At 37.2% G+C, this 115,343-nt stretch carries 111 protein-coding genes and 1 pseudogene (2 of these 112 cut by a window edge); 32 read left to right on the top strand and 80 right to left on the bottom strand.

All coding sequences use genetic code 11. From position 1 onward, the window contains the following. The 25 genes and pseudogenes from AN957_RS04720 to AN957_RS04605 form a co-directional block, all read right to left on the bottom strand. Positions 1-158 carry the 5' portion of a beta-1,6-N-acetylglucosaminyltransferase gene (locus tag AN957_RS04720; RefSeq protein ID WP_056682589.1) on the bottom strand. The gene continues 769 nt to the left of window position 1, outside the view, so only the first 158 of its 927 coding nucleotides appear in the window; it begins with the start codon at positions 156-158; its stop codon lies off the left edge, out of view. After that, positions 155-1,240 carry an acyltransferase family protein gene (locus AN957_RS04715; protein WP_056682586.1) on the bottom strand — a complete coding sequence of 362 codons (1,086 nt, stop codon included), beginning with the start codon at positions 1,238-1,240 and terminating at the stop codon, positions 155-157. The genes AN957_RS04720 and AN957_RS04715 overlap by 4 nt, the downstream gene beginning before the upstream one ends. Then, positions 1,225-2,913: a M28 family peptidase gene (locus tag AN957_RS04710; protein ID WP_056682583.1), complete on the bottom strand. Its 1,689-nt coding sequence runs from the start codon at positions 2,911-2,913 to the stop codon at positions 1,225-1,227. Before AN957_RS04710 ends, AN957_RS04715 begins: the two co-directional genes overlap by 16 nt. 33 nt (positions 2,914-2,946) lie before the next feature. Next, complete coding sequence (locus AN957_RS04705) at positions 2,947-3,660, bottom strand: WbqC family protein (protein ID WP_053479056.1); 714 nt, start codon at positions 3,658-3,660, stop codon at positions 2,947-2,949. 13 nt (positions 3,661-3,673) lie between these two features. Further along, positions 3,674-4,708, bottom strand: a complete 1,035-nt coding sequence (rfbB, locus tag AN957_RS04700) for a dTDP-glucose 4,6-dehydratase (protein WP_053479057.1) — start codon at positions 4,706-4,708, stop codon at positions 3,674-3,676. Between the two features lie 84 nt (positions 4,709-4,792). Then, positions 4,793-5,296: a GNAT family N-acetyltransferase gene (locus AN957_RS04695; protein WP_053479058.1), complete on the bottom strand. Its 504-nt coding sequence runs from the start codon at positions 5,294-5,296 to the stop codon at positions 4,793-4,795. Positions 5,297-5,327: 31 nt separating this feature from the next. Beyond that, positions 5,328-6,239: a glucose-1-phosphate thymidylyltransferase RfbA gene (gene rfbA, locus AN957_RS04690; RefSeq protein ID WP_053479059.1), complete on the bottom strand. Its 912-nt coding sequence runs from the start codon at positions 6,237-6,239 to the stop codon at positions 5,328-5,330. 43 nt (positions 6,240-6,282) lie between these two features. Then, positions 6,283-7,773 (bottom strand): lipopolysaccharide biosynthesis protein, encoded by a 1,491-nt coding sequence (locus tag AN957_RS04685; protein WP_056682580.1) that lies wholly within the window; start codon positions 7,771-7,773, stop codon positions 6,283-6,285. Between the two features lie 20 nt (positions 7,774-7,793). Continuing rightward, positions 7,794-8,765: a glycosyltransferase gene (locus AN957_RS04680; protein ID WP_056682577.1), complete on the bottom strand. Its 972-nt coding sequence runs from the start codon at positions 8,763-8,765 to the stop codon at positions 7,794-7,796. 2 nt (positions 8,766-8,767) lie between these two features. After that, entirely contained in the window at positions 8,768-9,973 is a 1,206-nt protein-coding gene (locus AN957_RS04675) for a glycosyltransferase family 4 protein (RefSeq protein WP_053479062.1), read from the bottom strand. A gap of 25 nt (positions 9,974-9,998) precedes the next feature. Beyond that, complete coding sequence (locus tag AN957_RS04670) at positions 9,999-11,360, bottom strand: O-antigen ligase family protein (RefSeq protein WP_056682573.1); 1,362 nt, start codon at positions 11,358-11,360, stop codon at positions 9,999-10,001. Beyond that, complete coding sequence (locus AN957_RS04665; protein ID WP_053479064.1) at positions 11,333-12,556, bottom strand: glycosyltransferase; 1,224 nt, start codon at positions 12,554-12,556, stop codon at positions 11,333-11,335. The genes AN957_RS04670 and AN957_RS04665 overlap by 28 nt, the downstream gene beginning before the upstream one ends. 2 nt (positions 12,557-12,558) lie before the next feature. Beyond that, positions 12,559-13,380, bottom strand: coding sequence for a glycosyltransferase family 2 protein (locus tag AN957_RS04660; protein ID WP_056682572.1), 822 nt, complete (start codon positions 13,378-13,380; stop codon positions 12,559-12,561). Between the two features lie 6 nt (positions 13,381-13,386). After that, positions 13,387-14,148 carry a tyrosine-protein phosphatase gene (locus AN957_RS04655; protein WP_053479066.1) on the bottom strand — a complete coding sequence of 254 codons (762 nt, stop codon included), beginning with the start codon at positions 14,146-14,148 and terminating at the stop codon, positions 13,387-13,389. Positions 14,149-14,198: 50 nt separating this feature from the next. Next, entirely contained in the window at positions 14,199-14,888 is a 690-nt protein-coding gene (locus AN957_RS04650; protein WP_245637761.1) for a CpsD/CapB family tyrosine-protein kinase, read from the bottom strand. Further along, positions 14,878-15,624: a YveK family protein gene (locus tag AN957_RS04645; RefSeq protein ID WP_075209083.1), complete on the bottom strand. Its 747-nt coding sequence runs from the start codon at positions 15,622-15,624 to the stop codon at positions 14,878-14,880. Before AN957_RS04645 ends, AN957_RS04650 begins: the two co-directional genes overlap by 11 nt. Positions 15,625-15,658: 34 nt before the next feature. Beyond that, positions 15,659-16,825: an aminotransferase class I/II-fold pyridoxal phosphate-dependent enzyme gene (locus tag AN957_RS04640; protein WP_053479068.1), complete on the bottom strand. Its 1,167-nt coding sequence runs from the start codon at positions 16,823-16,825 to the stop codon at positions 15,659-15,661. Between the two features lie 164 nt (positions 16,826-16,989). After that, positions 16,990-18,816 (bottom strand): polysaccharide biosynthesis protein, encoded by a 1,827-nt coding sequence (locus AN957_RS04635; protein WP_053479069.1) that lies wholly within the window; start codon positions 18,814-18,816, stop codon positions 16,990-16,992. 354 nt (positions 18,817-19,170) lie between these two features. Next, positions 19,171-20,163, bottom strand: coding sequence for a metallophosphoesterase (locus AN957_RS04630; RefSeq protein ID WP_053479070.1), 993 nt, complete (start codon positions 20,161-20,163; stop codon positions 19,171-19,173). Between the two features lie 184 nt (positions 20,164-20,347). Continuing rightward, complete coding sequence (locus AN957_RS04625; protein ID WP_056682570.1) at positions 20,348-20,689, bottom strand: helix-turn-helix domain-containing protein; 342 nt, start codon at positions 20,687-20,689, stop codon at positions 20,348-20,350. A gap of 182 nt (positions 20,690-20,871) precedes the next feature. After that, complete coding sequence (locus tag AN957_RS04620) at positions 20,872-21,468, bottom strand: sugar transferase (RefSeq protein WP_053479072.1); 597 nt, start codon at positions 21,466-21,468, stop codon at positions 20,872-20,874. A gap of 41 nt (positions 21,469-21,509) precedes the next feature. After that, the gene (galE, locus tag AN957_RS04615) at positions 21,510-22,544 is read right to left on the bottom strand and encodes a UDP-glucose 4-epimerase GalE (RefSeq protein WP_053479073.1); all 1,035 of its coding nucleotides are present in this window, start codon (positions 22,542-22,544) and stop codon (positions 21,510-21,512) included. Between the two features lie 135 nt (positions 22,545-22,679). Further along, positions 22,680-22,772: pseudogene (locus AN957_RS26625) on the bottom strand (polysaccharide biosynthesis protein); the annotation flags it as partial. A gap of 791 nt (positions 22,773-23,563) precedes the next feature. Beyond that, the gene (locus AN957_RS04610) at positions 23,564-24,475 is read right to left on the bottom strand and encodes a pseudouridine-5'-phosphate glycosidase (protein ID WP_082446485.1); all 912 of its coding nucleotides are present in this window, start codon (positions 24,473-24,475) and stop codon (positions 23,564-23,566) included. A gap of 17 nt (positions 24,476-24,492) precedes the next feature. Then, positions 24,493-25,587 carry a carbohydrate kinase gene (locus AN957_RS04605; RefSeq protein WP_053479074.1) on the bottom strand — a complete coding sequence of 365 codons (1,095 nt, stop codon included), beginning with the start codon at positions 25,585-25,587 and terminating at the stop codon, positions 24,493-24,495. Positions 25,588-25,758: 171 nt separating this feature from the next. Between AN957_RS04605 and AN957_RS04600 the strand changes: the two genes are divergently transcribed. Then, entirely contained in the window at positions 25,759-26,175 is a 417-nt protein-coding gene (locus AN957_RS04600; RefSeq protein ID WP_053479075.1) for a MarR family winged helix-turn-helix transcriptional regulator, read from the top strand. Between the two features lie 157 nt (positions 26,176-26,332). Beyond that, the gene (locus tag AN957_RS04595; protein WP_056682567.1) at positions 26,333-27,535 is read left to right on the top strand and encodes an MFS transporter; all 1,203 of its coding nucleotides are present in this window, start codon (positions 26,333-26,335) and stop codon (positions 27,533-27,535) included. Positions 27,536-27,664: 129 nt separating this feature from the next. Here AN957_RS04595 and motB read toward each other — a convergent pair whose 3' ends face one another. The 3 genes from motB to AN957_RS27530 all read right to left on the bottom strand — a co-directional run bounded on the left by motB (position 27,665) and on the right by AN957_RS27530 (position 29,698). After that, positions 27,665-28,453 (bottom strand): flagellar motor protein MotB, encoded by a 789-nt coding sequence (gene motB / locus AN957_RS04590; protein WP_056682566.1) that lies wholly within the window; start codon positions 28,451-28,453, stop codon positions 27,665-27,667. Continuing rightward, complete coding sequence (motA, locus tag AN957_RS04585; RefSeq protein ID WP_053479078.1) at positions 28,446-29,240, bottom strand: flagellar motor stator protein MotA; 795 nt, start codon at positions 29,238-29,240, stop codon at positions 28,446-28,448. The genes motB and motA overlap by 8 nt, the downstream gene beginning before the upstream one ends. A 221-nt stretch (positions 29,241-29,461) precedes the next feature. After that, positions 29,462-29,698, bottom strand: a complete 237-nt coding sequence (locus tag AN957_RS27530; protein ID WP_142108131.1) for a hypothetical protein — start codon at positions 29,696-29,698, stop codon at positions 29,462-29,464. 195 nt (positions 29,699-29,893) lie between these two features. On the opposite strand from AN957_RS27530, the gene AN957_RS27525 reads away from it, so the two are divergent. Next, on the top strand, positions 29,894-30,070 hold the full coding sequence (locus AN957_RS27525) for a hypothetical protein (RefSeq protein ID WP_156341118.1): 177 nt from the start codon (positions 29,894-29,896) through the stop codon (positions 30,068-30,070). Between the two features lie 49 nt (positions 30,071-30,119). On the opposite strand, the gene hutH is transcribed toward AN957_RS27525, so the two are convergent. Then, positions 30,120-31,613 (bottom strand): histidine ammonia-lyase, encoded by a 1,494-nt coding sequence (hutH, locus tag AN957_RS04580; RefSeq protein ID WP_056682563.1) that lies wholly within the window; start codon positions 31,611-31,613, stop codon positions 30,120-30,122. 265 nt (positions 31,614-31,878) lie between these two features. Then, positions 31,879-34,068, bottom strand: coding sequence for a DNA topoisomerase III (locus AN957_RS04575; protein WP_056682560.1), 2,190 nt, complete (start codon positions 34,066-34,068; stop codon positions 31,879-31,881). 226 nt (positions 34,069-34,294) lie between these two features. Here AN957_RS04575 and AN957_RS04570 point away from each other — a divergent pair, with 226 nt between their 5' ends. The 3 genes from AN957_RS04570 to AN957_RS04560 all read left to right on the top strand — a co-directional run bounded on the left by AN957_RS04570 (position 34,295) and on the right by AN957_RS04560 (position 38,421). Next, complete coding sequence (locus AN957_RS04570; protein WP_056682557.1) at positions 34,295-35,611, top strand: short-chain fatty acid transporter; 1,317 nt, start codon at positions 34,295-34,297, stop codon at positions 35,609-35,611. A gap of 117 nt (positions 35,612-35,728) precedes the next feature. Beyond that, positions 35,729-37,009, top strand: a complete 1,281-nt coding sequence (locus tag AN957_RS04565) for an MDR family MFS transporter (RefSeq protein ID WP_053479082.1) — start codon at positions 35,729-35,731, stop codon at positions 37,007-37,009. Positions 37,010-37,188: 179 nt separating this feature from the next. Next, on the top strand, positions 37,189-38,421 hold the full coding sequence (locus tag AN957_RS04560; RefSeq protein ID WP_056682554.1) for an aminopeptidase: 1,233 nt from the start codon (positions 37,189-37,191) through the stop codon (positions 38,419-38,421). A gap of 42 nt (positions 38,422-38,463) precedes the next feature. On the opposite strand, the gene AN957_RS04555 is transcribed toward AN957_RS04560, so the two are convergent. The 3 genes from AN957_RS04555 to AN957_RS04545 form a co-directional block, all read right to left on the bottom strand. After that, entirely contained in the window at positions 38,464-39,618 is a 1,155-nt protein-coding gene (locus AN957_RS04555) for a hypothetical protein (protein WP_056682551.1), read from the bottom strand. A 133-nt stretch (positions 39,619-39,751) separates the two neighbouring features. After that, a complete protein-coding gene (gene panF / locus AN957_RS04550; protein WP_056682548.1) occupies positions 39,752-41,200 on the bottom strand; it encodes a sodium/pantothenate symporter in 1,449 nt (482 codons plus the stop codon). After that, a complete protein-coding gene (locus AN957_RS04545; protein WP_053479086.1) occupies positions 41,197-41,493 on the bottom strand; it encodes a YhdT family protein in 297 nt (98 codons plus the stop codon). The genes panF and AN957_RS04545 overlap by 4 nt, the downstream gene beginning before the upstream one ends. 276 nt (positions 41,494-41,769) lie before the next feature. On the opposite strand from AN957_RS04545, the gene mscL reads away from it, so the two are divergent. Both mscL and AN957_RS04535 read left to right on the top strand, forming a co-directional pair. After that, entirely contained in the window at positions 41,770-42,147 is a 378-nt protein-coding gene (mscL, locus tag AN957_RS04540) for a large conductance mechanosensitive channel protein MscL (protein ID WP_056682547.1), read from the top strand. Positions 42,148-42,219: 72 nt separating this feature from the next. Further along, complete coding sequence (locus tag AN957_RS04535; protein WP_053479088.1) at positions 42,220-42,858, top strand: Bax inhibitor-1/YccA family protein; 639 nt, start codon at positions 42,220-42,222, stop codon at positions 42,856-42,858. Between the two features lie 181 nt (positions 42,859-43,039). Here AN957_RS04535 and AN957_RS04530 read toward each other — a convergent pair whose 3' ends face one another. From AN957_RS04530 to AN957_RS04510, 5 genes are all read right to left on the bottom strand, one after another. After that, positions 43,040-43,339 (bottom strand): hypothetical protein, encoded by a 300-nt coding sequence (locus tag AN957_RS04530; RefSeq protein WP_053479089.1) that lies wholly within the window; start codon positions 43,337-43,339, stop codon positions 43,040-43,042. Between the two features lie 106 nt (positions 43,340-43,445). Further along, on the bottom strand, positions 43,446-44,789 hold the full coding sequence (locus tag AN957_RS04525) for a TldD/PmbA family protein (protein ID WP_053479090.1): 1,344 nt from the start codon (positions 44,787-44,789) through the stop codon (positions 43,446-43,448). Position 44,790: 1 nt separating this feature from the next. After that, on the bottom strand, positions 44,791-46,182 hold the full coding sequence (locus tag AN957_RS04520; protein WP_053479091.1) for a TldD/PmbA family protein: 1,392 nt from the start codon (positions 46,180-46,182) through the stop codon (positions 44,791-44,793). A gap of 102 nt (positions 46,183-46,284) precedes the next feature. Then, complete coding sequence (gene cls / locus AN957_RS04515) at positions 46,285-47,796, bottom strand: cardiolipin synthase (RefSeq protein WP_053479092.1); 1,512 nt, start codon at positions 47,794-47,796, stop codon at positions 46,285-46,287. A gap of 157 nt (positions 47,797-47,953) precedes the next feature. Beyond that, on the bottom strand, positions 47,954-49,387 hold the full coding sequence (locus AN957_RS04510; protein ID WP_245637760.1) for an erythromycin esterase family protein: 1,434 nt from the start codon (positions 49,385-49,387) through the stop codon (positions 47,954-47,956). A gap of 127 nt (positions 49,388-49,514) precedes the next feature. Here AN957_RS04510 and AN957_RS04505 point away from each other — a divergent pair, with 127 nt between their 5' ends. Further along, positions 49,515-50,012: a GNAT family N-acetyltransferase gene (locus tag AN957_RS04505; RefSeq protein ID WP_056682545.1), complete on the top strand. Its 498-nt coding sequence runs from the start codon at positions 49,515-49,517 to the stop codon at positions 50,010-50,012. Positions 50,013-50,161: 149 nt separating this feature from the next. On the opposite strand, the gene AN957_RS04500 is transcribed toward AN957_RS04505, so the two are convergent. After that, on the bottom strand, positions 50,162-50,488 hold the full coding sequence (locus AN957_RS04500) for an SCP2 sterol-binding domain-containing protein (protein WP_056682542.1): 327 nt from the start codon (positions 50,486-50,488) through the stop codon (positions 50,162-50,164). 229 nt (positions 50,489-50,717) lie between these two features. Between AN957_RS04500 and AN957_RS04495 the strand changes: the two genes are divergently transcribed. Continuing rightward, entirely contained in the window at positions 50,718-51,230 is a 513-nt protein-coding gene (locus tag AN957_RS04495; protein ID WP_053479095.1) for an acyl-CoA thioesterase, read from the top strand. 36 nt (positions 51,231-51,266) lie between these two features. Here the strand turns inward: AN957_RS04495 and AN957_RS04490 are convergent, their stop codons facing one another. The 11 genes from AN957_RS04490 to AN957_RS04445 all read right to left on the bottom strand — a co-directional run bounded on the left by AN957_RS04490 (position 51,267) and on the right by AN957_RS04445 (position 62,066). Next, a complete protein-coding gene (locus tag AN957_RS04490) occupies positions 51,267-51,809 on the bottom strand; it encodes an RNA polymerase sigma factor (RefSeq protein ID WP_053479096.1) in 543 nt (180 codons plus the stop codon). A gap of 96 nt (positions 51,810-51,905) precedes the next feature. Then, a complete protein-coding gene (locus tag AN957_RS04485) occupies positions 51,906-53,231 on the bottom strand; it encodes a polysaccharide biosynthesis protein (RefSeq protein WP_056682539.1) in 1,326 nt (441 codons plus the stop codon). Between the two features lie 164 nt (positions 53,232-53,395). Then, complete coding sequence (locus AN957_RS04480) at positions 53,396-54,670, bottom strand: L-cysteine desulfidase family protein (protein ID WP_053479098.1); 1,275 nt, start codon at positions 54,668-54,670, stop codon at positions 53,396-53,398. Between the two features lie 81 nt (positions 54,671-54,751). Then, positions 54,752-56,635 carry a ribosomal protection-like ABC-F family protein gene (gene abc-f / locus AN957_RS04475; protein ID WP_056682537.1) on the bottom strand — a complete coding sequence of 628 codons (1,884 nt, stop codon included), beginning with the start codon at positions 56,633-56,635 and terminating at the stop codon, positions 54,752-54,754. A 190-nt stretch (positions 56,636-56,825) separates the two neighbouring features. Beyond that, positions 56,826-56,957, bottom strand: a complete 132-nt coding sequence (locus AN957_RS28755) for an RAxF-45 family protein (RefSeq protein ID WP_256376283.1) — start codon at positions 56,955-56,957, stop codon at positions 56,826-56,828. Positions 56,958-57,249: 292 nt separating this feature from the next. Then, entirely contained in the window at positions 57,250-58,200 is a 951-nt protein-coding gene (locus tag AN957_RS04470; RefSeq protein ID WP_053479313.1) for a cation diffusion facilitator family transporter, read from the bottom strand. Between the two features lie 148 nt (positions 58,201-58,348). Then, the gene (locus AN957_RS04465) at positions 58,349-58,981 is read right to left on the bottom strand and encodes a response regulator transcription factor (protein ID WP_053479100.1); all 633 of its coding nucleotides are present in this window, start codon (positions 58,979-58,981) and stop codon (positions 58,349-58,351) included. Between the two features lie 44 nt (positions 58,982-59,025). Next, positions 59,026-60,048: a sensor histidine kinase gene (locus AN957_RS04460; RefSeq protein WP_053479101.1), complete on the bottom strand. Its 1,023-nt coding sequence runs from the start codon at positions 60,046-60,048 to the stop codon at positions 59,026-59,028. After that, positions 60,045-60,779 carry a cell wall-active antibiotics response protein LiaF gene (liaF, locus tag AN957_RS04455; protein WP_053479102.1) on the bottom strand — a complete coding sequence of 245 codons (735 nt, stop codon included), beginning with the start codon at positions 60,777-60,779 and terminating at the stop codon, positions 60,045-60,047. Before liaF ends, AN957_RS04460 begins: the two co-directional genes overlap by 4 nt. 266 nt (positions 60,780-61,045) lie before the next feature. Beyond that, the gene (locus AN957_RS04450; RefSeq protein ID WP_056682533.1) at positions 61,046-61,693 is read right to left on the bottom strand and encodes a PspA/IM30 family protein; all 648 of its coding nucleotides are present in this window, start codon (positions 61,691-61,693) and stop codon (positions 61,046-61,048) included. A gap of 28 nt (positions 61,694-61,721) precedes the next feature. Further along, complete coding sequence (locus AN957_RS04445; protein WP_053479104.1) at positions 61,722-62,066, bottom strand: lmo0954 family membrane protein; 345 nt, start codon at positions 62,064-62,066, stop codon at positions 61,722-61,724. Between the two features lie 199 nt (positions 62,067-62,265). Here AN957_RS04445 and AN957_RS04440 point away from each other — a divergent pair, with 199 nt between their 5' ends. Both AN957_RS04440 and AN957_RS04435 read left to right on the top strand, forming a co-directional pair. Next, the gene (locus AN957_RS04440) at positions 62,266-63,243 is read left to right on the top strand and encodes a VanW family protein (RefSeq protein ID WP_056682530.1); all 978 of its coding nucleotides are present in this window, start codon (positions 62,266-62,268) and stop codon (positions 63,241-63,243) included. 31 nt (positions 63,244-63,274) lie between these two features. Further along, on the top strand, positions 63,275-64,801 hold the full coding sequence (locus AN957_RS04435) for an FAD-dependent oxidoreductase (protein WP_053479106.1): 1,527 nt from the start codon (positions 63,275-63,277) through the stop codon (positions 64,799-64,801). Positions 64,802-65,045: 244 nt separating this feature from the next. Here AN957_RS04435 and AN957_RS28750 read toward each other — a convergent pair whose 3' ends face one another. Next, positions 65,046-65,180: a hypothetical protein gene (locus tag AN957_RS28750; RefSeq protein ID WP_256376284.1), complete on the bottom strand. Its 135-nt coding sequence runs from the start codon at positions 65,178-65,180 to the stop codon at positions 65,046-65,048. Positions 65,181-65,254: 74 nt separating this feature from the next. After that, positions 65,255-66,394, bottom strand: coding sequence for a DEAD/DEAH box helicase (locus tag AN957_RS04430; RefSeq protein WP_056682527.1), 1,140 nt, complete (start codon positions 66,392-66,394; stop codon positions 65,255-65,257). Positions 66,395-66,578: 184 nt separating this feature from the next. On the opposite strand from AN957_RS04430, the gene AN957_RS04425 reads away from it, so the two are divergent. Further along, positions 66,579-67,001: a hypothetical protein gene (locus AN957_RS04425; protein WP_056682523.1), complete on the top strand. Its 423-nt coding sequence runs from the start codon at positions 66,579-66,581 to the stop codon at positions 66,999-67,001. Between the two features lie 40 nt (positions 67,002-67,041). Here the strand turns inward: AN957_RS04425 and AN957_RS04420 are convergent, their stop codons facing one another. Continuing rightward, a complete protein-coding gene (locus AN957_RS04420; protein ID WP_056682520.1) occupies positions 67,042-68,493 on the bottom strand; it encodes an alanine/glycine:cation symporter family protein in 1,452 nt (483 codons plus the stop codon). A gap of 295 nt (positions 68,494-68,788) precedes the next feature. Between AN957_RS04420 and AN957_RS04415 the strand changes: the two genes are divergently transcribed. Then, positions 68,789-69,997 (top strand): MFS transporter, encoded by a 1,209-nt coding sequence (locus tag AN957_RS04415; protein WP_053479110.1) that lies wholly within the window; start codon positions 68,789-68,791, stop codon positions 69,995-69,997. A gap of 44 nt (positions 69,998-70,041) precedes the next feature. Here AN957_RS04415 and AN957_RS27320 read toward each other — a convergent pair whose 3' ends face one another. Continuing rightward, positions 70,042-70,671 carry a hypothetical protein gene (locus tag AN957_RS27320; RefSeq protein ID WP_053479111.1) on the bottom strand — a complete coding sequence of 210 codons (630 nt, stop codon included), beginning with the start codon at positions 70,669-70,671 and terminating at the stop codon, positions 70,042-70,044. Then, positions 70,652-71,197 carry a sigma-70 family RNA polymerase sigma factor gene (locus tag AN957_RS04405; RefSeq protein ID WP_053479112.1) on the bottom strand — a complete coding sequence of 182 codons (546 nt, stop codon included), beginning with the start codon at positions 71,195-71,197 and terminating at the stop codon, positions 70,652-70,654. Before AN957_RS04405 ends, AN957_RS27320 begins: the two co-directional genes overlap by 20 nt. 132 nt (positions 71,198-71,329) lie before the next feature. Between AN957_RS04405 and AN957_RS04400 the strand changes: the two genes are divergently transcribed. Next, a complete protein-coding gene (locus tag AN957_RS04400) occupies positions 71,330-71,914 on the top strand; it encodes a hypothetical protein (protein WP_056682519.1) in 585 nt (194 codons plus the stop codon). 43 nt (positions 71,915-71,957) lie between these two features. Here the strand turns inward: AN957_RS04400 and AN957_RS04395 are convergent, their stop codons facing one another. Beyond that, complete coding sequence (locus AN957_RS04395) at positions 71,958-72,869, bottom strand: aminoglycoside phosphotransferase family protein (protein WP_053479114.1); 912 nt, start codon at positions 72,867-72,869, stop codon at positions 71,958-71,960. A 114-nt stretch (positions 72,870-72,983) separates the two neighbouring features. Here AN957_RS04395 and AN957_RS04390 point away from each other — a divergent pair, with 114 nt between their 5' ends. Beyond that, positions 72,984-73,526, top strand: a complete 543-nt coding sequence (locus AN957_RS04390) for a GNAT family N-acetyltransferase (protein WP_053479115.1) — start codon at positions 72,984-72,986, stop codon at positions 73,524-73,526. Between the two features lie 631 nt (positions 73,527-74,157). On the opposite strand, the gene AN957_RS04385 is transcribed toward AN957_RS04390, so the two are convergent. After that, complete coding sequence (locus AN957_RS04385) at positions 74,158-74,925, bottom strand: hypothetical protein (RefSeq protein WP_053479116.1); 768 nt, start codon at positions 74,923-74,925, stop codon at positions 74,158-74,160. 141 nt (positions 74,926-75,066) lie between these two features. On the opposite strand from AN957_RS04385, the gene AN957_RS04380 reads away from it, so the two are divergent. Further along, positions 75,067-76,110 carry a lactonase family protein gene (locus tag AN957_RS04380; RefSeq protein ID WP_053479117.1) on the top strand — a complete coding sequence of 348 codons (1,044 nt, stop codon included), beginning with the start codon at positions 75,067-75,069 and terminating at the stop codon, positions 76,108-76,110. Between the two features lie 224 nt (positions 76,111-76,334). On the opposite strand, the gene map is transcribed toward AN957_RS04380, so the two are convergent. Then, positions 76,335-77,075, bottom strand: a complete 741-nt coding sequence (map, locus tag AN957_RS04375; protein ID WP_056682518.1) for a type I methionyl aminopeptidase — start codon at positions 77,073-77,075, stop codon at positions 76,335-76,337. A gap of 68 nt (positions 77,076-77,143) precedes the next feature. Next, positions 77,144-78,148 carry a zinc-binding dehydrogenase gene (locus AN957_RS04370; protein ID WP_053479119.1) on the bottom strand — a complete coding sequence of 335 codons (1,005 nt, stop codon included), beginning with the start codon at positions 78,146-78,148 and terminating at the stop codon, positions 77,144-77,146. Positions 78,149-78,338: 190 nt separating this feature from the next. On the opposite strand from AN957_RS04370, the gene AN957_RS04365 reads away from it, so the two are divergent. Both AN957_RS04365 and AN957_RS04360 read left to right on the top strand, forming a co-directional pair. Further along, on the top strand, positions 78,339-79,511 hold the full coding sequence (locus AN957_RS04365) for an amino acid deaminase/aldolase (RefSeq protein ID WP_053479120.1): 1,173 nt from the start codon (positions 78,339-78,341) through the stop codon (positions 79,509-79,511). Beyond that, the gene (locus AN957_RS04360) at positions 79,511-80,845 is read left to right on the top strand and encodes a D-arabinono-1,4-lactone oxidase (RefSeq protein WP_142108997.1); all 1,335 of its coding nucleotides are present in this window, start codon (positions 79,511-79,513) and stop codon (positions 80,843-80,845) included. Before AN957_RS04365 ends, AN957_RS04360 begins: the two co-directional genes overlap by 1 nt. 65 nt (positions 80,846-80,910) lie before the next feature. On the opposite strand, the gene AN957_RS04355 is transcribed toward AN957_RS04360, so the two are convergent. Continuing rightward, positions 80,911-81,111, bottom strand: a complete 201-nt coding sequence (locus tag AN957_RS04355) for a cold-shock protein (protein ID WP_053479122.1) — start codon at positions 81,109-81,111, stop codon at positions 80,911-80,913. Between the two features lie 348 nt (positions 81,112-81,459). On the opposite strand from AN957_RS04355, the gene yunB reads away from it, so the two are divergent. Continuing rightward, positions 81,460-82,224 carry a sporulation protein YunB gene (gene yunB, locus AN957_RS04350; RefSeq protein ID WP_053479123.1) on the top strand — a complete coding sequence of 255 codons (765 nt, stop codon included), beginning with the start codon at positions 81,460-81,462 and terminating at the stop codon, positions 82,222-82,224. A gap of 41 nt (positions 82,225-82,265) precedes the next feature. On the opposite strand, the gene AN957_RS04345 is transcribed toward yunB, so the two are convergent. Then, the gene (locus tag AN957_RS04345) at positions 82,266-84,107 is read right to left on the bottom strand and encodes a M6 family metalloprotease domain-containing protein (RefSeq protein WP_056682513.1); all 1,842 of its coding nucleotides are present in this window, start codon (positions 84,105-84,107) and stop codon (positions 82,266-82,268) included. A 286-nt stretch (positions 84,108-84,393) separates the two neighbouring features. Between AN957_RS04345 and AN957_RS04340 the strand changes: the two genes are divergently transcribed. After that, entirely contained in the window at positions 84,394-85,125 is a 732-nt protein-coding gene (locus AN957_RS04340; protein WP_053479125.1) for a DUF3784 domain-containing protein, read from the top strand. A 101-nt stretch (positions 85,126-85,226) separates the two neighbouring features. Continuing rightward, positions 85,227-85,688 (top strand): SRPBCC family protein, encoded by a 462-nt coding sequence (locus tag AN957_RS04335; protein ID WP_053479126.1) that lies wholly within the window; start codon positions 85,227-85,229, stop codon positions 85,686-85,688. Positions 85,689-85,746: 58 nt separating this feature from the next. Here the strand turns inward: AN957_RS04335 and AN957_RS04330 are convergent, their stop codons facing one another. Then, the gene (locus AN957_RS04330; RefSeq protein WP_053479127.1) at positions 85,747-86,283 is read right to left on the bottom strand and encodes a ribonuclease H-like YkuK family protein; all 537 of its coding nucleotides are present in this window, start codon (positions 86,281-86,283) and stop codon (positions 85,747-85,749) included. A 226-nt stretch (positions 86,284-86,509) separates the two neighbouring features. Between AN957_RS04330 and AN957_RS04325 the strand changes: the two genes are divergently transcribed. The 5 genes from AN957_RS04325 to AN957_RS04305 all read left to right on the top strand — a co-directional run bounded on the left by AN957_RS04325 (position 86,510) and on the right by AN957_RS04305 (position 90,743). Beyond that, a complete protein-coding gene (locus AN957_RS04325) occupies positions 86,510-87,244 on the top strand; it encodes a DsbA family oxidoreductase (RefSeq protein WP_053479128.1) in 735 nt (244 codons plus the stop codon). Between the two features lie 298 nt (positions 87,245-87,542). Beyond that, positions 87,543-88,067: a cupredoxin domain-containing protein gene (locus tag AN957_RS04320; protein WP_053479129.1), complete on the top strand. Its 525-nt coding sequence runs from the start codon at positions 87,543-87,545 to the stop codon at positions 88,065-88,067. 20 nt (positions 88,068-88,087) lie between these two features. Beyond that, the gene (locus AN957_RS04315; RefSeq protein ID WP_056682510.1) at positions 88,088-89,569 is read left to right on the top strand and encodes a cbb3-type cytochrome c oxidase subunit I; all 1,482 of its coding nucleotides are present in this window, start codon (positions 88,088-88,090) and stop codon (positions 89,567-89,569) included. Then, positions 89,550-90,182 carry an SCO family protein gene (locus tag AN957_RS04310; protein ID WP_053479131.1) on the top strand — a complete coding sequence of 211 codons (633 nt, stop codon included), beginning with the start codon at positions 89,550-89,552 and terminating at the stop codon, positions 90,180-90,182. Before AN957_RS04315 ends, AN957_RS04310 begins: the two co-directional genes overlap by 20 nt. Before the next feature lie 3 nt (positions 90,183-90,185). Beyond that, complete coding sequence (locus AN957_RS04305; RefSeq protein WP_053479132.1) at positions 90,186-90,743, top strand: hypothetical protein; 558 nt, start codon at positions 90,186-90,188, stop codon at positions 90,741-90,743. Between the two features lie 33 nt (positions 90,744-90,776). On the opposite strand, the gene AN957_RS04300 is transcribed toward AN957_RS04305, so the two are convergent. From AN957_RS04300 to AN957_RS04265, 8 genes are all read right to left on the bottom strand, one after another. Then, positions 90,777-92,051: an MFS transporter gene (locus AN957_RS04300; RefSeq protein ID WP_053479133.1), complete on the bottom strand. Its 1,275-nt coding sequence runs from the start codon at positions 92,049-92,051 to the stop codon at positions 90,777-90,779. Beyond that, positions 92,052-92,525, bottom strand: coding sequence for an ArsR/SmtB family transcription factor (locus AN957_RS04295; RefSeq protein WP_231690194.1), 474 nt, complete (start codon positions 92,523-92,525; stop codon positions 92,052-92,054). Positions 92,526-92,811: 286 nt separating this feature from the next. Next, on the bottom strand, positions 92,812-93,150 hold the full coding sequence (locus tag AN957_RS04290; protein WP_056682509.1) for a hypothetical protein: 339 nt from the start codon (positions 93,148-93,150) through the stop codon (positions 92,812-92,814). Positions 93,151-93,257: 107 nt separating this feature from the next. After that, positions 93,258-94,163, bottom strand: coding sequence for a hypothetical protein (locus AN957_RS04285; protein ID WP_053479135.1), 906 nt, complete (start codon positions 94,161-94,163; stop codon positions 93,258-93,260). After that, positions 94,147-94,674 (bottom strand): RNA polymerase sigma factor, encoded by a 528-nt coding sequence (locus AN957_RS04280; RefSeq protein ID WP_053479136.1) that lies wholly within the window; start codon positions 94,672-94,674, stop codon positions 94,147-94,149. Before AN957_RS04280 ends, AN957_RS04285 begins: the two co-directional genes overlap by 17 nt. A 122-nt stretch (positions 94,675-94,796) precedes the next feature. Then, a complete protein-coding gene (locus AN957_RS04275) occupies positions 94,797-95,312 on the bottom strand; it encodes a DinB family protein (protein ID WP_053479137.1) in 516 nt (171 codons plus the stop codon). A gap of 145 nt (positions 95,313-95,457) precedes the next feature. Beyond that, positions 95,458-96,996, bottom strand: a complete 1,539-nt coding sequence (locus AN957_RS04270; RefSeq protein ID WP_053479138.1) for a solute symporter family protein — start codon at positions 96,994-96,996, stop codon at positions 95,458-95,460. Next, positions 96,993-97,346: a DUF485 domain-containing protein gene (locus tag AN957_RS04265; RefSeq protein WP_075209080.1), complete on the bottom strand. Its 354-nt coding sequence runs from the start codon at positions 97,344-97,346 to the stop codon at positions 96,993-96,995. The genes AN957_RS04270 and AN957_RS04265 overlap by 4 nt, the downstream gene beginning before the upstream one ends. A 194-nt stretch (positions 97,347-97,540) precedes the next feature. On the opposite strand from AN957_RS04265, the gene AN957_RS04260 reads away from it, so the two are divergent. Further along, positions 97,541-99,214, top strand: a complete 1,674-nt coding sequence (locus AN957_RS04260) for an MFS transporter (protein WP_053479140.1) — start codon at positions 97,541-97,543, stop codon at positions 99,212-99,214. A gap of 101 nt (positions 99,215-99,315) precedes the next feature. Here the strand turns inward: AN957_RS04260 and gltC are convergent, their stop codons facing one another. Further along, complete coding sequence (gltC, locus tag AN957_RS04255) at positions 99,316-100,221, bottom strand: glutamate biosynthesis transcriptional regulator GltC (protein ID WP_053479141.1); 906 nt, start codon at positions 100,219-100,221, stop codon at positions 99,316-99,318. Positions 100,222-100,380: 159 nt separating this feature from the next. Here gltC and gdhA point away from each other — a divergent pair, with 159 nt between their 5' ends. Continuing rightward, complete coding sequence (gene gdhA / locus AN957_RS04250; protein ID WP_053479142.1) at positions 100,381-101,763, top strand: NADP-specific glutamate dehydrogenase; 1,383 nt, start codon at positions 100,381-100,383, stop codon at positions 101,761-101,763. Between the two features lie 254 nt (positions 101,764-102,017). Here the strand turns inward: gdhA and AN957_RS04245 are convergent, their stop codons facing one another. Beyond that, positions 102,018-103,214, bottom strand: coding sequence for a class I SAM-dependent rRNA methyltransferase (locus AN957_RS04245; protein WP_053479315.1), 1,197 nt, complete (start codon positions 103,212-103,214; stop codon positions 102,018-102,020). A 411-nt stretch (positions 103,215-103,625) separates the two neighbouring features. Here AN957_RS04245 and putP point away from each other — a divergent pair, with 411 nt between their 5' ends. Beyond that, the gene (putP, locus tag AN957_RS04240; protein WP_056682506.1) at positions 103,626-105,107 is read left to right on the top strand and encodes a sodium/proline symporter PutP; all 1,482 of its coding nucleotides are present in this window, start codon (positions 103,626-103,628) and stop codon (positions 105,105-105,107) included. A 66-nt stretch (positions 105,108-105,173) separates the two neighbouring features. Here putP and AN957_RS04235 read toward each other — a convergent pair whose 3' ends face one another. The 7 genes from AN957_RS04235 to AN957_RS04205 form a co-directional block, all read right to left on the bottom strand. Beyond that, complete coding sequence (locus AN957_RS04235) at positions 105,174-106,040, bottom strand: foldase protein PrsA (protein ID WP_056682503.1); 867 nt, start codon at positions 106,038-106,040, stop codon at positions 105,174-105,176. Positions 106,041-106,060: 20 nt separating this feature from the next. Beyond that, positions 106,061-107,275 (bottom strand): S1C family serine protease, encoded by a 1,215-nt coding sequence (locus AN957_RS04230; protein WP_056682500.1) that lies wholly within the window; start codon positions 107,273-107,275, stop codon positions 106,061-106,063. Between the two features lie 170 nt (positions 107,276-107,445). Beyond that, positions 107,446-108,210 (bottom strand): MerR family transcriptional regulator, encoded by a 765-nt coding sequence (locus tag AN957_RS04225; protein WP_056682497.1) that lies wholly within the window; start codon positions 108,208-108,210, stop codon positions 107,446-107,448. A 306-nt stretch (positions 108,211-108,516) separates the two neighbouring features. Continuing rightward, positions 108,517-109,938, bottom strand: a complete 1,422-nt coding sequence (locus AN957_RS04220) for a HAMP domain-containing sensor histidine kinase (RefSeq protein ID WP_245637759.1) — start codon at positions 109,936-109,938, stop codon at positions 108,517-108,519. Then, on the bottom strand, positions 109,919-110,602 hold the full coding sequence (locus AN957_RS04215) for a response regulator transcription factor (RefSeq protein ID WP_053479148.1): 684 nt from the start codon (positions 110,600-110,602) through the stop codon (positions 109,919-109,921). The genes AN957_RS04220 and AN957_RS04215 overlap by 20 nt, the downstream gene beginning before the upstream one ends. 189 nt (positions 110,603-110,791) lie before the next feature. Then, entirely contained in the window at positions 110,792-111,730 is a 939-nt protein-coding gene (locus AN957_RS04210) for a copper amine oxidase N-terminal domain-containing protein (protein ID WP_053479149.1), read from the bottom strand. 71 nt (positions 111,731-111,801) lie between these two features. Further along, complete coding sequence (locus AN957_RS04205) at positions 111,802-112,425, bottom strand: transglutaminase domain-containing protein (protein WP_053479150.1); 624 nt, start codon at positions 112,423-112,425, stop codon at positions 111,802-111,804. A 141-nt stretch (positions 112,426-112,566) separates the two neighbouring features. On the opposite strand from AN957_RS04205, the gene AN957_RS04200 reads away from it, so the two are divergent. After that, on the top strand, positions 112,567-112,986 hold the full coding sequence (locus AN957_RS04200; protein ID WP_342668508.1) for a MerR family transcriptional regulator: 420 nt from the start codon (positions 112,567-112,569) through the stop codon (positions 112,984-112,986). Between the two features lie 49 nt (positions 112,987-113,035). Then, on the top strand, positions 113,036-114,328 hold the full coding sequence (locus tag AN957_RS04195) for a hemolysin family protein (protein ID WP_053479152.1): 1,293 nt from the start codon (positions 113,036-113,038) through the stop codon (positions 114,326-114,328). 58 nt (positions 114,329-114,386) lie between these two features. Here the strand turns inward: AN957_RS04195 and AN957_RS28745 are convergent, their stop codons facing one another. After that, positions 114,387-115,343, bottom strand: the 3' portion of a protein-coding gene (locus AN957_RS28745; protein ID WP_056682490.1) for an ABC transporter ATP-binding protein. The gene runs 780 nt beyond the window's last position; the window shows 957 of its 1,737 coding nt (coding positions 781-1,737); its start codon lies off the right edge, out of view; its stop codon occupies positions 114,387-114,389.

Raw genomic sequence — 115,343 nt, 5'->3', positions numbered from 1 at the left:
TTAACTAATTGATTTTTCATTCCCTCATAACTTTTTTTATCAATATGAATATAGACATCTGCTTGTTCTTTAGCGGTTAACTGCTGGATAAATTTATTCACCTGCTGAGGGTTTTTATGAACTTGCAGTATAAATGCTGTACGGGGAGTCGTGTTCATTGCGCGTTCTCCTTTAATTCTTTCACTATGGACTTAGAATCATAACGTTGATTCCTCTTAAGCAACGGCTTTAGTCTTTTGTTTAATGGCTTTTCTATAAATGAGTAAACAAAACAACCGCAGATGACGGATATGACTATAAACAAGATAGCTATGACGATATTCGAAAGAAAGTTAAACATAGGCTGAAGAAAAATGATTGTAAGTGCTGATATGCAATAGTAGTGTGTTAAATAGATTGAAAAAGATGCATCACCTAAATACTGTGCGATTTTTGGAATCTTTACGTCCTTTTGCAGGTCAATGGAGGAAAATCCTATGATAATAAAAACAGAAGCAATCGTTGTTGCAATCTCGATATTTAATGCAGCATAACCATATTGGGCATTTATCCAAGAGAGCGGAAAAGCAGCAACCCCAATAATCACAAGAATCCATGACACATACAGATTTATCCTTACCTTCAACACGATATACGCACAAGCAATTCCAGATAAAAATATTAGATTGTAGCTGTTAAATAAATAGTTGAGGAGGATATTGGAGCTATTAAACAACTGGATGCTAAAAGCAAAGGAAATCATGGCCCAAAGGATGGCTGCCGTAATAGAAAATTTACTCTTTTTGAAAAAAGCAATCGTAAAAATCAAATAGAAAAATACTGTATGAACTAATGACCATGCAACACCTAGAACCAAATTGGATCCATTGGGAATAAGAAGTAAAGAGAAAATAATATCTTCCATCCCTTGTTGATGCTCAGGAGCAAGACTAGGAAATACAATCATAACAACTAAAACAGATATGGTCACAATCCAATAAACTGGATAGATTCTAATAAACCGACTGTACAGAAAATATTTGATCATTTCCCGATTACCAAACTTATTATGGTACAGATAATAAGCCATAAAACCTGACAAAGCAAAAAAATAATAGACACCGCCAGATTTCAGAATATCAGGGAGCATTAGAAAGTTATAATGAAAATAGACAAGCATAAATGCTTTTACATGAAATAGAATGACAAAAATCGGCACAAAAGCCCGAGAAAATTGAATCAAGTTTAAGTGCTTTCGCATAGAGACTCTTCTCCCCGATTAAAATTTATTAGTGGAATAAAAAATGCCCATAATAATGCAATAAATACTAGAAGTACTCCCACATTATCAAGGGTTAGCAGCATATATGTTATATACACAATAGGAGTAATAAACATGATTACAAGCCAAGCAATCACCAACATAACCCCTTTACCAAACCATTTCCACTTACCATTCACATAAAAATGTACATTTAAACCAATTAGCCCAAGCAACGTTGGCCAAAGAAAAATATAGCTAGCCCCCTTTATCAATAGACTCGTATAGATCGCGATGAAAACCAAAACGAAAAATGCCCCCACCGCTAAGTTATTTACAATGAATTTCTTTTGAGCTAATTTATACACTAGAAGAAATATGCCCACCATTACTAGAATCATGATAATGAATAATGGATGGCTCATTCTTAAATCTACCCCCATCGCCCAACTGTTTTCAGCAAGAATAGATAGTACCGCGCCTTTCGTTATAATGCCTAGAAAATAAGCCATCCCTATAATGAGCAGAAACAGTAACATTCCGCCTATCAAACCCAAAATGGTCAACTTCCTTCGTATAAAGCCAAGGATTGCGGTGATCAAGAATGCAACGATCACAATACACATAAATGGGATCACAAGATACTCTGGATAGGAAATAACTTTCTTTCCAAAACTATTAAAATAAACGCTATTCCCTCCCTGATCTTTGTCTACTAAATTCATGCCTCCGTAATATCGAACAAGATCAAGCATATTTTCCCCATGATGTTGTAAACTACTTAAGCTCAAATTTTCTACCGTATCATCAGCAGAATGATAGGTATGTATCGTTTCAAAAAAAGCAAAATTTAAACCAGACATCCCTGCTTTTTTATAAATAGATAAATCTGTATCATTTGGCATATTTTTGTAAATTTCACTAATAAAAGAATGTGCTATTGGATTAGTAGCTCCCTTAATGAATTCTGTTATTAATCTTTCATTTTTATTACTAGTTTCAAACATCACAGAAGGGCCACTGCTCCCCCTTGCCTCAAAGTTAAGAACAATTCCAACCTCATGTGCCCAAGGATGGAACTCTGCAAATGCTTGTGCACCTAATAAACCTATTTCTTCCCCATCCGAAAGGAGAATAATAATATCATTCTTAAGTTTTTTTGATTCAGACAATACTCTTATCGTTTCAAGAATAGCAGCAATACCCGATCCAGCATCAGCTGCTCCTGGGCTATGATCTACAGAATCATAATGGGAGGTGAGCAAAATGGCTCTCGTTGATTCCCTACCAGGAATTCGCGCTACTATATTTTCAATCTTACCGTCAAAGGGTGCTCCCCATACTGTTAAATCTTCCTTTACAACCTGTATTTCTGATGAAACTCCTAATTTCGTTAATTCAGATACCAAATAATCTCTTACATTGTCATGATTTGGTGAACCTATTGGACGTGGCTTCTCCGCAATTATCTCTAAATACTTCATCGCCCGCTCGCTAGAGAACTTTTCTTCACTATCATCATGTGCAATTACTTCTGGTGTGCGAAGTTGTAATAGCCCCATCGATATGGAAAATGAACAAACCAATAAAGTGAAAAAAACAAGTATGATGTTTTTGAGAAATAGACTGCGTTTTTTATGAGTAGATATCGGTACCTCCACTACCTCTTTCATGACTAACTCCTCCATAAATAACCATATAACCTATTATTTCACCAACACATATTCATCAAGCATCTCATTAATTTCTTTTGGCCCATTAAACATCATCACATCAATTATTGATAGTCCAGGCTCAAATATATCTCTTTTTTGAGAATATCTATTCAGATTCATTTTTAAAAAGTGAATACCAATACCAGCTCTTTCGTACTTATTCTTATCGAAGAATTCCAAACCACCCTCTGGATTCCAATACTCATCAATATTCCCAATAGAATTACATATATTTAATGCCCATTCATCTGGTGCATTTGCCTCCTCAATGTATAACCCCATTTCGGATAAAACACTAATATTTGCGTTAATCCCAATGTAATGACAGATAGCCCGCAATAAATATTCATCTAGTTTTACAATATCATCTGTCTCCAAACTTAACCCCTGCTCTAATATATCGATCGTCTGGCTATAAAAAGGGGCTCTTTTCTTATAATGCTCTAATTGCCTGAAAATCCTCGTTCTCCAATCCTGTTCCATTTGAATCTTAATATCTTTAATTTTCGTTTCTCTACTATGTTTTTTTAAAGGAACGCCTATATACTGCCAGCCTGAATTTGGTTTTAATATCCTGTTTCTCTCAATCCAGCCATGTCTAATAAACTGAACCGTATCAAATAGGATAAAGCGGTCCGTTTGTTTGATAAGACTAAAGTATCCTAGATATGGAATGAAATATGGCTGCATGATCCCTATTCTCATTTGTTCATCTCCATCAGCTTTTTTTAGCCACTTGTTCATTGAGGTAAAAATCAATTGTTATTTCTAACCCTGTTTCAAAATCAAATTGATTTTGAAAGTTTAGCTCATGTCGTAATTTTGAATCATCAATTGCATATCGAAAATCATGACCTGGTCGATCAGATACAAATTGAATCAGCTGATGATAATTGGTAATGCCTAAATGATTTTCTTTAACTGGGCATATTTTATCTAACGTATTACAGATTAGATTAGCTACGCCAATATTCGTCATTTCATTATGTCCACCAATTACATATGTTTCGCCAGATTTCCCCTCAAAAAATACTTTCTCAATGGCTCTGCAATGATCAACTACATATAACCAATCTCTAACATTATCACCTCTTCCATAAATAGGAATTAACTCTAAGGATAGCCCTCTTCTAATAATAGTTGGAATCAGCTTCTCTTCGTGCTGCCCTGGTCCATAATTATTTGAGCAATTTGTAGTCACAGCATTCATGCCATATGTGTGAAAATAGCTGCGAACAAGCATATCAGAAGACGCCTTACTCGCCGAATACGGACTATTCGGGGCATAAGCTGTTTTCTCTGTAAAAAAGCCATCCTTACCCAATGTTCCATACACCTCATCAGTAGAAATGTGATGAAATCTTGAATTCTTATATAATTCCTTATAGGAATTCACTCCATTCATCCAGTGTCTCCGAGCCACCTCAAGCAATGTAAAGGTGCCTAACACATTCGTTTCTATAAAGGCATTTGGGTTTTTTATAGAATTATCCACATGTGACTCCGCAGCAAAATGGACAACACCCTCAATTTCATATTCCTTAAAAATATTTTCTACTAGCATAAGATTACAAATATCTCCCTTTATAAAAACATGTCGTGGATCATTAATTGCTCCTTTAAGATTTTTGAGATCGCCTGCATAAGTTAATTTATCAATATTTATTATCTGAATTTCCTTATACTTCTCCAACATATATAAAATAAAATTAGAGCCTATAAACCCGGCTCCACCTGTAACAAGTAAATTCATTACACTCTCTCCATATTATTAATTTAATCCTTTTCCTTTGGACACCAACTTGAAACAGATAGAAATTCCCTAGAATTAACGGTCTTATAAATCCCTCACAATCATATAGGTATCATTTTCTGTTTCGCTTTCAATTTCGAATTTAAATCTCAATAAGAAATTCAACCATTTTTCATTTGATTTATGAACCTCTGCCCTATACTTCTCCATCCCCTTTTCTTTAGCAAATTCAAATGAAAATTTAACTAGATTCCCGATTAGGCTTCCTCCGCGGTGTGAAGGTATTAACCCGATCGTGGTAGTATAAGCAGTTTTCGTGACAAAATCATTTGCATAAAGCGACATCATGCCGATATCCTGAGCCCCATCTGTCAAAATAAAATTATACCCATTATCAATAATTTTTTTTATATATTGGAAAAGAAGCTCTTTGTTTTCTGTAGGAAATAAATATTTAGAATCTACTCCAATTAGCGCATTTTTCATTCTCTCTATATCATCTAAATCCTTACTAAGCATTATAATTTTAATGTTATTCCGTAGAAAAATATCCTGATATCTTTCCAAACAGCTTGTTTTTGTCTCCAAATACTACCTCTCCCTTTTTTACAAATAAAACTTAACGACCCGATACAGAAAAAGATGTTAAGCTAGAACTATTACTGAATTTCCCATACACTAAATCTGTTAGATAAGCACCATACTCATTCTTATACTTTGTTGCTCTCTTCATTACATCTTCTGCTGATATCCAATTATTTCGATAGCTTATTTCCTCTAAACAAGCAATCTTATAACCTTGACGTTTTTCAATTGTTTCCACAAACTGACTAGCCTCTAGAAAGCTTTCAACTGTCCCCGTATCTAACCAGGCAAATCCACGTCCAAGATTACCAACCTTTAGTTGGTTCCTTCTTAAATATTCCTGATTAATATCTGTAATTTCGAGTTCTCCTCTAGAAGAAGGTTTAATACCTTTCGCAATATCAACAACATTATTATCATAAAAATACAAGCCAGTAACTGCATAAGGTGATTTTGGATTTGTCGGCTTTTCCTCAATAGATAGCGCATTATGATCCTTATCAAACTCTACAACGCCGAATCTCTCTGGATCTTTTACTTGATAGCCAAATATAATCGCACCTTCCATTAAACTAGCAGCAATTTTCAATAATGGAGTAAAACCTGTTCCATAGAAAATATTGTCCCCTAATATAAGAGACACGTGATCAGTACCAATAAAGTCTTCTCCAATAATAAAAGCATCCGCCAATCCCCGCGGATGCTCCTGCACTTTGTATTCAAGGCTAATTCCAAAATCTGCCCCGTCTCCAAGCAAGTTTTTAAATAGTGGTGCATCTTGTGGAGTTGTTATAATTAAAATCTCCCGAATTTCTGCCAGCATAAGCACTGATAAAGGATAGTAAATCATTGGTTTGTCATAGATAGGCAGTAACTGCTTGGAAATAGCTTGTGTAATCGGATAAAGCCTTGTTCCACTGCCGCCAGCAAGAATAATCCCCTTCATTCCCTCACCTTTTCCTTTGTATCAACCTCAATTATTTATATACTTATGCACCATGTGCTTTTATGATATTCTTTTTTGTTTTCTTGAAAAGCTGAACCAAGATTTCCAAAACCAACTTAAATTCTTGATTTTTCAGCCCCCAGCTAAGAGCTATATAAATCAACATACCAAATAGTATCTGAATAACCAATTTAAAAAACAAGTTGAGTGCCAATATCGTTCCCAAAAAATATACTGATATCCCCATCACACTAGCTAACAAGAAAAAAAGTGCCATATCCTTAAGCTGCTGACGACTAGAATAATCGATTTCTTTTGCTGAATAAAACGCATTTATTAACAGGGAAACATAAGAACTAATTATTGCAGCACCTATTAATCCGAGAATTCCTAAAGAAAAAAGGAGCGAAATGACAATTAAAACTGTAATAAGGATTTTCTTAATAATTTCTAGCTTCAGGAATAAGTCTGATCTTCCTTTTACTTGAAGAATATTTAAATTAATAGCATGGATTGGATAAATCATTCCTATTAAGCATAAGAGTTGAAAAAATACGATTGATTCCGTCCAAGCAGGCCCAAGTAATATTGGAATTAATGTATCAGCAATCGCAATTAGTCCCATCATCATTGGAAACATGATAAATGCTGTTGTTCGAATAATTTTTCGAAAGGCGCTTTGCAAATGATTTTCGTCATCTTGTATTGAGCTCAATACCGGATATGTCACCCTTTGAATGGCACTTGTTGCCGAGTTTGTGATCACATCTTTCAATTTGTTCGCATTTGTATAGAAACCCAATTGGCCAGCCGAATAAAGTTTTCCAATAAGCAAGGAAAACACATTATTATATGCCGTATCTAACAAACTAGAAATCACTAATTTGTATGCAAATGAAAATAGTCTCTTGAATGACGCCATACTAAATACCAAACTAGGAACCCATTTGTTGCTAATCCAAAGCAGGAGCGTTTGCATTGTTTGCAATGTTAATGTTTGTGCAACAAGGCTCCACACTCCAAATCCTAAAAACGCAAAAATGGAAGCAACAATTCCAGCACAGATAGTAGAAGCCAAATTTATTTTTGTTTGCGTCTTAAAATTAATTTTTTTCGTTAGCATTACTCGTTGAATAATGCCTAAAGAATTTATAATAAGGGTGAAAGACAAGACTCTCAATATCATGGATAGCTGCTCATTTCCAAAGAAATGACTTATCATCGGTGCAATACTGTAAAGAATAATTGTCAAAAAAACCGAAATGAATAGATTAAAAAAGAATACAGTCGAATAGTCAACCGGACTTGTATCTTTTTCACGAATAAGTGCCTGTGTTAATCCACTATCAATGAGGGAATTGGATATGGCAATAAAGACAACCACCATCCCGATTAATCCGAAAAATTCTGGTGCCAATAATCTTGCAAGAATCATCAGAACAATAAACTGAATCCCTTGGCTTGCAAATAAATCGATAAAACTCCATACTAACCCTGTAATTGTTTTTCCTCTAATAGGGCTGATTTCTGACATATTTAATCCTACTTTTCATATTATTTTCTTCCGGTATTCAGCGAATGTTTCATTTGTACTACTTTTTGATAAATACCCGGGAAGTACATCCTTGAATACAATTTTGTTTTATCAATCTTGCTTAATTCCTTAATTACCTTTTTATACTTGTTTGTCCTCATCACTTTAAAGTTTTTTTGCAATAACAAGATTTCAAACTCTTTTTTCAAAACCTCTCGTTCAATTTCATCCGAATATCGAAAGTTTGTTTCTTGATTAAAATGATTTAACAATTGGATGTCTGACTTTTTTACTTCAATATTTTTCTCAATCATATTTGAGCCTGAATTTAGCTTAGTAGACCATGAATCAGTAATCCCTACTCGGTAAGCTGACATCATTTCGTCTATATAGTGGATGCTCCCTTGGCTTGCTGCCCACATTTGCAGCGCATAGTCACCTACATGTGCTTCTTTCAAAAGTGCTGGGAGGGGGTCTATTATTTCCCTTTTGATAACTAAAGAAGCGGTAGGACAAAATCCCCCACCGCCTGCAATCATATCTCTTATTGGACTATTTCTTGTCTTTTTGTAAGGTCTTATATATTGATTCAGTGAATCCCCTATTCCATTTACAATTTCCGCACTATGGAAACAAAGGGCACAATCTGGGTTGTTTTCCAAATAGTCAATCTGTTTTTGTAATTTATGTGGATTTATCCATAAATCATCCCCTTCACATAAGGCAATATATTTCCCCTTCGAAGCTTCCACCAGGCGTTCGCTATTCTTTTTTGCACCAACATTTGAAGAAGATGTAATTAATCTTATTTTCCCAGGAAACTTATTCATATATGATTCAACAATTTCTCGCGTTCCATCCTTGCTGCAATCTTCACCAATTAAAATTTCAAATGCAAAATTCGTTTTTTGGCTCAAAAAGCCTTCAATAGCTGCACCGATGTATCGCTCATGATTATAGGTAATGCAATTCACACTAACAAGAATGTCCATCTTCACTCTCCTAATATAGTAGCAACTAAAGTGGGATAGGTTTTTCCCCTGTCAAATTTTTCTTCTGCTAACACACGATTATTCCTCCCCATTTCCCTTCGATTATTTTCGTTCTGGAAGAGAAACAAGATTTTTTCTGCAATATCTTCTGGATTTCCATTTTCGCAATTTATCCCTGCTGAATAATTGGTTATCAAATCTCGGTATTCATGACATTCTTGCGTATTAATGACTGGCAAACCTGCAGCAGCATAATCACCTACCTTATTAATTATGCTACCTGCAGCTCCTTTTGCTATCGGATTAACAGCAATATCACACTGGATTAATTTGCTCACCATCTCGGAATAATCAAGCATTCCTGTGAACTCACAGCGAATCTTCTTTTCCCTTGCATATTGAATAAATCGCTGTTTTAAGGGGCCATCACCCATAATAATAAATTTAAAATTTGAATATCCCTTTTCTTTTAACAAATGCAGGGCATCCATAATGGATGTTAAATCATAGCTATGTCCTAAAGTTCCAATATAAGCTAGCCAAACTTCATTCATTGGTTTCATAATATTTCTACACTTATTTGCTAAGTGATCAAAATATGTTAGTTCTGTTCCAAGAAATACACTTATGCCCTTTTGGCATTTACTGTTTACATCCATTGCTCGCTTCACATATGTTTCTGAAACGGCAATAACTTTGTTAGCTACACGATATACATAATTCGCCTTTTTCATCATTGGAAAGAAAAGCAGATCACTAATGAACGGAAGCTTAAAAACCATCTTAAATGCCTCTGGCCAAATATCCTGTACATCGATAATAAAGTTAATTCCATTCCTATTTGCATATTCAGCCGCTATATAAGCTGCATCTATTGAAGGAACTGCACAATAAATCACATCGGGTTTAACTCTTTTGTCTAGATATTTTTTTAGATTTTTTCCAAAAGTGTAATGACTATAAATCCTTTTCAGCGAGACATTCTTTTTATAGCCTGGCTCTTCTAACATTGCAATTTTATAATCTACTTGCTCAAATAAACCTTGCTGAAACTCCCTATGCATCTTGCAATCGTGAGAAAAATTTGTCGTCACTATTTCAATTTTATGTCCCTCAAGTGCTAGCAGATTTGCAATATAATGGAATCTCCCATTTCCTTTCTCCCCAGGTGTTTGTGTAAAATGAGCAACAATTAGAATATCCTTCATTTAACTCATCCTTACAATTGAAAATTTAAAAACGAAGTGGCTGCACGGCCCCTTCGTTTTCCTTTACAACTTGTGAACTTGATAAATAATTTTTCGATATGAAAACAAGTATTGTTATATAAAAGAATTCATCAAAATAAAGCATTTCTAGTGAAAGCCATGGCAAAAAGTATGCCACTCCAATCATGAGTAAATACATACTATTTACAAATGATAATTTTATTTTATTAGATAAACCCTTATAAACCATTCTCCACCAGCCAATCATTAAAATGCTTCCCAATATACCAAGCTGATAAATCATTTGTATAATGGTGTTATGCGAACTATAACCATTTACATAAACGGGAGATAAACCCATACCGAAAAACAATGTATTTAAATTTCCCATAAAGTATTCAATGTACATATTTACTAATTCACTTCTTCCAGTAGTCAAGGATTGTGCATCTGAAACCATACTGAATCGAATCAAATATTGATTTAATTGTTCAGTAAATAAACTGCTAGAGAAAAATGCAATTAGGATGACAACAGAAAATAATAAGAATTTCAGTTTATACATTACACTCTGTCTAACAATCAGAAAGCAGAATAACCAAATTCCTCCCATTAAAACTAAGCACAAAATGAACATTTTTGACACTGAAAGCATACCAAAGTAAATGAGTGCAATAATGGACAGTAATTGAACCATAATAGATATGGTTTTTTTTGTGTTTTTTAATGTTAATAGCAGGCAGGCAATTGCTACTAGTATGTGTACTGAATAAAAGTTCGCATCTCCATAAAAACCACTTAACCTAGTTAACCCCATTCTCTTCCATGTATAAACATTAATATAGCCAACCATATGCGGAAGAGTCATCAGAATTTTTGAAGCAAAACAAGCAGATAGTACCCCAGTAGTGATAAATAGGACACATGTTTCAAAATTGATTTCATCTTTATATTTATGCATATACATAGGAATGAATATAATTAACAAGATAAAAAAGAAATGGGAATTACCTGGTATTATTCCATTAACTAACTTGATTGTTAATGTATAAGCACTTAAAAATAGCGGTATAAAAATAAATTTTAATTTATACTTTTTATTTTTTATAAAATATTCTAAGATTACTAGCATAAATAAACATGGGACGATCATGGAATAAAAAGAATGTGTACCTGGTGAAAATTTCAAAACAGGTGACCATGGAAGAAAAAAGAGCATAATAGGTAAAAAATACCTTTTATCCATAAAGAAAGTCATTCCCATAAATAGTGCTATTGCCATTAAGATGAGCATTTTTGAATTTACAGCATGGCCTAATGAGAGAATGAACACACATGCTACTGACAGGAATAAGAGTCTTATTTCACCCTGTTTAATTCTATACATGTCTCTGTACTCCCATTTGTCATCAATTGATTGAATTGCTTAATCGCAAGCTCATTTGTAAAGGAAATGCTTCTTAAATTTTGCTTATATTTTTCAATAAAAAAAGGCTCCTTTAGGATCCCTTTTATTGCTTGATATATGGCAGTTTCGTTATTTTCACATACAATCCCTTCGAATCCATCCCTTACCATTTCAGTAGCGGAAATGGTTTTTGTCGTTATAATTGGGACATGTAATGATTTAGCTTCCATAAAAACCATTGGAGCAGCTTCGTGTAGGGAAATTAATAGAAATAAATCAGCATTTAAAAGATATTTATAAGGGTTTCTTTGATTCCCATATAGGCTAATATAATTTTGCAATCCATAATTGGTAATCTCCTTGTTTAATTCATTCCTTTGCGCCCCATCACCAATGATGTGCCAGCAAATACTGTATCCATCTTTTATAAGTTGAGATACAATCCTTATTCCCTTAAGTAAGTCTTTTTCAGGGCTCAATCTCGCTATTGTGACAATATTTATACTTTCTTTGCTATAATTCTTTGGATCCTTCCTTGCATACTTTCTATATTCCGAAAAGTTGTGGCAATTATAAACGCAATGTACTTTCCCCGATACATCTGGGATTGCTTGAATAAAGCTCCGTTTGCACCCTTCAGACACAGCAGCAATCTTATCAAACTGCCTATAAATTTCTCTGTTTTTTATAGTGTTTCCTCCATAATTTAAAAAGTCACAATGAACAAACGTTATCTTTTGTTTTGCATCAACCCTTTTTAGAACAAATTCGTTACAGCCACCATAAAGTGCTTTTTCTTCAGCACTATGACAAAAGGAAATTGCTGCATCAAATCCAGATAGTCGTTTTTCAGTTGTTAGCAAAAATGCAATAGGAAGATGATTGCTAAAAATTTTTGTATATAACCCACATAAAAACCGGATGATATAACGCTTTAATCCCAGTTTCATTGTATGTCTTTGTGATAATCCAAGTACCCTTAGGTATGAGGATGCTTCAAGCACTTTAACACTTGGTGGAATTTTATTAATATAATCACCTGTTTTACTAAAAACAAACACTGTTATATCATATTCTTTTTCAATTTGCTTTAGAAGATTTATAAAAGCACGCTGAATTCCGCCAGTTGCAAGATTATTATTAACAATGAGGATTTTCTTTTTTGCCTTGCTCATTTCTATACTCCTTCTATTAAACAATGCTTTCTGCCAGCCAGCATATATTTAATCGCTTGTAAAAATCCCATTTCATTTTTAAATATTTTGTATTTTCTTATTGCAAATTGTAAAATTAGAATGCTTGAAAACTTTTTTGACATTGTAGCGTAAAAGAAACCTTTATCAAAAAAATATTTCTGATTAAACCCTTTAAACCATGTAGATTGATTATGATGTACAATTCCTATTTCTGCGGTATTTGTCCAGATTTTAAGTCCCTTATTTAAACAATCAAAAAGAAATAAAGTATCCTCACCTGCACTATATTTGGCTCCTCCCCCAAATAATAGTGAGAAATAGATATTTGCTTTCAATATCTTTTCTCTTCTAAAAGCAATACTATAAGTACCATATCTCATAAAGTTCAGATAATGAACTGGTGAATTTTTCAGTATTTGTGCTGGCCCAGATCTTTTTTCATTTGAACTTGGTACATTAAAAATAATCACATCGGCTTGCGGGTTTTTCAGAAAGGCTTCAATAATCAAACGTTCATACTGATCATGATAAACAACATCATCATCAGCAAATAAACAAATATCACTAGAGGCCCTCATTAAAGCGTTATTCCTGCTTAACCCGACACCTCTTTCATTAAACGAATAGAATTTTACCGTACGTTTTTCGTCCGCAATCTCATAATACTGATTCACTTGGCATTGATTAATAATAAGCGCATTTCCCTTTATATTCATTTTATCGATTAAAGAAAAGTCCACTTGATTCATTGTTGATACTAATACTTCTATACCCTTTTGTTTAATATAAATCCCTCCTATCACCCCTTGTTAGAACAGACCTAAAATTTTCTTCCTCATTGGGATAGGCTGTTCAACATGAACTTGATTTCCGTTATGAAGTAATTCTGCATTTTCTCTGAAAAAGTACATTTGCTGTATTCCATAAAGCTTCGTAATCGTTTCATAAGCCTCATTAAGCGTGAATGTTCGTGATCTTGTATTATGTGCATCTGTCGCAATAAAATGAGCTAAACGGTGATCAATTATTTTCTCAGAGAAGGATTTTATCTTTCTTCCAAATAATCCAATTATACTTCCAGATGTTATTTGAACGAGTGCACCTTCTAGAACAATATCAAATAGCAGTTGGCAATTTTCAATAAAACCTTGATTTCTTTCTGGATGTACAATGATTGGCGTAATCTCTTTAATCAATAACTCGTAAATAACTTCATGCGTATAACTTGGTACATAGGATGAGGGTAGTTCTAACAATAAGTACTTTCCATTATTAAGCGTCAATATTTCCCCTTTATCTAATGCAGTAAATAAGTCCCTATGAATTTGAACCTCTTGACCTGGATAAAGTTGAACATGGATATTTGCCTTTTTTAATTGTTCATTACATTGCTCAACATGCTTCAATATGTCATTTTTCGTGTTTATATAGTATCCATTCATGTGGTGTGGTGTGGTGTAAATAACCTTGATTCCTTGCTTTCCTGCATGCCTAGCCATTTCTAAAAAATCAGACCATGTTTTGGGTCCATCATCAATATATGGGAGAATATGACAATGCAAATCAATCAATTTACTTTATCCTCCTCTTTTTAAAACAAGATTAATATAGTTGCTGTTCATCACTTATATTCTCGGTAATATTCCTTTTTGGAAAGTTCAATCCCATTAACAACAGCACCTAGTATATGTGCTCTTGCTTGTTTTAATACATCTAAAGATTTTAGTGCTAATTCCCTATTCGTTTTCCCGCTTGCCACTACTAAAATCACACCATCACACTTATTAGCTAGAACTTGAGAGTCTGTAACTGCTAATGCTGGTGGTGTATCATAGATAACAAAATCAAACATTTCCTTTAGCTTGCCCATTAATGTTTCCATAGAATTAGAGCTTAATATTTCTGATGGATTGGGTGGCTTTGCACCACTTGTTAACAGAGATAAATTATGAATGTCCGTTTGTTTTATTGCACTATCCAACTCTACTTCCTTTGTTAAAACATTTGTTAATCCATCTATATTACTTACCCTGAACGCATAATGAATAGAGGGTTTCCTTAAATCTGCATCAACTAGTAATACTTGATTTCCTTGTTGAGCTAATACGATTGCCAAATTAGAAGCTGTAGTAGATTTCCCTTCACCAGATTGTGCTGAAGCAAGCACAATAGATTTTATCGTCTTATCGACTGAGGAAAATTGAATACTCGTTCTTATTTGCCGGTATTGTTCAGTAATTGGGAGCATTGGGTTCATATGCGCAATCAGATGTATCAGTTTTTTCCTCTTTTTTCCCTTGCTAAATTTCAACTGAATCCTCCTTTGCTTTTTGGAGCACATTATTTTTTTTTGATACCATCCCTTTTCCCGTTCCGCGTGGCATTTTTGGAATTAAACCAAGCACAGGTATTCCAAGATGTTCATCAATATCATCACTGGTTTTTATCGTTTTATCCAAAAATTCAAATAAACACGATAACCCTATACCTACCATTATTCCTATTACTATCCCAATAGCGATATTTACTATTGGTTTTGGTTTAATAGGTAAAGGTTCTTCCTTCGATTTAGCCTTGGTTAAAATACTGACATTATCTACACTCATGATGTTTTTTATTTCCTGTTGAAAATTGCTGGCAATTGAATTTGCAATATCCACTGCCCTATCAGGATTACTATTCTCTACTTCAATTAGGATTATTTGCGATCCCTCAAAACTTTTAACATTGATACTTTCATATAGCTCTCCTTCACTCTGCTCAAGCTTTAATTCTTTAATGACTTTATCAAGAATGATTGGGCTTTTAATGATTAAACGATACGTATTAATTAACTCTACATTGCTTTGCAAGCGTGTGAAATCAAGTTGGTTATCGGAATTCCTTTGGTTAACAAGTAGTTGTGTAGATGCATAGTAAACAGGTGTGATGAAATAGAATGAAATAACACCCACTATAGAAGTAAAAAGAAACGTAATAAATATAATTAACTTCCACCGCTTCAACATAATTTTCATAATGTCTTTTATACTAACGGTATCTTCCATAAATACCTCCATTTAATTGCACGAAAAAATTAATTCATCGCAACAAAATTTTACTATTATTCCATATACTTACAATGACTCTCATCTGCTCCTCTACTGTTAAACTAGAGCTTGAAGGCAAACAGAGTCCTGACCGAAAGAGCTGTTCAGAAATGTTGTCATTCTCGTTATGCTTGTAATATTTGCAACCATCGAAAAGCGGCTGCATATGCATCGGTTTCCATACATGACGTGCTTCGATATTTTCTTCTTCTAAAGCAGTAATCAACTCCCGTACTGTCACTCCCCTAACCCTTTCATCAATCATCAAGGCTGTTAGCCACCTATTTGAGAATGTATTCTCCAATTCGGGCATAAAGGTAATACCCGGCACGTTCCCAAGTTCCTGTTCGTATAGTTGATAAACATTTCTTCTTGCTGCTATTCGGCTATTCAATACCTCTAGCTGTGCACGGCCAATCCCTGCTGATATATTACTTAATCGGTAATTATACCCTTTCTCACTATGCTGATAATATGGCGCTTTGTCTTTAGCTTGTGTTATTAGAAAGCGTGCCTTCTCTAATGCCTCTACATTATCAGAGACAAGCATTCCTCCCCCGGATGTCGTAATAATTTTATTTCCGTTGAAGGAGAAGATACCAAATTCCCCAAAGGTGCCGCTTGCTTTTCCTTTATAGGCAGACCCTAATGACTCCGCTGAATCTTCAATGATTGGGACACCGTACCTCTTACAAATCAAAGCCAGTTCATCCATTTTTGCCGATTGCCCAAAAAGGTTCACAATAATGACTGCTTTTGGAAGCTGGTTGTTTTCGCACGCTTCCTGAAATGCTCTTTCCAACGCATTTGGTGACATATTCCATGTTTCTGGCTCTGAATCAATAAATACCGGTTCAGCTCCCTCATATAAAATGGGATTTGCTGATGCAACAAATGTTAAACTTGAGCAGAAAACAGTGTCTCCCTTTTTTACATTCAATAAAATAAGAGCTAAATGGATCGCCGCAGTTCCCGAGTTCACTGCGACAGCTCCATTCGCTCCTACAAAGCCTGCCATCTCTTTTTCAAAAGCATCTACATTGGACCCAAGAGGGGCTATCCAATTGGAATTGAAAGCTTCCTGAATATATTTCATTTCATTCCCGCTCATATGCGGAACGGAAAGTGCAATCCTGTTTTTTTGTATTGTTTTTATCAATCTAATCAACTCCTAGGCTCATTTAATGCAATTCCTTGTATCCTTATCTAGGCTGAATTTTCTTAAGGGAATCCCAAATGGTGTTAAGTGTTTTCATCGGGCAGCAAATTGATATTCCAATGAAAGACCCTTTCTGCGCGGAACACTTATTCACTCCTCATCTGTTAATGAGTCACTGATAAAACCTTTTCTTCCATAACTTCTTTATTCGCTAAACGCAGTAGAGTCTCTCTTAGCTGATCCCTATGAATAGTCGAGAAAGTTAAAAGCAATTCTTCAATTTCATGAAAGAATACATTGGCTGACATTTTCCCAGTATAAATTTTCGGATACACTTGCTGTTCGTGGATTTCATCCTTATAAAATAATTCTTCATATAGCTTTTCTCCTCGTCTCATACCCGAAAAAACAATCCCAATATCTCCAACAGAATTTCCCGATTGGATAATAAGGCTCTTTGCTAAATCGACAATTTTAATCGGAGAACCCATATCTAAGACAAAGGTCTCTCCTCCCTTAGCAAGGCTCCCTGCTTGAATAACAAGTCTCGATGCTTCAGGGATAGTCATAAAATAACGAACCATATCTGGGTGAGTCACTGTTACAGGTCCGCCTTCTTTTATTTGCTTTTTAAATAATGGAATGACACTGCCTCTGCTTCCTAACACATTTCCAAAGCGGACAGTAAGAAATTTCGTCTGGCTTTTTTGGTTCATATCCTGAATAATCATTTCGGCTAATCTCTTTGTTGCTCCCATCACGCTTGTTGGATTAACTGCCTTATCTGATGAAACCATTACAAATGTGGAAACATGATGAATACTCGCTGCCATGGCAACGTACAGTGTTCCAATCATATTATTTTTAACCGCCTCTTCTGGATTTCGTTCCATAAGAGGTACATGCTTGTGGGCAGCTGCATGGTAGACAACATCTGGTGAATGCTGGCCCATCACTATATTCATTTTCCGTTCGTCTTGAATGTCGGCTATTTCGGTCGTAATTTGAATACCACTTTTTTCACAAAGCTTTCTAAGTTCATTTTCAATTGAATATATGCTATTTTCACCATGACCTAATAAAATAATTTTTCCTGGTTTGAATTGGACAATCTGACGGCAAATCTCGGATCCAATTGACCCCCCTGCTCCAGTCACAAGAACAACTTTATTCGTTATGTAGCCAGAGATACTCTCTATATCTATCTCAACCTGTTCTCTTCCTAACAAATCTTCCACTTGTACATCACGAAATTGATTAACTGATAATTTCCCTGTCACTAAATCCTCTAGCAAAGGCAAAATTTGCGTCTTCACATTTGTTTTCATACATTCTTGAAAAATCGTGTTTAAATCTTTTTTATCAAGGGAAGGGATGGCAATGATTATATGCTCAATCCCTAAACCCTTTACGGTTTGTTCGATCAATTCTATACCTCCAACAACAGGCACACCCAGTATTTGACGATAATGCTTCTTTCTGTCGTCATCAATGAATGCTACAGGAAAAAGGCTGGCGGCTTTATTGTTTTTCAGCTGTCTGACAACCATGTTACCAGCCGACCCCGCACCAATTATTAACACTTTTCTTTTACTTTCTTGGCCTTTAATCAATTTATGCCTTGAAATTCGCCAATAAAATCTTGATCCGCCTACAAAACTTAATAGAAGAAGCCAACTTACAAAAAATGAGCGAAACAATAATTCTCGGAAGATTATCAATTCGATTACTAAAACGAGACCAAATGAAAAAGTAACCACCTTCAATATGGCTACTAATTCCTCAATACTTGCATATTCCCAAACTTTTTTATAAAGTTTGTATTTAATAGAGAACAATTTATAGAACATTATTTGTAGAATAATTGCGATTGCCATGACGTTTGTTTCCAACGTATACGGATTAAGTAAAAACTGACTACCCATTATTGCTGCTGCTATTAAAAATGAATCAAGTGATAATAATAACAGCAGCCTTTGATGGTATGGCATCCTAGCTCCTCCTTTATTTGTGATAACGTATAAATCAATAAAGCTTTTAACGAAATGGCTTTATTAAAACCATCTCGTTAAAAGCTTTATTTTAAAAGTGGGCATCTAACCCTCCCTCACATCACCCTTTCGACAACAAAGCATCTAAGGTTCATAAAACCCACAGGATGACCGAGTTCCTCCTTTATAATGGTAAGAATACATTACTAATATTTCCTTATAAAGAATCAATCATTCTTTATAAAGAATGATTCCTATTACAAGAGAAAAAGGACCAACCCCATTTATGCATTTAGCAAATATTAGACTTAGCCCTTATGTTTTTCTGAATAATATTCTTTAAATCATTTTCATTTATCTATCGTTTTTCCCCTGTAATCTAAGCACATTAATTTCAGGTGTATTTAAAAATCGGAATTTCATAAAGAGGATTGCATCACTACTACCAAGTCCAGCACTAACATATTGCTTTATTCCTAGATAGTCCCATAATCCCTTGACACGATCACGTGGTGGAAATATTCCACCCCATAAATAATACTGTTCAGGAACGAAGAGTGCCCCAATTAGCGGCACTCGAAATTGCCCCCCATGATAATGACCAGCAATAATTAAATCATAATTTCTAAAATTATATTCTCTCTTGCTCCTTAGATAATCAATCCTTTCATCAGGAATCGGGTAATGATTTAATGCAATTAAAATATCAGATTCATTTAATGTATCTAGGGTTGATAACTCTTTTTGCAGTTTATTTATCGATCCCTTCCTACTTTTCATTTGTCCTTTTAAGATGGAGTTTTCAAAGTATGTAAAATACAACATTGAATTCCCTTTTTCAACTTTTTGAACAGAGTTTAAAAGATTAACTCCTCTTTCTTCCATTCCTTTGATAAATTCACCTTTTTCTAATGTGGCTCCTTCATCCAGGATAAAACTCTGCGGATCTCTATTTCCAGGTACAAAAAGGGCAATTTCCTTATTTGATATTCCTTCTATTAATGTATAAAAAGGTTCATAATTTGTACTTGAAGGTTTATCAAGAATGTCACCTGTAAAAACAATAGCATCATAGTCATGTGAATTGATTACTTTTAATAACTTCTCTTGTTTATCCCCAAATACCCTTTCATGCAAGTCCGAGATTTGAAGAATGGTGAAACCTTCAAAATCCTTTGGTAGATTTTCTATTTGTATTGTTTGTTCTATGGTGATGACGCGGTTGTTGTCGTATATATTGTAAAAAGCCAAAACTAGAATAAATAGAAATAGAGTGATACCACCTCGTATTTTAATACCTGGAGAATTTAAATTCGCCTTTATAGATTTTGGTAATTTAGAATGCATTCTTTTCTACTTCCTTATACTTATCTGTTGTTACATAGCTTTGCTTACTTTTTCTCTAATTTTTAACTTTAAATGTATTGGTTCTTCAATTAATACATTTACAAATAGAAACAAGTATCCTTGAAAACTGTATCAGATTCAAGTGTCTCTTTATCTGGGACAAGCCTGCTCTCCCAGCCTTAAGCTATTCGGATCTTTCGTTTTGCCATTTAATAAATTCAATTAACAGTTTATATTGCTGTATCTCTTCTTTTTCAATCCCTAATTCTTTTAGTTCATTTAAAAAATTCACCCATTCTTTTTCGATAAAAAGATGTTTGTCAAGGTCGTTGCATGGTTTCAATAGTGTAATTAGATCTACATTTAATACCTTTGCCATTTTTTGCATAACCTCAAGTGATGGGTTTTTATTAATATCCCTTTCTATATTACTTAAGTAAGACTTAGATATATTCGCTAGCTCTGCAAACTCTGAGAGTGTGTATCCTCTTTTTTTTCTTATCCTCGCTATATTTTTTCCGATCATCTATTTACCTCTGCTCTTTTTTAGAGTCTACTATTCAATCACTTCAATACTTCTTCATAACAGTTGTTGTTCTAATGATAGAATCAACATATTTTTCAAACATTTAATAAAGAAAGAGCCAAATCGCTACAGTACGTAAACTAAATGCAACAGCTTCCTTTGCTCCAATCACATTACATACATTATCCATGACTCTCTTTTCTTATTGTTCCTTCAAAATCATGCTCATCTATATGGACGTCATCTGATCGAAGTACCCTTATTATTGTTAACAATAATATTTTTATATCTAGGAAGAGCGAATGGTGTTTCACATACCAAACATCTAGTTCAAACTTTTCTTCCCACGTTATCGAATTTCTGCCATTCACTTGTGCCCATCCAGTTATGCCTGGTCTAACTAAATGCCTACTTGCTTGTTCTTCTGAATACAATGGAAGATACTCCATTAATAATGGACGTGGTCCAACTAAGCTTAAGTCACCCTTTATTACATTAATTAATTGAGGCAGTTCATCAAGGCTGTATTGTCTAAGAAAGGAGCCAAAGGGAGTCAAACGTATATGATCTGGCAATAAACTTCCTGTACTATCCTTTTCATTACTCATGCTCCGGAATTTATACAGAAAAAAAGGGGTACCATTCAAGCCAGGCCGCTGTTGTTTAAAAAGGATTGGAGAGCCGAGTTTCCATTTGACCAAAATAGTTATCAATAACATGAAGGGAAACAAAATAATTAATCCTATTAACGCAATCATAAAATCCATTAATCTCTTCATCTCTTCACTTCCAACTCATCTGTATAAAGGGAATTCCTATTTTACAAAATTAATTCTGCTTCTTTACTAAGATATCCATTAGGATTATTAAATTGCCATTGCCATGCATCCTCACACATTTCTTTAATTCCCATTTCTGCCTGCCACCCTAATTCCTGCTTCGCTTTAGCTGGATCTGCATAACTGATTGCTACATCACCAGGTCTTGGATTTGTTATCTTGTAAGGTATTCTAACTCCAGTAGCAGATTCAAAAGCAGTAATTAACTCAAGTACACTATTTCCTTCACCTGTGCCGATGTTATAAGTTTCTACACTAGAAGAACTAAATGCTTTCTCTAACGCTTTTAAATGGCCTTTGGCAAGATCGACAACATGGATATAGTCCCTAACGCCAGTGCCATCTATAGTCGGATAACAATTTCCATAAACTTGAAGAGTTTGTAACTTCCTTGCTGCTACCTTAGTAATAAATGGCATGAGATTATTGGGAATGCCATTTGGATCTTCACCAATGAGCCCGCTTTTATGGGCACCAATTGGATTAAAGTAACGTAAAATAGTTATACTCCATTCGTCATTTGATAAATATAAATCTCTTAATATTTCTTCTATCATTAATTTAGTACGGCCATATGGATTGGTCGGTTTTGTTATACAGTTTTCTCGAATTGGCAAAAATTCTGGAATACCATATACAGTAGCAGATGAACTAAAAACCATTTTATTTACATTAAATTTTTTCATTACTTCGCATAGAATAATTGTTCCTGTTACATTGTTTTGATAGTAATGAAGTGGTGCTATTACAGAGTTTTCTACTGCTTTTACCCCAGCAAAATGAATAACTGCTTCAATTCTATTTTCTAAAAATACTGTTTCAATATCTGTTTGGTGGAGTAAATTTATCTGGTAAAATAGTATTTTCTTTCCAACAATTAATTCTATTCGTTTAATAGATTCTCTATTACTATTTGAAAGATTATCGACTATTACTATGTCATAACCCGCCTGAATTAGTTCGACACATGTGTGACTTCCTATGTAGCCAGCACCTCCAGTTATGAGGATTGCCACTACTATCACCTCCAAAAAAATATAGGATTATTAATCACTTACATAATGCTTTTCTAACCTGCATTTTTACCATCAAGAATTTATAGAAAAATATTTTTTGCAAGGATTTTCAGCATTCTAGCAACTAGGTGAATTTCCTGGTAGCCGGAATAAGTTTTTCGCGAGATCAATAATCTTTACTGGTTCCCCCATATCTAAAACAAAAATTTCGCCGCCATTAGCCAATGCTCGCATACTACCAAGATTTTTTATAAAGCTTGTAAAGATAGCCAAAAAATAGCTATAAGTACAACTAATGAATCAGAAAAAAATAAAAAGGAAAATCTATTTCTATAATCCATTCATATCCCCCTTTCAAATTTTTAAAGTCCTTATCTATAAGGTCTTCAGTAAAAACCTCATAATTAAAAACTTTAAAAAAGTGGGCATCTAACCCGTCCTCACACCATACTATTGACGACTCGCGTCTAAGGTTATTTCAACCCACAATATAGCCGAGTGCCTCCATTGATAACGGTAAGGAGACATCACCACAAAAGTATATTTAAAAGAACGATTTGTTCCTAATAAAGAACGAATTGAGTAAAAAATATATTCAATTACTTAAAAAATTGAACAAAATGTTTTTTTTCTTAATAAGGAACGAATCATCCAAAATAGCCACTAATCTGTACGTCTTATTTTAGTTCATTATAAAGAACATTTCAATGAAAAAATGTTCTTTGTTTAATAATTTTCAATTAATTCCTCCCTAATTTATTAGCCTTATTTATGGAATTATATTTTATAATGTAATCCATATATTACAAATAAAAATTTTTTTCGTTAAAAATGACTAGAAATCATTAAACCTCTCTAAATTCTCAAGATTAATTTACTTTTTTTCTACAATATAAAATTCGTTATAATGAATACCCATAATTTTAAAATTATTAAATACAAATATCGAACGCAAAAAAAGCTAGTCTAACCTTCGCTGTGAAGATTAGACTAGCCTTTATTTTAATATTATCAATTCTTTATTTCTGTAAACTTACAGCGATTCTTGAACCCACTTCTGCATTATGCTTCACTAAGGCAATATTGGCAATCAAGCTCTTTCCTTCTGTTAATTCCTTTACTTTGCTTAAAAGGAAAGGAGTCACTTTTTTACCGGCAATATTGTTTTCCTTTGCTTCTTTTAATGCAGATTCAATGACATTTGTAATAAATGCTTCGTCCAGTGCATCTGCTTCTGGAATTGGATTGGCAATAACAAGACCGCCGTTTAAACCTAGCTCCCATTTAGTACGAATTGTCGCAGCTGCTTCTTCTGCTGTATTCACACGACAATTCACATCGAACGGACTCGTACGAGTAAAGAAAGCTGGAAATGCATCTGTTTTAAATCCAACAACAGGCACCCCATATGTTTCTAAATATTCTAGTGTTAGGCCAAGATCAAGAATGGACTTGGCACCTGCACATACAACTGCCACATTTGTTTGAGCAAGCTCCTGCAGGTCAGCAGAAATATCCATTGTCGTTTCTGCTTCACGGTGAACACCACCGATTCCTCCTGTAACGAAAACTTCAATTCCTGCAAGCTGTGCACAAATCATCGTGGAGGCAACCGTTGTTGCCCCATTTTTCTTATTAGCAATTAAGTAAGGCAGATCTCTTCGGCTTGCTTTTTCGATATTCTTGCTTGTTCCTAAAAACTCAAGATCCTCGTCTGAAAGTCCAATTTTAATTTTCCCATTAATAATCGCAATTGTTGCTGGTACCGCACCATTTTTACGGATAATTTCTTCTACTTCCTTTGCCATTTCAACATTTTGCGGGTAAGGCATTCCGTGTGAAATGATTGTAGATTCTAATGCAACAATTGGTTTATTCGCTTTCTTCGCTTCTTGTACCTCAGCAGAATACTCTAAATAATTTTCCATCATGGTGTCAAAACTCCTTATTAAAAGTATTTTTTAAATGTTTCTTGCAATCGAATATGACTTAATGTGGGATTTACTGTTTCATGTGACTGAAGCGTCAGGATGGAACAAGCAACCCCAATCTTACACGCATCTTCTGTATTTAACCCTTTTAAATGAGCAAACATAATTCCAGCAACAAGGGAGTCTCCAGCACCAGTCACATCTTCTACACTGACCTTTGGCGGAAGCACAACACCTGCTTCGCCCTTTTTTGTATAATAGATTAATCCCTTATCACCACGAGTGATAACGACTTTCTCTACTCCTTTATCCATGATTTTTTCAGCCGCCTTGAAAAAATCTCCCTCATCCTTTATCTTTATCTCTGATAATGTTTCTGCCTCATCTTTATTGGCAATGAGCCAAGTGACCCCTTGAAGATCGGGTGGAAGCTTTTTAACCTTTGGAGAAGATACAGGTGTAATACAAAGCGGAATATTTTCCTCATCACAGCGGCTAATCACTTGCTTTAGCACCTTACCAGGAAAATTCGTATCCATGACAACCATTGCTGATGATGCGATATATCCCCATCTTTTTTCAATAAAATCAGTATCAATGGAATCATAAATCGCCATATCCGCTAGTGCAACAGCCATTTCTCCTTCATCATCCAATATAGCCGTATATGTACCGGTTGCCGCATTCGGTGATACTTGAGACGGGCTGATATCAACAAATGACTTCGTATATTCAAGCAGCCATTCACCCTCATGATCCTCTCCAACAATTGTCATAAGTGCGACATCACAGCCAAGTCTTCCTAGGTTCTCTGCAATATTTCTTGCCACTCCCCCACAAGATTGAGAGCTTTCAGCAGGATTGGATGTTCCTAGCTGAAGATTACTTAGCGTTTGAATTTTTCTATCAATATTTGATCCCCCGATAGAGACAATATCCTTTCTCTTTGGAAGGACATAGGCTCTGCCAAGCAGTTTCCCTTCTTTTGTTAAAGAGGAAATATAGCCAGCAACAGCTGATCTTGAAAGCTGTGTTTTCTCAGCTATTTCAATTTGTGAAATAAATGGGTTCGCTTTAATAAGCTGCAATATAAGTGATTCTTTTTCATTCATCGTTAGCTCAGCCCTATCATTCATAAACTTATGTCTATATTATAAACATATGTTTTAAGAAAATGCAATTTTTTTCTGCTTTAAACCAAAACTATTCTCCTAAAAAAACTAGACAATTTTAGAATAGAGGAATATACTTAGCTAGGTAACTAATTTAAACTAGGTGATTTTATGAACGAAAATCAAAGTAAATTCTTTCATTCTATAAACCAATTCACTCGTCATTTTTCAAAATCATTAAATGAGGTTCTCGTCCCTCTCGGCTTATATTCCGCTCAATGGACCATTATCTATCTTCTTAAAACAAAGGGACCTGCAACTCAAAAGGATTTATCCCTTTATTTAGGAGTTGAAGCTCCTACAATGACTCGTACTTTAGCAAGATTAGAGTTGGCAGGCTGGATTTCAAAAGTGCCAGGCACGGATAAACGGGAGAAAAAGATCATCCTGACAGATGCCGCCATCCAAAAATACGATGAATGGCTTGAAGCGGTCCGGTCATGCGAGAAAAATTTATTAAAAAACGTTGGTAATGAAGAAATCAGCTCAATGATGGAGATTATTGAAAAAATGAATAGGAACCTTTGAAATATAAACTGTTTGGAATTTGCTTGGCTCTGGTAAGATCTATGCAATCGGTGTCCTGCCGATTGCTTCTTTGTCCTCGTCTAACCCCTGACTTCAAGCTATCATTCACTCTAAAAAAACATCTAGTTAACAAACTAACTTTTTCACGGAGGTCATCATGAAGAAACAACCATTATGGACAAAGAACTTTCTAGGAATTTCCTTTATTAGTTTATTTTTATTTCTCGTATTTTATATTTTGCTTACGACCTTGCCGATTTATGTATTAGATGAATTACATGGAAATGAAACGCAAGTAGGATTAATTGTTGCCGTATTTTTAATTGCAGCCGTACTATGCCGTCCATTTACTGGAAAATGGATTGATGCCATCGGACGGAAAAAAATCCTGCTTTCTTCCGTTATCATATTTACCATCGCCAGTCTTTTATATGTATGGACAGATTCTATTCCTCTCCTGCTTGGACTCAGGTTCTTACATGGGATCGGATTTGGGATGGCAACAACTGCAACTGGAGCAATAATAGCTGACATTGTTCCAAATGAAAGAAAAGGGGAAGGACTCGGCTATTATGCATTATTTATGAATTTAGCGATGGTTATTGGTCCATTTGCCGGCCTAACGATTATCCAAATATCAAGCTTTAATCGCCTCTTTATTTTGTGCACTGTCTTAGCTTTCTTTGCACTCGTATTATCATTTATTGTTCGTATTCCAGAGGCTTCAATCCCTGAAGAAAAGGTACATTCTACATTTTCGATTGGCAGTTTTTTTGAAAAGAATGCCATTTCAGTATCCATTGTAGGAGGAATATTAGCTCTTGCTTACTCAGGAATCCTTTCATTTATTTCTATTTATGCAAAGGAATTAGGACTATTTAAAGCGGCAAGCTTCTTCTTTGTTGTTTATGCTATTGCCATTGTGATATCAAGACCATTTACAGGCAGATGGTTTGACCTCTATGGGGAAAATAAAATCGTTTACCCATCCATTATTTTGTTTGCGATTGGAATGGTCCTGCTAAGTCAGGCAAATAGCACCTTCCTATTTCTGTTTTCAGCAGCTATTATCGGATTAGGCTACGGAAGTCTTTCTCCAAGTTTGCAAACTGTTGCCATCAAAAATTCATCCCCTTCAAAAAGGGGATTAGCGACATCCACCTTCTTTACATTTTTTGATTCAGGAATCGGAATTGGTTCCTATGCTCTAGGTGTTATCGCTGTATATATGGATCTATCTACTCTATATTTAATTCTTGCTGTTGTTGTCCTCCTTGCTTTACTTGCTTATTATTTTCTTCACGGCAAAAAGTCAAACAACCAGAATATGCTGCATACGGAAGCTGATATTTCACTCTAAGGAAAGAGCCCATTTAAGGGTTCTTTTTTTGTCAAAAGGTTAATAAAAAATCCATTCATCTTTAGAGGCTGCAAGATATCAGCTGTTTTTTCAGGAAAATATTTATTCATTTACAAAAAAAGGCTAAACCTATTCAGGTTTAGCCTCTGTTCTTGGTAATATTAAAATTTCGACTCTTCTATTTTTTGCTTTTCCTTCAGCTGTATCATTTGAAGCCACAGGCTGGAATTCACCAAATCCTTTAGCACTGAACATTCTTGGATCGAGCGCATTATTCTTTAAAATAATTTTCATAAAGTTAATCGCCCGCATAACACTTAGTTCCCAGTTTGAATCAAAAGGAGCGTTTCCGATTGGAACATTATCCGTATGCCCGCTAATAATAATATTTCTTGGCGGATCCATAACAAGGAGTTCAGCAATCTCATTCGCAATCTTTAAATCCTCTGGTCTAACATCCGCACTTCCAGGTGCGAATAACACATTATCTCTAATGGACACCATTAGTCCCTCACCGGTTAATAACGTCTGCAGTTTCCCTGTTAGCTGGTTCTCTTCTATATACTTATTAACCTTTACTTGAATGGCTTCCAATTCTTTCTGATCTACCTTTTGCAGTAATTTCTTATCAATCTTTAACCCATTTGGATCTTCAGCCTCTGTATTCTCAGTCTCTTCATCGGCCTGTAATTGTCCCTCAGGCAATGGACTTGGGAACTCCATCATCCCTGTCCCTCCAGTAAGTGCACTGCTGAATGCTTTTGAAATTGCCTGAAACTTAACTGCATCAATAGAACTAGATGCAAAGAGAACAATAAATAAGGCTAGCAATAAAGTTAACAGATCAGAATAAGGAAGAAGCCAAGATTCATCCACATGTCCTTCATCATGATTCTTCTTCTTTTTTCGTTTACTCATCCTTCTTCACGCTGCTTTCTTCAAGAAATTTCTTTCTATCCCCAACAGGTAAATAAGAAGCTAATTTTTGCTCAATCACTCTTGGTGCTTCCCCTTCTAAAACAGATAATACACCTTCAATCATCATTGATTTAAGCTTCACTTCTTGCTTTGATTTACGTTTTAGCTTATTAGCGAATGGGTGCCATAGAACATATCCAGTAAAAATCCCTAGTAAGGTTGCAACGAACGCTGCACTAATCGCATGCCCTAAAGCATCTGTATCACTCATATCCTTTAATGCTGCAATCAACCCTACTACGGCACCCAAAACGCCTAAGGTTGGAGCATAGGTTCCAGCTTGTGTGAAAATCAGCGCTCCTGCTGAATGTCTATCTTCCATTGCTTCAATTTCCTCACTTAATACATCACGTATGTAATCTGCACTCTGTCCATCAACCGCAAGTGATAGACCATTTTTTAGAAAGGGATCATCTATTTCACTTGTTTTTGCTTCAAGAGCAAGTAACCCTTCTTTTCTAGCTAATTGTGCCCATTCAGAAATCATTTTGATTAGATCAATCGGATCCATTTGCTTTTTTTCCTTAAAAATGACTCCAAATAACTTTGGAATCCGTTTGATTTCATTAGTCGGGAACGCAATAATTACAGTTGCTGCTGTACCTGCGAGGATGATCAAGATTGCTGCCGGGTTTGCTAATGCAACCAAATCTACCCCTTTTAAAACCATCCCAACCCCAACTGCAACGAATCCTAATATTAACCCTATTAACGAAGTTTTATCCATATGCCCTCACCTATTTCTATTAATCTATGAATTATTTTTCTTAACAAGAATATTTGCTTATTCCAAGATATATTAAATGATTTCTTATTTCTTATTTCGACAAAATTCTTATAAGTTTTAGGTGAAATTATATATTTATTTCTTTTACCTGGTTTATGGCAATTTGATAAATAAAAAACAATGAAAAAGCAGGGGTTTCTCCCTGCTTTCTCATTCTTCTATTAAAACCAGCAACAGCATCTTCTGCAATGTCTTCTATTATTATCTCCAATACCTGCCACATCGTTATCTCTTCTGCAATGTCTTCTATTATTATCTCTAATACCTGCTACATCGTTATCTCTTCTGCAATGTCTTCTGTCCTCTTCCCCCAGCACAAATACTCGATTAGCACGAATAAATACATTGTCAACATTACGATCTGGTCTTCTATCATCATTATTACAATTTCTACACATAAATTTCCCCTCCTTCCCTATCAATTACTATAGAATATGTAACCAATTAATAATCGAATGGACAAACATGCCGGGAAGAGACAAATTTCTTAAAATAACGTTTTTGCCTATTCTTCCCTTTAAAAAAGTGACCCCAAATTTAATCTACATAGGTTTTTCGAATAAGGGGAAGCTACTTGAAGATATAGGAAAGGGGTGTTTATTATCGCTCGCGGTGAACATTTTAATCACAAAAGGAAAAATCATCCAGGTAATTTCCCAGACATTGGCGAAACTGAAAAACGTGCGGCAACAGAAGCACAGGAGGATGAAGAATTTCTTGTGGTTCAAGAAGCTTTCAAAAATCGTGTGGAAGAAGAGGAAGATAGGTAAAGGCTGCAAGAAGAAAGAGGGTCTATTCTATTTAGACCCTCGCCTATTTTTATAAGGTATCGATTTTTATATCCTTAAGCCATGCAGAGCAGGCCGCAATATCCTTTGAAAAGATACGATCTTTTGTGATGGAAGGTACGATCTTACGTGCCTCTTCATAAAAGCGCTTTGTTTTAGCTGCCATCTTCTCAATTCCTCGGTATTCTACAGCCTGAAGTGCACAAATTAGCTCGATTGCAAGGACATTATTAACATTTTGAACAATTTGATACGCATGTCTCGAACCAATTGTTCCCATGCTGACATGATCTTCTTGATTAGCAGAAGAAGGAATGGAATCCACACTTGCTGGATGTGCCAATGTTTTATTTTCGGATACAAGCGATGCTGCTGCATACTGAAGGATCATTCCCCCTGATTGAAGACCAGGCTCTGGGCTTAAGAATGGCGGCAGATCACTAAGCTGCGGATTAACAAGACGTTCAATTCGTCTTTCAGAAATGTTAGCGAGCTCCGCAACCGCTATTTTCATGAAATCCATCGCGAAGGCAATCGGCTGCCCATGGAAGTTCCCTCCTGAAATCACGTGATCCCCATCATCAAAAATAAGCGGATTATCGGTTGCTGCATTCATTTCAATCTCAAGCTTCTCTTTTACATAATCAAGTGCTTGCCAAGATGCCCCATGCACTTGCGGAATGCAGCGGATGGAGTATGCATCCTGAACACGGATATCACCTTGCTTCGTAATAAGAGCACTTCCTGATAAGTATTCTCTCATTCTTCTAGCAGTATCCACCTGTTGTTTATAGCCTCTAGCCAAATGAATTTTTTCATCGAAAGCATCGATAATGCCATTCAAGCCTTCCATTGTAACCGCGGCAATTAATTCACTTTGATAGGCAAGCTTCTCTGCCTCCAGATATCCAACAACCCCCATTGCGGTCATTGCCTGTGTCCCATTAATTAAAGCAAGCCCTTCTTTCGCTTCTAATGTAAGTGGTTCAAGTCCTTCTTCTGAAAGAACCTCATGAGAAGACCTTCTTTCTCCCTTGTAAAAAACCTCTCCCTCTCCTACTAACACGAGTGCAAGATGGGAAAGTGGTGCCAGATCTCCACTCGCACCAAGTGAACCTTGCTGCGGAATCACTGGATGAATCTCTTTATTCACTAGATCAAGCAGACGCTCAATAATAATTGGGCGTGCACCTGAAAATCCTTTAAGTAAGGCATTTGCTCGTAAAAGCACCATGGCGCGAGAAACAAGTTCTGGGAATGGCTCTCCTACTCCACATGCATGAGAGCGAATAAGATTAAGCTGAAGATCGTTCACATCATTTGGATGAATGAGAACATCACTAAATTTTCCAAATCCAGTATTAATTCCATATACAACTCTTTCTTCATTTACGATTCTTTTTACAGCATCATGACTCTTTCTAACAGCATCCATGCTTTCCTCAGATGCTGAAATCTTTTCATTATTGAATAAAACCTTTTGAACTTCCTCTAAAGTTAACGTGTTGCCAGATAAAATAACCATTTCCTTCCTCCTCAATACATTAGTGAGATAAAGAAAAGGCTGTACTTCAAACAAGCGTTTGAAATACAGCCTTTTTGTATGAACGAGCTATTAATTGACAAGACATAGCAATCATTCCAATCGAAAATTTTCCGAATATAATTAATTTTACGTTTAGAATTTATGAATTGTCAATGAATAATTGTAAAATTTTAACAAGTTAGATTATTAGATTGGTAGTAGAGTAAAGTGCTGAAATAAAAAAAGAGAGGTCCTCCCCTCTTTTTTAATCAAATTTTAATCCCTTTAACGCCTCTGCTAATGCATTATTAATCGGTTCCTCTTGTTTATTTTGTTCCTTTAAATACTTTTGTACAGTACGTTTATCTACTTTCCCCTTAGATTCTTTTTTACGGCGTGTCTCAAAAGCCGATAGTTTTTCACGATAGCCACACTTACATGCGAAAATTTGCCCTTCTCCTTCTCCTCGGAGCTCTAGCTTCTTCTTACATTGTGGGCAGCGTGCGTTTGTGACACGTGCAACATTTTTTCGATGTCCGCATTCTCGATCCTGGCACACAAGCATCTTGCCTTTTTTACCATTTACTTCAAGCATTGGTTTTCCGCAGTCCGGACAACTCTTTGTGGAAATGTTATCATGCTTGTATTTTTTATTGCTTGCTTTGATTTCAGATACAATTTCTTTCGTATATCTTTTCATCTCGCCAATAAACACTTCTTTTTTCAGCTTGCCCGCGGCAATCGCTTCCAGCTTTTGCTCCCACTCTGCTGTTAAGCTAGGCGATTTTAGCTCTTCAGGCACTAAATCCAATAATTGGCGGCCTTTAGAAGTGATGTGTATATCTTTGCCGCGCTTTTCAATTAGGAATGAATTGAATAGCTTATCAATAATGTCAGCACGGGTAGCAACTGTACCTAATCCTCCAGTAGATTTCAGCATTTCTGCTAATTTTTTATCTCCTGTTTCCATATACTTTGTTGGATTTTCCATTGCCGAAAGTAATGTTGCCTCATTAAAACGTGCAGGTGGCTTTGTTTGACCAGAAGTTTGTGCGATTAACTTTACATTTAATGTATCGCCTTTTTCAATGCGGGGCAAAATCTGTTCTTTTAAATCATCTGCTGCCTCATCATCTTCAAAGCGATTTTCATAGACTTCCTTCCAGCCAAGCGATAAAATTGTTTTTCCTCTAGCCGCGAAGTACTCCTCACCGATTTTCGCACGGAGGGTTAATTGCTCATACTCATAGGCTGGGAATAATACAGCTAAAAATCGTTTAACAACTAATTCATAAATTTTGCGTTCTTTATCTGTAAAGGCAGAGAAGTTGACATAGCTTTCTGTTGGAATGATGGCATGGTGATCAGATACTTTGCTATCATCAACAAATGATTTTGAAACTTTTATCGGTTTATTTAAAATTTTATTCACCAATGAACGATATTCTCCGATTCCACATGCTTTCAGGCGTTCAGAAAGCGTTCCGACGATGTCTGAAGAAATATATCGTGAATCCGTACGAGGATAAGTTAAAACTTTATGCTGCTCATAAAGCTTTTGCATAATATTTAACGTTTCCTTTGCCGAGTAGCCAAAGATTTTATTTGCATCACGCTGTAGTTCCGTTAGGTCGTAAAGAGCTGGAGCATAAGATTTCTTCGGCTTTTTCTCCATTTCTGTCACAATGGCATTTTGCTTGCCTAGTTTCTTTACAATTCCATCGATTTTCTCTTTATCAAAGCTGCGGCTGTTCCCTTTTGCATCCTGCCAAGTCAGCTTTAAATGATTTGTTGTTTGCGCTTCAATGCCAAAATAGGTTTTTGCCTTAAAGTTTCTTATTTCATCCTCACGTGCAGCAATGATCGCAACAGTCGGTGTTTGTACACGGCCGCAATTTAGCTGGGCATTGAACCTAGTTGTGAGTGCACGTGTTGCATTCAAACCGATATACCAGTCAGCCTCTGAACGTGCAACAGCCGAAGCATATAAATTGTCATACGCTTTACCTGGTTTTAGGTTAGCAAAGCCTGCCTTAATCGCTTTATCCGTTACAGAGGAGATCCATAGACGCTTCATCGGTTTATTTACTTTTACTTTATCAATAATCCAACGAGCGACTAATTCCCCCTCTCTCCCTGCATCTGTAGCCACGATGATTTCATTGACATCCTTTCTAATCAACTGACTTTTAACCGCTTGAAACTGTTTTCCAGTCTGTTTTATAACCGTCAATTTCAAACGCTCAGGCAGCATAGGCAGATCTTCTAAATTCCATGTTTTATATTTCACATCGTAGCTCTCTGGGTCCGCTAATGTGACTAGATGACCAAGTGCCCACGTAACGATATATTTATCACCTTCAAGATACCCATTTCCTTTTTTATTACAATTCAGCACACGTGCAATGTCACGTGCAACTGAAGGCTTTTCAGCAATTACAACACTTTTTGCCATATTTAAAACATCCTTTCAAATTTTCCGTAAGTTAAATATAGCATACGTCTTTGATGGATTCAGTAATTCTGAATTTATACGTTTCTTTGAAGGAGGTAGTGAGGAATTTCTATCATATTGAAGTTAAGCTACTAAATGATCTGTATTCGCTCTTTTTCTTTTTTTGTCATAAACAGCCCGTCTCCTTTCATAGCATGTACTAATTCTAATGAAGGAGAGTGAAAAAATGTTAAACAGAATTGCAGACCGCTTTTCAAAGGTCGCTGAAAGATATCTTCCTGATGCGTTTGTCATTGCTGTTTTAATGACCCTTCTTGTTTTTGTCCTTGGTTTCTTTATGAAGCCATCTGAACCTGTCGAGCTTTTCAAATCATTTGGTGATGGGTTCTGGGTTTACCTATCTTTTACCATGCAAATGGTTCTATTATTAATGACTGGAATGGCTCTCGCTTCTGTGCCTATCGTTGAAAAAATGCTATCGTTTCTAGCATCTAAGGCAAAAACGGCCAATCAAGCATATGTCATGACTTTTCTCGTATCTGCTGGTGCTTATTATATTAACTGGGGACTTGCTGTTGTTGTTGGCGCCATAATTGCCCGCGAATTAGGCAAGAGAAATAATAAAGCACACTTCCCCCTTTTAGTTGCAGCTGCCTACACACCAACTGCCCTTTATACTGCAGGCTTATCTAGTTCCATTGGGTTGACTGTGGCAACAAAAGGGCACTTCCTAGAAAATGATGTTATGGGAGTCATTCCAACTTCCGAAACCATCTTTCATCCCGGCACAATTATTATTTTCCTCGCACTATTAATTACACTTCCTATTTTCATTGTTCTTATGGCTCCTAAAAAAGGCATCATTTCCTATTCTTCTCAGTCAAAAAAAGCAGAAACTGAGAATCTCAATGAAGGAGAATACACTCCTGCAGAACGATTAGAAAATACTTCATTTTTAGGCATTATAACCGGATTAATTGGAATGGTTTATGTTGTTTATGAATTTATTAATGGCAGAGACCTCGATTTAAATATCATCAATATTCTCTTTTTATCACTTGGACTTATCCTTCATAAATCACTCGGACAATATGCAAAAGCGTTTAAAGAGGCAGGCACAGCGATATCCCCTATTATCCTTCAATTTCCTTTTTATGCAGGGATTATCGCTGTACTTGGCAGTTCAGGACTGGCAGAGTCCATTATTAATGGAATGGCTTCTGTTGCGAGTAAAGATACATTTGATATCTTTACTTATTGGACAGCAGGTCTGGTTAACATTCTAGCTCCTTCTGGCGGGGGTCAATGGGCGCTTCAAGGACCGCTTCAGGTTCCAGCAGGCATCCAGCTTGGTGTCGATCCCGCGATTACTGCCATGGCTGTTGGGTGGGGGGATGCTTGGACAAATTTAATTCAACCTTTCTGGGCTTTGCCAATTTTGGCAGTAGTTGGCCTTCATATTCGTCATATTATGGGTTACTGTATTTTATTAAGTATTTGGGTTGGGATCTTAACTACTGTACTTATGTTCTTTGTGTACTAATTAACTTTCACCCAAATTGAATGTTTTGATTCCTCGCTTTTTTCAAATATTTCTTGTTTTTTCCTCAAAATTGGTAGTATGATAGCGTTATTCTAAAATGGAAATTGAGGAAACAGCATGAGAATTAGAGATTGGGATTCAAATTTAAAGGTTCGATTATTTGGGGAAGCCGCTTTAAATATTGCCTTTTGGATGTTCTTTCCGTTTTTAACCATTTATTTTGCAGGTGAATTTGGAAAAGACAAAGCTGGCTTGATGCTTATTTTTTCACAAGTATTTTCAGTACTAGCTAACTTAATGGGCGGTTATTTCGCTGATCGCTTTGGGCGTAAAACGATGATGGTTCTATCATCTTTCGGGCAGGGGATATGCTATCTTGTTTTTGCCCTAGCTAGTTCTCCATGGCTAAACTCCCCATGGATTGGGTTTATCTGCTTTGCACTTGTCGGTGTCTTCAGCTCATTCTATTGGCCAGCGAGCCAAGCAATGGTAGCTGATGTTGTTGAGGAAAAGGAACGCAGCCATGTATTCGCAATATTCTATACATCTATTAATATAGCAGTTGTCGTTGGTCCGATTTTGGGAGCAATTTTTTATACAGATTATCGCTATCAGCTGCTCCTTGCCGCAGGGATTATCTGTATGGTGCTTTCAGGCCTCCTTGCCAAAATGACAAGGGAAACAGTACCGGAACACACTGGAATCTCCCAAGAAAATAAGAAATGGTACACTGTTTTAATCGATCAAATGAAGGATTACGGCATTATCTTTCGGGATAAAACGTTTCTGCTTTTCATCATAGCTGGTGTTTTAGCAGCCCAGACATTTATGCAGCTTGATCTGCTGCTCCCAGTCTATATGAAGGAATACGTTCAAAATCAGACATTGATCCAATTTGGCGATTGGTCATTTAAGGTTCATGGGGAACAGGCCTTTGGCATCCTGCTTTCTGAAAATGGCTTTTTAGTTGCGTTGTTTACAGTAGTCGTTACAAAAATGATGATGAAATATAGAGAGAGAAATGTATTTATTTTATCTTCTTTAGCCTACGCAGTAGCCATCTTCATGATGGGCCAAACCAATTGGATTTGGGGATTAATTTTTGCAATGGTACTCTTTACTCTTGGTGAATTAATGGCAGCAGGCATTCAGCAAAGCTTTGTTTCAAAGATTGCCCCAGATCATATGAGGGGACAATATTTTGCAGCCGCAAGCCTTCGTTTTACGATTGGCAAAACCATTGCACCCATTTCTATCCCATTAACCGTGTGGATTGGCTATGACTGGACATTCATCATCTTAGCTGCACTTGCTGTTTTAAGTGCTTTCTTATATTGGGTCATGTTTGCGATTGCTGAAAAGCCTAAAAATTTAAAGGTGAAAAAGGAATCTGTGTAAGGATTCCTTTTTTTAACCGAGCATGATATATAGTGACCATAAAATTTAATAATTGACCGTAATAATTCATAAACATACCTAAATAGTATAAAACAGGAACATTTAAATCATTCGAAGTTTCTTTTTTACAATAAAAACGCTACAATGTTAATGAAGATTCTGAAAAAGGAGATTACATAATGAATGACTTTCAAAAAAACTTAGAAAAATATGCTGAGCTTGCAGTAAAAGTTGGTGTAAATGTTCAAAAAGGGCAAACACTTGTCGTTAACACGACACTTGATGCAGCTGAGTTCGTCCGTCTTATCGTTAAAAAAGCGTATGAAGCTGGTGCGCATAATGTAGTTGTTAACTGGAGCGATGATGCTGTTTCCCGCACGAAATACGAGCTTGCACCTGATGAGGCTTTCACTGAATATCCAGAATGGCGTGCGAAAGAAGTTGAAGAACTTGCTGAAAATGGAGCAGCATTCATGTCAGTCGTTTCTGCAAGCCCAGACTTGTTTAAAGGAATTAATCCCGAACGCATTGCGAACTTCCAAAAAGCAGCAGGGAAAGCATTATCAAAATACAGAAAAATGATGATGGCTGACAAAGTCAGCTGGACAGTTATCGCTGCTCCATCTCCTGCATGGGCTGACAAAGTCTTCCCTGATGCACCTTCAGAGGAAAGAGTTCAATTGCTGTGGGATGCAATCTTTAAAGCAACTCATACAAATGTTGAAAATCCAGTTCAAGCATGGAAAAATCATGATGAAACCCTTCATGAAAAAGTAAATTATTTAAACAATAAACGCTATAAGAAACTTCACTATACAGCACCAGGAACAGACTTAACAATTGAGCTCCCTGAAAAGCACCTATGGTGTGGTGCCGGAAGCATCAACGAAAAGGGCCATGAATTTATGGCAAACATGCCGACAGAGGAAGTATTTACCGTTCCTTTAAGAACAGGTGTAAACGGAACAGTATCAAGCACGAAGCCTCTAAGCTACGGAGGCAATATTATTGATCATTTTACCCTTACTTTTGAAAATGGCCGCATTGTTGATGTGAAAGCAGAAGAAGGCGAAGAAATCCTTAAACAGCTTGTCGAAACAGACGAAGGCTCACATTATCTTGGAGAAGTGGCGCTTGTCCCTTTCAACTCGCCAATCTCTCAATCCAACCTTTTATTCTATAACACATTATTTGACGAAAATGCTTCCAACCACCTTGCTATCGGCAGTGCGTATGCATTTTGTTTAGAAGGCGGCAAGCAAATGTCCAGTGATGAACTAAAAGAACATGGGTTAAACGAGAGCTTAACACATGTCGACTTCATGATTGGCTCTGCAGAAATGGATATCGATGGCATTACAGCTGATAGCACTTCTGAACCTGTTTTCCGTAATGGGGATTGGGCATTTTAATAGGCACACATAAGGTCATGCGGAATATCTCCGCATGATCTTCTATTTTTTTCGCAAATACATCCGTTCAACTTTCCCATCTTTATCTGTCAAAATTTCAATACTGTAATTTTCTGCTAGATAAACAGCCAGTTCTCCTTCATTCTTCTTCATCTCTTGATCTGGGGTTCCAAACATTTTTTTTACATTCGTCAAAGTTGTTTTCAGACGTTCCCCTGGAATGGATACAGCGTTAACGATGCCTGTAGCCTCTTCAAAATAATAGGTGATTTCAGGATATAATACGTATGGAATCCCATCCACATCTATTCCCTCATCAAAATAATGTGGATCTGATTTTTTTATATTTGAAATGCTCGTTCCAATTGGATATGGACTCCCTAAAGGAATTCCTTGCTTTGCTTTTTCAAGTACTTCACTAGTAAGTTCTATATTTAAGAATGGAAAAAAGTATTCACTTTTTTCACTCCATAGCTTGTACCACTTCTCTCCTTCTTGACCTTCCACAAGTGTTTCATCATGCTTAAATAAAATCATTGATTCTTTATCAAATCCCCACGTCGTGTATATCCAATCTTCCCCATCAACTAAATGGGCGGTTTGAATGAACTTCTGATTGATTGCTTTCACTTTGGTACCAACAATTGGCAGTATGCTCTCATTTTGTTGAACTTCTTTTATTTCTCCATCATTTATAAAATAGAATTTGGGGTGCGATTCAGAGTCAATGACTGCAATAATCGTATTTTCCCCTAAAATTAATGGATAAGCCTGGACAGCAGATGAGCTAAAGGTTAATTCTCCTTTTTGCTCCAACACTCCCTGTTTATACGCGACCGTTGAATCCTTTTCTGCCAAATACATGGAATAATGACCTGTATATAATTGTTCCCCTTTATTGGCACTATCCGAAGGAGCCTCATTCAATCGGCTTTTCTCATCATCGGCAAAGATAAAGACAGTGTATTCAAATTCGTCTGCAACTGCTTCAAATTGATAGAGTGCTTTTTCCTTTAGCCATATTGTTTCCTTCTTTTCTTTTCCTTCTGTCAACACTGCTAGTTTTTTATCACTTGATTGTTGATTATCTTTTTTTATATCAATATTTTCTATTTTAATAGTTGTATCTAGTTTCTGTGAACAAGCTGCCATGCCGGCCAGCATTAATAAAGATAGTATATATATATAATTTTTCATTTAATTCTCCCTAGTATGTCAATCACTATGTTAAGAGTGTAACAAAAGAAAAAGGATTCTACAAATCTCCCAATTTTCAAAAATGAACTAAAAAAGAGCGCAAAATCACAATAGATTTCACACTCTTTCTTTCTCAGGATAAAAGGCTTACTTGATTTGTATCCTTTTTCCCAGTTATTAAACTAACCGCAATAAATGCAATGAATGATAAAACAATCGGAAGGGTAACCGTATGCATACCGAAGGGATTTGGACAATAAAGGTGAATAATAATATAGGAACCCGTACCAATCAGCATTGATGTAATTGCCCCAAATTTATTTCCCTTTTGCCAATATAGCCCAAGAACAACGGGCCAAATAAAGGCTGCCTCCAAACCGCCAAACGAAAATAAATTTAACCATATAAGTAAATCTGGCGGACTAATTGCCATCAAGAAAACAAGGATTCCTAACACAGTGGTTACACTAAAGCTCATTTTTTTGATGGTTCCTTCACTTGCATTTGGTCTTATGTAGTTAATATATACATCTTTTACAACTGCAGAGCTTACAAGAAGCAGAAGAGAATCTACCGTTGACATGATCGCTGCCATCGGAGCTGCCAAGACAACTCCAGCAAGCCATGGAGGCAATACTTTTAGGGCAATTAACGGCATAACTGTATCTCCAACCTCTATACCTGGCAGAATGGGACGGGCAAAAACGCCAATTAAGTGCATACCTAGCATGATAAATCCTACAACAATGGTTCCAATTATAATCGCCCGATGCATCGCTTTTGAGTTTTTATAAGACATGGCACGAACTGTTACTTGCGGAAGACCGACAACACCAACACCAACTAGAATCCAAAACGAGGAAACATAGAGCGGCGTTAGCCCCCCATCAAATCCATAAGGAGTAATTAAATTCGGATTTTCAGCTGCCAAATCGCTTATGATCTTTGGAATTCCACCACCTGCAATAATAACAGCGATTAGGAGAATAAGAGTACCAATAAACATGATTGCACCTTGAACAGCATCGGTTAAGGCAACTGCTCGAAATCCGCCAATGACAACATAAACCATAACTGAAATGGCAAATATAAATAAAGCCGAAATATAACTTAAACCAGTTAATGACTCGATTAGTCTTGCTCCACCGACCCATTGGGCTGCCATGGCTGAAAATAAAAAGATAATTATACTAAAAGCGGACAGCCATACGACCCACTTGCTTTTATAACGTTCCTTTAAAAAGTCAATTAAGGTAACTGCCTGATATCTTCTTGCCATGATTGCAAATTTTTTCCCAAGGACCATGAGGACAAAATATCCCGTTACAACTTGTGACATGGCCAGCAATACCCAGCCAAGCCCTTGTGTATAAGCCACACCAGGACCGCCAATAAAACTGCTTGCACTCCCATATGTCGCCATCATTGTCATAGCTAAAATAAATCCGCCAAGCTCCCTTCCCCCAAGAAAGTATTCCTGAAGAAAGGAATTGGAGGAATTCATTTGTTTGCTTGCCCAAAAGCCTATAATAAAAATAAGGACTAAGAAAATAATTAATGGGGTAACCACTTGCCAATTCATTTTGGTTCGGCCTCCCCTTCTGCTTCATCATCGAAAGAAACTTCTTTAAAAAATAGCTTAACAGCTAAAACAACAAGCACTGACATAACTATGAATCCTGCTACACAGCTGTAAAAAAACCAAGCAGGCAACCCAAAAATAAAATGGTAGCTTTCCACACTCCCAGATCCAAGAGGTCCATACGCAAAGCCGAACCACCAAGCAAAATTAAAAAGTACAAGTCCAATCCCGATCCAAGCTTCCTTAACAGCAATTTTAAATCGAGGATCTTTCCGCTGTTTGTTAATATCCATTTCATCCTCCTAAAGTTTTCTTTTTTTAGTATTGTAAAGAAACCTCTAAATATTTCATAGTCAAAAAATATAAAAGAAATAAATATCTGAATATTCATATTAATGATTACATCATACCAAACATTCACCACAAATTCTTTCATTCTAAGTCATTTTTCACACAATATCGTCTTGCAGGAATTTCCAAATTTTAAAATTAAGTCCTTTTCAACTGGCTTCCTTCACCCACACGTAGTATAATTACGATAATTTTTTAAGGAAAGGTGCTATTAATCCATGTGGAATGAGTTTAAAAAGTTTGCATTGAGAGGAAATGTTCTGGATCTTGCCATAGGTGTCATCATCGGAGCAGCCTTTGGTAAAATAGTTTCCTCGCTCGTCGATGATATTATTATGCCGCTAGTAGGAGTGCTTATTGGTGGCGGGATTGACTTCTCCTCGCTTGCTATTCCCGTAGGAAAAGCGGAAGTAAAATACGGAGCATTTATTCAGACAATTGTTGACTTCCTTATTATTGCTTTCTCTATATTTATCTTTGTAAGAATCATTAATAGACGATTTAAGAAGAAAGAAGAAGAAGTACAACCTTCACCGAAAGTGGACAAGAAAGAGGAGCTTTTAACGGAAATAAGAGATTTATTAAAAGAAAAATAACTTTTTTGAAACCATCTTTAAGAATAACCGTATATAAACTATAGTTAAATTAATATGAGGAGAAATGAAAATATGTATGCACAACAAACAACTAATCCATATTTGCCTTCTGTTTTGAGAACATTTGCGATCTCATTGGCAATCGCATTCGCAGGAACAATGGCAGGTGTTCTTGTTCCACCCGCAATGTTTTTGCCGCTCATGATTCTTGAAATTGGCATGCTTGTATTCGCGTTTATTATCCGTCGTAAAAAAGCAATGTCTTATTCATTCCTTTTTGCGTTCACATTTATTTCAGGTATCACCACGTATCCAATTGTTTCACATTACTTAGCTACAATTGGCCCAAATCCGGTTTTACTTGCGCTTGCAACCACAACAACGGTATTTACCGGGCTTGCGATATACGCTTCAACTACTAAGCGTGATTTATCCTTCTTAGGCGGAATGTTAATGGCCGCGCTATTAGCACTGATTGCCATTTCAATCTTTAGCCTATTTTGGCCTTTAAGCTCTACAGGAATGCTTGCTTTCTCTTTCATTGGCGTACTCGTATTTAGCGGATATGTATTGTATGATTTTAACCGTATGAAGCATTATGGGGTATCAGCTGAAGAAGTTCCTTTAATGGCTCTTAATCTATATCTAGACTTTATTAACTTGTTCATTAATATTTTACGTATTTTCGGTATTCTTGGAAGCAGAGACTAAGCAGGAGGGTGACTCCTGCTTTTTTTATTGGTGTTATTTCCTAAGTCTGATTTCTTTATTCTTTTTAACGTTCCAGATATAATATAAAAACTTCATATAAAAAAGGTAGAATACTCGTTGAACTTTCTTCAAGAAACGCATGTGCAAATGAACCAAATAAAATAAATAACGGGTAAAAAAGTTAATCATACTTTTCTACCCGTTTTTTCATTTCCTGATACTTATTCATAAATTCGGACGGTTCTGCTTTAACACGATAGGAAAATAACCCCTGGTTTGTATGAAGGTAAAAAAATCCATATCCAGAACTAGAAGCCTTAAAGGAAATATCCCATATTTCTTCAAGAGAAAATTCATTTATATGGGAAGTAATTTTATCCTCTGCTAGTATCAATTTTTCTTCTCTTTCCATAAAATGCTGTTTATTCCAATCGATCGAACGTGACACAACCATATAGGGAAGGGCAGCGATAATTTTCACAATGAACCCCAAAATTTCTTTTCTGAATCTATTGAAACACAAATCATTCCTGTGAACAAACAAAAGAGGGCACACCACTTTATAGTGATATGCCCTATCAACCAACCTATTCCACGGTTACAGCCAATTCCTTAATCAGCAAGGATGGGGAACCGACATTGGACATCGAGAACTCTAAATCGGAACCGATCGCTTCAATATTTTTTAATAATTCAAAGAAGTTTCCAGCAATCGTCATTTGCTTCACTGTGTTTTGAACTTTCCCATCCTTTACAAAAAAGCCGTTAGCTGCTAGTGAAAAGTCACCTGACACTGTGTCTGCACCAGAGTGCAAGCCTGCTAAATCTGTAATGAGTATCCCTTCATCAACCGAAGCTGTGAGCTCCTCAAGGCTCTTTTTTGACGGCACCACATATAAATTCGATGGAGACACAGTTAAGCTGCCTTTATAAGAACCTTTATACGCATTTCCTGTTGACTCTATTCCAGCAATGCCTGCTGTTTTCCGATTATGAAGCAGTGTAACAAGCTTGCCATCCTTTACAATTGCTTTTTTCATTGTTGCGAAACCTTCACTGTCAAAGCTTCTGCTTAATAGACCGTCTTCTAAAAATGGATCATCAACCATTTGAAGTGCTGAAGCAGCAATCGTTTCTCCTTCCTTCCCCTTTAACAACGATCTTCCCTTCTGTGCGTTCTCAGCTGAAAAAATCTCTGAAAAAGTTTGGAAAAGGTCCCCCGCTGCATCGTTGCGCAATAATACAGGATAGTATTTACTCTCTGCCGTTTTTGCATTCAGCTTTGAGAGAGCTTCCTCCACTGCATACTTAGCAATCTCTTTTGGAACAAAGGAAGAGAAATCCTTGGTTGCCTTCACGTAAGCACCTGTTTTCGTCTCATCCCCCTGCTTAACTACAACAGAAATAAACATCCCAATATAATTCTGCTTCTCATCAAGAGAAAGACCTTTATTATTACTAATGTATCTTTCTGATTCAGCACTTTCTAGAATAAAGTAATTAGTGCCTGTAACTCTTTTATCATAAGCATATATATGCTTTTCTATTTCTTTTAGGAGCTCAATTTTTTTCGGAACGGTCACTTTTGCAAGTTCAGTAGAGTAGAAGCTGCCTGCTTGATATTCCTCACTGCCTCCGAAAATCTCCTCTTGAATTTCTTCCTCAATCAATTGCGCATTTTCCTTCGCATTTTCAACGAGATATAAGACGGAATCCTCATCTAATTTCTCTGTAAAAGCATAGCCCATTTTCCCATTGAAAAGCCCACGGAATGAACCCCCAGCAATTTCAGAAGTTTCGTAGGAGTCAATTTCACCCTTAAACAATCCACATTTAAACTTTTCCTCGCGTTCAAAATAAAGCTCCATATCCGTAAAGCCCTGCTTCTCGCCCATACCAAAAAGCTTCTGCTGAAATTCTTGGATATTCACTCTACTCCCCCTCCTTACTTCCGCCCACGGTCATTTCACTGACTCGAATCATCGGCTGACCTACATTTACAGGAATGCTTCCACTTAACGAGCCGCACATACCCGCACCATGTCCTAAATTATTTCCAACCATATCAACGAGTTGTAATGTTTCGGCGCCATTCCCAACAAGAGTTGCTCCTTTAAGCGGCTTTCCGATCTTCCCATCCTTTACAAGATAAGCTTCCATTACAGCAAAGTTATAATCCCCTGTTGCCGGATTGACGGAACCGCCACCCATATATTTTGTATAGATGCCATGCTCGGTATTGGAGATAATTTCTTCAGGTGTCGACTTTCCTTCCGCAATGTACGTGTTCGTCATTCTCGAAGTAGGTGCAAATCGGTAGGACTGTCGTCTTCCTGACCCTGTCGACTCCATTCCCATTCTGCGGCTATTAAATTTATCGATTAAATACCCCTTCAAGATTCCATTTTCAATTAATACATTTTTGCGGGCCTTTTCTCCTTCATCATCGATAGTGATTGATCCCCACTCATTTGCAATTGTGCCATCATCAATATATGTAACAACGTCCGAGGCCACTTTTTCACCAATTCGATTCGCAAAAACAGAATTGTTCTTAGCAACAGATGTTGCTTCAAGTCCGTGACCGCATGCCTCATGAAAAATAACTCCACCGAACTCATTATCGATAATAACTGGGAATTTCCCGCTCGGACAAGGATCAGCACCAAGCATCGTTACAGCAATCCTTGAGGCTTCATTTGCATAATGCTCCAGGTTTAAGTTCTCAAAAAACTCAAATCCCTTATGAGCACCCGGACCATAAAAGCCAGGCTGCATTTGTTTGCCATCAGAAGCAATTGATTGAATCGCCAGCCTGCTTCTTACCCTTTTATCTTCAATAAATTTACCTTCACTATTCGCAATTAGAACATTTTGCTCTTCGTCTAAGTAACGTACAAGCACTTGCTGAATGCTAGAATGATAGTTTTTGGCAATCTCGTATGCCTTCTTCATTACATTCACTTTTCGAGTTTTCTCTGTTTCTCTAGGGTTTATCGCAATCGGATGGGCACAAGTAATTATTTCTTTTTTTAATGGCTCAGGATGAATGATAGTCTCACCAGAGATCGCATGGGCTGCATTTCTTGCTGCCTTTAGTAAGCCCTCCTTTGAACCATCCGTTGTGTAGGTGTACACGCTTTGAAGACCCTTAAATACACGAATGCCAATCCCGAAATCTCTGCCTGATAAGCTATTTTCAATCTTTCCCCCTTGCAGAGTCAGATTATTCGTATAACGGTCCTCAAGAAAGACTTCGGAAAAGTCTCCCCCCGTTGCTAATGCCGCAGTAAGAACGTCCTCAATTACCGATTTCGCTAGCATAAGGTCCCTCCTTATAATTAGTTGTTTTTTTCTAACTATTCAAATTATACAGGTTAATTCCTTTTTTTACTAATAAAAACAGCTCCATATTATTGGAGCTGCTCACAGTACACCCGAAAATAGGCGGGCAAAGGATTCTTTAGATCTTTCAGCAAATCCTCTCTTATAATATTGAACAGGACTAATTTTCTCACTATCTTCCATATCTTGTTCGTAATGAGCAACAAGCTCACGAATGGAGCTTGTGCCATATAAGAAGACGTTCACTTCGAAATTCAAATGAAAACTGCGCATGTCCATATTTGCTGTTCCAAGTGAGGCTAAATTCCCATCAACAATGATAATTTTTTGATGGAGAAATCCCTTTTTATAGGAATAGATTTCTGCACCTGTTCTCAGCAATTCTGGAAAATAAGATCGACTCGCATATTGAGTCAAAAATCCGTCATTAACATCAGGCACCATAATTCTTACTTCTACTCCTTTTGCAGCTGCTATTCTTAAAGCCGTTCGGATAGCCTCATCTGGGATAAAATATGGTGTTGCGATCCAAATAGACTTTTCTGCACTAGCGATCATCGCAAAGTAAAAATCACACATGAGACCTTGCTGCGTATCTGGTCCGCTGGCCACAACTTGTACAGCTCCATCAAGGACGGATTCATCTATTGCTGGTTTCATTTTAGGGTATTTTTTCAAGACGCTTTCTCCACTGACATATTCCCAATCTAACAACAAAGCTGTGTGAAGAGAATACACTGCCTCCCCAGTTAACTTCATATGCGTGTCCCGCCAAAATCCGATTTTCTCATCTTCACCAAGATACTCTATCCCAACATTCAGTCCGCCAACAAATCCAATCTTCCCATCGACAATAATTATTTTTCTGTGATTGCGAAAGTTTAATTTTTGATTAAAGAATCCATATTTCAATGGAGAGAATATTTGTACCTTTACCCCTGCTTCCTCCATCAATTGAATGTCTTCCACCGCAATCTTTCGGCTGCCAGCTGCATCAAAAATGAATAATACCTCGACTCCTTGCTTTGCTTTTTCGATGAGGATGTTAATAATTTCCTTTCCCAGCCGATCCGTGCGAAAAATATAATATTCAATATGAATGTACTGTTCAGCCTCTTTCAGCCTTTCTTTAATCTCTGAAAAAGTCTCCTCCCCATTCTTTAGGACATACGATCGAGATGCAGTGCTTATAGGGGTGGGTGATCGATGGTTTGCAAATTTTGCAAAGGAAAGCTGCCCATCTTGTAAAAAAGCTAAATCTGGAGATTCGTCCTGTTGAAGGAGCCTTTTCCATTCTTCTCTATCCTTCTTTCTCTTGCTTCTAAACAGATAGCCCTTTAAATATAATTGCCCTGAAAACAAATAGAACAAGTATCCAAGCAAAGGAAAAAACACAAGAACATATATCCACAGAAGTGTATGCTGAGGGGACCGATTTTCCAGCATTAATGAATAAATACTAATCATAATTGCTGTAATGTATAGGATCAAAATCCATGTCTTTGCTGCGAGGCTTAGATTGGATAATAATATCAGCGAAAGAGAAAAAGCTAATATAAAAGCAATTAAAAATTCAACCCGGCGTTTTCTCATTCCGTCTCCTCCACATAGAAAAAAATAAAATTAAGAGGTTAATGTATATATCATACCCATAATGAAGAGCTTTAAAAGCTGACATCCAACAAGAGCCAACTTGTATTATAAAAAGCCCCTTAACCAAAGGAGCTTCTCTATTCTTATTCACAATAATTTATTTAATATAAGTTGGTGCTTTAACTTTATTAATTAAAAGAAGTCCATCATATTGGTCTCTAGGGACAAAACTTTCCTCCATAAACCCCCAGCTATATGCAAAACGCGGTTCAAACATCCATGAACTCCCCCGCTCATTTTGGCGATATCTCATATCAATAAAGGTATATGGGCTTTGCTTGCTTTCTAATAAATCTTCAATCGAACCGCTTTTTACAGGGAGAACACTCATTGGATTACGCATATTGTCTGCCGTTTCCCCACTTGCCATGTACAATCCTAACACATAGCTATATTTTTTAAATTCGACAGGTAAAAGCTCTCCCATTAGCTTGACTGGGTACGGCGAGCCCTGTACTTCTGAATGCGACTTGCGAATATGATCATTATGTCCCCAAACAATAAATTTTTCATTCGGATAGACTTCGGTTGCCAGCCATATTAAATTTGCTAACATTGCTTGATCCCGCCACTCCATGGATTTCAAAAATGATGTTGGATCATAGTTTTCCATCTCAATATTAGATTTTATATTGATTTCCACATATTCTTTAACAACTCTAATCCTTTCCTTTAAAGCCCTTTCTATCAATTTTACAATTTGTGGTTCGTCAGGATAAGCTGTCCTTAACGCACTTTCCTTCTGCTTCACCTGTGATAGTACTTGTTCATAGGTTTGAATCAGTCCTGATTTTGCTTTCTGATATCCCTTTAAATCTTTGCTTCCTCCCCAATTCATAAGCTGTTTTTCGGCTTCTGCCAACTGTTTTGCCATTTTTTCATCTTTAAGCCAGCTTGTATCGATAAATTGTCCCTGCTGTTGAATATCAAATCCTGCTAAAAGTAACGGCTGATCCGTGTTCCGGGTAGTTTTTATGTAATCAAAAAGAGGCAGCGTCTCTTGTGCCCACCAAACACCAAAAATGGAGCCCTTCATCGCCTGCTCTGCAGATAAATGGCTGATTTTCCCTTGAACATTCATTGAATTACTTATACCACTTTCAAAGGCAAGAACATTATATCCCATTTCTTCATGCAAAAATTGAATCAATCTTGTCTTTGCCAAGTTAAACTCAGCCACCCCATGTGAGCTTTCCCCCAAGAAAACAATGCGTTTGTCGTGCAGTAAAGGCTTTAGCATTTCTAAATCTTTGAATCGATCTGCAGGAATCTTTCCATTCACCGCTGTTTCAGGCTGAATGCTAGAAAGACTATATGCATGATCTGTTGTCCACTTTTTCCAATCCTGAAGTGCTTCCATGGATGTACGCACAGATTCGCTAGTTGTTACATACGCTGATTGCTGTTTCCCTTCGCCTCCCGCTGCCGACGCCACTTTTAGTTCTGTCATACCAGTAAAGCTTGTTATTATAAAAGCAAGTGAAAGTAAAACAAGCCTTTTCATACGCTTTTTCCCATCTTGAATACTCAAATACTCAACCCCAATCGATTATTTTAATATAATCATAAAATGTAAAGGTTAAAATTATGATTGTCTTTGTTTAAAATTTGTTTAAAAATGGTAGAATTGAAGAACAATTTGCAAGGAGGGGAATCTGATGAATATTAGACTTTTAACACCGAATGATTCTGACGCATATAGAAAAATGAGATTAGTGGCTTTGCAGAAACACCCTTCAGCCTTTGCGTCAAGTTACAAGGAGGAAAAGGATCGATCAGCAGCTTTTTATGGAGAAAGATTTCAATCCGAGGAATCATTTACTTTTGGTGCTTTTAAGGAAGAAAAGCTTACCGGTTCCGTGACTTTGCTAAGAGAAACAAAGCTTAAATTAAAGCATCGGGCTTTGATTGTCGCAATGTATGTTTCAGATGAATCTCGGAGAAAGGGCGTTGGAAAGGCATTAATCTCAGCTGCACTTGAGAAAGCAAAAGGGATTGAAGGGATTGAACAAATCTACTTAGCCGTCGAATCAACAAATGAACCGGCCAAGAGGCTGTATTCATCCTTTGGTTTTGAGGTATTTGGAAAAGATAAAAAAGCGATGAAAATTGAAGATATCTATTATGATGAAGACCATATGTTGTTGTTTCTTTAACATTAGCGAAAGACCCAGGCAAATGGACTGGGTCTTTCGCTATTTTATTATTAGTACCGATTAGTTTTTACATTTATCAGCCAATTAGTTTATGTATATCAGACCAGATTTCATCCTTTATCATCCAAATCTATTAATTTATCAGACAATTATTGATACTTCTTTACAATCTCCTGCAGCTTCAAAGCAAGCCCAATTTTTCCATCCACCTTTAAGCCGCCAGTCATGAATGCCATCGTTGTATTTAACTCATCCTTTAACAGTTTAGAAAAGTTTTTATCAGAAAGGCTCAGCTTCACTTCCGATTCAAATGGAGTCCCTTCTGCAATTTCGATTCGTCCGTCCTTTAGAACAATTTGAAGCGTGCTGCCATCATCTAAATTCACCTGAAAAACACGATCCTTTTCATTCTCAATATGCACCGGATTTTCATTCATTTTTTTCGCTAAATCCTTAAGTTCCATAATAACTGACATTTCCTTTTCCCCCTCAGCTTTCATTATCTTTTTGTTTCACTTTAAAATTCAACGATTAGGGTATCAATCCCTTTATTTGAATGAATATTCACTCATTAACATTATCTATTTAAACTCGTATGAGCACTTTTATGTTTTTGTAAATTTTCCAAAATAAATTTCCCTCTAAATCTCTGATATGTTATATTGACGAGAAATAAATCATTTTTCCAATACAAGGAGGATTACGATGAACGAATCAAAAAAATGCAAAGAATCCTTTGTGGTTAAGACAAGTATTGTGTTGCCTCCAGATACAAATGCTTACGGTACATTATTTGGCGGTAAATTGATGGCATATATCGATGATGTTGCCGGAATATCGGCTATGCGTCATGCACGAAAAAATGTTGTTACTGCTTCTACCGATTCAGTAGATTTCCTGCACCCAATTTATCAAGGGAACTCTGTTTGTTTAGAGGCATTTGTGACCTATACAGGGAGATCATCTATGGAGATATTTGTGAAAGTCATTGCCGAGGATTTACTGTCTGGAGAAAGAAATATTTGTGCCATGTCATTCCTGACAATGGTAGCCATTGATGAAAATGGAAAGCCTACACCCGTTCCTTCTGTCATCCCAGAAACCGAAGAAGAAAAAAGCTTGTATGATTCTGCAAAAGAACGTGCAGACATCCGAAAAAACAGAAGAAAAGACAGCGAATATAGAGCCAAAAAATACGGGATCAATCAATCTATTTAGGAATCCATCAGAGCAGCCATTCGGCTGCTCTTTACATCATCCATTTGCTACTAGTTCCTTTACCTTCGGACGTAATCGGTCCTTCGCACGTCTCATTCGAGTTTTAACTGTAGATATGGGCAAACTTGTCAAATTGCTAATCTCCATTAATGTTTGGTTATGATAATAGAATAAAAGTAAAGGCTCCCTGTACATTTTCGGAAGATCTTGAAGCGTAACAACCATCTCCTCCTGACTGCATTTGTTGAGAATCAATTCCTCTGGCTGTTCAATCACGTTCGAATCTTCTGCATACAGGTAAACCTTTTCCTCCCAAAACCGATTGGCTGATTTCTCCTTCCGCCAATAATCCCGACATTTGTTCACTGCTATCTTAAATAACCAATTTTTCACCTTCGCTCTTTCTTCAAAGGAAGGCAATGCTAAATAGGCGGAAATTAGTACCTCCTGATACAAATCCTCAGCTAGCTCCTTATGTCTTACTAATGAATAAATATAATTAAACAAGGATTTGCCATGTTCTAGAATACAGGTTTCAAAATATTGCTCCATTGATTGTTTGTTTTTACAGATCTTCATTTTATATTTCTCCTTAAAAATTTCATCGCTCACATTAATAGACGAATATTTCTGGCTGAATCCCTACAGCTTTTAAAAAATAAATCTTCCATTCTATTAATGAAATCTTTTTATAGGAGCTAGTAAAATCGTTACACCGATTTTTTTACATATGGTCAAGTAATGCATTAGGTACAAGACGACAGCTCCTGCATTCATCCCTATAATTACCCCATCCATCTGAAAGGTATGCAACGATCCGAGGACATAAATAACTGAGAATGAAACGACTGTCGACCAGACAAAATGGTAAAGAGCTTCCTTCATTAGACCAATACCGATTAAAAAGGCTTGCATCGGAATAATGAAATAATGCAGCAGGAAAAATGGCCAAAGCATTTGTAAATATACTGCTGCATCTGGTGAATGAAAAAATGTCCTCGTGATCGGCTCTGCAAAAAAATAGAAGAGCGTAACAGCGGGAATCCCATACAAAATTGTCACTTTAAACACTTGCTGGAGAAGAATCTGTAATTTTTGATTATCTTTATCTGCATACGCTTTGGAAACTGTCGGAATTAACATAATTAAAAACGAATGCGCAATGAATGCCGGGAAGAAGCCAATCGTCATCGCGATTCCGGCAAGCATGCCAAAATGCTCAGTGGCGACACCCCCGCTCACCCCTGCTTGTAAAAGGGCAGCTTTGATTAAGAATGGTTCGATCGCATGTGTCAGCGCATGAAATACTCTCATCGCGGTCGTTGGAATCGATACAGCCATTAAACTGTGTCGCACCGTCTTTCCACTCATCCTTTCACTAGGCTCCTTTTTTACTTGCTGAAACTGAATAATAAACATATGAAGCAAGTATAAAAAGACAACAACCTCACTGCCAATCAGTGTACAAAAAGCAATGAATACGGAAGTCTTAGTGTCAAATTGGAAAAATTGGTATAGAAATACAAGAAATAAAAGCTGAACGAGCTTTCGCAAAAAATTATACGTAGCGATTTTCCCCATCTGATTTTTCCCCATGAAAAACCCTCTCGTAATCGAAGAGAAAGAAACGATCGGAATAAACGCAATAACGACCCATCTGAGATACGGATGGTACTGGTCAAAAACAGTTAAAAACGGCATGATCAGCATCGCAAGCGGCATTAGAACAGCGGTGAAAATCACCGTCAATTTAATCACATGGTTCAGCATACTTTGATGGTACTTTTTATCCTTCTCGGCAATAAATTTAGAAATAGAAATGGGCAGTTCAAAGCTTGCAAGAAGAACGACTAGAAAAATCGTTGGCAGAATAGACATATACATGCCAAGCCCATTTTCCCCTAACTCTCTAGCCAATACCATATTTACTAAAAACTCAATGCATTCACCAGCAAAAGCAGCGACCGCCAGCAATAATGTTCCTTTAAAAAATGTATTCATCCTGTCTCCCCTTATACATCTGACTCGTTTGACCGGCTTCGCTTTCCGGTACGCATTCTATATAAGATATGAGACAAGTTGTCTAATTATTTTATTGTTTTTCTTTTAAAAAGTTTATATTGAAAAGAAAAAGGCCGGCATGGATGCCGCCCCCCTAAAAGTATTTATTTCTCTAACATCAATTTTAAAATCATCTCATCTGTTTGCCTTGTTCCTTCATTTCCGAGTTTACAAAAGCTTTCGATGCTTTTTTCGACATCATCATGAATGAATCCATCTGTGGAGCTGATTTCCTGATGATTCAACGCAAGCAATGCTGATTGGACAGCTACATTCGAACAGGTTGAAACCTTCATCGCACAGCCTGCTTTTGCTCCATCACAAATCATTCCCGAAACATTTCCAATCGTATTTTGAACAGCGGCCTTTACTTGTTGAATTCCCCCATCAAGTAAATAAACAATCGCAGCACTTGCTCCCATTCCAGCAGCTGTTACACCGCATAAAGCAGACAGACGTCCAAATTTTGATTTAATGTGTATCGTTATTAAATGGCTCAGGGCTACTGCGCGAATCATTTTTTCCTCTGATACTTGCAGCTTTAATGCCGCTGCAACAACAGGCAGTGTTACGGCAATACCTTGATTCCCGCTTCCCGTATTTGCCATGACCGGAAGGGTGGAGCCAGCCATTCTTGCGTCAGAACCAGCAGCAGCAAGAGACATGGCTGCTGTTGCCAAATCATCAGACAAGATGCCTTTTTTCACATTATCTTGAATGGTTCTTCCAACATTCAAACCATAATTACCGGAAAGACCTTCCTCACCAATTGCCTGATTTAATTCAATGCTCCTTTTTACAAGTGTTAAATCATTTATATCTGTATGAAGAACCCACTCATATATTTCATCGATCGTAAGCTCTTCAAGTTCTTCTTCATCCGTTTGGATTCCAATATTTTCACAACCGCCAAGGTAGACAGCTTTTCCATCTACTTCAATTAAAGTAATATTGCTATGGTTATCAGAAATAACAACCTTACAAATTTGCTCCTCTGTTTCAACAATGACCTCAATATAAAGCCTTTTAGGCGTCTCCGCTTGCCCTGCAGTTATCTTTCCTTCTTCAATTAGCCTGATGGCACGCAGCTCATCTTTATTCGTAAGCCCATTTAACACTTCGAGGTTTTTTGTGGGGTCACCCGCAACAGCTCCGAGTGCAGCAGCAAAATCTAAGCCTTTTCCCGTCATTCCTGGGATCCCGACAGACTTAGCATTCTTAATAATATTTCCGCTAGCCTTCACACAGATCTTTTCTATCGTTCCCTTAATATGACTCTTTGCAGTTGCTGCCGCAAGCGCAATAGCTACTGGCTCCGTACAGCCCAATGCGACAACTAATTCTTTTTCTAAAATAGACATGATTTTATTCTTTTCCATTTGACCCCACCTGCTTCTCCATAAAGTACAATTATCTAAAATTCTATCATAAACACTGTGGGATTTTTCAAAAAAATATAATTACAGCCATTTCTCCAATTGTTGATACAATGCTTCCCTGTCTTTTTCCAGATCCCCTTTTTTCTTAAATAAATTTTGCAGATTTTCTAAAGCTTCTTCACATTCCATTTCTGCTTCTACTAGCAAAAGGGCTGCTTCTAATTCCTCTATTAAATTTTCCAATTCCATCACTTTCAGCTCATTGCTTCTTTGCTTTATTGTCGGCTCTTTAAGCACTCTCTCTTCATTTATTGGACTTTCTGGAACAATAACTTTTGTTTGTTCATCTAACTTTTTCTTAGCCCAGTTATAGTCCCCAGCGAAGAGGTGAATTTTTTTATCATCGATCCAATAAATCTTCTGAAAAATTTTGTTTATAAAGTAGCGGTCATGAGATACAGCCAGAATGGTTCCTTGGTAATCCTCAAGTGCTTCCTCTAAAACCTCTCTAGATTCAATATCTAAATGGTTCGTTGGCTCATCCAAAACAAGAAAGTTTATATCCTGATACATAAGCTGTGCCAAGCGGAGCCTCATTTTTTCCCCCCCGCTTAATTGTGAAACACTTCTAAAAACTGCATGCCCGTAGAATAAGAAACTTGCAAGGATATGGCGAGCTTCCCCTTCAGTAACTGATACCTCATCACGGAACGTCTCAATAACAGACTGATCCGTTGCTTCAGAAAAAACATGCTGGGAAAGATAGCCAACCTTCACATTGCTTCCTCGCCGCACCTCTCCTTTATCAGCCTCAATCTCATCAAGAATCATTTTTATCAATGTTGATTTTCCCGTCCCATTATCACCAACAATGGCTATTCTATCTTGAAATTGGATATGCATATTTACATTCTCAAAAAGCTTCTGGCTGCCAAAAGACTTGGAAACTCCCTTCATATAGACAACATCTTTCCCACTTCGGTCAGCTGAATCTAAATCCATATTCATCTTCTTACGGTTTATGTTGGGACGGTTTAGCTTCTCCATTCGTTCAAGTGCCTTCTCCATACTCCGTGCCCGCCGATGAAGTCCTGCATTTGGCGGATTTGCCTGATTGGCCCACTCTTTTAACCGTTTAATCGTTTCTTTCATCTTTTTTATTTTTTTCTGCTGTTCTTCATACTGCTGGAATTCTCTTAACAGCCTTTCCTCCTTTTCCTTAACAAATCCTGAGTAATTGGTATGGTAGATCGTCAACTCACCATCCTCAAGATCGAGGATTTTGTTTGCTGTCTCGTCTAAAAAATATCGGTCATGGGAGATGATCACAACCGTTCCATCATATTCTTTCAAAAACCCTGCTAACCATTCAACAGCCTTTATATCAAGGTGATTGGTAGGCTCATCCAGCAATAGAAGATTTGGACTTTTAAGCAGCATATGACCAAGACAAATTTTTGTTTTCTCCCCGCCGCTTAAAGAGTTAAAATCCTTATTTAATAACTCGGCAATATTTAGCCCATTGCTTATTCGGTCGATAAAAGCGTCCATTTCATATCCTTTTTGATGAGTAAACTGCTCCTGAAGCTCCCCATATTTATTGACCAGATTACTTAATTTTTCGGAATTGGTTTCCTCCCCCATTTCCTTCTCTAACTTTTTCATATTTACTTCCATTTCCACTAAATGGGCAAAGGCTATTTTCAATACATCTATCGTCTTCATCCCGTCAGGATAACTTGGGATTTGTTCTAAAAACCCTATTTTACATCCTTTTCGCCAATGAACCTGACCTAAATCAGGTGCTTCCATTCCTGCTAATAGCTTAAACAGGGTTGTTTTCCCGCTGCCATTTCTGCCAACTAAACCAACGATATCCTTTTCATGTATTTCAAATGAAAGATTCTCAAACACAGAATTTCCGCCATACATTTTTCCTAGCTGCTGTCCACTGCATGCAATCATTATTAATTCCTCCGTTTATTCACATATACTTTAAACAAAAAAAGACCATAGGAATGCATCATCCTATGGCCCAGAGGAATAGAAAAGGAGAGCATAAAGAAGCCCTCCTTTTACCATTCCTTATATTAAGATTGTCATAAAGGAAGTTTGTCCTTCCTCATATACAACATAAGTGGGTAAAGAGATGTTTTCACTGTTTTGTTTTCATTATGCAATTGCTAAAAAAGGGCATACGTATCCCGTTAAAAGCAGCATCATGAAAAATTGCACGGCAAAGATATAAATGTTTCATTTCTTCACGTGCAAAAACAGCTTGAATCATCCCTTCTCCACCTCCAATCAAATTAGTTAAGTATATTCTAATATTTCTGCAATTCTAAATCAACAATTTTCATTTATCTCTTCGTCTAAATTTTGATACAAACTGTTCATATTTCTAACAGGAAGGTTAGACACTGATAAATAAAGATATTCAAAGTCTTAAAAGATGGCTAGAAGGAGGTGGAATCTTTGTCCATCCTATTTCTTCATCATATTTATTAAAATCTATTCTACACAAACCTGACTCACAAAAATGTCCACGGACCATGTCAGGCACTGTCCGTGGACATTTTTTATTTCCAGGTTGGGATTTGATCCGTTTCTAATATTCCCAAGGTGACATCACCTATATCAGGATCTTCCAGCAGTTTATCTCTTACTCTAAATTTAATATCATCTGCATCAGCAAGCGATAGACCTTCAGTTAATTCAATATAGCTTTCCACATGGTACTTTCGACCTTCCTGAAGAATTCTTAAGTTTTGAATATCATCAACATGTTCATCAGATAAAATGATCGCTGCTACCCGATCTTCCACTTCTTTAGGAGCGGCGACTCCGATTAAGCCCAATGTGTTCTCATAACCAATTTTTATCGCTATTCCTACTAGGAGCAAACCAATTAATAGGGTACCAATCCCATCAAGTATATATAAACCCGTAAAATAAGCGATAACAATTGATATTAGGGCTAACAAAGCACCAAAAGTGGCAATGATATCTTCATAAAACACCAATCGGGTTGGCGGAGAAGCAAGACGGACATTTTTCACCGCTACAGCAACAACGCCAAAACCTTTGGCAGTACTCCTTGATTCATGGGCAATTTCTTTCATTGCTTTAAATAAAATGAAACCATCAATAAGTACAGCAAATAACATAACAGCAACATTAAGCCAAATATCAGTTGACTCCTTCGGATGCCGAATCAATTCCCAGCCTTTATGAATAGTCTCATAGGCCATAATCGAAATAACAATTACTGCAATCAACACAAACAGATTAATAACCCTTCCAAAGCCTGTAGGAAATTTTTTTGTCGGAGCTTTTTCAGCGAGAGCACTGCCAAAAAAAACAAACCCCTGATTTAACGCATCTGCCAATGAGTGGAGAGTCGTGGCAAGCATCGCGCCGCTTCCGCTTATTCCTGCTGCAATCCCTTTAACTATAGCAAGAACCGTATTCCCTAGAGCGGCAATTCCTGAAGATTTATTGCCCTTTTTTAATAAGCTAATAAATGACATATCGTCACCTGCCTCATTATATTTAACTAAATAATGCCCTTTATATGTATGAATTAAAAAATGCACTTATTAAGTATTCCCTAAAACAAAAAAGAGCTATCATTATTAGCTCTCTTCCCTTTAAATAATTTACTTTTCCTATTTTTTCCTATTCCGCTAGTGAATGTTTAAATGCATATATAACAGCCTGGGTGCGATCCTGTACCTGTAGCTTGCTAAGAATGTTACTGACATGCGTCTTTACTGTCTTTAATGCAATAAAAAGCTCATCCGCTATTTCTTGGTTCGTTTTTCCTTCTGTCATTAATAAAAGAATTTCCATCTCCCTGCCTGTCAGTTCTTCATGTGGGAGCTGCTGTGTTTTCTGTCTCATTTTCACCATCATTTTTCCCGTTACTTCGGGCTCAAGAACAGATTGGCCATGATAAGTGGAGCGGACTGCATCCGCTATCTCACTCGCTTTCGATGTTTTTAGCATATAGCTGGTAGCTCCAGCCTCAAGAGCAGGATAGACCTTTTCATCATCTAAAAAGCTTGTGACAATAATGATTTTCGCTTCCGGCCACTGCTCAATAATATTTCTTGTTGACTCGATCCCATCCATTTCTTTCATGACTAAATCCATAAGTATAATGTCGGGACGTAATTCAAGGGCCATTTCTATAGCTGTTCTCCCATTATCTGCTTCCCCGATGACTTCAATGTCCGGCTGTGCAGATAAATAAGAAGAAACACCAATCCTCACCATTTCATGATCATCAACAAATAATACTTTAATCAATTTGCCTCACCCTCTACAATTATGTCTAGCTTAGACACTCATTCCTAAATGATCGGTACCTTCACTTCAAGACGTGTTCCGTTATTTTTCAAACTGATAATCTTCAACGTACCGCCAACTTCAACAGCTCGTTCATACATATTTTGCATTCCATATGAACCTGCTTTTGCTTCCTCTACATCAAAGCCTATGCCATCATCGACCACTCGTAAAATCACAAACTCATCTCTCTGAATGAGCAGTACTTCGAGGGACGTTGATTTAGCATGTCGAAGTGTATTCGATACTGATTCTTGCAGGATTCGAAAGAGATGATCTTCAATTCCTTTATCTAATGGAAAATCTTCAATTTTCCATTTTATTTCCATTGTCACTTTTTGTGATAATTCAATTAATAGTTCTTCAATTCCTTCTTGTAATGTCTTTCCTTTTAACGCTACTGGTCTTAAATGAAGTAGAAGTGCACGCATTTCTAGCTGGGATTGATGAATCATTTCCTCCACCATCTTCAGCTGCTTTGTTTCTCTATCATCCGTTTTTGTCTTTGCTTCGTTGATCGCAGACATCATCATTGATGCAGCAAAAAGCTGTTGGCTGACGGAATCATGAAGCTCACGAGCTAAGCGATTTCTCTCTTGAGAGATAATCTCCTGCATTCGAGTCTCCATGTCCTCAGCTTTTTCCGTTGCTAACTTCTGAGAGAGCTTTGCTTGCTCTGCTATTTGTTTTTGAATTTTCTCTACCCTTGTTGCAATTGTTTGAATTTCTGATCCTGCGTTTATTTCACTAAGTTCAAGCTGCCTTCCTTCTTCAATTTGATAAAGCCAGCCATCAATTGATTCAATTTGTTTTTTCCAGTGAATACCTGATATTAATCCAAAGAGAATACCAATGACGATGCTTAAACTTGGAATAAATATGATAAACGGAATATCCATTACATCCGTTTCCCATAATGACCGCCAGTCTGAGAGTGGAAACCGAATAAAATAGAAAACGGTAAACGACACACAAATCAATATAGAAAGTCCCGCTCCCCAAACCATTTGCCGCTGAACTGTACTCATACCCGCTTCACCTCTAAATCACCAACAAGCAATGAGGTGAAGATTTTGATTCGCTGTTCAGCCTGGTTAAATCCAGGTGTTTGCATATGAACAGATTGATTGAATATTTTATTTTCATGAAAATCAAAAATTTCCGTTGCACCTGCAATAACAGAATGGTTTACACTCACTTCCACATCATATGGGACGAGAACATGAATATTTCCAACAAAGTTCCGAATAAAAATGACTGTTTCACCTTTTGGCAATACCGTATAGCTAAAGTCGATGATCGTATCCCCAATTCCAGCTTGAATATTTATATCGCTCCACTCATATCCTTGCTCAGGTGTTTTTTGCTGCCCAAATAATTGATTGGAAAAAAGTGATTCCTTTTTAATCACAGTTTCTTTTTCAATTGATGGGCTAGACTCCTTGATTAAAGGCTTCAAATGGGCTGGACTCCGTTTCGATTGCACAAATTGAATGAAGAAATGCAATAAAAGCGCCAACAGGAAAAATTTTAATGTCATCATGTTAAAAATATTAATAATTAGAAAGATAAGTCCAAACCAAAACAGGAGCTTCCCAGATGTTTTCGGCATCCATTTTCTCCCTATGTAAATCATACCGATCGACACGAGAAGGGAGAAAATCAAGCCCCGGTTAAAAAAGAAAAATTCCAAAAGAAGAACGATAATCCCTAGCATAACAATCCAACTAACATACTCACTTTTTACTTTATTTAACATCGGACTTCCTCCCTTCTGTGAAAACCTTTACTTTATGCCAAAAAGGCGCAGCTGTCCTACGCCTTTTTAGAATACCATGTTTTCCTAATAAAGTCAGAATGTATTACTATGGAGTTAGAGATTTGTCTAGCTCCAGCGCCTATCAAACTTCAGGTCCCCTCCCTACGATAAGTCAACATCGGTTCGCTCTCGCTCACCGTGTTTCCTTTATCTCAGTCGCGGCCCTTCCAGTTTGTACGGCGATGATCAAGGCGCTTGCGCTTTCCTTATGAAATAGAATGAGTTTCTTCCTTTTTCATCTCTTTTTCTAATTGAGCGATGCGCGCATCGATTGTATTCCGATAATATGAACTGTTTACTTGATGCTCAAGGCGGTCAAGATATGACTCAATTTCCTGAAAGCGTGAGTATGATTCATTTGAATATGCATGATTATCAAGCACCTTATTCATTCTATTGTTGGCACGAGTAACATTTTCCCTGCCCATTAATTCCATTCGGCGAATATGCATATCCTTCAGTTTATGTTTCATTTCTTCATATTTTCTTTCAAGCTCAGCAAGCTGCTGCACCGTTTGATCCAATGTTGCTTTTAGACGAGAAGCTCGCTCCTCATACTGTGCTTGCTCATTAGCAGCAAAGACATATAATTCAGTTTCTCCTGCCTTCGTAGCAATTTCAGCTTGACGCTTTCGTTTGCTGGCCACCTCTTGTGCCTGATTGAATTCACGAGTAAATTCCTCTTTAAGCTGATATTGGCGCTCTAGTAATTTTCGTACCTTTTCAGTTTCTGCTTCACATTCACGTAAGTATTGGTTTAATAACGTTATTGGATTCTTTTTCTCCTTTTGGTCTAATACTTCATTGATATCTGCTAATACCGTATTTTTTATGCGTGTAAATAAGTTTGCCATTCTTTTTATCTCCCCTTAAATAAATTGATTAGTATTTGTTGATATCTGCCCATTGCTTTTCAAAGTTGACAAATGGATCCTTCTCTTCAGCTACGACTGATTTTGAGGTATTCCATTTTTTATATACAAGGTAAAGAACATATGCAGCTGCGATCCCTAAGATTGCTGGGATATTTGAAGCGGAAGCCATCAGCGCAATAAGTCCGATGATTCCCCAGCCAATCTTACCTAAAGTTGACTTTTCTTTAATAAACTGTTTGAACACAAGGTATAGGATTGCTACGCTAATCGCTAGCCCAATCATTGGACCTAAATTTGTCAGCAGCACGATTGCTGCAATTCCTCCTGCCATTAGTAATCCAAATTTTTTCATTTCGTTTCCTCCTTTCTTGATTTCATCTTACCTTGATTCCTATCTCCTTATAACGAGCCAGAGCTTTATTTTCATCTAGGACCTGAGACGTATCACATGTAAGACTAACTTTCTTATACAGAGGAATTGATTAAAATATCATTCAACCACATGAAAACAATGGACTCAATCCATACTAACTTTGGAGGTGTAAGAAAATATGAATGCAGCTTGGTTTTTCGGGTTACTTCTAATCATTCAGCCTATCAATCCTTCTGAAAATTTAATGATTGAGAATCAGGGTGAAATGATTACAAGCATAAACCGGCTTGACTACACCATGTCTTTTCCGGGTATACCATTAATTGATTTAGAAAAATACAATGCGTTTATCAAGGAGTTAGATGAACAAACGTACAAGCCGCCAGTAAATGCTTATATTAATGATTTAGGAAGAGTAATTGAGGGTGAACCGGGTAGAAAGTTATATCGAAAGGCTTTTAATGACTTGTTCTATACTTATTTTTATAAAACGAACGCTTCAAGAGTTGAGGTTCCCATGCTTCCCATTTACCCCAAAATAGACCGCGACCTATTATTGCGTATTTATGTAAAGCCCATTGGCCAATATGTGACTTATTTCAATCGCAATAATACAGCACGCAGCCATAATATTACCCTTGCATCGGAAGCCATTAATAATTATGTGATCTTTCCGGGTGAAAAATTTTCTTTCAATCAAGTGGTTGGAAAAAGAACGAAGGAAAAAGGATATATGCGGGCTCCTGTTATTGTAAGAGGAGAATTATCAGAAGACATTGGGGGAGGGATTTGCCAAGTGTCCTCTACTCTTTTTAATGCAGCTGATCGAGCGGGATTAAAAATGGTTGAACGCTACTCACATTCAAAAAATGTCCCTTACGTCCCCCCAGGTAGAGATGCAACTGTCAGCTGGTACGGACCTGATTTTAGTTTTATTAATGAATATAGCTTACCGATTCTCATCCGCTCAAAAGTCCTAGGAGGACAAATGATTATTCAGCTTTTTTCCTCAGACGAGATTGATTACGAACCACGTCAAGTTCCAAGTACGAAAAATGTCCCTCAGCAAGAAATACAAAGTGAAAAGGAAACGATTAACAAGATCTCCTCCTCTTCTTTGCATTTGTATACAAACGCTTTTGATAGGGAAAATTAAGTATAAAAAGCTTTATTACAGGAGGAAAAATATGACGTCTACACATGAAATGCCTCAATATCCAGAGTCTTATTGGAGAGAAATAAATCTGCCTTCATTCGAAAAGCTATCTGAACATACATCTGTTGACATTGCCATAATCGGCGGGGGGATTACCGGAATAACTGCCGGGTATTTACTAATTAATGAGGGATTCAGGGTTGCTATTTTAGAAGCTGGAAGTATTCTTAGTGGAACAACAGGTCATACAACAGCAAAAATTACTGCACAGCATGGCTTGATATATGATGAATTAATCAATCATTTTGGGCAAGAAAAGGCCTCTTTATACTATAACTCTGCTAATGAATCTTTAGAATTTATCCGAAATACTGTGAAAGAAAAACAAATTGATTGTGATTTTAGCCAGGAAGAGGCATATATTTATGCTACATCTGATGAGTATGCACGAAAAATAGAAGCAGAATTAGAGGCATATGAAACGATTGGCATTAATGGAGCTTTAGTAGACGGAATTCCTTTTAATATTAAAACAAAAGCCACATTAAGCATGCGGGATCAGGCTCAATTTCATCCGCTTAAATATTTAGAGCATTTAGTACAGGAATTCATAAAAGCTGGCGGGATCATTTACGAGGGCACAACAGCCACAGATATAGGCGAAGGAGATCACCCCGTTGTCATTACACGAGATGGACACCGAGTAAAATGTAAAAATATTATTGCTGCCTCTCATTTTCCCTTTGTTGATATGATGGGGTTTTATTTTGCTCGTATGTATCAAGATCGTTCGTATGTTCTCGGTGTTAAGGTTCAAGAAGAATTTCCAGGCGGCATGTATATAAGTGCAGACAACCCCACCCGTTCCTTGAGATATACGCCATACAAAGATGAAAAGTTAATTCTGGTCGGGGGAGAAAGCCATAAAACTGGGCAAGGAATTGACATGATGAAGCACTACGAAGCTCTCGAAGCTTTTGCTGAAAAAACGCTTGGTATAACTGATTTTCCATACCGTTGGTCAACACAGGATTTAATTACCTTAGATAAGCTCCCATATATTGGTCCAATTACGAAGCAGAAATCTGGCATCTTTGTCGCGACTGGATACAGAAAATGGGGAATGACGAATGGAACGACAGCTGCCTTGCTATTGAGGGATCTGATTATCGGAGCTGAAAACCCATATAAAGAGTTATTTGACCCTGCAAGATTTCAAACAGACCCAAGTTTAAAGAAGGTTATTTCCATAAATACTGACGTTGCCAAACATTTAATAAAAGGCAAGCTTGAAACCGTATCAAGAGAACCAAGCGAGTTAGAAAATGATGAAGGCTCCGTTGTTATGATCAATGGAAAACGAGCAGGTGCATATAAAGATAAGGAAGGCAAGCTTCATTTGCTTGATACCACATGCACACATATGGGCTGTGAAACCGAATGGAATGCCGGAGAGAGAACATGGGACTGCCCTTGCCATGGTTCACGTTTCTCATATGACGGCGAAGTGTTTAACGGCCCTGCAAAAAAACCATTAAAAAAGATTGATTTAGAATAAGAAAAGCGGAAGCGCCTTGGTCATCGCCGTACAAACTGGAAGGGCCGCGACTGAGATAAAGGAGACACAATAAGCGATAGCGAATGGATGTCGACTTATCGTAGGGAGGGGACCTGAAGTTTGATATGAGATAGGACGCTTGCCCTAGACAATTCTCTAACTCCAAAGGTATAAATTCTGATACGATAATATAAATAGAAAAATCCTCTTTTTAGAAATAGAGGATTTTTCTATTTGAATCATACTAGTCTTGACGGCGATTTTTTTGTTTATCATCACTGCCGGTTGTAAACTCCACCAATTCTGAGCTAGTTCGATTGCCTTTTTTCACATTCTTATTGCGTTCAGCGTTAGCATTGCCTTGTTTTTGTCTTCCCATTGTACCTCTCCTTTTTCACATAATCAAAGGTAGTATGAGCGACAAAAAGACTCCTTATGCATGCGGATTTGCTATTATCTTTGTCCTGGATCAACAATTTTTCCGCCACGCATGACTTTTTTCACTGCTTGAATCCCCATCTCATTCGTAAATTTCTTTAGGTCTCTTTCCTCCCTCTCAGTAACAACAGAAATAACCGTCCCTTTTGCACCAAATCTTCCAGTTCTTCCAGAACGGTGAACATATTGCTTTAGATCTCTTGGGAAATCCATATGAACAACATGTGTCACACCTTGGATATCTAGCCCGCGTGCGGCTACATCAGTTGCAAGCAGCATATTCGTTTTTCCTGTACGGAAGTCCTTCAAGGATTTCTGACGTTCCATCTTATCTAAATCACTATGTAGAGAACTAGACACAATGTGGTTATAATCTAGCTTTTCAGACATGACAGTCAGATTTCCGATATCTTTAACAAAAACAAGTGCTTTTATATCTGTAAGTCTTGAAATCTTCTCAAGCAGCTTAATTTTGTCTCTTTGTTCAGCAACAAAGTAGATGTGGTCAACTTCAGCTGCATCAATTGTCTCATCCTTTTCAACTCGAATAACTTCAGGATTGTTTGTCAATTCCTTTGCGAGCTTTTCCGTTTCCTTTGGAAGCGTGGCCGAGAACAGAACAACTTGACGCTCACTTAAAGTTGTTTTAACAATATTTCTAATTGTTTCTATATGCTCTGGTACAAGCAGCTGATCTCCTTCATCAAGGATGACTGTTTTTACCTCATGCATTTTAAGCTTCTTTTGTTTGATTAGCTCAAACATCCTGCCTGGGGTACCTAATGCAATATGAGGATGTTTTTTTAATTTCTCCAGCTGTCTCTTTACGTTTGCTCCGCCAATAAAGGTAGCAGCCCTAATCCCGCTTCCCTCACCCCACTTCTGAATTTCCTGCAGGATTTGCATCACTAACTCTTGTGATGGCGCAATGATAACAGCTTGAATGGCTCTTTTTTCAGCATCAATTTTTTCTAGTAAAGGAAGCAAATAAGCAAGCGTCTTTCCTGTACCAGTAGGCGATTCAGCAATAAGATCCTTTCCTTCTATTGCGGCCGGAATTGCCTTTGTCTGAATAGTAGTTGGCTGTGTGAACGCAGACTTTTCCCAAACCACTTGAATAAATGGCTGTAGTTGGCTAATTATTGAATGTGTCATCAGTATCTCCTTTATTTCGTCTAAGTAGTTGAAAAATGCATCTATATAATAATGATTAGTATCCTCAAAAATGAGTTTCGTTATTGATACTATCTTATGAACGGAAGGATGTCTAGTAGCTTAATCTTCTAACCTCATCTCATAATGAAAGTCATTTTGGCCATATTATGAATGAGGTGATGTTTTGATTAAAAAGATTGCTCTTACCGTTTTAATCACTTTCCTTTTCAACCCTACACACGCTCCTGCTCAAATGAAAAATGTCATTGAAATTTATGATATCGAACAGGAGACTGTGATAAAGACAATAACGATAACCTCCTTTATCCGAAAAGATTCGGATAAAGTACTTCAAGGAATTAGTAGTATATATAAGAAGTTTAATCCCCTTCCGGAAAAAGGACTGCTGGTAAAGATTCCATTGGATCCTGCTATACATGTGACAAATCAATGGATAAATTCATTAGTAGATGAGTTGATTATTTTTTACCCTGAGGAAGATGAGCCTTTCATTTTAATTTATGATGATGAAAATAGCACATATTTTTTTACAATTGATAGAAAGGTTCCTGAGGAAATCCTATTCACATTATTATTTCATCATTAAAAAAAGATGCTCGGCCAAGCCGAGCATCCTTCCCCCTACATTAGGAAACTTTTTCTTTTTCCTCTTGATAACCGTCTGCCCAATAATCCGCATTTTTAATACCTAGTTTTGTCGAATTAAATACAGGGTCAAGACCTTGTTTCTTTTGTTTCTCATAGTCCTTCAAAGCAATTATTGCAGGCTTCATCAGTATGAGTATGGCAATGACATTCAGCCATACCATTAAACCTAATCCAACATCTCCAAGAGCCCAAGCAAGGCCTGCTGTTTTTACAGCGCCGTAGAAGGCTGAAATTAGTATGACGAATTTCAGAATAAACATCGGCCACTTACTATTTTTAAATAAGTAAGCAACATTTGTTTCAGACATATAGTAATATGCCATTAATGTTGTAAAGGCGAAGAAGAATAGTGAAATTGCAACGAATCCGGCTCCAAAGCCCGGGAAAGCGGTTTCAACAGCTGCCTGCGTATAGCCTGGACCAGCTTCAACACCTGGTAAATGGTTCACAATCATCGTTGCTCCATCTGGACCAACCGTATTAAACATTCCTGTAAATAAAATCATAAATGCAGTTGCAGAACAAACTAATAATGTATCGACATAAACGGAGAACGCTTGAACTAAACCTTGTTTAGCTGGGTGAGATACTTCTGCAGCTGCAGCGGCATGAGGGCCTGTTCCCTGACCTGCTTCATTCGAGTAAATTCCACGTTTAACTCCCCAAGCAATCGCACTACCAACAAGTCCGCCAAACATAGACTCAGCACCGAAGGCACTCTTGAAAATTAAAGCAAAAACACTTCCAACTTCACCAATATTCATAACCATAATAATAAGTGCTACAAGAATATATCCAAGAGCCATAAAAGGAACGACTAATTGGGCTACATTGGCAATACGCCTTACCCCACCAAAAATAATTAATCCTAATAATGCAATAATAACTAACCCTGTTATCCATGTTGGAATTTTAAATGCATTTTCCATCCCTAAAGCAATTGAGTTCGATTGAATACCTGGCATCAATATAGCTAAGGCAAGTACTGCCGTAATTGCGAAAAGGACAGCAAACCATTTAACTCCCATCCCTTTTTCAATGTAAAATGCAGGACCTCCACGATATTGCCCATCAATTTTCACTTTGTAGATTTGAGCTAATGTCGATTCTACATAAGCCGTAGCTGCACCAATGAAGGCCATCGCCCACATCCAGAAAACAGCTCCAGGGCCTCCCATTGCAATGGCAGTTGCAGTACCAGCGATGTTACCAGTTCCGACGCGGCCGGAAAGAGCAATAGATAAGGCCTGGAAAGATGAAACGCCCGCTTCAGAACTTTTCCCTTGAAACATTAGCATAATCATGTCTTTAATATGTCTGACCTGTAAGAAACGAGTTAAGATGGAAAATAATAATCCTACAGCTAGACAAATGTAAATAACTGGTGTACTCCATAGAATGCCATTTAAGTCATTAACAAAAGCCTCCAAAAAAATCCCCCTCTTTTTATATATTCTGAATCTTTTACCTATTAAGAATTATAAAACAGGCATTTAAATAATACAATCATTATTTTTAACTGCTTGTATAATCCTAAAGTAGGACTATACTGTTATATTAAAGTATTATAAATCGATAACTGTATTAATACAATATTATTTTTCAAAAATTATTTTAATTAAGTATTTTCTAACCACTTGTTTGAAGCACTTCAATTTTTCCTGAAAATCCGTTATACTATTTAGGGAAACGAAATAGTCGACAGGAAAGAAGTGTGAAATACAGATGAAAAAAGATTCAAGTCGTAACTTAGTCATCATGTGGTTCGCCAATTTCTTTATTGCCGGCAGCATGACGATGGTTTTGCCATTTATCTCGCTTTACATCGAAACGTTTGGAAATTTCTCAACATCGTATGTACAGCATTGGTCCGGCTGGACTTTTGCAATTACATTTGTAACTGCATTTATTTTTTCACCGATTTGGGGAAGGATTGGCGATTTATTCGGGCGAAAGAAAATTCTCATTGCCTCTGGAATTGGAATGGGAATATCCATTTTTTTGATGGGATATGTTACATCTGTTTGGCAGCTATTTACACTTAGGTTCATGATGGGGATTTTCACGGGCTTTGTCGGCATGTCTCAAGCCTTTATCTCTACACAAACACCAAAGGAGATTGCCGGAAAAGTAATGGGAACCCTGCAAACAGGGAGCATAACTGGCTCTTTGATGGGGCCATTACTTGGGGGAATTCTTGCTGACACTTTTGGCTATGCAGACACTTTTAAATGGACTTCTATTTCAATATTTGTATCTGCGTTCCTTGTCTTTTTTACAATTGAGAAAAAATTAGCGGTTAAGGAAGGCGCGAAAACGAGTTATACAAGTAAAGAAGTTATTCTTCATATTATCCGCAACCCTGTTCTCCTAACTGTCCTGCTTATTTCATCACTTATCCAAATGGCTCATTTTAGTATTCAGCCGATTTTATCCCTATACGTCAGTGAATTGCATGGACCTGAAAATCTTGCTTTCTTTGCAGGAATTGCTTTTTCTGCTGCAGGACTTGGTAATTTAATAATGGCTAGACAATGGGGGAAAATTGCGGATCAGTACGGCTATGTCAAGATCCTTGTCATTTTATTATTCATGGCTGGCATTTTCTACTTCCCAGGTGGATTTGTAACAAGCTTATGGCAGCTTGTGCTTGTCCGATTTGCCCTTGGTGTAACGATTGGCGGTATTATTCCAGTCCGTATCGCTTATATTCGGCAAGAAGCACCCATCGCTATGCAAGGAGAGGTTCTTGGCTACAACACAAGCTTGCGTTTCTTTGGTAATATTATTGGACCAGTAATGGGGGGACTCCTTTCTGGCTACTTTGGTTTTACAGCTGTATTTATTTCGACAAGCATTCTTCTGATTCTAAGCGGTGTGATTCTTTTAGCAGCCATGTACCGACATCCTAAATTGTTGAGAGGCTCGGCATAATATAAAAGCTGTCCGAGTAAGGGCAGCTTTTATATATTATGAGTTCAATTCCTTTTCTCTGTTTGTAAAAAAAAGGTTTCCTTTTTCCCATCCCATTCAACTGTCACTTCGACTTTTTCATCTTCTCTCATCATGGCTCCATTCCCTGCCCCAGAACTATTTCCAACTATTTTTTGACTCATCTCATCAATATTCCCACTGCCCCCACCCGCTGTTGTTTTATAGTTATAAGATAGAGTTTTTCCCTGTATTTCTATTAATTCGCCTTTATATTCCATTTGAAAAACTTCTTCTGATTCACTTTCATAACCAATTTTCCCATTCCCTCTTTCAAAGAAAACACCTTTACCTGAAAACTTAAACTTTGCTTTCCAGTGTTCACTCTCACCAGAATACACATAATCATGAATAACAGTATTATTCCCATCTGTTGCTTGATTTGAAGGATTAATTGTTTCTATCGAAAGAAGATAGGAGATTGCTCCAAATGCTATCAAGATACTAGCTACACTACTTAATATATATTTCAAGGAAGAAGAAAAAAATAAGCTTTGTCTTTTTTTAGGAAGATTATGAAGGGTTTCATTTATTCTTTGTTTGACAGAATGAGGCACTTCAAGCTCCATTTTTGAAATGGTATTTTTAATATGGTTGTCAATTTTTGAGTGGTCCATTTTTTGCACTCCTCTCTTCACTTTTTGGATTCAAATAAGTTGCCAACATGAATCGTGCACGATTCAATCTTGATTTAACTGTCCCTTCTCTGATATTGAGAATAGCTGCAATTTCTTTTATTGAACAATCTTCAAAATAAAATAATGCCACGACTGATTGATATTTTTCATTTAATTCAGTTATTGCATCCCTTAGCTCATTAAATGCATTTTCAGCATCCTGATGAATTGAAATATTTTCAATACTTTCTATCGGAAAACTCCTCTGCTTTTTCTTTAAGATATCATTACATTCATTGATAAGTATCCGGATAAGCCAAGTTTTAAAATAAGCTGGTTTTTTCAGCTTGCTTATTGATTTATAGCTTTTCAAAATCGTTTCTTGAATCGCATCTGCACAATCGGAATCTTCCTTTAAAAATCCTTTTGCCACACGATAAAGGGAAGATTCACAACAATTGATTATTCTTATAAAAGCTTCTTGATCTCCACTTTGAGCCAAAAGCACATCATTCTCAAAAAGCATCACTACTCCCCTCCCTGTGCGCATTAGACTTATTTATTGAGAAAAAGTTCCATAGATGTGATAAATATTAAAACTTAATACGTATGTATACGTAAATTAGATAAGGGTTTTAAATAGAGGGGGAAATTTCAATTGAAGAAGAGGAAAGGAACAGGAAAGAAACAATTAAATTATAAGAATAGGAATCTGCCTGTCATTTCTTGTGCAGTATTACTTCTAATATTTTTGCTCCTATCATTCCTATTATGGGTTGTGGCAGAAATTATAAAAGAACAATTTATTTTAAATGAAATGCTGAATAATTATTGTGGATTAAGTTTTATGCTCTGTTTCATATTTGTTTTTTGCTTAATCTTAATTTCCACAAAGAATATCCTAGCAAAAATTGCATCCGTTTTCGTTATCATCATATTTATTAGTGTAGGAGCAGATTTTTATCATTCATCGCATCTCCTTTATAAAGATTGGATGGCTTATGAAAATAAACAATTTGAAACAAAGGTTGGTGTTCCGCTAAAGGTTGAATATGATAACCCTGATTCTGGGCCAGAATGGTTATTTGAATTAGTCTTTAAAGATAAGACCCTATTTGTCCATCACCTCCAAATTAGCAGGAATGACCATGATGCACATTTTAAAGACAAGCAACTGGAAATCCTATATTTACCCAATAGCTTATATGCTGTAGAAATAAAAGTACATAAATCGAATGAGTAAGTTTCCCGCTGCTAAAAAGAGCAGCGGAAAGCCAGTGACGATTTTACTTAAACCAAATAGGCTTTGTTAATTCAAAGTTTTTATGATCCTCTAGAATTTGATAAATCCGCTCAATCATTTCATTTAAATTCTCAGGAACGACTTTTATCGTCCAGACAATGGCAGAAAAGATACTCATCCCTAAGTAAATTGAATATAATGTCCAAAAATCCTCAGGGATTTCTTCATTAAAATAGCCATTTATCTGTCCGATTGAAAATGGGATACTAACTTCTCTACTAAACAAGCCAACTTTCAGAAAATCATGGTACGGGTCTCCCCAATCATAACGGTTGAAGTCGATGATTCCAGCATATTGCCTGTTTTCTACAATGATATTACCTACATGGAAATCATCATGCTGAATCCGACTGGGACGATTTATTAAGAGCCGCTCATTTTTATCAATAAAGTTGATAACTTCATAATCGCCTCGAATTTTCAATCCACATGACCAGTAGGCTTCAACATATTTCTGATGCTTTTTCATTATTCTGTCGTACCAATGGTCAATCGATGCTGGAGCACGAACAGCATGTATTTTTGCTAAGTCAATGCCAGCAAATAAACCTATTTTATATTGATCTTGAATACTGTAGAACGGCAGTAATTCACGTGCATCCTCCCCCTCAATATAAGAGAGCAGGTAATAACAAAGATTTAATTCTTCTACTTTGCCTACGGCAATCGGCTGCGGTGACTGGATACAATAATTTTGCAAATCGGTAATTAAATTAAATTCTGATTTTTTCCTTTCATACTGGTCAATCGCCGCTGTCCGGAGCAAATACTTTTTGCCATCCGCCATTTTAACAACATATTTATTATCATTCGAGAAACCTTTATTAATTTGTTCGATCATTGTCGAGGTTTGAAGTGATGGAATCCTATTCTTAAGCTGCTCTAATAAATTCATAAAATCCCTCCGAAATTCTCCTAGAAATAAACAATATTAATCAAAAGGAGATGAATACTAAGCTAGCGAATATAATAATCAAACTATGTAATCATTTAACTGAAAGGAGAAAATATGTTATTTACTAATAATCACTTACTCGTAAGGAACCTTGAATTAAAAGATAACCACCTATTAGCCAAATGGCTTTCTGATCCAGCTGTTCTGGAATATTATGAGGGCAGAGACAATCCGTTTGATCTGAAAAAGGTAAATCAAAAATTTTTCGATCGCAAAAACGAAGTAAACGGCTGCATCATTGAATATAACAAAATTGAAATTGGATACATCCAATATTATCAATTAGACCAGAACACAAGAAATGAATATGGTTATGAAGGAAACAGAGAAAATATTTATGGCATCGATCAATTTATTGGTGAACCTAACTATTGGAATAAAGGAATAGGGACACTGCTTGTACAATCGATGGTAAATTTTTTAATTGAACAAAAACAAGCTGATATGGTTGTAATGGACCCACAAATAAAGAATGTAAGAGCTATTCACTGCTATGAAAAGTGCGGATTTACCAAAATTAAAATGTTGCCTAAACATGAGCTGCACGAAGGAGAATATAGGGATTGCTGGCTGATGGAATATAAAAAAGGGCAGTAAATCTCATTTTGAAAGTAGTCAAATAGATTGTTTACTTACTCTTAAATGACCGTAAGACCAAAAATCCTAGTTTAATGGAATCTTTACTGGTCTTTGGTTACCGCGGAACGCTATTTCCCACGTTTACGGGCACCAATGCTTGCCTTTGGTTACCGTGGAACACTATTGTCCTCGTTTATGGGCACCAATGCTTGCTTTTGGTTACCGTGGAACGCTATTTTCCTCGTTTACGGGCATCATTGCTCCCCTTTGGTTACCGTGAAATGCTTTTTTCCTCGTTTACGGGCACCAATGCTTACCTTTGGTTACCGCGGATTGCTTTTTTCCTCGTTTACGGGCACCAATGCTTGCTTTTGGTTACCGTGGAACGCTATTTCCCCCGTTTACGGGCATCATTGCTCCTCTTTGGTTACCGTGGAACACTATTTTTCTCGTTTACGGGCACTTACCCTCCCCTTTGGTTACCCTGAAATGCTTTTTTCCCCATTTACTGGAACCAATGCTCCCCTTTGGTTACCGCGGATTGCTTTTTCCCTCTTTTACGGGCACCAATGCTTGCTTTTGGTTACCGCGAAATACCTTTTCCCTTTTACCCGCATCTAGCTGCTCAAAATGCAAATATCCAGATACCTCAACCTCTCCTATAACTCATTTGATAGAATTCCAGCGCCTCGAATAAGAATTTTCTATCATACCTTGTCTTTGAATGAATTCTTTCCACCCACTCTTCAATTGTGAGCAACTGTTCTTCTTTAAATAATCCTTCACTTGTACTTAAATAGCTTTCCCAATTACAGAATTCCCAGTGGGCTATTTCACTTTTGTAGGGTGTTCTTACTTCTAGCAGCGGCCTTGGTCGAATCTGGTTTTGGGAATATTCTGCCGCTTCCATAAACAATTTCAAATCAAGTGGCTCGGTATGATAGACTTGGCGAGATAATTTCCCACTGGGTCTGTAATAGATTACCTCAACACTACTACTAACAGGTTTAATTTGTACTTGAGCAGCTGGAAAAAATCCACTTAGTATTTCACCAGTAAAATCATGCTGCGCTGAATCTATTAATATTGGCTTTAGCCACTGATCTCCAAGATCACACAGAAATCTCCTTCCTCTTTCATCTAATGCTACTACTGCTGTATGAGCTTTTTCTGTATTTAAATAGTTGCCGATTGGATAGGCTTCAATTCCATCTTTTTCAAACTCATCAAGCAGCCAAATAGCAAGATCAAAACAATTACCCGAAATCCCATATTGTTCCCTATGTTCCTTCATTAAAGAAACTGAACGTTGTTTTCTCCTGCTTGATTTTTGATAAAACCAAGCTTTAGTTAAGGTCTCCATGGGAAAATCACAGAATTTCCCCCACGTCGTTAGAATTCCATTTGGTGGTAGCATCTCCTCATCCTCTCACAAATCTATGTTGGTACATTCTCTCCGCGTAGTAGAATTTCCTTTTTTATTACCTGCTATTTTTTAATCACAGTTTATCTATGATACATTTAAGAAATAATAGAAAATTTTTAAGGAGGATTCATTTTGGAAAACAACAAGCAAATAGGATATATCGGTACATATACGAAGAGCGAAAGTGAGGGTATTTATGCATTTTCATTAAATACGGAAACAGGGAAAATCACTGATATTAAGCTTGCTGCTAAATTAGATAATCCAACTTATTTGGCCATTAGCAGCGATAATCAATTTCTGTATTCTGTTATAAAAGAAGGAGAAACTGGCGGTGTTGCATCGTTTAAGGTCCTTGATAATAAACTAGAAATAATTAACAAACAAGTTACTGAAGGGGCACCTCCTTGTCATGTAAGCTTAGATCTCAAAACGTCTAATATCTTTAGTGCAAATTATCATAAAGGCACAGTCGAATCCTTTTTAATCGACGATAAAGATGGTTCAATATTGCCGGTAAGCTCAGTAATCAAACTCCAAAACCAAGGAGGAGATACATTCCCTCATACTCATTACGCGGCCCCGACTCCCGATGAGAAATATATTATCGCTGTTGACCTCGGAATAGATCAAATCATCATTTATGATCTAAATGAAGGAGTTTTAAAGGAGAAAAATAGTTTGTCAGTTAAACCTGGAAGCGGACCAAGACATCTTGTATTCCATCCGAACGGAAAATACGTCTATGTCATGACTGAATTCAGCTCAGAGGCAATCGCATTTACGTATGAACCCGATACTGCCAGCCTAACACACCTTCAAACCATTTCTACCATTCCCGAGGATTTTCGAGAAAACAATCAAGGTAGTGCTATTCATATCTCTTCAGATGGTCGATATGTGTACGCTGGAAATCGTGGGCATAATAGTATTGCAGTATTTAGTATAATGCAGGAATCAGGGAAGCTAAAGTTTATTGAACATACTTCAACTGAAGGAAATTGGCCAAGAGACTTTGCACTGGATCCGACCGAGAAATTTGTAGTTGCCTCTAATCAAAATTCCAATAATCTAGTTTTGTTTTCACGTGATCAAATGACAGGAAAGCTAACATTACTGCAGTCAGATATTTCTGTTCCTGAACCTGTCTGTGTAAAATTCTTGAAAACCAATTAGAAAAATAGCCCTCCATACCTAGCGGAGGGCTTTGATTAATTAAATAATTTGAAGGGTAATAAGAGGAAGTAATAGCCTAACTCATTCCCATTGTTTTTTTGAATTCCATTATCATCATTTCCTTTTATTCACCTTTTTAATTCACTCTGCTCCATTGCATAAAGAAAGAAAACTAACCGTCAGTTAAGTGCACTGCTGATGGTTAGTTTTTCTGCTAACAATTATTATCTAGTAAGAATAATCGGTTCACCTTTTGTAACAATTAATGTATGCTCACATTGTGCTACATAGCTTTTGTCTCTTGTTACAAATGTCCAGCCATCATCAAGTTCAATGACTTCTTCGGCTCCAGTTGAAACGAACGGTTCAAAAGCAAGCACCATTCCATCCTTTAATAATTGAGAATCCCATGGCTCAAAATAATTTAAAATATGGTCAGGCTTTTCATGCAAGGAATGCCCAATTCCGTGACCTGTTAAGTTTTTAATAACCGTATAGCCATGCTGATTCGCTGTTCTATTAACTACTTTACCAATCATGCTAAGCTTTGCGCCCGCTTTTATTTTTTTCAGTCCTTCTTCAAATGCCAACTGTGCTGTTTCACAAAGCTTCTCTAGCTTTTGATCGTCTCCAACGACGATAGACAAGCCCGTATCGGCAAAATATCCATTTTTTGATCCAGATACATCTATATTCACGAGATCGCCTTCCTGAATGACCCGCTTTCCTGGTATTCCGTGTGCAACCTCTTCATTCACACTTATACATGTGAATCCAGGGAAATCATATTCCCCCTTCGGACCTGATAAAGCGCCATGCTTTTCAAAAAGCTCCCCAGCATAATCATCTAATTCCTTCGTTGTTATGCCTGGCTTCGTCATTGCAATTAATTCATCCCTTATAAGCGCAACAATTTTGCCAATTTCTTTTAAGCCGTTTAAATCTTCTTCTGTTTTCACAATCATTTTGATTTCCTGCCTTTTACTTTATATATTGTCTCTTCTATTATATTCTAATTCTTATTAAAATGAACTTAAAGCATTTCGGAACGAATTATGAATCCTATTTTCCCCATTTGCTCTGCTTCCTCTAATCGTTGAAACGCCCTGTCAAATTCGCTTAAATCAAAAACTTCATCGATTACTGGTTTCAACTGATGCCTCTCCATAAACTGGAGCATTTCTTTATATTCTTCAGCACTTCCCATTGTGGATCCTAGGAGATTTTGCTGAGCATAGAAAAATGTGCGCAGGTTAAATGTTACTTCATCTCCAGCGGAAGCACCAAATATAACGATCGTTCCCCCACTGCGAAGTTGTTCTAATGACTTATTGAATGTGGCTGCTCCGACAGATTCAATGACCAGATCCATTTTCACACCTTTTAACGCCTTACTCCAATCCTCATTGCTGTCAATCGCTTGATGTGCACCAAGTTCTAGTGCACGATCACATTTTTTCTTTGAACGTGAGCTTACATATACTTCTGCCCCAGCAGCTTTTGCGAATTGCAATAGAAAAGTGGCGACCCCACTGCCAATCCCTGGAATAAACACCTTCATTCCAGAAGTTACTTTTCCTCGAGTAAATAAAGCACGATAGGCCGTGAGTCCTGCTAAAGAAAGGACACCTGCTTCTTCCCAGGATAAATATGTTGGCTTTGGAACTGTATTTTCTGCAGGTACGACAATCTTCTCTGCAAATGTCCCATGATCAGGAAGTCCAACGATCTCAAAGCCTGCTGGTGGTGCATCGCTTTTTTCTTGCCATCCGAGTCCAGGATTAATCATTACCTCATCCCCGACTTTAACTGTATGTACGCCTTCACCTACTGCATCAATCATTCCCGCTCCATCAGACCCAATAATAAGAGGCGGATCAGACGGCAAATGGCGATTCAGTACAAAAAGGTCGCGATGATTTAGACCTGCAGTTTTCAATCGAACGCTTACTTCTCCAGCTCCAGGCACCCTTTCAGCTATTTCCCCATAGGATAGCCCGCTAAAACCTGCTTTTCCTTCATGTATTAATGCTTTCATCCAATCACTCCTCATCATATATTTAATCTTTAGACATGTCCCAAATATATTTTACCATAGGAATAAACGAAATCCTTCTGTTCTAAATTCAATAAACTGAATTTTTAAAATAATTATCCCCACTTTTATTTACGTATCCTTTATAATAAAAATAAGCTACATAATTATGAATGATATGTGAGGGGTTGCCTTGCTTTCAAAACAGCTGCTTAATGAAATTTCTCTGCCGGCATTACTTTTAGACTTAGATGCATTTGATGAAAATTGCCAAGAAATTGCTAAAAAAGCGAATGGAAAAACCATTCGAATTGCCACCAAATCGATTCGCTCTGTTTCTCTTCTAAGAAGAATACTCCAATCAAACCGAATTTTCCAAGGCTTAATGTCCTTTACCCCACAAGAGTCAATATTTCTTTCTGAAAAAGGGTTTGATGATATTTTGCTCGGCTACCCTTGCTGGGACATGGATGCACTTATTAAAATTGCTAAAATCAATCAAACAGAAAAGAAAATTATTTTAATGGTAGATTCTTCTGAGCATATCGATCATTTACAAAGGATCGCTTTGGAGACAGACGGAAAATTCTACGTTTGTATTGATGTTGACATGAGTACTGCTTTTGCCAATCTGCATTTTGGCGTCAGACGATCCCCGCTAAATAATGAAGACGCAGTCTTACAGCTTGCAAAAAAAATTAAACAATCTACTAAGCTTGAGATTACAGGCATGATGGGATATGAAGCACAAATAGCCGGTGTGGGTGACCTCATGCCCTCACAATTCTTAAAGAACACATTCATTTCTTATTTGAAAAAGAAATCGATTCCTGAAATTGCTGTGCGTCGAACAAAGGTTATTCAGAAACTCATGGATGAAGACATCCCCTTATCACTTGTTAATGGCGGCGGAACAGGCAGTCTGCATACGACTTCATTGGAAGATTACGTAACAGAGGTAACAGTCGGGTCCGGCTTTTATTCCCCGCTTTTATTTGATTATTATCAAAGCTTTAGCTATAAGCCTTCCCTCTTCTTTGCCTTGCCTATTGTAAGAAAACCAGCCCCAAACATATATACATGTCTTGGCGGTGGCTATATAGCATCAGGAGCAGCTGGAAAAGACAAAATGCCAAAGCCTGTCTATCCCATGGGAGGAAAACTCTTGCCGTTAGAGGGAGCAGGCGAAGTGCAAACCCCAGTATATTATGAGAACTTATCCCTTGATATAGGGGATGCAATCGTCTTTCGGGCAGCAAAAGCCGGAGAGATTTGCGAGCGCTTTAAGGAAATTATTTGTATTTCCAATCAGCAGATTGTTTATCTCTTTAATACTTATCGCGGGGAAGGAGCATGCTTTCTATGATGAAAACAGAGCAAGGCCATACATTGAAAAACTGGGCACATACATTTGAGAGCCAGCCTGAAAAAATTTTTTACCCAACCTCTATAAATGAGGTTAGTGCCATTGTAAAAGAAGCTGTAATTGAGGGAAAAACCATTCGAGTTATCGGAGCTGGACATTCATTTACAAGACTTGTTGAATCAGATGAATGGCTCATTTCACTTGATTCTTTATCTGGGATTGAATCCATTGATAAAGACAAGGGCACTGTGACAGTCTTTGGCGGTACACGACTATATCAAGTAGGTGAAGAACTGGGAAGGAAAGGCTTTTCCCAAGAAAATCTGGGAGACATCAATGTACAAAGTATTGCTGGAGCGATTTCTACAGGAACACACGGTACAGGGCTTCAATTTGGCAATATTTCCACTCAAGTAACAAGAATATGGCTAGTTACAGCAACTGGAGAAGTCCTGCCTATATCCAAAACAGAAAATGCTCATTATTTTAATGCATGTCTTGTATCGTTAGGGACTTTAGGCATCATTGTAAAAGTTACCTTAAAAATAATCGAAAGCCCTATTTACGAATATATAAGTGATCAAGTAGAGTTTCCAATCCTCGAGAAGAATCTTACCCAATTAATCGAAACAAATCGTCACTTTGAGTTTTATCTATTCCCATATTCAGATTTAGTACAAATTAAGACGATGAATATTTCCAATCAAAAACCTAAAAGCTTACGTCTTCACCATTTTAAAAATCTTCTATTAGAAAACTATTTGTTCTTTATTCTCTCAGAAATTTGCCGATTATTTCCGAAAACCTGTCGTTTTATAAGCAGACTTTCTTCAAAAAGTGTTGGACGCACGTCAATTGCAGCACATAGTTATCAGCTATTTGCAACACCAAGAATCGTTAAATTTAGAGAAATTGAATATTGCATCCCCCTACAGCACCTCCTGCCAGCTATCCAAGAGATTCGGGAATGCATTGAGGTGCAAAAGCATAAAGTTCATTTTCCTATTGAATGCCGCATGGTCAAGGCTGATGATATATGGCTAAGTCCTTCCTACAAAAGAGAATCAGCCTATATTGCCTTTCACATGTATAAAGGTATGCCATATGAAGATTATTTTCATGATATGGAACAAATTATGAAAAAATACGATGGCAGACCCCATTGGGGAAAAATGCATAACCGCAGTAATAATGACCTGTACAATCTTTATCCTATGCTTACTGACTTTTTAACCATTAGAAATGAACTGGATCCATTTGGATTGTTTTTAAACGGCTATTTGAAGGATTTACTGACTGAAAAAGAATTAAATTATATGCAAGAAGTTCAATAGATAATATATAGATTAACAACCTAAAAACAGACTCCGAAAATTTTCAGAGTCTGTTTTTTTATTTCTTATTGTTTTACAACGTTAGCCGCTTGAGGTCCACGAGCGCCTTCTTCGATATCAAAAGAAACCTCTTGTCCTTCATCAAGTGATTTAAAGCCTTCGCCTTGAATCGCTGAAAAATGAACAAATACATCTTGTCCTTCTGAAGTTTCGATGAATCCAAATCCTTTTTCTGCATTAAACCATTTTACTTTACCTGTTGCCATTTCTGTTTCCTCCTTGTGTATACATACACATTTTGAAATTTACTATTCTTGCTCAAAGTCATATTCAGGCGAAAAGTATCAACTTATTCTTTCCTTTCAAACCGAACAAAAATAATTCTCTAGATAATACCAAATACAGGAAGGAAATGCAAATCGCTAGTTTTCCTTTCAATAAAACCATTCCGCAAAAAGAGACAAAAAGCTTATGTTTATTTTTACGTTTTGGACATATATTTGTACAAATGACCCAATGAACATAAATGAATTCATTTTCAGAGCTACTAACAGCCAATGGATAAACGTAAAAAGAAATGAGTGAGAACTTCACTTGAAATGGGAGGTTATCCTTTGCTTAGAAAAGTAAAAGTACGAAGGAGACGAAGTTTTAAAGGCCCTTTGCCATTTAAATATGTATTATTTATTTCTTTTATCATTTTTCTCTTATTAACGTTTGGAAGTTTAATCATTATTAACAAGAATATAGAACCGACCTTAATTGGCATTGCCGAATCAAGGGCTCGTCAATTTGCAGCCCAAGCGATCAATGATGCCATTGACAAGGATATTTCTGAAAGCATCGATATCAATGAATTAATTGTTAAGCATGAAAACGCAGGGGAACCAAGCTATAGCTTCAACCCACAAATCTATAATAAAGCCATATCCGAGTCCCAGAAAAGGGTTCAAAAGTATTTAAACTTAGTAGAGGCAGGAGATATGGAACAATTAGAAAACTTTAAAAACGATATTGAAATTGATGTAGACAAGACAAAAAATGAAACAGGCATCATTTATTACGTCCCACTTGGCATGGCCACAAAAATGACCTTACTTTCAAACTTAGGTCCTAAGATTCCAGTACGATTAGAAATTATCGGAGATGTAACATCTGACGTAGAAGCAAAAATGGCTGAGTCAGGTATCAATAATACATTTCTAGAAGTCTATATCAATGTAAAGGTTCATATGAATGTCATTATTCCACTTATCGAAAGTCCGATTGAAGTTTCTAATCAGGTGCGCATTGGTGATTTGTTTCATCCTGGCAAAGTGCCTCAATATTATAATGGCTCTGGCCAGGGAATTCCTGCGGTCATTCCGCCTCCACAATAAAGCCTGATCCCTTTTTTGAGATCAGGCTTTTGCTTTGAAGATTATTTGTTCCCTTTTCCTTGATTGGATTGATAATAAAATTTTGCTGTAATCGATCCATCTTTATTTTCAACGATGTCAGTTACATGGATACCAGAATCAGCAGGTGTTGAGTTTTGACCTTTCCAGAAGTAATACGAACCTGTATGAACTTTTCCAGAAACAGGTGTCAGCTTACTGCCTGTTTTGAAGAAGTCTCCTGCATCTCCGCGATTCACATTTTTCTCAAGGTCATATTTCCCATCCGCCTGAAGAATAGATAATCCATAGTGAGTCACAACCGTTCCGTCTGCAGCTGTTTCTGATTGATTGTATTGGAAGCGCTTGTTTTGCCAATTCTCCACATTGTTCGGACGGAATCCAGCTGTTTGATAGAGGTTAATAATATTTTCATCCACATGCCAGGCGACTAATCCATGTGCATCCTCCCCTTGACGAACTAACCCTTTATTAAACCCATCCTGTTGAATATTCTCAAATAAGAAATATTCTGTTCCGTTTGATCCCGGCACTTCCATTTTAACAATGCCATTTTGGCTATTTGCTTGATTAATAGGAGGAAGCGTAATTGTCTTTACTCCATCTTCCTCTGTAACTTCCATTGGTTCAGCCCAGCCTAAGAATACCTTTGAGAATGGATCAAAATGTGTTGGCGAATTTCCAGAATAAGCCGCATGATCCGGATATCGCATCCATGAACCGCCTGCCATCATTGAATAGTTCCCAACACCTTCAGAAGTGTAGACTGTATCATAAAAGTCAGGCAGCCCTAGAGCATGTCCAAATTCATGGGCGTAGACACCTGTTTGTGCAGGGAATGGTCCCGTTTTTAACGATTCATTATAGGAATTTGTTGCTGCATCATAACCAGCAACATTGCCTCCAATTCCAGGCTGGATATTGTAGTTATTCACAAGTACACCATCATAAGTCATCTCTTCAGCAATGGTTTTGTTAATCCACTCTTCCTCACTCAAACCAGAATATTCTGGAGCCGTTATGCCAGTTTCATAGTATTTTCCATAATATAAAGCACTTAATATATTCCACTTATGCGACCAAAATTGTGCTGGATCACGGCTGAATTCCGCTCCTGTTCCTTCATGTACAACGAACACATTTGGAACTTCCCCATTCTCTGCATACTTGGAAAAATCTACTTGATCATCAGCAGCTTTAAGCAAATCTCGAATAAATTCACCTGTATGTGCATCACCATTCACGTTGCCATTTACGTACTTGCCATTTTCAGCATATTTCCCCTCTTGATCCAAATAGTACGAAGCACCATGAGGCAATTCTACCCAAACAAATTCAGTATTTTCCTTACGTACGAGATTCACTTTCCCATTGCTTGATTCCTTGTAAGCATTCTGCATTGTACGATCTGTTGGAGCCTTGACCCCGTTATACTCCGCATACTGCTTAAATTCATCTAACTCGTACGGATTATATTCCGTACCAAAGATTAAATCTTCATAATAATGGGCAGGGACTTGTCCTTTCATATCCCCTATTGGCTCATCCCCATCCTTATACTTAGCTAAAATAACGAGGACAGGAACGTCCCCCAGTGCTTTTTTATAGGCAACATGATTATCCCCGGCCTGTTGAAACTTTTTCCCATGGTTTGCCACTTTTTCGGCTGGGTCTACTTTTGAAAGGTCAATGCCTAACCGTTTTGCCTGCTCAGCAAGCTCTGGTGATACCCCTACATGGTGGGCTAAATTAATATCATATGTACTTTTGTCTTTACTAGCAGAATCTGCGGTTTGAATGCCTGCAAAAATCGTACTGCCTGTTAACGCTAATGCTAATGCTGAACTAGATAGGACCTTTAACACATGCAACACCCCTTTAAAATAATTATTATTACAACCTAAATATTAATTAATTTTCAGTATTTTCTGAATAGGGAGGAAGCACTTATTTTTATTCATCAAGCAAGCATGTCCAATGGCATATTTTTCTGGGTTTTTATAGAATTTATCCACTTCAAATGGATTCCTTTGAAATGTTTCTTAGCTCTTTCTTTACTTCTATTTCCCCCATCCATTCTCTACTATCAAGATGATCGCTTATCAATTATAATTAAATGTATAAACTATACATCAAAGGGAGTATTTATATATGATGGGACTTATTAGTGTACAAATCATTATTTCCGTTCTTTTCATCCTTTTGGGATGGGCGATTCGTTATAAGAAAGCGTATTGGCTTATTTCGGGTTTTGCCTCTAGGGCTGAACATGAAAAGGAGCAGCTAATTGCAAAGGGTTCACCGCAAAGAACAGGTATGCTGCTGTTATCAGCCGGTATCGGGATGCTAGTCTTGCTTCCACTTCTCTTTACATCTTTTACATATGCGGTTGAAGTTCAATTTGGTTTTATGCTCCTTTACTTACTGGGAGGACTGGTGTATTTATCAAAATATGAAATTCCAAGTAAACGGAAACGCAGTTATACAATAAGTACAATTCTATTTATTGTCGTTATTGGGTCATTAACAGCCCTAACTATTTCGAGCTATCAAGGTTATGAATTAATCATAAAGAAAGACCACTTCGAAATTACAGGTATGTATGGGGATGAATGGAATCTCAAAGAGATTAAACGAATTGAATTAATGGAAGAAATGCCTGAAGTTTTAGCAAGAACGAATGGTGTTGGGCTGCCTACTCTGTCAAAGGGACATTTTAAAGTAAAGGATTACGGAAAAAGTTTACTTTTTATTCAGAAAGGCTCATCGCCATATATCTATATTGAATTAACTAACAGAAAAATTTTTATTAATGATAAGGATCCAGAACAAACGAATAGATGGTATGAGGAATTACGAACAAAATGGAAAGTTATTAATTAATAAAGATTGCTCATACTTTGAAAATGGAATACTCCCGCTGAATTTAGAATAGATTTTCATGGAAAGCATCTTAAGAAAATGATTAAAAGGAGCGGGAATGAATGACATGTTTTAGACAACAAGTGGAAGTAAATGTACCGATACGTTTTGTTTGGGAATTCGTAAGTAACATAAATCATTGGGCACCACTTGTCCCAGGTTATATTGATCACAATATTATCAATAAAAAAGAGTCTACATGGTGCTTTAAAAGTGATATCGGAATTATGAAGAAAAAAATTGAATTAAAGGTTGATATTACTAGTTGGCAGGAGCCTTCTAAGGTGACCTTTAACTTGACTGGATTAAATGAAAAGTTTTCAGGGCATGGTTTTTTTACCGTTGAAGCCATTAATCAGCAGAAAAGTCTTATGACTGGTCACCTTGAAATGAAAGCCGAAGGAATAATGGCAAAAATGGCGAATGCTATTATACAGTCATCACTTCCCGAAACGACAGCTGAATTAACTGAGGCTGTCGCAGCCAAAATTCAAGATAATTATCTAATTCATACAACAAAATAACAACAAAGCCTGCCAGCACAATGAAAAAATTCATTGTGCTTTTTGTTTCTCACCAACTTTATTTTGTATATCGGTTTGCGTAACTGGATGCAACAAATGCATCTGGTTTTATTTTCGGCTCTACACCGATTGATTCCATTCTTGTCACCATCTCATTGACAAACTCCCTTGTCTTATTTCTTTTTCCCGCACCGATGTCTAGATGTCCCTCCATCGAAAAGGTTGCACCTTGATAAATATAAGGGAGCACAATATTAATCATCTCGTTTTTCCGCTCTGTCGTAAACAATGATACGATCTCTTCTGTGAGAGATGTCTCATAAGAAATGCGTTCATGTAAATGAAGCATTTTTCGTGGAACAATGTTTTTTCGTATACAAGCCCATGCCCCCTTCCCTTCATTTTGAATGACAATTCCTGTAATAAAAACGGTTCGGTTACAATGAACTTGAGAATCTGTCCCAACCATTAACCGGAAATTTCCCCGGGGATTTCTGTTCATAAACTTAAGGATCCGATTAAAGACATGCTCAAATGTCAAATGGCTCTCTTGTAGATTTTGAAACAAATACGTATGATTTTGATCAGTTTTCACCTGATATCACCACATTATGATTTGATTGGTAACAATAGCAGCATATGAACCCATTTATCTTCTTTAAAATCACCTTGGTACAATTAGTATATTGAGCCCAACCTTGCATGTTGTTTATTTTTTTCAATTCTTCGGAAAATGTATTTTTCACTGTAAGCATTTTTTAATGGATTCACCTTCGGTTATGCTACTATTAAGGGAATCTAATTAAGAAAGTAGGGGTCATATGAAAATAGAGGTATGGTCAGATTATGTTTGTCCGTTTTGTTATATTGGGAAGCGCAGATTAGAAAATGCACTAGCTCAATTTCCATATAAAGATCAAGTTGAGGTTGAATTCAAAAGCTTTGAGCTTGATCCAAATTCTCCTAAGTACAGTGGAAAAAATATTCACGAAGCACTTGCATCGAAGTATGGGATGAGTGTAGAACAAGCAAAGAAGACGAACGAAGGAATCGGACAGCATGCAGCTAGTGTTGGCTTAACGTTTAACTTTGATGACATGAAGCCAACAAATACCTTTGATGCACACCGCTTAGCGAAGTATGCAAAAGCAAAGGGAAAAGAGGCTGTTCTTACAGAGAAGCTTCTTCACGCTTATTTCACACAATCAAAGGAAATTAGTGAACATAATACATTGGCAGATATCGCAGAAGATGCTGGATTAGACCGTCAAGAAGCTTTAAATACGCTTCAAGATAAAAATGCTTTTGCTAATGATGTTCGCATTGATGAAGCTATTGCCCAGCAATATGGCATAAGTGGCGTTCCATATTTTATCATTAATCAGAAATATGCCATATCAGGAGCACAGACTCCAGAAACCTTCGCTAATGCACTGCAGAAAGTCTGGGAAGAAGAATCAGCGGCAGCACCTAAATTCCAAGATTTATCAGGAGCAGATGCAGAGGATGCAAGCTGTGTAGACGGGAACTGTGCGATACCGAGTAAAGATAAATAATGTAAAAATAAAAATGCAGATCACCTAAGTGATCTGCATTTTTATTCAGGTAAATTTTACAGAAAATTCGGAATTAAATATACATCAAATGGGTTTCTTTATTAAAAATAGGATCAAATACTTACTTTCACTGTTTTTAAGGTTAAAACGATACAAAATAAAATAAATTAAATATGGATTTTCTGTGACAAGGGTCACGCTTAATTGTGTCTAAATTTTGTATTCTAATATCGCCATAAATGGGGATATGGTGCAATTTATCTATAAAAAAGTGGAGTATTTGGGGGAGGTATTAGAAATGGTTCAAACAGTAGCATGGATTGTCAGTTTAATTTTTATGCTTTTAATCACAGCAGTTTTTGGATTTGTCGCCTTCAAATCAAAAGAAAAACGTGATTATGAGCCTATCAAAAAGAAGTGGTATAAGGCACGAACTTTTTATGGGGCAACATTAGTTGTAGTCATGCTTATTATTACAATTTATACCCTTCGCGAATTGCCGTATAACCAGCCTGTTTATGGGGCAGGAAATGATCCAACAATCGTGGATGTCGAAGCTATTCAATTCGGCTGGAAAATGAGTGAAACGGAATTTAAAGTGGGAGAACCGATAGAATTTCATGTCACAAGCACAGATGTCACTCACGGGTTTGGTATTTATGATTCAGAGTTGAATTTAATTGCTCAAACACAAGCAATGCCAGATTACACAAATAAAGTTTACATCACTTTTGATAAGCCAGGTACGTATGACGTTCTATGTTTAGAATATTGCGGATTAGCTCATCATTTAATGATCGGCAAAATCGTAATAACTGAATAAAAAGGTGGAGGTGTTGAAAAATGGTTACGACTATCAATAAAGGAGAATTTAAATCCAGAAATAATCTGATAGCGACTTATTTAATCATTGGTGGATTAGTGATTGCTGCTATGATGGTTTTTGGTATTTTAATGCTTTTGGCTCAAGGCGGCGTGCTGGATCTTCCCCCTGCAGCATTCTATCAATTCTTAACAATTCATGGAACCGGAATGATTGGGGGAGCAGCATTAGCCGCTTCAGCAGTTATGTGGTATTTCCTATCAAACTATGTTGAGTTGTCTAAAAAAGTATTCAAGTTAAATCTTATATTGTCTTTAATTGGCGTGGTTATGGTTATTATTGGTGTATTTTCTTTTAAATATGCAAGTGCATGGACATTCCTGTATCCGCTTCCAGCATTATCTGGAGGAGCTTGGGGTGTTACCGGCGCCCTATTATATCTTGTAGGTATGCTTATTCTTGGTGTTGGTTTCTTGCTTCTTTACATTGATACAGGCAGAGCCATTATTAAAAAACATGGAAGTTTAGGAAAAGGATTAGGATGGGATGTTATCTCTGGAAAAAGAGCAGAAAAAGATGCACCATCACCAACAGTTGTTGCAAGTACGATGGTAACGATTGTTAACGTATCAGCATTAACAACTGGAGCAACAGTTTTGATAATGAATATTATTAATGTCGTTAATCCCGCTTTTACATTCGATCCACTATTAGCAAAAAACTTAACTTATGCTTTCGGCCATATTTTTGCTAACTCCATTATTTATATGGGCGTTATTGCAGTTTATGAAATTTTGCCGCGCTATACAAACCGTCCATGGAAATCTAATCGACCATTTCTAATTGCTTGGACGATGTCAACGGCATTTACATTAGTCATCTATACTCACCATATGCTAATGGATTCAGTCATGCCAAAATGGATGCTCATCATGGGACAAGTATTATCTTATGCAAACGGCTTGCCAGTTCTCGTTATTACTGCTTATGGCGCATTAATGATTGTTTATAAATCAGGAGTTAAATGGGATATGGCATCAGGTTTAATCTTCTTATCCATGTTTGGATGGGTTGTAGGTGTCGTTCCTGCAATAGTCGATGCAACGATTGTTGTCAATCATGTGATGCATAATACGAAGTGGGTACCTGGACATTTCCATATGTATATGGGGCTTGGTGCTGTCGTTATGATCTTTGGATTTATCTACTATTTGTCTAAAGTTGACAGCAGCTTACAAACGAATGGATTAGATAAGGTTGGCTTTATCAGCTATACACTTGGCATCATTAGTGTAAGTGTTGGCTTCTTGATTTCTGGAGCACTTAGCACGCCTAGAAGATGGGCAACACATTTTCCAGAGTGGATGGCACCTGCAGTATTTGGTGCAATTGGCGGTGTACTCGCCGTAGTGGGACTTACAATCTTTATTATCCATTTTATTCGCTATGTAAAAGTTAGAGGTACTGCAGGAAGCGATTTAAATGAGCAAAAATTGGCGTAATACAACAGCGATTTTTTTGACTGTTCTATTAGGTTGTGTATTGTTTTATGCTGGTACAGATGGGTTTCGGGCATTTACAGCAGAAAGTGCCCGGACCTACAAACTCCTTAAGGACAAACCAAAATTTCCTGACGTTACTTTGGAAGACAGCAAAGGACGCGTGTACTCTTTTTCAGAATTTGAAGGAAAGTACATTATGCTTACCTTTATTTATACGTCATGCTCAGATGTATGTCCAAAGCTAGAAATGAATTTAGCAGAGGTTTACAGCAAAGTACCGAAAGCATGGATTGGGGAAGATATATTATTTTTAAGCATCAGCTTTGACCCCGCTCGGGATGACGTTGATACATTAGAAAAATACAGAAAAGCTTTTGAAAGCGACGGGGAAACTTGGCGTATGGCAAGAATAGCTGACCAAGCCGAACTAGATCATTTACTGGAAGAATTCGGAGTCATTGTCATTCCAGATGGAGAGGGCGGCTTTACACATAATTCAGCCTTTTATTTAGTTGATAGAAAAGGCTATTTAGCTGAAGTAATGGATTTTACAAAAATTGATGAAGCAGCAAATACCGTTGTAACGACACTTAAGAATGATACGGGGGAGTAGCAGATGAAACAAACAGGGTTAGGTATTATCTTGTACGGGATATTAGTCATTCCTCCTGTTAAAGCTTATATAGAGTCCATCATGCTGCTCCATATGCTCGTCCAGCTGCCTCTTCTTATTCTGGCAGGCTGGTTCATTGGTGACATGCTAATAAAAAAATTCCATCCTTTTTTCACAGCTTGGAATACAGACGGAGTCCCTGGCATGATTCTTGTTGTTTTTATTACAATGTACTGGATGCTGCCGCGTGCTTTAGATGAAGCTGTCTCCATTTATTATATCGAACTCTTTAAGTTTATTAGTCTTCCATTCGTTGGATTATTTTTAAGAGACAGCTGGAAAAAGATGCAAACACTAGGAAAAAGCTTTATCTTTTTAAATTACTTATCTATGTTTGCTTTAATGGCATGGCTGTACATCGACTCACCGATTCAAATATGCAATAACTATTTAGAAACTCAACAAAAGGTATTAGGCTGGGGGTTCCTTGTTATTACCATTTGGATGATCTTATACTTGCTGCAAGCAGTTTTTACTGATCACTCAGAAAAAGCAGAGTAAAAATCGACAGGTGTGGAAACCTGCCGATTTTTTTCATATTTCTGCGGTGATTGTTTTTGGTTTATCTGCCTCTCTTAACGACTCAACCAAAATTCTCCTTTTAATATGATAAAGGATTAATATAATAATGCTCATTCCACAAATAGCCAACAATATCCAGACTGGCATTTTTTCCAGGAGGAAACCAAATATTATATAACCTAGCGGTGCCATTGCACTAGCTCCTGTTTCCAGCAAAGACATCACTCGCCCTCGATACTCATCTGGCGTGCTTTTTTGCAGAAGAACCATAATTGGCATATTTACAATCATTATGAATGATGAGAGCAGAAGAACCATTAGAATAAAATACGGAAAGAAAACGGCATTCGAAATGCCCAACATCCCTGGAAAATTCGGAAGCCCTAGTAAAATGAGAACTGTAGACATGGCTATTAAGCCGCCAAAAATGGTTACGTCTTTTCTTTTTATTTCTGGTCTTGTTGATAAAATAATAGCCATGAGCATCATACCGACGGAAAAGGTCCCTTCAATAACACCTAACTGTACTGGTTCCATTTTCCTGATAGTTAGGACTAGATATGGCATGGCTACAGGAAATACTGCGAACCAAAAATTTAGAAAGACACTTAAGAAAATTAAATTCTTAATAAAAACCTGATTTTTAACGAAAGCAAAACCAGATTTTAAATCTGTAAATATAGTGCTGTTTATTTCTTTTTCCTTTTTTTCAGCAAATAAATCATACTGGATAAAAATACTGGCAATTCCTGAAATTGTAAATGCGATGATGTTGATAATCATGAAGGTTGTTATTTGAAAGAGGCCAAAGAACATGCCGCCAAGAACAGGACCTAATATCGTTGAAAGTGAAGCAGCTGCCTGGTTCAATGACATAGCTTTTTGCAGAAAATCTGGGCCGATCATGTTGTAGATGGATGATGTGACCGCTGAAGAATAAAAAGTGTTGAGGATGCTTAAAACAGCTGTTGCAACATACAGAAGCCAAATTTCCGGATAAACATAAGTAAATAAAAGTAAAACGATCATTAGCCAGACTGCACAAGCAAAGTCTGATGTAATAATCATTTTCTTTCTGTTCCAACGATCGCTGAGCGTACCCGCAATCGGCGAAAGCAAGATTCTAGGCAAAACACTCAAAATTAATGTTACAGCAAAATTAAGGCTTGAGCCTGTTTCCGCCAAAATATATAGCCCTATCGCAAAGCCATAAATAGACGAACCTAGCACTGCAGTCATTTTTCCAAGCAGAAACAAAATCATATTCCTTTTTACTGCAATCGGCATTTATTCTTCCTCCTCTTCAAGAAACTTATCTAACTGCAGAGAAACTTGATAAGACGTACGAGTGACATCTTCTTTAACTGTTCTTTTCACATATTTCAATAAAAGATTATCAAAATCTGATTCAAATTCCTTCAACTCTTCATTTGTTAGTGACAGACTACTCCTCCTTGATCGTTTCTTTTCTAGATTTGGTGTATTTTTATCTCTTAATCTAAATTTTGTCGCTTTAGAACGATAATACTTTTCAATAATCCCTTTGTTTTCCTTCATCTCCTCAATTTCCAATATCCCGCCATTAAATAGCTGCTGGATATGATAATGAATACTGCCCGCCGTCTTCCCCATTTCATCAGCTACCTGTTTTGCTGTCATTGCCTGGCTATCCAGTAAATAAATAATTTTCACCCGTATCGGGCTTGAAATAAGCTTTTGCTGCTCCAGATTGATATCCATCGGTTTTTGGTTAAAATCCATAATAATCACCTTTCTAATTTCGCTTTTCATTTTAAAATTATTATATGTTCTAATTTTTTAGAACGCAATAAAAAAATGGGATATTTTAGATTTACTTATTAATGCTACTTCAGTAGGAAAGTTCATCCTATATACAATTGTTATTTTACAATTGCAAAGTTTTATACCACACGAAAAAGCGATCCCTTTTGGAGGATCGCTTTTGTTATTAACATTCTAAAGAGATCTGGATACTTCATAGCTACCGGTTTTCTTGTTCTCCGTGATTTCGGGCTTCATGAACAAACTATGATTCTCTTTGTACCCATATTGCTTTTGTATAGGCAATCTGCAATCCGGCTCTTTCCATATTATTCTGGCTTATGCTAGCATACTTCGCTTGGCCAACAGCTAGATCACATGCTTGAAAAGCTGCATGTTGCAGCCGTTTGTCAATTAGTGCCTGATGTACTCCTTTATTTCTTAGATCAGGAATAGTCACTGATGCTGCATTCCCAAATTTCTCAATTTGTACATCCATCGGATTACCAGAAATTCCTTGGATCGCACTTAATCTTGAAGATAGAGCATCCACTTCTGATTGCTCAATACGATGGGCTAAATTTTTATCTAAAACCAGTGTCATTTTTTCCACATCCTTGTTGAATTTATTCGCTTTACTAATTCAATCATCTCCCCACTAATTCCTCCTTCTAAAAAAGCAGACCATGCAATGATCTGCTCATTTGCCAATCATTCTTCACTATTCGGATAATCGAACTCATAAATTAATTCTTTTCCATTCCATGTGATACTAACTACCTCATTCCCATCTACTGAAACAAATGTATGACTTTTTCCACCAAAGGCTTTCCTCTCCCAGCCCCTAGACGAAAGAATCGTTTCTATATATTTCGAATACGCCTTATCAGACCCTTCATCCCAATAATAGATTTCCTTATAGGAGGTAATTGAGTATGGCTTCAACCCAACTGGAAACAGCATGCTTCCATATCCATGATTGACATATAGCTGCTCATCATGACTATATGGCTTCTTTCCATCAAACGTCAATGTCGACATCGCATGAAAAATTTCTGCATATTCAAGCTTTGGATAATCAAAGGTGAAATAAATCCATTTCTCCTTGTCGGGAATAAAGAAATGGTATCTTTGTACCGTATCCATCATTTTTACATGCTCAATATACATCGTTGTTGGATAGGGGAAATGTTCAAGCTCCTTCTCGACAAACATTGGCAATTTTGCCGTGATTGTTTTCATTTCTTCTTCGGTTACTTCCTTAACTGTTCCAACTGGGACCGATTGCTTTTCCTGAAAAAGTTCCAAGCCTTCATCTGCTTTCTTACTATAGACATCCTCCAGCCCCCAACTAAAGTTCTCATAATCGATAGACGGATTTGCAGCCGTTTGCGGCTCTCCACTTTGTTGAAAAATCAGCCATAGGAAGCTTCCACAAATAAGAATAAGAAGACAAGTCGTTACGAGTCCTTTCAACGGAGGAAAAATTCTAGGCAATTTTTTAACAGGTTCTTCTCGAATCGTTTGCCAAATTCTCTGTTTTATTTGATCTTTTTCATAACTTGGAGGTTGAAATTGTTGGAGCTGCTTCCATTGGTCATCATAATGTTTGCCCAAACTGTCCACCCCCTTCTTCCTTTAGACTCATTTTTCTAAGTGAATGAAGTGCTCTTGATAATGTTTTGCGCACCTTTGCTTCAGACCAATCCAGAATGTCTGAGATTTCTTTTGTGGAGCAATCCTCAACCATCTTTAGAATAATTACCATCCGGTAGTTCGGCTTTAATTTTTGAATCTCACTCATCAACTCAATTACAGCTTCTTTATGCTCAAACAGTTGCTCCACATTCAAGGAAGATGGGATTTCCTTTTCAAATGGAAATAACTTTCTTCGCTTTCGTTTACGGATTTCATCTAAAACTAAATGCTTGGCAATGCTAAAAAGCCATGTTTTTACGCTGGAGCGCATATCAAATCGCTCTACTGCTGTATAAGCTCGAACAAACGTATCATGTACGAAATCCTCACAAAGCTGTTTGTCACCGAGCATAAATAAAATAAAACGATAAACATCATCATAATAAGATTCATACCAATCCATCACGAGATGCCTTCTCTCATTATCCAATTCCCACTCACCTACTTTTTAACTTTCATACCGATTAGTCGTACATGACGCATTTTTGTGACACTTTTTCAAAAAAATAAAAAACTGCCAAAACAAGTTTAGCAGTTCTTCCATCAAGTCTATTACAGCAAATAGCGATCTTTTACTATTCGGCGATGATGTCGTTCGTGGCCCGCTATAATATATGCAAGCGCACGGACTGAAACATCTACATCATTTGCACTGCCAATTCTAACCCAAACACTAGAATCCAAACCCTTCAACAATTGAATCGTTGATTGCCGCACAGCCCTTAAATTTTCAATATGCTCTTTAATAGGTAAGCGATCAAAAGAGGCATTAAGTACATATGGATTTTCATCAAAACCTGGCAGCGATACCGTTTCCCCACGAGCAATGCAAAGTAGACGATACGCCATAATCCGCTCTGTATCTGCTACATGCCCAATCACTTCCTTTACACTCCATTTTCCAGAAGCATATCGAAAAAGGCTCTGTTCTTCAGAGATTCCCTGTAGAAGTTGAATCGTTTCCTCCACTTGATCCGTTAATATATGTACGATATCCCCATCCGGAACTAAACTAACATATCCAGAATAATAATTCGCATATTCATTTTCCTTTGGTCTAGACTGCATATAAACCATCCTTTCATTAGAAAAAATTGAACGTCTAGTAATATTTCATTCTCTTACTTCCTGCTCTTTTCCTCCTTATATATATAATTTTTTTGAAATATAAGAAGGGGAAAGTACAAAAAGTTTTGTCCTTTCCCCCCTATATTTAAGACAATGGCTCACGATAACCAGTATTCGCTTTTACCTTTACCTCGGCATACCGTTTTGCATCCTGTTTACTGGAAACAAGCGTGCCAATAATCGACCCGATAAAGCCGATTGGAACAGACAACAAGGCAGGATTTGTTAATGGAAAAATAGGATTGCCTGTAAATAATGCTGCCCCTTCGACCGGAGAGATGACACTCGGACTAATAGCTACAAGTATAAGAGCAGACACAAGACCCGAGATCATTCCTGTCATTGCCCCCGCAGTATTAAAACGCTTCCAATATATTGTGAAAATAATAACAGGCAAATTTGCACTTGCAGCTACACAGAAAGCTAGAGAGACGAGAAATGCTACGTTTAAATTTTGAGCAAAAAGCGCTAGTAAAATAGAAAACACAGAAACACCTAATGAAGCATATTTTGCTGCCAGCATCTGTTCTTTCTCTGATGCTTTTCCTTTTTTAATGATTTGTCCATAAATATCATGAGCAAAAGCTGAAGCACCAGATAGAACTAGACCTGCAACAACAGCCAAAATCGTTGCAAAGGCTACCGCGGAAACAAATGACATTAAGATATCTCCGCCTAATACCTTCGCAAGTAATGGGGCCGCCATATTCCCAGCTGCATTACTTGCTTGAATAACATCCGCACCAACAAACGCTGCAGCTCCGAAGCCAAGGAATATTGTCATGACATAAAATATGCCAACAATCCAAGTAGCCCAAATAACGGAACTTCTTGCGGTTTTTGCATCTCTTACTGTGAAAAATCTCATTAGTATGTGTGGAAGACCCGCTGTTCCAAACACAAGCGCGATCATGAGGGAAAGAGTATCTAGTGGCACCTTGTATTTAACACCTGGATTTAAGTAGGCTTCGCCTAACGGTGTCGCTGTTTTCATGGTGGTAAACATTTCGAAAATATTGAAGTTGAAACGGGAAAGTACTAAAAAAGAAATAATAATGGTACCAAGCATTAACAGAACAGCCTTAATAATTTGCACCCAGCTTGTTGCTGTCATGCCTCCAAATAGAACATAGACCGTCATCATAACTCCGACAATTAATACTGCCAGCCAATAATCAATTCCAAACAATAACTTGATTAGAGCACCTGCACCAACTAATTGGGCAATCATATAAAATATAACAATTGTAATCGTATTTAGAGCAGCGGTAGCTCTTACTTTTTTAGCATCAAAACGTGAGTTAATCATATCAGCTAATGTGTATTTTCCGAGATTACGCAGCGGTTCGGCTACAATAAATAAAACGACTAAGTATGCAACAAGATAACCAATACTGAATAAGAATCCATCAAATCCGCTTAAAGCAATTGCACCCGCGATTCCAAGAAAAGAGGCTGCAGATAAATAGTCTCCAGAAATGGCCAAACCATTCTGCCACCCTGTTAATCCTCCCCCAGCCGTATAAAATTCATTTGCTGTATTTGTTCTTTTCGCTGCATAGTAAGTAATGGCCAAAGTCATTGCAACTATTAATAGAAATAAGACGACTACGGTAAGATTCACTTCGCTTCTCTCCTTTCCAACTCATCTTCCTTCCAGACCTTTTCCGCCATACGATCAAACATAGCAGATTTTTTCATATATATAGTTGCCATTACCCAAGTCATAACGAACAACAATAGGGCATATACCCATGCCCATGAAATATCCCCAATAGCGGTTTTGTCCAGTGCATCTGAATAGGAAATTAAAATTGGAAATAATAAGTACAGTCCTAGAAATAAAATAATTGATGGAACTAAAAATTTTTTCTTAGCAGCCATCAGTTCGTTAAATTGACTTGTACGAACCATTTTCTCAAAATCCTCACCCTTCCCCTTGCTTCGATTACTTTTTTGAACCGTTTTCCCCATTATTTCATCCCCCTTTGGTTCTATTATATTCTAAATAATTAGAATATAGATAAAATTTAATAAAATATAGGACAACTGTCAATTTTTATTTAGCAATTACATCTAAAGTCATGATACTTTCTAAATAGAGCTGAAACTTTCCTCGTATGTTATCCGTATAGTAAGGGAATAAAAACTTTCAAAGAGGTGATCAAATGGGACACATGTTATTATTTTCACTAATTATTGGATTAGCCTCTGCGCTTGTGTTAATCCCTTTTTCAAAAAATAAAAGTGAGGAAAAGAAACAGCCAAAATCAAAGTTTCTTATCGCAGTCATTATCCTTTTATTCCTTGGCGTGTTCGTCTTCTACTATGTTACAAATCTGGATCGGAACTTATCTTCGCTGTGGATATTAGCTGTCATTATTACAGCCGCAGGTGCAGTACTTGCAACTGGGAAAGAAAGAATAATTAAAGCAGTCTTATTTCTAGCAAGTCTTGCAATTGCGGTTATTTTTCTTTCTGCCTTTCTATTTAACGCGGGAGAAAAATATGAAATTGCAAAAATGGATGTGAAAACAGAAATTGAAACATTTGACGAAAATGAAACACCTGCAAGTGTTCCCCCACAATTTGCGCGGAATAAAATGAAGAAGGCATTTGGGCAAGTTCCAAATACTAGCTATTATGAGCTAGGGAATCTGCAGATTCAAAAAGTTAACGGGGAATATGTTTATATTGCACCTGTTGAATTTTCCGGATTTTTCAAGTGGCTGAACGGAGACGAGACACCAGGCTATTTTACAATCAGTGCAACTGATTCCTCTGCAAATCCCAAATTCATAAAAGCAGAGATGGTCTATACCCCTTCCTCTTATTTCAGTAAAAACATTGAACGCCATATTCGGATGCAATATCCACAATATATTTTTCATGGGGATGTTCAGTTAGAAATTGATGATGAAGGAAAACCTCATTATATTCGTTCATACGGCGAATTTGTTTCAGCGCGAAATGGATTTGAGGTAAAAGGCATTGTTGCTGTCGATCCAAAAACGGGGAATACAAAGGACTATCCTTTAAAAGATGTACCGTCCTTCATTGACGGGGCCGTTTCACCAGAAGTAGTCAGCCTGCAAAATAGCTACTTTGGTAATTATATTCATGGATTTTGGAATAGCAAGTTTGGCAAAAAGGATGTAAAGCTTCCATCTGATGAGGGAACTGAAGCAAATGTCAGCCCCATTTTTGATGAAAACGGTGAGATGTTCTACTTCACAGATTTTACAAGTCCGAAAGAAGGGGTAGACTCAATGCTTGGGTATTCGTTAACAAACTCAAGAACAGGGGAAGCCACTTACTATACAGGAAATCTTGAAGAATCCTACATGGATTCACAGGGAGCTTTGCAGATTATCGAGAAAAAGTTTATTGAAAAGAAATGGGACGGAGAAATGCCTGTTCTCTATAATTTCTATGGGGAAGCAAGCTGGCTAACACCAGTATTGGATGCAAATGGCTTTTTGCAAAATTACTTTATTGTTTCAGCTGCTAATCCAGAAATTTCTGTTTATGCCTCGACTCCAAATGAAGCATTGAAGCTGTACAAAACCGCACTGCAACGGGGCGGCGGAACGGTTGATGGCAGTTCAAAGGCCGAGGAAAAGCAAATAAGCGGAACAGTCGTAAGAGTGTATAAAGAAAGGAATGGTGATTTCACATCGATTTCCTTCTTATTAAATAACCGCCAAAGCTATGTAATTTCTTCTGAAATTAGCCCAATGGCTATATACTTGCAGGAGGGTGATCTTGTTAAAGTTAAATATCTCGATACAGGTGAATCATTCTTGCCTGCAAAGGAATTAGTGATTGAAGGATTAGAATAAATTATTAAGAAAAACACGATGGTGCTTTAATAGGCATCCATCGTGTTTTTTTACTGTCTGCCGGAAAAACATTTTTTTCACAATCACTACTAGGCAACCGTTTAGTTCTGGAAGCTTCCAAGCATATGGAAAAATTCAATTATAAATTCGTGAAATAGCTTAGCAGTAGGCAGCATTTCTCTGTCGGTTGGGATAATAATGCCGACGGTTCGAGTAACTTGAGGATCAACAACGGGAATCTTAACAGTTTGGCGCGGCAAGCTATCGATTAATGTAATTTCAGGAATAACAGTCACACCTAGTCCAGCTGAAACCAATCCCTTAATGGCATCAATATCCTCTCCTTCAAACGAAACATTTGGCTGAAAGCCTTGCTGATGGCAGGCATTCATAATAATTTCACGCAAAATATACCCGTTAGGAAATAGAACGAAGGAATCGTCGCGCAGCTGACTTAAATTTATTGATTTCTTATCCGTATGCTTATGTCTATTTGGCAACAAAGCTACCATTTTTTCAGTAAATAAAATATGCCCATGCACCTTTTTTTCTTCCTTTGGCACTGGGCCAAGAAGAGCCATATCCATTTCACCTTTGATAACCCCATCAATAAGAGAATGGTAGGATCCCTGCCGAAGCTGATATTTCACATCTGGATGCTTCCTGCTAAAGGCAGAAATTACAGTCGGCAAAGTATATGCAGCTAAACTGCTAGGAAACCCAATGCGAATCGTCCCCTTTTCTGGATCTAAATACTCGTCGACTTCTCTCCGGGCATTCTCGATAACTGTCATCGCTTCTTCCATATGCTCCAGAAATATCTTTCCAATCGGGGTTAAGCGGACATTTCTTCCCTCCCGAAAAAATAAATCAACCCCTAATTCCAGTTCAAGATTAAAGATTTGCCTGCTGACAGCTGATTGTGCAACATGTAAGGCAACGGCAGCCTCTGTCACATGCTCCCTTTTTGCAACTTCCATAAAATATTGAATCTGTCGTAATTCCAAAACATCCCCCTCTTTCTCCATTCATCTCATGCAGGCATTGATCATATCTATTATTCATATTGTTCAGATTATTTTTCTATTATAAAATTTTCTTATTAGAAAATCCAACCATTTGAGTAATTATACAGTTTCATTTTTATATTGGGGGCTTGATCAACTATGCAAACATTGGAAGAAGTGAAGAACAGCGAAACAAAAACTGCACTGGATTATGTAAATAATGTGTTTGAAGTAGTCAAAATGCGTAATCCCTTCGAATATGAATTTCATCAAGCAGTAGAGGAGATATTCGATTCACTTGTACCTGTATTCTCTAAACATCCTAAATACATGAATCATGGAATCCTCGAAAGAATCGTGGAGCCCGAAAGAGTGATTACCTTTCGTGTACCTTGGACGGATGATACCGGTAAAGTCCAGGTAAACCGCGGATTTAGAGTCCAATACAGCAGCACGATTGGGCCGTATAAAGGTGGCATCCGCTTCCACCCTTCAGTAAATTCCAGCATCATTAAATTCCTCGGTTTTGAACAAATCTTCAAAAACTCCTTAACTGGCCAGCCAATCGGCGGTGGAAAAGGAGGAGCCGATTTTGATCCTAAGGGTAAGTCTGATGGAGAAATCATGCGTTTTACACAAAGCTTTATGACAGAGCTAAGTAAATACATTGGTCCAGATATCGATGTTCCAGCAGGTGATATCGGAGTCGGTGCAAGAGAGATCGGTTATATGTTCGGACAATACAAAAGGCTTCGCGGTGCCTATGAAGCTGGTGTCCTAACAGGCAAAGGAATCGGCTATGGAGGCAGTTTAGGACGAAAAGAAGCAACCGGCTATGGCACCATTTATTTCGTTGAAGAGATGTTGGCTGATAAATGCCTAAGTTTTGAGGGAAGCACCGTCATTGTTTCAGGATCTGGCAATGTTTCTATTTATGCAATGGAAAAGGCCATTCACTTGGGTGCAAAGGTTGTTGCCTGCAGTGATTCAAACGGTTATGTTTATGATGAAAATGGGATTAACCTTGAAACAGTGAAACGTTTAAAGGAATTGGAAGGAAAACGTATTTATGAGTATGCCCTTGAGCATCCGAACGCCCAATATATTGAAGGCTGTTCCGGCATTTGGTCCATTCCATGTGACATTGCCCTTCCATGTGCAACACAAAATGAAATTGATGAATATTCGGCAAAAATACTTGTTGCCAACGGAGTAAAGGCTCTTGGAGAAGGTGCAAATATGCCATCTACATTAGCAGCCATTAATGTGTTCCTGAAAAACGATGTCCTTTTTGCACCTGCAAAAGCAGCCAATGCTGGCGGTGTTGCTGTGTCCTCCTTAGAAATGGCACAAAATAGCGCAAGATTATCATGGACCTTTGAGGAAGTAGATGAAAAACTTCGTGAAATTATGACTACTATTTACCGTAATAGTATGAAAGCAGCAGAAGAATATGGCTATCAGGGCAATCTTGTTGTCGGTGCAAATATCGCAGGATTCATCCGAGTGGCTGACGCGATGATCGTACAAGGGGTTGTATAAGAAAAGCGCAAGCGCCTTGGTCATCGCCGTACAAACTGGAAGGACCGCAACTGAGATAAAGGAAACACGGTGAGCGAGAGCGAACCGATGTTGACGCAATCATTGCGGAGGGGGCCTGAAGTTTGATAGGCGATAGGACGCTTGCGCTAGACAACTCTCTAACTCCAAAGTTATACTTTCTTTTCTTTTAAAATATCAGAATGAAAGGTGCAAGCTTTTAAGCCTGCACCTTTCTTCTTGCTTATAAATAAAACTCATGATAGCTTCTTGATAATAGCAACTTTAAGATAATCCCCTTCTTTGAATTCCTTCAGTACCTTAAAATCCTCAGGAAGACTATATTCCTCAAGGATTTTATATTTTCCGCCTGTTACTCTAAAGGCCTTATCAATAAAGTCTTTAAATTTTCTCATATCAAATGTACTGCAATTAGAAGAAGCCACAATAATCCCATTGTTTGCTGTAATTTGAATGGCTTGCTCGAGTAAGGCAGGATAATCCTTCCCCGCGCTAAATGTATGCTTTTTTGAACGGGCAAAGCTTGGCGGGTCAAGAATGACCATATCAAATGAAAGCTGCTTGCGAACTGCGTATTTAAAATAATTGAAAACATCCTCAACGATGATGTCATGTGCTTCATAATCAATTCCATTGACACTGAACTGTTCAATTGTCTTGCTTTTACTGCGATTAGCAAGGTCGACACTTGTTGTCTTCGAAGCACCGCCTAGTGCGGCTGCTATAGAGAAAGCCCCTGTGTACGAAAAGGTATTCAACACGGTTTTTCCTTCCGCATATTTGTCCCGAATAACCTTTCGTACATTCCGCTGATCCAAGAATACTCCGACCATTGCCCCATCATTTAAATAGACAGCGAAGTTTATGCCATTTTCCTTCACAATCAATGGAAAATTAGCCCGCTCCCCAGTCACGAAGTCATCATCATCAATGTAAGTACCCTTAACAGCAAAACGTTTCTTCTCATATACCCCTTTCACATCAGCCACGTTTATTAGTGCTTGAATAATAGCACCCTTAAAATGATAGATTCCTTCACTATACCAGGTCACTAAATAATAGCCAGTAAAGTAGTCAATTGTTAAACCACCAACTCCATCGCCTTCCCCATTAAAAATCCGGAATGCGGTCGTATCTTCATCTTTAAAAAGAGTCTTCCGGTTATCTATTGCCATTTTAATTTTCTTTTCAAAAAAGCTTTGATCAATCACTTCCTGCTGATTTCTGCTTAAAATCCAGCCTCTTCCTTTATTTTGTTTCCCATAATACCCTTTAGCGAGGAAACGATTCTTCTCATCAAAAAGATCAAGAAGTGTTCCTTCTTTTATCCCATTCGGAAATTGTGCGATTGCATTCTCAGTTACAAGCGGATAGCCTGCCTGATATCCTTTACTATGTGCAGATTTTACTTTTAGCTTAATAGCATTATTCATATGTTCACCCGATCTACTATTTTCATCTATAAAGTCATACTTCATCATATCAATAAATACCATAAGAGTAAAAACTTCTGAGAAGAAGTTTTTCAAAAAAAGGAACAAATTTACAATTAATCTCCCTCACATAATTATATAAAAATAATAATATAACCATCAGATTCTATGCTGGATTTATGTTTCTTTCATGAAATCTTAGTGTTTAATAACATAAGATTATGCATAATAAAACATATATTTGATTACAAAGATCACGAAAAATCAGTAAATCAAGGGTCTTATCGAAAAAAATATGTATTTTTTATTAACTTTTACCATCGCATTTTTCGACAATGGATGTTAGAATATTTATAGTTTTAATTCTATTCTAGTTATAGTTTATCTTTTAGTCCAAAGGGGGAAATGCAAATGACAGATTCAGGTCTTCAATTAATCTCTATCGGTATTTATATGGTCGCTATGTTATTAATCGGCTGGTATGCATACCGAAAAACAAGCAATTTAACCGATTACATGCTCGGCGGCCGTTCATTAGGTCCAGCAGTAACTGCCTTGAGTGCTGGGGCAGCAGACATGAGTGGATGGCTATTAATGGGATTACCCGGCGGGATCTATGTAAGCGGTTTAGCCGATGCTTGGATTGCCATTGGGTTAACGCTTGGTGCTTATGCCAACTGGTTTTTTGTTGCACCGCGTCTGCGAAGCTATACTCAAGTTGCAAACGATTCCATCACGATTCCAGGCTATTTAGAAAACCGTTTTAAAGATTCTACGAAATTATTAAGAATTGTATCTGGTATCGTTATTCTTGTTTTCTTTACTTTCTATGTTTCTTCAGGAATGGTATCTGGTGCGGTATTCTTTGAAAGTTCTTTTAACGTAAACTATCATCTTGGACTGCTAATTGTATCTGGTGTTGTTGTTGCCTACACATTATTTGGCGGATTCTTGGCTGTTAGTTACACAGATTTCATTCAAGGACTAATGATGCTGATCGCTTTAATTCTAGTACCAGCTTTAGCACTTTCACATACAGGTGGGTTCAGTGGTACTTTTGAATCGATCCGAGCAATTGATCCTACATTACTTGATTTCTTTAAAGGAACGACAACATTCGGAATTATTTCTGCTCTTGCATGGGGACTTGGCTATTTTGGTCAGCCGCATATAATCGTTCGCTTTATGGCGATTACATCGGTTAAAGAAACGAAAAGCGCTCGCCGCATTGGGATGGGCTGGATGATTTTCTCATTATTAGGTGCAGTATTTATGGCGTTAATTGGACTTGCCTTTTTCTACCAGAATACTCAGTATACATTAGACAATCCGGAAGCTGTCTTCCTAGTATTAGGGCAAATCGTATTCCATCCATTATTTGCAGGATTCCTATTAGCTGCAGTACTTGCTGCCATTATGAGCACCGTTTCTTCACAATTAATTGTTACGTCAAGCGCATTAACAGAGGATCTATACAAAACATTATTTAAGAAAAATGCTTCTGATAAAGAGCTTGTATTCTTTGGACGTATGGCTGTTTTAGTAGTTGCAGTGGTTGCAGCACTATTAGCATTAAAGCAAGATAATACCATCTTAAGCCTTGTAGCTTATGCTTGGGCAGGATTTGGAGCTTCATTTGGTCCAGTTATTCTTCTAAGCTTATTCTGGAGGAAGATGACTAGTTGGGGTGCACTCGTTGGGATGATCGCTGGAGCAATTACTGTTATCATTTGGAAGCAGGTTGGACTTGGCGACACGCTTTATGAAATCGTGCCTGGCTTTGCAATCAACTTAATTCTCTCTGTCATTGTCAGCTTAATCACATATCGTCATAATCCAGCAATTGAAAAAGAATTTGATGAAAGTGTTAGACTGCTAAAAAGCGATTCCTAATTGATTTATAAGAAAGAGCATGGGGAAAATCATTCTCCATGCTCATTTTATATGGGGTTAGTGTCATTACACTTCTAAAAAGTTTTCAATCTCATACTCTTCAAACTTCTCATCCAGCCATGTTGGATATTCCGTTTCCATCTTTGAATCAAAAAGTGCTGTTTTAATATCCTCTTTTACTTCCTCAAAGACAGCGTCTTTCGCTTCCTTTTTATCGGAAACTTTAATGATGTGGTATCCATGTTCTGTTTTGACTGGAGCACTGATTTTCCCTACCTCTAAAGCGAAGGCAGCGTCTTCAAACTCTTGAACCATTTCTCCGCGTGCGAAATAGCCAAGATCTCCTCCTGCCTCACTGTTAGATGCATCCGTTGAATATTCTGCAGCTAATTCAGCGAAATCTTTCCCTTCATCAAGCTTTTTGTGGACCTCATTAGCAGTGGCTTCATCTTTCACTAGAATATGGCTTGCCTGAACCTGTTCAGCCTGTGCGTAACTTTCCTTATTATCTTCAAAGTACTCTTTCATTTCCTTATCAGTAATATTGATTCTTGGTTCAAGCAGTTTCTTTGTTATTAAGTAATTCTCAATATTATTTTCAATAGCAGACATTTTTACTCCACTGCTTGCAAGGATTTCCTGAAAGGCGTCTTTCCCACCATATGACTCGATATAAGCAGTCATTTCTTCCTCAAGTTCTTCCTTGCTTACTTTAATCTTTTCCTTTTTCTTTTCTTGATTAATAATTTTTTCTGTTATTAATGAATCTAATGCTTCTGATCCATACTGAGAAACGAGCAGCTCATTCAGCTCTTTTTCGCTAATTTTTTCTCCATTTACACTCGCTACATTCTTTTCGGACAAAGAAATAAAAATAACTAAAAGAGCAATGGCTACAATAGCAGATCCTGATATCCAAATTATTTTCTTCATTCTCTTCTCCTTTTAATCGATTAGTTCGGAGTTGAGTTACCGGTTAAAGTAATTTCAACGGTTTCCAACTTTCCTTGTCGGTAAAATTCAATTTTCACCCTGTCACCAATGGAATATTTAGTGTATAAATACTTCCTTAATTCATTTGCGTTGGCAATTTCATTGCCCCCTATCGAAACAAGAATATCCTCTGCTTGAAGTCCCGCTTTCCCTGCAGCTGAATTTGGATCAATATTTGTGACAATAACTCCTTGTTTTACATCACTAGGAATATTTTGTAAATAATATGGAGGGATTTCTTCAAAGTTGGCTAGCCCTACACCTAAATACGGGCGGGTTACTTGTCCCTTTTCAATCAATTCTTTAATAATTGTTTGTACTTCATTGCTCGGAATGGCAAACCCTAGCCCTTCTACCCCACTTTCAGAAATCTTCAAACTATTAATTCCAACTAATTCACCAGATGCATTTATAAGTGCTCCACCACTGTTTCCAGGATTGATGGCTGCATCCGTTTGAATGACATCTAAATCCCATTCCCCTGCTGATGTTGAAACGGCTATGGTTCGATCAACCGCACTTACTATTCCTTGTGTGACTGTTCTTGATAAATCAAGTCCAAGCGGATTTCCAATCGCTAACACTTGATCCCCCGCCCTCAGTTGTGAGGAATCGCCAAATGCCAATGTCTCCACTTTTACATCACCAGCAATTTTCAAGACGGCAATGTCTGTTAATGGATCTGTTCCAATCAATTCAGCCTTTACCTTTTTCCCATCATGGAGAGATACTTCAAGTTCATTGGCATTCTCAATGACATGATTATTTGTAACAATATATGCGGTATCACTCGTCTTCTTAAAAATTACTCCAGACCCAGTACCTCTACCTACTGCCTCACTTGTTTGATTAAACCGGTTGGTTTGCTGCTGCATATTCTCAATGCCAACAATCGCCTTCGATGCCTGCTCAACCATATCTGCAATGGAATTAGCAGATACTTGCTGCACATTCAATTTACCGCTTGTTTGCGTCTCCGTATGTTCCTCTGAAACGATTGCTTTTGGCGCATCCTCGCTCGCATTTGAATTTGATAAGTACGGCAGTGCTGTCAGTGTTAAAGCAGATCCGATCATTCCAGCCAAAACAGTTGATACAGCACCCTTTAATTTGGACCTCTTCACCTGTTTCACTTCTGTACGGCTTTCTTCATTAAATTGGTCTTGTCCATTCATTGTGAACCCTTCTTTCATTTGTATTTAATCAAGTTTTTCAACTTTCGATAATATGTTTTATATGCCTTACAAGACATACTTTAGGGGATCAATGTGTCAGGAAGATGTCAGGAATTTTTTCGAAACAAAAAAACGACTGGATATTTCTATCCAATCGTTTTTATATTCATCTATTTTTTCATGCCAGCGTAAATATGAATGGCATCTCTTAAAAACTCCGCCGTCCCTGGCTGTTCCTTATCATAATAGGCAGTAAATCTCTCGTCATCCACATACATTTGTGCAAGACCTGCATGTGCCTCCTTGCTGTATTCATTCCAATAGAAGCATAGCCACTGCTTGTGCAGCTCTGCCGCCTTTAGGGCAATGTCACTGGCAGGATCACCTAGAGCAAATGCTTGAGCCAAAGTTTCTTTGACTTGCTTCTCAAGGCTTGTAACTTTATCATAATCCTCTTGCGACATATTCATCACTTTTGCATTTGATTTTTCTACCGTATCTTCCCCATACTTTTCGCGAATTTCTTTCCCATATTTTTCTTCATTTTCATCAATCATCATCTTCTTAAACCCTTCAAACTTTTCTTTATTAGACATTTTCATTCTCCCTTCTGTTAAAGCGATTGTTTTATCCACATTCGTAATTAATACATCCAATTGTTTCTTTTTTTCAAGGAGTTTTTCGCGATGCTCCCTAAGTGCCATAGCCCCATCAAAAGAAGGCGCAGTTACGATTTTTTTGATGCTGTCTAGACCAACACCTAGCTCCCTGTAAAATAAAATTTGCTGCAATCGATCGACTTCTGCTTGGCCATATATCCGGTATCCCGATGAATTTATTCTTGCCGGCTTAAGAATATTAATTTCATCATAATACCTAAGGGTTCTCGCACTTACTCCTGCTAATTGAGCTAATTTCTGCACAGTATATTCCATTCGCTCACCTCCATGAGTTAACCTTACACCTTTACGCAACGTGAAGGTCAATTGTTTTTCAGCTATTTTTTAATTAATCGAAGAAAATTATTTTCAAAAATAAGATGCCCGCTCATATAGAGCAAGCATCTTATTTTTGCATTATTAAAATATCGCAGATTAACGCGCTGTAAGCCCCCTCGTTCAAGACGTTGAGAGAACAAAAAATTCTAAGTGGGGGATCAACAGCCCGTAAATGCCCGATTAATTCAGCTAACAATCAGTGGGGGATGAAGAAAACCCCCACTGATTGAAGTTTCACTTTATCTAACTCATCATTGGCAAGGTAATGCGAAATGTCGTACCAGATGAAGAGCTATCTATGAGCACTAGATCCCCTCCTAGTGATTGAGCGATCATTTTACTGAATGGCAATCCGAGTCCAAGTCCTCTAATTTTATACTTTTTCCCTTCCCCTCTAAAAAATCGTTCGAAGATTAGGTCTTGTTCATCAGAAGGAATTCCACTGCCTGAATCCTTTATATCAAGGGTAAGCTCATTGTTCGTTTCAGCAAGGGTCACATTTATTCTTCCCTTTCCTTCAATAGCATGTCTCGCATTATTAAGCAGGTTCGTCATGATCTGCTGAAGTCGAATGGGATCAATCTGTACCATACGGTCCTTCTTAAGAGGAATAAATACCAAATCAATCGTTTCATCCTCCTGAATAACCTCCCATTGATGGATAAAATCATCCATAAACTCATTGATCGAATGTTTTTCTTTATTTACCGGGATTGCATTTGCAGCAAATGAATTAAAGGCTAGTAAATCTTCTACCATCTTTTTCATTTTGGTCGTTTCATTTAATGATAACGCCAAAAATTCCTTAGCATCCTCCCCAGTAACGACATCATCATTAAGTGCCTGCAATAGCCCGCTAATCGATGTAACAGGTGTTTTCAATTCATGTGTCACACCTGCCAGCAATTCTGTACGGAGAGTTTCCAATGTTTGCAGACGGTTAGACATTTCCTTAAATGATTGAACAAGGTCATATACTTCCTGCTCCTTCATGTCGTCCGGAAGATGAATATTATAATCCCCTGCTTGAACTTGTTTAGCGGCACTTGCAACATCTTTAATCGGATTGGCCAGCCTGCGTGAGAGAAAATAAATTGCTGCCCAGCCTAACAGGGCAAGGCTAATAATCATGATTGCCAACTGTCGGTATTCTTGATTTACACGCGTTAAGTTATCCTCTAATTCAATAATGACAACCCAGCCAAAAGAATAATCCTGTGTGACAATCGGTGCCTTCACTACATAAAAATCTCGCCCAGTTTCCTCCAATCTTAACTTTTGAACATTCTCTTCATTTTGCAATATGACACGGGGAAACTGCTGAAATACTTGCTTAGACGATCGATTGCTCGAAAGAATGGTACCTGCCGTATCAACAATATAAATAGAAGGATCACTTTCGATATTCATAAACCTTCCTCGATCGGTAAGGGATCCCGGCACATCTCCTTTAGAAATCGGACGCCCCTCACTAATATCAACAAACCGATCTGCGATTTCCTGTGCCATCAACTTAGTCATATCTAATCGGTTTTCAAGTGTTGTATGCCGAATCCATAAAGCTGAAATGAAGGCAATAACAACTAAACCAATACAAAGCGTAATTAAATAACGGCTCGTCCAATATCGCAGCAATGAGATTCGCTTATTGTTTTTTATTAACACAAAATTGATACCCCAATCCTCGAAGTGTTTTAATTTCACCATCTGACTCAGGCCATTTATAAAGTGATTTTCTCAATCTCTTAATCGCTAAATCAACAGCACGATCACTGCCGTCATATTCCCAGCCCCACACATGCTCAATCAACTGATCTCTTGTAAACGTTTGATTAGGGTTCTCTGCCAAAAACAGCAGCAAGGATAAGTCACGCGGGGTCAATTCAACCTCTTCTTCATTAATGGTTACCCGATGTGACTTGAGGTCAATTTGTAATTGACCAAAGCTTTTTACTGGTCCGTCATTCGTTTGTGAGCGTCTTAAAACGGCGTTCACTCTCGCAACAACTTCTTCCGCAATAAAAGGTTTGGAAATGTAATCATCTGCCCCATCATTTAATCCAGTTAGCCGGTAATTGACATCACCTAGTGCAGTAAGCATAATGATGGGACAATCACTTTGCTGGCGAATTTCTTTTAAGATCGCCCAGCCATCCTTTTCAGGAAGCATCACATCTAATAGAACAAGTGCTGGTTTATGTTCTTTAAATTTTTCTATTGCTTCATTTCCCTCAAATGCCTGTACTGTCTTGAAATTAGCTTTTTGTAAATATACTTTTAGCACTTGGCTAATCGGGATTTCATCTTCAATAATTAAAATTGTTTTCACAATTTCATCTCCTCACATTTAGAAAAGTGAAGTTTGTAAGTATACTATTTATGATAACTCCTGCAAATCACTATTGTCTATTGACCCTTTTCTTTTATCATAACGAGAAAATAAGTCAGCCAAATGTCAAAGGAAGAAAAAAAGACCGTCATAAGACGATCTTATCTGTTTTAGCTACATTGCTGCTGCCTATTGATTATTTAGTAATACCTCAAGAATTTCTTCAGAAACAAAAGCAGCATCATTAATAACAGCAGGTACAGCTTCAAATGATCTTAAGCTGCGATTAAGGCTATATTTCTCTTTTCCAATATAGATTTGAATAGTCTGGTTTTGTTTGCCTAATTCTACTGTAGCGTTTTTGCTATCCCATTTCACTTTATATCCTAAGTGCTCTCCAACCTTTTTAATTGGCAATAGCTTCATTCCATTTTTAATATAATAATCATCGCCAACAACCTCTTGTACTTGCTCAAATAATTTGTCTCGATTATCCCATACGATTATTTTCTTCGGTGTCGTTTGAGCTGGGATGCTTCTGGTTGAGATGTCGTAAAAGACGATTAGTTCTTTCCCCTGAAGCTCCTCTTTCTTAATTTCATCCCCTTGTTTATTAAGGAGAATCGTTTCATCAGCAATATTTAATTTAAGTTCATTATCAAGACTAACATACTGATCATCGAACTTTGAAACTTTAACTTGCCCCAGTTCTTTTCCATTTACAACAATTAATTCAGGTGTAATCCTTGGAGGATAAATCATCGTCATCGGTTTGTTTTTATCATAGTAAGCAGTGATTGTAAATCCTTTAGCTAATTCATCCTTATCAAAAGCCTTAGCTGTGTCACTATTAAACAAAAGTACCTTGTCAGATAGGGGAAAATGCATCTCTGAGTCATTTTCTTGATTTTTAACAATCAAGGTAAGCGATTCTTTATCCTTCTTCACATCTGTAATAAGCCCAGAAAATTTCATGAAATCGGTAGAATCAACAGATTGGATATCGTCTTGCTCTGTTATGCTTTTATTGTTTTCTTTTGACAATTGACTAGTTGCAAAAGCTGAACCTGTACTTATCACTAATCCAGTGATTAAAGTTGCTGTTACTAGCACTGATAGTTTTTTCATTTTTAACCCACCTTCAATTATTTTGTTTCATTGAAGTAGGCGAATAAAAAAAGAAAAAGTTACACTTTTTGTTAGATTTTATCATGATTTCTAATAGATTCTGGACGTTTTAAAAAAAGCTCCCTACAATCCAGCGAATTTTTCATTGATTGAATCACATTTTTAAGCGGCTGGCTATAAACGTAAGGATAATCTATTTCATCTAATTCACCTCGGATTGGATAAGCAAGTTTTTCAGGACTTATGCTAAATTCTGAATAAACTCCTGCTTTATTGCCGCGAGGATCCACTCGAAACCATTGATCCACATCCTCAAGATAAAGAGCATTTAAACCATGCAAAGCATAACCGGATTCACTTGTTCCTTTTCTAGTCACACGCTGATAGCAAAAACCAGCAGGTATATTCATTCCTCTTAATAATGCCGCAAGCAAATGTGCCTTAGCAAAGCATATGCCCTCTATTTTCTCTAATGTTTCCGATGCTGAAATCGTAATCTCTGTACTGTCAATATCAAAGGAATGTTGAATAGTATCCCTCACAAAAAGAAATGCCATTTCTGCTAGTTCTATTTTCGTTTTACCTACATGCTGAAATTCTGCAATCTTCTCTTGAATTAACGGATGCCGAAAATTAATAATTTTGGTTTCTTCTAAATACAACTTTTGAACTTCTTCGGTAATGATTAAATGCATACAGATCCCCCTGATTACAATTTTTGTTCATTATATATTGATAGACTGAAAAGTTCTGTGATTAGCATCAAGTGCGATTCAATGCATATTAGTTGAAAACTGTTTATTTTACTAGTATTATACATCCATAACCATAACGTTATAGTTTGGAGGGTTTACATTGGGACTGCAAAATTAAAAATTGGTGAATTAGCTGAGATAACAGGTATGACAAAGAGAACAATAGACCATTATACAAATCTTGGCTTATTAAAAGCAGAACGTTCCAGCACAAATTATCGTTATTATGATCATTCGTCAATTGAACGCTTAAACTTTATTGAACGATGTAAAAAGGAAAGTATGCCATTAGTTGAGATAAAGAAAAAAATCTTAGAAAAAGACGCAGAGGAAATTGATATTCAAGAACTCAGACTAAAAATGAAAGGATTAGAAAAAGATGTATCTGAGGTTTTAGCATCCCTTGATAAAGGGGATATAAAGAAACTTGAATTTGTCAAAAAGAATATTTCACATGAAAGTCTATCATTAATTCAGACATTACTTTTACTGTTAAACTAACTTTTCAAAATACTAGGAGGTGTACGTCTTACGAGGGTAAGACTACATATTGACAACTATTAACCTACTATTAATTGTAATTTTAATTGCTTTAACTGCTTTTTTCGTAGCAACCGAATTTGCTATCGTAAAAGTACGTACTTCAAGATTAGATCAACTGATTTCGGAAGGAAAAAAAGGGGCAGCTGCAGCTAAAAAGGTTGTCACTCACCTGGATGAATATTTATCTGCCTGCCAGCTAGGTATCACAGTTACAGCACTTGGTATTGGCTGGTTAGGTGAACCTACAATCGAAAAGCTTTTGCATCCTATTTTCGAACAATTAAACTTAAATGAATCTGTTTCACATATCTTATCATTTGCCATTGCATTTTCTATCGTAACTTTTTTGCATGTAGTAGTGGGAGAGCTTGCTCCTAAAACAGTGGCCATTCAAAAAGCAGAAACCATTACGATTCTTTTCGCTACTCCGATCATTTGGTTTTACCGGATCATGTATCCATTTATCTGGTTCTTAAATGGCTCTGCCCGTGTACTAGTTGGAATCTTCGGATTAAAGCCTGCATCAGAACATGAAGTCGCACATTCAGAAGAAGAACTGCGTATCTTGTTATCTGAAAGCTATAAAAGCGGTGAGATTAATAAGAACGAGTTAAAGTATGTAAACAACATCTTTGAATTCGATGAAAGAATTGCAAAAGAAATTATGGTTCCACGAACCGAAATCATTAGTATATCTATTAATGATACGATAAAAGATGTCGTAAATATCATTACAACTGAGAATTATACAAGATACCCAGTAATTGATGGAGATAAAGACAATATTCTTGGCTTCATGAATGTGAAGGAATTATTATCATCTATCTTGATGAATAAAGATCCCCATTTGAGAATGGAAACATTTATTAATCCCATCATTCGTGTGATTGAAACAATTCCAATCCATGACTTATTATTAAAAATGCAAAAAGAACGAATCCATATTGCTATCCTTATGGATGAATATGGCGGAACATCTGGATTAGTTACCGTTGAAGATATTATCGAAGAAATCGTCGGAGAAATACGAGATGAATTCGATGAAGACGAAATTCCAAATATACGTAAATTAAAAGAAGATCATTACATTATTGATGCAAAGTTACTAATTGGTGATGCGAACCACCTGCTTGGTACAGCGATATCCAATGAAGAAATAGATACAATTGGCGGCTGGTTTCTTACTCAAGACATCGATGCCCAAATTGGAACAGAAATAGAATTAGAAGGATATGTGTTTAAAGTCAGTGAAATCGATGGACATCATATTCAATATTTAGAAGTTAAAAAAATAATATAATAAAAATCCGATTGAACGAGCAACAGTTGTTCAATCGGATTTTTTAGTTATTTACTTTTCACACCGGAATGGCCACCCAGTGTCCATTCGATATTTCTACTAGCTTAGAATTTTTTAATTGATATTTATCTTCCTCGGTTTGCTCTTCCATTAATACTCGTTTCTTCCGTTTTTCAACCTTAGGATCTGGGATTGGGATGGCTGAAAGCAGCGATTTCGTATATGCATGCTGCGGATTGGCATAAAGCTCTTCACTTGCAGCCAACTCCACAATTTTCCCTGCATACATCACCGCTACACGGTCACTAATATGCTTAACCATTGAAAGATCATGCGCAATAAATAGGTACGTCAGTCCCAGCCGATGCTGTAAATCTTCTAAAAGCTTAACTACCTGTGATTGAATAGAAACATCGAGTGCAGACAATGGCTCATCACATACAATAAATTTCGGTTCTACTGCAAGCGCACGGGCAATACCAATTCGCTGGCGCTGGCCACCGGAAAACTCATGCGGATAGCGTTCAGCATGAGCAGCCTCAAGTCCAACCATTTCAAGTAATTCTTCCACTCTCCTCTTCCGTTCTCCCCTGCTGCTGCTAAGCTTATGGACATCCAAAGCTTGGCCAACAATATCAAGTACTTTAAATCGCGGGTTGAGGGAAGCATATGGATCCTGAAAAATCATCTGCATATGACGGCGCATTAATTTCATCTCGCTTTTTGACAAACGGTTTACAGGCATCCCCTGATATAATACATCCCCGCCCGTAGGCTCATAAAGTCGCAAAATCGCACGCCCTGTCGTTGACTTACCAGAACCTGATTCACCTACAAGTCCAAGGGTTTCTCCTTCACGAATGTGGAAGCTGATATCATCAACTGCCTTTAACACATTTCCTTTGCCCATATCAAAATGCTGCCTCAATGATTTTACTTCAAGGAGCGGCTTGTTCAAATCTGTTCCTGGCAAAATAAGCGGAGCGGGCTTTTGCTTCTTCTTCTCATCAAGACG

This window comes from Cytobacillus solani (genome assembly GCF_001420595.1).
Lineage (GTDB): Bacteria > Bacillota > Bacilli > Bacillales > Cytobacillaceae > Cytobacillus > Cytobacillus solani.
This window is presented reverse-complemented; position numbering and strand designations above follow the sequence as displayed.

Coding starts and splice junctions, on each gene's coding strand:
- AN957_RS04715 (WP_056682586.1), bottom strand. CDS start 1,240: ATGCGAAAGCACTTAAACTTGATTCAATTTTCTCGGGCTTTTGTGCCG.
- AN957_RS04710 (WP_056682583.1), bottom strand. CDS start 2,913: ATGAAAGAGGTAGTGGAGGTACCGATATCTACTCATAAAAAACGCAGT.
- AN957_RS04705 (WP_053479056.1), bottom strand. CDS start 3,660: ATGAGAATAGGGATCATGCAGCCATATTTCATTCCATATCTAGGATAC.
- rfbB (WP_053479057.1), bottom strand. CDS start 4,708: ATGAATTTACTTGTTACAGGTGGAGCCGGGTTTATAGGCTCTAATTTT.
- rfbA (WP_053479059.1), bottom strand. CDS start 6,239: ATGAAGGGGATTATTCTTGCTGGCGGCAGTGGAACAAGGCTTTATCCG.
- AN957_RS04685 (WP_056682580.1), bottom strand. CDS start 7,773: ATGTCAGAAATCAGCCCTATTAGAGGAAAAACAATTACAGGGTTAGTA.
- AN957_RS04680 (WP_056682577.1), bottom strand. CDS start 8,765: ATGGACATTCTTGTTAGTGTGAATTGCATTACCTATAATCATGAGCGA.
- AN957_RS04675 (WP_053479062.1), bottom strand. CDS start 9,973: ATGAAGGATATTCTAATTGTTGCTCATTTTACACAAACACCTGGGGAG.
- AN957_RS04670 (WP_056682573.1), bottom strand. CDS start 11,360: ATGTATAGAATTAAACAGGGTGAAATAAGACTCTTATTCCTGTCAGTA.
- AN957_RS04665 (WP_053479064.1), bottom strand. CDS start 12,556: ATGAGCAAGGCAAAAAAGAAAATCCTCATTGTTAATAATAATCTTGCA.
- AN957_RS04645 (WP_075209083.1), bottom strand. CDS start 15,624: ATGGAAGATACCGTTAGTATAAAAGACATTATGAAAATTATGTTGAAG.
- AN957_RS04635 (WP_053479069.1), bottom strand. CDS start 18,816: ATGCCATACCATCAAAGGCTGCTGTTATTATTATCACTTGATTCATTT.
- AN957_RS04630 (WP_053479070.1), bottom strand. CDS start 20,163: ATGCATTCTAAATTACCAAAATCTATAAAGGCGAATTTAAATTCTCCA.
- AN957_RS04625 (WP_056682570.1), bottom strand. CDS start 20,689: ATGATCGGAAAAAATATAGCGAGGATAAGAAAAAAAAGAGGATACACA.
- AN957_RS04620 (WP_053479072.1), bottom strand. CDS start 21,468: ATGAAGAGATTAATGGATTTTATGATTGCGTTAATAGGATTAATTATT.
- AN957_RS04610 (WP_082446485.1), bottom strand. CDS start 24,475: ATGATGGAAAATTATTTAGAGTATTCTGCTGAGGTACAAGAAGCGAAG.
- AN957_RS04605 (WP_053479074.1), bottom strand. CDS start 25,587: ATGAATGAAAAAGAATCACTTATATTGCAGCTTATTAAAGCGAACCCA.
- AN957_RS04600 (WP_053479075.1), top strand. CDS start 25,759: ATGAACGAAAATCAAAGTAAATTCTTTCATTCTATAAACCAATTCACT.
- AN957_RS04595 (WP_056682567.1), top strand. CDS start 26,333: ATGAAGAAACAACCATTATGGACAAAGAACTTTCTAGGAATTTCCTTT.
- motB (WP_056682566.1), bottom strand. CDS start 28,453: ATGAGTAAACGAAAAAAGAAGAAGAATCATGATGAAGGACATGTGGAT.
- motA (WP_053479078.1), bottom strand. CDS start 29,240: ATGGATAAAACTTCGTTAATAGGGTTAATATTAGGATTCGTTGCAGTT.
- AN957_RS27530 (WP_142108131.1), bottom strand. CDS start 29,698: ATGTGTAGAAATTGTAATAATGATGATAGAAGACCAGATCGTAATGTT.
- hutH (WP_056682563.1), bottom strand. CDS start 31,613: ATGGTTATTTTATCTGGCAACACGTTAACTTTAGAGGAAGTTCAAAAG.
- AN957_RS04575 (WP_056682560.1), bottom strand. CDS start 34,068: ATGGCAAAAAGTGTTGTAATTGCTGAAAAGCCTTCAGTTGCACGTGAC.
- AN957_RS04570 (WP_056682557.1), top strand. CDS start 34,295: ATGTTAAACAGAATTGCAGACCGCTTTTCAAAGGTCGCTGAAAGATAT.
- AN957_RS04565 (WP_053479082.1), top strand. CDS start 35,729: ATGAGAATTAGAGATTGGGATTCAAATTTAAAGGTTCGATTATTTGGG.
- AN957_RS04560 (WP_056682554.1), top strand. CDS start 37,189: ATGAATGACTTTCAAAAAAACTTAGAAAAATATGCTGAGCTTGCAGTA.
- AN957_RS04555 (WP_056682551.1), bottom strand. CDS start 39,618: ATGAAAAATTATATATATATACTATCTTTATTAATGCTGGCCGGCATG.
- panF (WP_056682548.1), bottom strand. CDS start 41,200: ATGAATTGGCAAGTGGTTACCCCATTAATTATTTTCTTAGTCCTTATT.
- AN957_RS04545 (WP_053479086.1), bottom strand. CDS start 41,493: ATGGATATTAACAAACAGCGGAAAGATCCTCGATTTAAAATTGCTGTT.
- mscL (WP_056682547.1), top strand. CDS start 41,770: ATGTGGAATGAGTTTAAAAAGTTTGCATTGAGAGGAAATGTTCTGGAT.
- AN957_RS04535 (WP_053479088.1), top strand. CDS start 42,220: ATGTATGCACAACAAACAACTAATCCATATTTGCCTTCTGTTTTGAGA.
- AN957_RS04520 (WP_053479091.1), bottom strand. CDS start 46,182: ATGCTAGCGAAATCGGTAATTGAGGACGTTCTTACTGCGGCATTAGCA.
- cls (WP_053479092.1), bottom strand. CDS start 47,796: ATGAGAAAACGCCGGGTTGAATTTTTAATTGCTTTTATATTAGCTTTT.
- AN957_RS04505 (WP_056682545.1), top strand. CDS start 49,515: ATGAATATTAGACTTTTAACACCGAATGATTCTGACGCATATAGAAAA.
- AN957_RS04500 (WP_056682542.1), bottom strand. CDS start 50,488: ATGTCAGTTATTATGGAACTTAAGGATTTAGCGAAAAAAATGAATGAA.
- AN957_RS04495 (WP_053479095.1), top strand. CDS start 50,718: ATGAACGAATCAAAAAAATGCAAAGAATCCTTTGTGGTTAAGACAAGT.
- AN957_RS04490 (WP_053479096.1), bottom strand. CDS start 51,809: ATGAAGATCTGTAAAAACAAACAATCAATGGAGCAATATTTTGAAACC.
- AN957_RS04485 (WP_056682539.1), bottom strand. CDS start 53,231: ATGAATACATTTTTTAAAGGAACATTATTGCTGGCGGTCGCTGCTTTT.
- AN957_RS04480 (WP_053479098.1), bottom strand. CDS start 54,670: ATGGAAAAGAATAAAATCATGTCTATTTTAGAAAAAGAATTAGTTGTC.
- abc-f (WP_056682537.1), bottom strand. CDS start 56,635: ATGATTGCATGCAGTGGACAGCAGCTAGGAAAAATGTATGGCGGAAAT.
- AN957_RS28755 (WP_256376283.1), bottom strand. CDS start 56,957: ATGATTCAAGCTGTTTTTGCACGTGAAGAAATGAAACATTTATATCTT.
- AN957_RS04470 (WP_053479313.1), bottom strand. CDS start 58,200: ATGTCATTTATTAGCTTATTAAAAAAGGGCAATAAATCTTCAGGAATT.
- AN957_RS04460 (WP_053479101.1), bottom strand. CDS start 60,048: ATGAGTACAGTTCAGCGGCAAATGGTTTGGGGAGCGGGACTTTCTATA.
- liaF (WP_053479102.1), bottom strand. CDS start 60,779: ATGTTAAATAAAGTAAAAAGTGAGTATGTTAGTTGGATTGTTATGCTA.
- AN957_RS04450 (WP_056682533.1), bottom strand. CDS start 61,693: ATGGCAAACTTATTTACACGCATAAAAAATACGGTATTAGCAGATATC.
- AN957_RS04445 (WP_053479104.1), bottom strand. CDS start 62,066: ATGAAAAAATTTGGATTACTAATGGCAGGAGGAATTGCAGCAATCGTG.
- AN957_RS04440 (WP_056682530.1), top strand. CDS start 62,266: ATGAATGCAGCTTGGTTTTTCGGGTTACTTCTAATCATTCAGCCTATC.
- AN957_RS04435 (WP_053479106.1), top strand. CDS start 63,275: ATGACGTCTACACATGAAATGCCTCAATATCCAGAGTCTTATTGGAGA.
- AN957_RS28750 (WP_256376284.1), bottom strand. CDS start 65,180: ATGGGAAGACAAAAACAAGGCAATGCTAACGCTGAACGCAATAAGAAT.
- AN957_RS04430 (WP_056682527.1), bottom strand. CDS start 66,394: ATGACACATTCAATAATTAGCCAACTACAGCCATTTATTCAAGTGGTT.
- AN957_RS04415 (WP_053479110.1), top strand. CDS start 68,789: ATGAAAAAAGATTCAAGTCGTAACTTAGTCATCATGTGGTTCGCCAAT.
- AN957_RS27320 (WP_053479111.1), bottom strand. CDS start 70,671: ATGGACCACTCAAAAATTGACAACCATATTAAAAATACCATTTCAAAA.
- AN957_RS04405 (WP_053479112.1), bottom strand. CDS start 71,197: ATGCTTTTTGAGAATGATGTGCTTTTGGCTCAAAGTGGAGATCAAGAA.
- AN957_RS04395 (WP_053479114.1), bottom strand. CDS start 72,869: ATGAATTTATTAGAGCAGCTTAAGAATAGGATTCCATCACTTCAAACC.
- AN957_RS04390 (WP_053479115.1), top strand. CDS start 72,984: ATGTTATTTACTAATAATCACTTACTCGTAAGGAACCTTGAATTAAAA.
- AN957_RS04385 (WP_053479116.1), bottom strand. CDS start 74,925: ATGCTACCACCAAATGGAATTCTAACGACGTGGGGGAAATTCTGTGAT.
- map (WP_056682518.1), bottom strand. CDS start 77,075: ATGATTGTGAAAACAGAAGAAGATTTAAACGGCTTAAAAGAAATTGGC.
- AN957_RS04370 (WP_053479119.1), bottom strand. CDS start 78,148: ATGAAAGCATTAATACATGAAGGAAAAGCAGGTTTTAGCGGGCTATCC.
- AN957_RS04360 (WP_142108997.1), top strand. CDS start 79,511: ATGAAAACAGAGCAAGGCCATACATTGAAAAACTGGGCACATACATTT.
- AN957_RS04355 (WP_053479122.1), bottom strand. CDS start 81,111: ATGGCAACAGGTAAAGTAAAATGGTTTAATGCAGAAAAAGGATTTGGA.
- AN957_RS04340 (WP_053479125.1), top strand. CDS start 84,394: ATGATGGGACTTATTAGTGTACAAATCATTATTTCCGTTCTTTTCATC.
- AN957_RS04335 (WP_053479126.1), top strand. CDS start 85,227: ATGACATGTTTTAGACAACAAGTGGAAGTAAATGTACCGATACGTTTT.
- AN957_RS04325 (WP_053479128.1), top strand. CDS start 86,510: ATGAAAATAGAGGTATGGTCAGATTATGTTTGTCCGTTTTGTTATATT.
- AN957_RS04320 (WP_053479129.1), top strand. CDS start 87,543: ATGGTTCAAACAGTAGCATGGATTGTCAGTTTAATTTTTATGCTTTTA.
- AN957_RS04315 (WP_056682510.1), top strand. CDS start 88,088: ATGGTTACGACTATCAATAAAGGAGAATTTAAATCCAGAAATAATCTG.
- AN957_RS04310 (WP_053479131.1), top strand. CDS start 89,550: ATGAGCAAAAATTGGCGTAATACAACAGCGATTTTTTTGACTGTTCTA.
- AN957_RS04305 (WP_053479132.1), top strand. CDS start 90,186: ATGAAACAAACAGGGTTAGGTATTATCTTGTACGGGATATTAGTCATT.
- AN957_RS04300 (WP_053479133.1), bottom strand. CDS start 92,051: ATGCCGATTGCAGTAAAAAGGAATATGATTTTGTTTCTGCTTGGAAAA.
- AN957_RS04295 (WP_231690194.1), bottom strand. CDS start 92,525: ATGGATTTTAACCAAAAACCGATGGATATCAATCTGGAGCAGCAAAAG.
- AN957_RS04290 (WP_056682509.1), bottom strand. CDS start 93,150: ATGACACTGGTTTTAGATAAAAATTTAGCCCATCGTATTGAGCAATCA.
- AN957_RS04275 (WP_053479137.1), bottom strand. CDS start 95,312: ATGCAGTCTAGACCAAAGGAAAATGAATATGCGAATTATTATTCTGGA.
- AN957_RS04265 (WP_075209080.1), bottom strand. CDS start 97,346: ATGGGGAAAACGGTTCAAAAAAGTAATCGAAGCAAGGGGAAGGGTGAG.
- AN957_RS04260 (WP_053479140.1), top strand. CDS start 97,541: ATGGGACACATGTTATTATTTTCACTAATTATTGGATTAGCCTCTGCG.
- gdhA (WP_053479142.1), top strand. CDS start 100,381: ATGCAAACATTGGAAGAAGTGAAGAACAGCGAAACAAAAACTGCACTG.
- AN957_RS04245 (WP_053479315.1), bottom strand. CDS start 103,214: ATGAATAATGCTATTAAGCTAAAAGTAAAATCTGCACATAGTAAAGGA.
- putP (WP_056682506.1), top strand. CDS start 103,626: ATGACAGATTCAGGTCTTCAATTAATCTCTATCGGTATTTATATGGTC.
- AN957_RS04235 (WP_056682503.1), bottom strand. CDS start 106,040: ATGAAGAAAATAATTTGGATATCAGGATCTGCTATTGTAGCCATTGCT.
- AN957_RS04230 (WP_056682500.1), bottom strand. CDS start 107,275: ATGAATGGACAAGACCAATTTAATGAAGAAAGCCGTACAGAAGTGAAA.
- AN957_RS04225 (WP_056682497.1), bottom strand. CDS start 108,210: ATGGAATATACTGTGCAGAAATTAGCTCAATTAGCAGGAGTAAGTGCG.
- AN957_RS04210 (WP_053479149.1), bottom strand. CDS start 111,730: ATGAAAAAACTATCAGTGCTAGTAACAGCAACTTTAATCACTGGATTA.
- AN957_RS04205 (WP_053479150.1), bottom strand. CDS start 112,425: ATGCATTTAATCATTACCGAAGAAGTTCAAAAGTTGTATTTAGAAGAA.